A 115343-nucleotide genomic window follows, 5' to 3' on the forward strand; every position below is an offset into this window, starting at 1 on the left:
CCAACCTAAACAAAAGGGTTCCCCAGATAACAAGGCCCCCACCAAGCACAAAACCCTGCAGGAGCCCCGTTTTCCCAACTCCCTACTCCGCTGTTTTAGACCATCGCAGCAGCGCTGCACCGCCGCGGTATATGCCGTAGCCCACCCCAACAGAAACGGCCACCACGCCTGCGGCCACGGCGACGGCGACAACCCTTGCCGGCGGTCCTGTTGCATGGACCAGTACACTTCTCCCAGCCTCCACAACCACATCAACAATTTCGGCATCATGGTATGGCCATCTCAAGATGGGAGAACCCGTGATATCGGCTGCATCTGATCACGGGCCTTATTCCCTCGCTGGCAAGCTATGCACCATGCCGACTGTGAAGGACGAGATCACTCCTTTTTTTCTATGAAATCGGTCTTTTTATAAATGGTTTAACGACACGAACTTTTTTTGCTTTATTTTTTGCGGCTATTTTCTCGGAGGGGCTGCCCTGAAGCACATAGACAGGCTCCTTGCGCTCCTTCAGGGGTTTGAATATATCGTCCATGTAAAGCTTGCGGCTGCGTAGAAATTGGTCCGACACATCGCTGCCCGCAGGGCAAACAGCCATGCAGTAACCACATTTCCATTGAATTTTGAACGAAAGCGATTGCCACATGCTTGCCGTTTCGTCCTGCCTGAATCGATTGAGATATTCATCCATGCTGGTGGAGGAAATCATCGCATCGATCCAGTCTTGAAAGCCGATCATATTCTCTCTGTAGCAGTGCGTCATACAAGCCATTGGATCAAAAGGTTTATCAATGCTTATGGCACCGGTCGGACAAATTGCAGCGCAGAGTTTGCACTCGATGCAAGGGCCTTTTTCAAGCGGGTGGTCATAATCATCCACTTCGGCGTCGATCAGCAGCGAATTGAGCGAAATGCAAGATCCGTATTCAGGATGAAGAACCAAACGGTTCAAACCCATGTGCCCCAAACCCGCTTCAACTGCAATTGTCTTATGGCTGACATCCCACAGTTTGCCCGGCCATCGGTTCATATCCATGGGCCAGGATTCGTTGACATATGCGCCGCGGACGCCTGATCGATTCAATTGCCGAATGACACACCGCGAAATCTGCGTGACCTCATCGCCGGTGCGGTGAAGCTCGTCATTGGCCACGTACCGCGCCTCGCTTATAACGTTTTCCCGATTGGCAGCGCGCATAAAAGCAATGATACTTTTGGTCTTCGGGTACACGCGCTCAATGCCGGCCCGCTCCGTGGCGATTCCTTTGCGCTCGATATCAATTATACCGACGGCATCCGCACCGGCTTCAAGGCACATGTTCTTTACTTCAATGCTTGAGATGACCTTGTGACTCATTCGGGTCTCCTTTGATAAAAGATGTTTTTTATCGGCCGCCTATGAACGAGGTTTTCCCCAAGCCCCGAACAATACCGACAGGGCGGTAACAGAGCCGAACACGACCATTCCTGCGGCCGTGAGAAACAAAAGGGTCTTCAATCCCATGCCCAACACCAGCACCGCGACAAGTGCGCCGCCCACGGCGACAATTACTCGCAGGACCCCGGCAGCAACCGGCCAGAACACTGTGCCTGCGCCTTGGGATGCAAAATACAGGGAAAGGCCGACACCCTGGAACACATATACGCAACCGACGATCCTAAGATACAGTGAGCCGGATGCGAGCACCGCCGGATCTTCGGTATACAACCCCACCCACCATTCAGGCCGGACTGCCAGTACCAGACCGATGGTGCCTGCCAGCAGACCGGCAGCAGCCGCACCTGTCCAGCCGATGCGCAGTGCACGGTCCAGTTTTCCGGCGCCCATATTGACGCCGACCATGGCGGTCAGAGCAGCCCCGATTCCAAAAATGAGCGGAATCAATAAGAATTCCAAACGTGCGCCGATTCCGTAGCCGGCCAGGGCAGCCGGACCAAAACGGCCGACAAGGCCTGTTATGGCAACAATGGTCAGTACCGAAAGTACAGGGGAAACCGATGCCGGGAGACCGACCCGCAGGATATCCCTGAACAGATCCTTTTGCAGTCGAAGTGCTGAGATGTGTAGTTTAACAACTATATCCCTGAAAATTAGCGGCCAAAGCAGAAGAGCCGTCATGATTGCCGCAGAAGATACGGCCGATACCGCCGCGCCGGGAACCCCCAGGCGGGGAAAGGGACCCCACCCAAGGATCAGCGTACCGGACAGGGGAATCTGAATAAAGACGCCTAGTACCAGAACCATCGAGGGCAATTTCATGTCGCCGATGCCGCGGTAGATGCTGGCAAGGATGTTGGTGGTCCAAATCAGGACACAGCCTGAAAACAGCACGACGGCATAGGCTTGGGCTTCGGCCAGGATCTGTCCACGGCCTCCCAGCAGCTTCAATAGAGCATGCCCGCCCCAAAAATAGAGGGCACTGCAAATACCAGCCCCCGCCAAGGCGAGCACCAGGGCATGCCATACAAGAGCTTGACCCCGGTCAGTGCGTCCTGCGCCGATGGATCGCGCAACCGAGGATGCCACTGCTCCACCCAGCGCGCCACCGGATAACATCTGCATCAGCATCAACAACGGATACACAAGCGCCAAACCCGCCAGAGACAGGGTGCCCAGTTGCCCGACGTACCAGACTTCAGCAATACTGACCATTGACTGGATGAAAAAAGCCAGAACATTTGGGCTTGCCAGGCGGATCAACAAGGGTAGGATCGGCCCTTCCAGAAGATCGTCCGTCAAGTTTCTCTTTGGCCGAACTCGGATGGGAACCGGATCGATAGGCAACTTTGTTTCTACCGCGGATACATTTTCCCCCATCATCTCCCCCTTCTGGGTTAACCAATCAGGTTGGTGCTATCTTGAAAGTTCTTCAGCGCACCCGTATTTGCGTGTATATGCACACATATCAAGAAAATTTTTTACCCGACGACCTTGGCCGCGGCCTTCAAATCCACCAGCAACGATTTGATTCGATCTTTGCCCAGTTTGCCTGCCATCTCGTTCTGTGCCTTGTCCCACAAAGGAAGTGCTTGCTGGTATATCTGCTTGCCCTCAAGGGTCATCTCAACGATGCGGGTGCGCTGATCATCACCCGCAGAGATATCAACCAGACCCTGCTTTTGGAGGGGCCCCAGGTTGCGGGTAAGCGTGGTTCTATCCATCGCAAGCACCTCGGCCAGCTTCGAAATGGCCACAGGACCCATAATGATGATGGCCGTCATCAGATTGAACTGGGTTCCCCGCAACCCCGAAGGTTTCAAAGCTACGTCATAAACTTTGGCAACCGCCCGTGATACTCTGCGCAGGTTGCCCGCAACACATGTGCCAGCGACTTCCCAGCATTTCCGTTTAAGTTCCTTGTCCTTGTCTTTGAGTTCCATAAAAGGTGAATATACACGTATTAGGGGCCATGTCAACACATCGATCATTCGCCATGATAGATCGAAATGACAGGCGCCGGAAGCCGATTGTCTGCTGTTTGACACCACCAATTACTACACCTTCATGGCCAGTCATACCAACTCGGAGCTTGCCCGTCGGGGCAAGAACAAGGAAGGGCGCCATCACCTGCGCCAAATCGGTCTCGGGTTGTTGGTCGCGCGCAACTCGCGCCTGCCCTTGTACTATTGTGCCTACCCGGGCAACCTGCATGACAGCCGTCAGTTCGAGGCGGTCATGGACCGCATGTTCGCCGTGGCCTGCGGGCTGAACCGGACCAAAGAGCGTCTCACGGTGGTCATCGACAAGGGCATGAACTCGGAAGGCAACTTTGCGTGGATTGATGAGCATGCACGCATTCACTTTGTCACCAGCTATTCCACATACTTTGCCCAAGAGCTGGCCGCAATCGGCCTGGATCAGTTCGAGGTGGCCGAAACGGCCAAGAATCAAAAACTGGTGCAACAGGACAAGGCCCATGATCGCATTCTGGTGCATCGCACCAAGGGTGAGTACTGGGGCAAGCAGCGGGCGGTGGTGATCACCTACAACCCGGCCACGGCCCGCAAGCAAACCTACACCCTTGAATGCAAACTTGACACGATTCGCGAGCAGCTGCTTTCCATGCGGGCCAAGGTACGTGAAAACAAGCCCCACTGGCGAAATCCCGACGCCATAAAGGAATGCTACATCCGGTTGTGCGAACAACTGCACCTGCCGACCGATTTATACCATTTGCAGTTTTCGACCTCCGCCGATGGACTGTCCATGAGCTTTCGAAAGGATGCCGTGCGCGTGGAGCGCAAGATGGCTCTTTTTGGCAAGAACATCATCATCACCGACAACACGGACTGGACCACGGCCCAGATCGTGGAAGCCAGCCTGGATCGCTGGCAGGTCGAAGACCGTTTTCGTCTGAGCAAGGACAACGACCTTGTGGCCATGCAACCGATCCGGCACTGGACCGACAGCAAGATACGCTGCCACCTGTTTACCTGTATCGTGGCCATGACCTATCTGCGGATGATCGAACTCAAGCTGAACGCTGCCGGCATCAACCGGTCGGCGGAAGATGTGATGGATGATATGCGCCACCTGTATTCGGTGTTGCTGCTGCGTGCCGGTGCGAGAAATCCTGAGCGCCGAATGGAGATCCCGACGAAGACCCAAGCCGAAGCCCTATCGGCCTTCGGGCACTACGTGGATACCAGTGGGGCCTTACAGTCCCTGGCGACATAACTGCCTGTGATGATATCGGATATCGTCCAATGTGTTGGTTTAACCCCTAAACTCCTGGTGTAGGATTACCATCCTGGCAGATCAATCATGTCACAAATTCAAATCGGGTGCCTTTACTGTATAGACCCCCCCAATAACTGAATATTATCCTTGAGCTTTTCGAGGCGCGATTTTTCTTCATCCAACTTGATTTGAAGCGAGTTGACAACTCCTTGAATCACCGCTCCGACCTTCTCCGAGTCGGCACTTAGCTTATCTTTCAGTAGTCCAACCACACGTGGAATGACGGTGTTGTTGACATATTCTTCCCAATTGGCAATGTTGTCATTATATTTTTCGCAAGCGGCAATGATCACCATAAATTGACTTTCCAGCAGCCATTTGGCCTCACTAATCAAGTCCTTGTCCCTTGGATCTTCGCAGAAACCTGCCATTTCGTAGAGTGAATTCATCTTGCCTCTGTCTGTCTTTAACATGGAAGCATCGGACATAACCACCTCCCGATAAAGAATTGAATGATTTAGCGAATGATATTCAATTCCTTCGCCAAATAGCAACCCGCAAATGCGTTTGGCCCGGGTTATGTGGGGACGGCAATGCATACGATGGAATCCGCATCCCCGGAGACAAGGGGGGCCACCACCTTTACAAAGAATCAGATCGCCCGGAGGCAAGAATCTGTTTGGCCCGCTCGAAAACCGGCTTGTCGATGAACTTGCCGTCCATCTGAATCACACCGACGCCATTTTTGTGTGCTTCTTCGAACACCTCAACGATCTTCCGAGCCAGTTGAACCTCGGCAGCACTCGGGCTGAAAATGCGGTTGACGATCTCGATCTGGTTGGGATGAAGGCACAGTTTTCCGCCCAAGCCCAGCTGTTTGGCCCGCAAGGCGTCTTTTTCCAGCGCCTGCATATCTTTGAGGTTCTCCATGTAAGGGGTGTCCAGCGGCGCGGGCAATTCGGCAGCCCGGCTGGCGACCACAAGGCGAGACCGGGGATAGATCAGCTCCCGGCCATCTTCGCTGATGGATATCCCAAGATCATAGGTGTAGTCGGCCGCGCCGAAGGCAAACGAGAGTAGTCGCGCAGGGCTTGGACGAAAACAGGCTATCCGATGAATATTGACCACGGCCTTGGCCGATTCAACCATGATGATGACGGGTGTGGTTGGCATCGACCGTTGCAGTTCGATGGCACACATCTGTTCGTGCAGACGGGATATGGACGCTTCGTCATCCACCTTGGGAATAATCAACCCTTTGATGCCGGGCACCAGCACCGCCTCAAGATCGTCCTTGAAAAAGGGAGTGCCTATGCCATTGGTTCGAACAATCACCTTGTGAGCGCTGATGGATCCCGGCTTTTCGGCCACAATCTTTCGGGCCGCAGCTTTTTCCGATACCGGAACAGCATCTTCCAAGTCGATGATCACGACATCGGCTTTGGTTTTGATGGCCTTATCGATTCTGTCCGGGCGGTTGCCGGGAACGAACAGTGCCGATCGAATCCATCCGAGTGATGGCATGCAGAGGCTCCTTTTGCGGTTAATTGTGCGAACGGTTTGTTTGCCGGCACACGGTCGCAGGCGCAGGGGGCCGACGAGAACCTGTTTTCTATGTTCGCATGGTCAGGCAAGAGGCTGATTTTTAGCAATCTTAATAGGGGTGCTGCTCCTGACGCCGGCATTTCCGTTGGCAGGGGGCGCACACCTTGAAAAACGCGGAAAGTCGGCAAGCCAAACGGCGTGTTATTCCTTTCCGGTAAGAATCCGGCCGAAGCGCTTGAACAGTTCCATCTTGGCCCCATAAGCATCGACCGGCGGGGGGTCTGAGAGATCCATACGGTTGATGCCTATGAAGACAGTGACGTCGAGCCCTGGCACATAAGCCAGGATGGTTGTCGTCCCCGCCCCATCTCCGCCATGCCAGAAGATCGGCCCGCCGTAATCTTCAAGCATGGGATTGATGAACATGCCATAGCCGTACCATTGTGCCGCGACCGCATGCGCATGCTTGACAGTCATCAAATCCAGGATCCGGGGCGAGACAATTTCACCAACGAATAGTGCTCGTCCGAATTCCACCATATCCCTGGCGGAAGATACGCCTGACCCCGCGCACCAATCCCACGACCGATTCCACCCGGCGGCATCCTCGATCGTCGCTTGCTCAGGGTTGTAGTAATAGGCGCGCACATATGGCTCCTCCAAAGCACCGGATCTTTCCAGACGTGATCGCTGCAACCACAGCGGCTCCGCGATATATTCGTAAAAGAGCTCGTCAACGCTACGGCCTGTAGCGCGCTCAAGAATTGGGCCCAAGACATAATAATTGGAGTTGCTGTAGTGCCATTGTTCGCCCGGTTCCCGCGGTTCACCGCTGCGAATCCACTGATATATTTGGCTCTCACTCATCTCCTGCTGAAGGTCGGCGGACATGGCCTGAGCGAAGGCCTCGCTTTCATTGCAAAAGTCATAGAGACCGGCGGTATGCACGAGCAACATGTGCAGCGTGATGTCAGCGGCATGGGGAATACCGCTGTCTGGCAGAAGCGCTTGCAGCGTCTGGTCCAAACCGAGCGTTCCCAACTCAACCTGCTTCATCACCAATGTCGCTGCCCAAGTCTTGGTGATGCTTGCAATAAGCATCTGGTCGTCCGGCAGCAGCTCCCTTGCGGCGTCCACATCAGCGTACCCACTTGCGCCGAGCCAGACTTCGTCGCCAAAGTCTACGGCGGCGGTTACCCCGGGAATGCCGGTTGTGGCGACGCATTGGTCCAGTGCCTGCTGCAGTTTCTTGCTTTGGTGATCATCCGAAGCGCCGCCGCTGCCGCCGCAACCGAAAACCATTAGCAGCAACAGGGTGATGATCGATCGGTGCCGGCGGCTCATCATATTAATGAATCCCCTTCGCGCATGTGTGAAAGAAGTGCGTCTCGGAATATTTCGGAGGCAAGGTACGGTAAGGGCCGCTGTATTGTCAATCCCAATTACGGAAACGGTTCTAAAGCCGCGCGCCACAAGCACAAGTGTTATGCGTCATTACGCCTTCCCCTTGTCCATGAATGGAGAATGTGTATCAAAACGTGCCATCTCAACCTGGTCGTTTGATCAAAGGTAGCGGGCAGGGGTGACATTTGCGGCATGTTCGGGGCTGGGACCAAAGCCGGGTGTATATTGCATTTCAGATACAGGGCGCCAATTGAATCATACCAACGGGCTATCTCCCCTTAATCTGTTTCGTTGAAAATTCGACGATGGTTTCCAATCGGACCAATCTCCGATCGTGGTCCCGCAATTCCGCGACAAGCTCGGATAGGGTAGCGCCTGTTTGATCGACTTTTTCCGCCAGCACCAGTGCCGCTTTGACGGCCGACATCGCGTCCTTAAACATTCCCATCAGTCGACCTCCTTTTTCGCAGCTCTTCGAGAAACTCCGCGGCGTCCTTCAATCCTTTGTTCAGGGAGGCTTCGGCTTTGGTCACCGCGTTCTGTAGCTCTTTGACCATATCCGCCAGCACCTCTGCCTCCTCCCGGCCTTCCGCGGATTTACCCTCGCAGCGCTGCCGAACCAACTCGGACACACTGATGCCTTCCTTTTTCGCCTCCTGGAACAGGTACGCTTTGAAGTCCGAAGTCCCTAGAATGGTTATTCGCTCTGATTTCAAGGCAGCAGGCATGTTGGCCTCCGTTGGTTGATGGTTATTCATTACCATGATAATGAACATGGTAATGCCTGTCAACCTTAGGTTGAGGGCTTAGGGAGATCGGGTCGAGGTCCGTGGGATGTGCTCGTGAAATTTCAAGGCAACATGGTCGACTCGCAGAATCATGGAAACACTCCTCGATCCTTAATTAATTGCTGCCGGTCAACCCGCCGACGACTGCGTTCAAACGGGCGATGCTTTTCACCAGCATGAAGGTATATTTACGCGCCGACGACCGGAAGGCAAGCCCTACGTGGGGAAACCGTCGGAAAAGATTGATTTGGAAGCTGAGGCTCGGAATGACATCACCAATTCGACAAATGCGCCGGCGCATGCATCAAGTCGGCGAGGGGCATTATGGAACCCTGTATTCGAAGTCATGGCACAACAGGCAGAAGTTTTCCGACCATGTGTGCTGATGATGGCACAAGTCGCAAGCCAGGTAGGTTTTACCGTGGGGAGAACCGTGGGGATTGTGGGGTCGCGTGGTCGCCGTTCGGGCGATCACTTCTTCCAAACTGCCATGGCATGCCAGGCACTGCTCCGTGGTCAGCGGTCCCGCAAGCGTGCCTTGCGGATGACACTGGTTGCAAGTAATGCCGTGGAGTTGATGCAGGTGGCCCAGGGGTATTTTGGCGACCAAAGTCAACGGCGAACCCTTTGCGTGGCACGCGCGGCAATCCGCGGCATCCATCGATGCCGTGGGCACATGATTCTTGGGCAGTACATCGGCCCGGCCGTGACAAGCAACGCAATCCCCGGGCCGGGCTTGTTCGTCCCGGGATTGGGAATCAGCGACCATCGCACAGACCAGCAGAACGACCAGAAACAGAGTCAATGCCATAGTCCGCCTGCGCAATGCGTCAAACTTGCGCCGGCGGACCAATGAACACAGTTGCGGCATGCCTTGCTCTCCCATGCAGCGGATTAATACAGGGGTCGGGGAGCGGCCCTTCAGCGAACACCCCTCCCAGACCTTCCGATCGTTAACCCCAAGGCTTTTCGGCGGCGGCTTGGCGCCCGGCGATGCGGCCGAAGGTGAGGCAGTCCACAACCGCGCAGCTGCCGAGGCGCACCGCCCCGTGGACAGCGCCCGTCACCTCACCCGCGCAATAGAGCCCGGGGATGGGGGCATCGGTTTCGACATCCAGGGCCTGGGCATCGGTGTTGATGCGCACCCCGCCCATAGTGTGATGCACCTTGGGCATGAGCCGCGAAGCATAGTAGGGGGCGGTTTCCAGGGGAAATTGATCTTTCTGAAGATAGCGGCCCCACTCCTCGTCCTTGCCTGCGGCGACCGATGTATTAAAGCGTTGAATGGTTTCCTGCAGCGGAGCGAGCGGCATGTCGTAGGCCGCGGCCATCGCCTCCAGGGATTCATGGCGCTTGACCACCCCTCTGTCGATCAACCGGTTCATGATTTCCCCCAGGGCCTTTTGCCCGAGGGCGTAACCCTTGGCGTCCGTGAAGGCGATGCATTTGTTGCCGGCACGAATAATGGCATCCGCGCGAATCTTCCGGTCCGCCAGCTCATTGACGAAGCGCTTGCCGGTCAAGGTGTCGACCCAGAGACCATACATGGCGCAGCACAACTGGGCGAAAAAGGGGTTCAGGCCCATGCCCCGTTCGTCCGGACTGCCCCAGGGCCCCAACTGGATCCAGGAAAGCTGGACGGGCGTGCACCCGATCCGGAAAGCCTCGCGCAACGCCTCGGCCGTCGCGCCGGGTTGATTGGTGCTCTCGAGCTCCTGGGTCAGCCGGGGATCCTGCACGGAACGAAATGCCACATCGTTGCCGAAGCCGCCCGTGGCCAGCACCACGGCCTTGCGGGCCTTGATGAATTGCTGCCGGCCGCTTCCCTCTTTTGGAAAAAGGTACCCTTCGCGCACTTCGACCCCTTTGATGCGGCCGTCGTTGTCCCGCAGTATGCGTTTGAGCAATATCCCGGTCCGGGGCACGACCCCCAAGGCCGCCAGCTTCTCCAGCTGCTGCTCCACAATGGCCGAGCCGCTCTGGTTGTATGTGCTGTACATGCGCGGTACGGCGTGGCCGCCCTCCTGGGTCACCCCGTCCTTGTACTTGACCCCCAGCTCGTTGATGGTCCACTGCACCATGTTGTTGGATTCCTGGGCCACAATCCGGGCCAATGGCAAGTGATTGAGATGGAGACCGGCCGCCAGCATGTCCTGCAACAGGATCTCCGGCGAATCCTGGATGCCCGCTTTTGCCTGCAACGGCGAACCCGCCGCGGCCACCACCCCGCCGTTGATGATGGAGTTGCCGCCGGGGGTCCGCATCTTTTCCAGCACAACCACCGAGGCACCCGCCTTTTTCGCTTCATAGGCGGCGGCCAGCCCCGCGAAACCACTGCCGACGACGATCACATCGAAGGTCTCGTCCCACTTTTCCGGCATTTCGGCCGCAAACGCCTTTTTGCTGCCCAGGAGCAAACCGCCGCCGGCCATGCCGGCCGCGGCGGCCATCCCGCCCGTGGCCTTCATGAAATCGCGCCGACTGACTCCTTTGTTCTTTTGCTTTTGACTGCCCATTGCGTCCTCCTTCAACCCAGCGGTGTCCATCCGTAAGTGGCATTTTTTTGCCGGCCAATTGTCTTCGCCGATCAACCATCGGCAATAGAAGCATGAGATGTGCCACTGGAGGTCGATGAACGCCAACCCTTTCTTTTTACAGTCAAAACGGGAGTCGGAGAACCGGACGGACAAAAGGCGGAAAAAAGCTTCGGGCTTGGCCTCAGACAAGGTGGGGAAGAATGAAAACGGTTTGTTTACAACAAGTTGGATCAGGGCAGCAGGTCCATTGAGGACATTGGGGATCGGCAGGCGGCTGGGAGCCTGGATGTCAAGCGTCGTTTACAACTTGTAAAGCAACGGCCTCGGAACAGCGGCGCTTGGTTGCGTCCTTGCAGTCGATTCAGGATCGTTGGCCGCCATCGCTAATGATCGCACGCTGACATCGCCAATCCTCGTTCGGCTGCTGCATCCGGCTGAACCTGTTGTCATACAAAGGAAAAACTACCGTACACACACGATGTTGTTGGCGCCGCCAAAGCAATTGGCGCAGGACCGTTCGTTGAGCGGATCATTGCACCATTGGCCGTCCACCCAGATTTTGTACTCATAATCACCCGGTACCAGAACCAGGGATTTTTTCCAGACACCTCCCGGACTCCGCTTCATCGGATGTTTGCTCAGGGACCAATCGTTGAAGCTGCCCGCCAGGAATACCGACACGGCATCCGGAGCCTCAAATTCGAAGTCGATCCGTTTGCGCTTTGCTTTCCCTCTCGGTTTGATATCCATTGGGTACAATCCTTTTCCTGAACAGTCTATGCCAAAAACATGGCAACACGATGGCGATGGGCACCGCCTGTGTCGCCTGGTTCGATGCTTCTGTGTTCGGCACTTTGAATAGCAATATCGGTGCCACCGTTGAAAGGGGCTCCACAAAGCGTTAGCATAGGGTAAAAACGGTTGATCCGGACATACCGAAACAGCGATGCGGTCATGGGGGTGTCCAATGATTTTACACCCTGGCAACCCGATGATTGTATACGATGACGATCAGTAGTGAGGGCCGCGCCTGCAAGTCTGCGAAGGCGGCGCCTTTGAAGGGGCGCTCTTCATATTGGTAATTCACGTTCATTTCAGTCTTTCGTTCTTCTTATTCATGTTCCGCCCCGATTGGCCGCTTGAGCATTTTGCGATTGTGGAAGAAAAAAGAAGCGTCGTCCATCAATCGGTAGAACAACGGTACGAACAGCAAGGCCAGAGTGCTGGCCAGGACCATACCGCCCGCCCACCACGACGGTGCCGATGACCTGACGGCTGGCCGCACCCGCGCCGGAGGCAAAGACCAGGGGCAGGGGCAGGGTCCAGCGTTCGTATTGGGCCGCCAGGATCAGCAGCACCATCACCAGCCCCATGCCGAAGGCCAGGCCGCCGGCACCCGCGGCGGCATCCAGCTGGAAGGCTTCGCCGATCCAGCCGATGGCGCTGTCGCCGTCGGTGAGCACCCGTTCCGCCACCGCTTCCATGGCCGCTTTGGCCTGGCCTGTGGTGTAGCCCGGAGCGGGGTCCGCCAGGAAGCGGGCGGCGCTGTTGACGTTGTAGCGGTTGAGAATATCCGGGCCGGCCGTCCGCTCCAAGGTCACCAGGGTACTCAGGGGCAGCATATGACCCCCGGTCGAGCGCACGAACACCTTGTCCAGGTCTTCCGGTTTGCTCCGGAACGCCGCTTCCGATTGCAGGGTCACCTGCCAATTGCGCCCGAGCAGGGTGAAGTCGTTCACATAGAGGGAGCCGAAGGTGCTCTGCATGGTCTCGAACACCTGGTTCACGGGCACGCCCATGTCTCTGGCCTTTTCGCGGTCCAACACGGCCCGGTAACGGGGAATGCCGGTGTCCAGGGTGCTGCGGGCGTTGACCAGCTCCGGGCGCTGATTGGCCGCCGCCATCAGCTTGCCGGCGAGCGCCTCAATCTGCTCGGGGCCGGCGCTGCCCCGCATCTCCAGGTAGCCTTCCACGCCGCCGGTCAGGGAGAGGCCCTGGATCGGCGGCGGGGAGAAGGCGAACACATTGGCCTCGGGAATGCCGAGGCCCAACCCCATGATTTGGCCGGCCACGGAAAGAGCATCCTGACCGGGCCCGCCGCGTTGGCGCCAGTCGCTCAGGTCCAGAAATCCGATGCCGGCATTGGTGCGCATGGAACCGGCGAAAATGTCAAACCCGGCGATGGCGGTGAAGTTCTCGGTGGTCGGCAACCCCATCAACCCTTCACTCAGGGTGTCGCGCACCGCTTCCGTACGGGGCAGGGCGGCGGCCGGCGGCAATTGGTACACCACCATGGCCACCCCCTGGTCCTCCTGGGGCACCAACCCCGCAGGCAAGCGGGTCACCAGCCATCCCGTGCCGCCCACCAGCAGGGCAAACAGCAGCACGCCGATGACCGCGTGGCGCAGCAGTCGGTTCGCGCCCCAGGCCAAGGCGTCGGTCAATTTGTCGAAGGTGGCGTTGAACAAGGCGAAGGGTTTGCGCACCTTCCGGGGCTGCTGGTCCAGGAGCAGGGCGCACATGGCCGGGGTCAAAGTGAGGGCCACCACCCCTGAGACCACCACCGAGACCGCGATGGGCACGGCGAACTGGCGGTACAACTCTCCGGTCATGCCCCCCAAAAAGGCCACCGGGGCGAACACCGCCACCAGCACCAGGGTTAAAGAGACCACCGTGCCGGCCACCTGCTTCATTGTCTCGATGGCCGCGTGCCGGGCCTTCATGTTCTGCTCGCGTATGAGCCGGTCGACATTCTCCATGACGATGATGGCGTTGTCCACCACGATGCCGATGGCCAGGACCAAGCCGAACAGGATCAGCAGGTTGACGGAGAAGCCAAGAGCCAGCATGCCGGCGAAGGTGCCGATGAGGGACACGGGAATGGCCGCCACCGGAATCAGGGTGGCCCGGAACCGCTACAGGAAAAGATAGGTCACAAGGATCACCAGTCCCACGGCCACGATCAGGGTGATGAACACCTCCCGGACCGAAATTTCCACAAACTCGGTGGTGTCATAGGCGATGGTGTGGGCCACCCCTTCGGGAAATCCGGCCGCCAAACGGTCCAGTGCCTCATAAACCGATCGGGCCGTATTCAGCGCATTGGCGCCCGGTTGCAGATAGACGCCCAGGGGCACCGCCGGGCGGCCGTTGAAGGTGGCCGAAAAGGAGTAGCTTTGGGCGCCCAGCTCCGCCCGGGCCACATCCCCCAGCCGCAGGCTGCTGCCGTCCGCTGAACAAAGGATCCCTGCTGTTGTCCGGCGAATACAACACCGGCAGCATCAAGATATTGGTGGAACGGGACTCCACGCGCACGCACAGGTCGCGCACCGTTCGGGGTAAACGGGAGAGTCCGGCCTGTACCCGGTTGTTCACGTTGATGGTCGCCTGGTCCGGGTCGGTGCCGAAAGCAAAGGTGATCACGATCTGCAGATAGCCGTCGTCCATGGCCGTGGACTCCACATAGAGCATGTCGTCCACGCCGTTGATCTCCTGCTCCAGCGGCGCGGCCACCGCTTCGGCCATCACTTGTGCATTGGCCCCGGGATACACGGCGCTGACCACGACCTGGGGCGGTACCAGGTCGGGATACTGTTCAATGGGCAGGACACTCAGGGCCATCCCGCCGGCCAGGATGATCACGATGGAGATCACCGAGGCAAAAATGGGACTGTCAATGAAGAACCGGAACATTATTGCGCCTCCCCGGTTTGCTGCACATTGGTGACGGCCACGGGCATGCCGTCGCGCAGGGCCACGTGACCGACCGTCACCACCCGGTCACCAGGCACCAGACCTTCCAGGATCACCTGCCGGCCATCCACCACGGGTCCCGGTTGAACCGTGTGGCTGGCGGCCTTGTCGTCCGGCCCCACCACGAAGACCCGTGGGCCGTCCGGCCCTTGGCCGACAGCCGGCTCAGGGATCTGAATGACGTCCGTCAACCGCCGCAGGTGAACCCGGATGCGCACGAATTGGCCCGGCACCAGTTCATGATCGGGGTTGGCAAAGACGGCCCGCGCGCTGACGGTGCCGGTTCGCGGATCAATGGTGCTGGAGATGAAGTCGAGCACCCCCGGCTGGACGTAGGCAGCGCCATCGGCCGCCTGGAGGGTGGTCCGGTTGTCCGCGACGGTACCGTCCGCTTTCTCTATGAAATCGGCGAACTGCCCCTGCCGGCCCAGGTGCGGTTGCTCCGGGTCCTTCAGCACCACGAGGTCGAACGGGTGGGCGGCACTGAGCCGGTACCGGTGGATGTGCGGCTCATCAGCGCCACACATCGCAATCTGGAGGAGTTGGTTCGGGTCGGCAGCTTCCGAAAGGATCTATGGTTTCGCATCAACCTGTTTCCCATCCAGATTCCGCCGCTGCGTCAACGCACCGAAGACATCCCGGCGCTGGTGGCCCATTTTCTGGAGCGCAAGGGGAAAAAACTGATGATTCGCACCCCCCCCCGGCCCCGGGGGCTTTGGAACAGCTCCAGGCATACCACTGGCCGGGCAATGTGCGGGAGTTGGAAAACCTGGTGGAAAGGGCGCTGATCCTGAGCCTGTCGGGGGATAACGACGGCCTGCTGCGCTTCGACCACCTGCTGACCGACGCGACCACCCTCGGCCGCCACCGAGGCGGCTACGACCGTCGCACCGCTGGACCGGATGATCGCGGCCCACTTCCGCCTGGCCCTGGACCGGGCCGGAGGGCGGGTGGAAGGCGAGGGGGGCGCGACCCGGCTGCTGGGCATTCATCCAAGCACCCTGCGTGCGCGGATGCGCAAATTGGGCATTCCCTTCGGGCGCAAGAGACGGTAACTCGGTCGGCATGGCATGGCTTGCGGCGCACCGACGATGAAGGCCACATCCTCACCCCAAAATTTCTGCCGGCCGGCGGCAATCACAACAAACGCCACCATGGGGCGGTTCGGCTGCGATTATGCGCGCGGCGGCCGGCGTTTAATTCCCGTAGATCAAGGTGGGGATCCAAAGGGCGATTTGGGGGAAAAGCGACACCAGGATCAGCCCCACGATTTGCAGTAACACGAAGGGCACGATGGCCAGGTAGATGTCCTTGATGCCGATCCCCGCTGGCGCAATGCTTTTCAAGTAGAACAGGTTGTAGCCGAAGGGCGGCGATATGTAGGCCGCCTGCATGTTCATGATGAAAATGACGCCGAACCAGACCGGGTCATAGCCCATGGTGTCCACAACCGGCATGATGATCGGCGCCGTGATCATAACGATGGCCCCTGGATCCAGCACCATGCCCAGGCCGAAGAACATGATTTGGATGAGGATGAAAACCCCCCAGTAGCCAAAGGGCATGGCCTGCACCAGATCTCGGATGAAACCAGCAGCCCCCAGCGCCACGTAAATGGTGGCGAAACAGTAGGCGCCGATGATGATCCACATCACCATGCCCGTCAACTTGAGCGTCCCGATGGAAACGGCCTTGAACGATGCCCAGTTCAGGGTGCGGCTTTTGATCATCAGCACGAGACTGCCGGCGGCCCCCAGTGCCGAGCCTTCCGTCGCCGTGCAGATGCCGCTGAAGATGGAGCCCAGCACCATCAGGATCAACAGCAGTGGGCCGATCACCGTCCGGGTGGCCAGAAGTTTCTCTTTGAGGGTGGTGGTGTCGTCGGCGCCCACCCCCGGACCGTATTCCGGGCGGACCTTGCACAGCACAAGGATGTAGAGGACATACAGCAGGGCCAGCAGGACGCCCGGGCCGATGCCGGCGGCAAACAGCCGGCCCACCGACACCTGGCAGATCATCCCGTAAATGATCATGACGATGCTGGGCGGGATTAGAATGCCCAGGGCGCCGCCCGCCCCGATGCATCCCAGGGCCATGCGCTTGTTGTATCCCTTGGCGATCATCGCCGGCAGGGCGATGAGTCCCATGGTGATTGTGCCGGCGCCGCCGATACCGGTCATGGCGGCAAACAGGGTGCAGACGACGACGGCCGCCACGGCCAGGCCGCCGCCGATGCGGCCGCCCCATATATGGAAGGCGGAAAAGAGCTTGTCCGCCATGCCCGAATGTTGCAACACCGCGCCCATGAGAATGAACAGGGGAATGGCCAGCAATCCGAAGGACATCATCGCCTTACCGAAAATCAGGTTGGGGATGATCCCCATGGCGTGGGGTCCCCACAGAAAGAAGGTGAACACCACGCCGATGGCGCCCAATACAAATGAAATCGGAAGGCCCGACAGCAGGCCCAACACCATGCCGAGAAACAGCAACAGGGTGATGATGCTGATATCCATTATTCGGTCACCTCCCGCCCTGTGACGAGCTTGATGAGATCGGCCAAAAAGTTGGCGATCCCTTGCAACAGCAGCAAGATCGCCCCGAGGGGGATGGTGAGTTTGATCGGCCAGATGGGCGGTGCCCAGTCGCTCTGGGATATTTCGCCCATTTGAACGGAGCGCCAGGCAAACTCCCAGCCCAACCAGAGGATCACGCCGCAGAAGACCAAGAAGAAGGGAAATGTCAGCACATCCAACAATGCGCGTTTGCGGATGGACAGTTGCATGTACAAAAGGTCCATGTTGACGTGCGAGCGCGTGCGCAAAGTGTAGGCGCCGCTGAGGATGGTCAGGGCGGCAAACACCATGATGCTCAATTCATGGGCCCAGACGGTGGGATGGTTGAAAAGACTTCGAGCGATCACTTCCCAAACGATGATCACCATCAAAAACCAGGGTAACCACATGAGCAGAAATCCGGTGGCATCACTGATTTTCGAGATGATGCGAATAAGCATGCGCATGGTATATCCCCCGCATGAAAGAAGCCGTGAAGGTACCGTCTTGATGTGCGCCAAAGGCTTGCACACGAAGGGTGTCCATCACCTGTGCAAGCCACGCGGGGCGGCTGTCGAAGGGGCTTTGCGCCGATGCGGCAAGACGGACCGCAACGTCAGCGTCCTCCCTCCTGGAGAGGGGTTCATCCAACACCCCTCCCCGCCGATGTCGGGCTGCTATTCCATATATCCCATGGTGCGCATGTAGTCTTTCATCATGCCCACCAGTTCGGCTGCTTCGGGACTCTTTTGCGCCTCTTCCTCCCACAGGCCATAAGCCACTTCTTCGGCCTTTTTAAGATCCTCGCCGGTCAGGTGGTTAATGGTGACACCGGCTTTGGCCATCTGGCGCAAACCCCACTGCTCGCCGCTCCAGTTTTGGTGGGCCGTTATGTCCATACCGGCCCGCACCACCGCTTGCTCGAGGGCCACCTGCAGATCTTCGGGCAAAGCGTCCCAGGCCTTCTGGTTGACCAGGACAGTCAGGTGGTTGATGGGCATCAGGGAAGGGTAGAGATAATATTTGGCCACTTCATGGAACTTCATGCTGTGCATCCCCATGGCACCGCCCCAGGTGATGCCGTCGATGGCGCCGGTTTGCAAAGCGGAATAGGCCTCTTCGCCCGGAATGAACACCCCCTGGCCGCCCAAACGCTCGATCCAGGAAATCATCAGCCCGGAAGCACGCACCTTCTTGCCCTTGATGTCGCCGATGGAGTTGATGGGGCTTCGAAACATGAAGGCGGCCGGCCAGCAATCCACACCGCCGGCCAGATAGTGGACACCGTGCTTTGCATAAATCTTGCGGTAGACATCAATGGCACGCCAGCCGCCGAACATGTTGGGCATGTCCTTGCCATACATGAAGTTGTACATTTCATAGGGCGTGCGAATGCCGAACGGCAGACCGTATTCGATGCTGGCCTCCGGAATGACCCCTTTGAAGTAAATCGAAGGCATTCCGATCATTTCAACAATGCCGCTTTGCACGGCATCCAAGGCATCGGTGCTTTTGACCAGATCGCCGCCCCAGAACATCTGCACCTTGAGGCGCCCGTTGGTCATGGCGGGAAGGGTTTTCTCAAACATTTCTTTGTAATAGGCCATGCCCGGCTCGGCGGCGATCCGCATTTGCTGATATTTCCAGCGGAACACCTTTTCGGCGGCATGGGCGGGAGGGAAAACGAAAGCAAACACGACCAGGGTGATTACCGTCGCAGCAAGAATCCGCTTACACATAGGGGCCTCCTTCTCTTGATTAAAGACGGCACAACACCACGTTATGCCGGGGGTCTGCAGGTATTGCGACGCACTGCCGAAAATTTGCTAACAACCAAAATGCCAAATTGCAAAACAGCCTGTGAATGAAAAGCGGGACGCCTGATACTCGAAACACGCCGCCGCTGTGGTGTCATGACGCTGTGAACGGACAAAACGTGAACTACGGCAATGAGGCCGTTTAAGCTTGTGCAGGAGCTGCGTTCACATTAGGAAGGGGCTGATTTGTTTGTCAAGAAAAAAACGTATTCGGCATGATCGAACAAGCTGTGCTTCCTCGAAGAGGCACCTACAAGGTCCCTTTTCATTATTTCGATGGGTTGTCGGAGATGGCGGAAAGGGGGTTGCGACACATTGCCCATGCTGTCGCCTTGCTTCGACAATAGGGATATACGGTACGCGTGTCTTTCGGCATTGAAAAATCAACGCATCCCATTGATAATGGATGTGTTGCACCATTGTCGTCCACCACAACCCCGAACCCCATTCAAGCCAATGAAAGGGAGATGTCCATGGAAAAAAAGGAACACGCCCCTCAAGGTTTCAGCCGACGTGATTTCATGAAAACCGCCGCGGGCATGGTGGCGGCCGGCTTGGTGCTGCGCGCCAAGCCGGCAACGGCCAACAAGTCGGCGGTGCGCATCGTGGCCCCGGACAGCGCCGCCGCCGGCGAGGAGATCGTCATCGAGCTGCACGTGACCCACAGCGGTAACAGTTTCTTTCACTACACCAATTGGGTGGCCCTCGAAATCAATGGGGAGGAAGCGCAGCGCTGGGAATACAGCGGCCGCAACCGGCCTGAGGACGAAAATTTCACCGTCACCCTGCGCCACACCATGCGCGAAACCATCCATGTCAAGGCCGAGGCCAATTGCAATCTGCACGGCAGCGAAGGGCCCGCGGAGGCGACCGTGACGCTGTCCTAAAAAGCTTGACGTCATCTCCTTTTCTCAATAGACTGCGCTGATTTATGCGCCTTTTGGTTGGCGATGGACCCTCTATTGAAGGCACAGGAGAATAAAATCATGGCGGACTATCAAATCAATGTTTTTTTGGATGACGAAAAGCGGAAAGCGATCGAAGCGGCCGGCCTGGCCGACCGGATTGCCACTGTGGACGGCAAACCGGCGGTTCAGGTGCCCATGAGCGGCAAAGAGCAAAAAAAACTGGTCAAAGGGTTTCCCGATCTGGCTTTCGACGGCGACAACGGCTGCGTTTTGCCCGAGGAGGCGGAGGCCAAGCTGCTGGCCATCATCGGTGAGATGAAGACCCTGGATGTGATGAAATTCGCTATCATGAAGTTGTACAACCCGCTGGCCGGCAAGGCACCCCGGGCAGCCATGCGTTAAAACCGACGACGGTGTTCATCGGCGTTGCGGATGGTCACCATCCGGCGCTGTCACCGCCATCAACAACGGCGCACATGCACAGGGGCGTCCCCAACGGGGCGCCCCTTTCGCGTTTCCGCCGCGGCGGGCCCCCTATTGCGCTGCTACCGTATCACTGGAAGCGGCATCCAAAACTTCACGCACCAGTCGGGCCAGGGTCTCCATGTTCAGGGGTTTGAGGGTGAAGGCACGAATCCCCATGGCCGCTGTTTGTTCGGCGGAAATGTTCTCACCGAAACCGGTACACAGGATGATCGGCAGATCGGTACGCCGGTCCAACATGCGCCGGGCCATGGCATCGCCGCGCAGCTCGGGCATCATCAGATCCGTGATCACCAGATCGAAAGCGCCGGGGTCTTTATTGAAAAGGGCCAGGGCATCCTTGCCGCTGTTGCAAGCGGTCACCTTGTACCCCAGCAGACCCAGCATATGTTTGAGCATATCGGTCTGGAACGGTTCGTCATCCACCAGCAGAATGCGCTCGTTGCCCGCCGGCAAGGCACCGGCGGCCTGTTTCATGGGAACGGGGGCATGGGGCAGAACGGGCACGTGGATGTCGAACCGGGCCCCCTTGCCGGGCGTACTATCCACAGTGACCGTGCCCCCCAAGCGGGTAACGATGCCGTGCACCACCGACAAGCCCATGCCGGTGCCTTCTCCCTTGGGTTTGGTGGTGAAAAAGGGCTCGAAAATACGGCCCATATGTTCGGGGGAGATGCCGTGGCCCGTGTCGGCCACCGACAGTCGCACATGGGGTCCCGGCTTGATGATATCGGCATGGCGGCGGGCGAAGGCGGCATCCAGCACCACATCCTCCAGGGTCACGGTCAAGGTACCGCCGCTGTCGCGCATGGCATGGCCGGCATTGGCGCACAGGTTCATCATCACCTGGTGGATCTGCACCGGGTCGGCCATTACGGTAGCATCGCTGTGGATCCGCTTGTCCAAGGCAATGGTGGCCGGCAGGGTGGCCCGCACCAGTTGCAGCACCTCCTTGATGATGGGCCCCACTTGAACAGGCTGCGGTTCCGTGTCGCCTTTGCGGCTGAAGGTCAGGATCTGTTTGACCAGCACCACGGCCCGCTCGCCGGCCTCCAGCACCCGTTTCAGGTAGGGTTGGACCGGGGCCTCGGCGGGCAGGTCGGTCCGGGCGATCTGGGTGTAGCCGATCACCGATGCGAGGATGTTGTTGAAGTCGTGGGCAATGCCGCCGGCCAAGGTGCCCAGGGCCTCCATCTTTTGCGCTTGCTGCAACTGCCGCTCCAGTTGCCGCTGCCGCTGTTCCGTTTCCGTGTGTTCGGTGATATCGATGGCCACCGCGCCTAATGCGGTCAACGCCGATTCCTGAAAAATGGGAAAGCGGGTCACCAGCAGATGGCGCGGTTGACGGCCGGGAGGGGTGACCGTTTCCACGCCATTGACCGCTTGACGGCTTTGTCGCACCGCTTGGTCGCCGGCGCGCAATTGAGACGCGGTGGCGGCACCCCACACTTGCCCGTCGTCCATGCCGACGGCCGCGCCGTTGGCCATGCCGACGAATCGGGAAAAGGCATGGTTGACGAAAACATAGCGACCCTCCAGGTCTTTGATGACAGCCAGGCCCGGCAGATGGTGCATGAAGGCGTCGAAAAGCGCCTTGCTCTCCTCCAGGGCCTGTTCCATTTTCTTGCGCTCGGTGATGTCCAGCATCACCCCCACCAGCCCGGCCACCTTGCCGGCTTCCTCGCGGAAGGTGGCCTTGAACAGCATGTAATCCCGCAATTGCCCGTCGGCGCAGATCAGTTGCTCTTCATGCACTTGAATGCCCGGCGTCCGGATCAGCGCCAGGTCCTGGCGGTGGTAGTGTTCGGCCATGTCGCTGAAAGTGATGCCGGGCAGATCCACCAGGCGCCGGCCCATGATCTGCTCTTTGGACAGCCCCACGGTGTGGCAGTAGGCCGCATTGCACCCCATGAAGATCCCCTGGTCATCCTTGTAGAAAACCGGGTTGGGAATGGTTTCGAGCAGTTGTCGAAAAAGCGCCTCGCTGTCGCGCAAGGCCGCTTCCACAGCCCGGTGTTGACCGATCTCCAACTCCAAGGCCTCATTGGCCAAGCGCAGATCCCGGGTGCGCATGGCCACCCGTTGCTCCAGATCATCGTGGGCGCGTTGCAGGGCGAGATCCACCTCCTGGTGGGCCAAAATGGCCCGGCCGGCCCGGTAGAGGGCCGCCGCGACCACGCCCATCAGTGTCAGCGCCGCCAGCAACAACAGGGCATTGCCCAGGTGGTGGGCCGGCGCCAGGTAGGTCCAACTGAACAGCGGCAGAAAAATCGCCAGCAGGCCACAGGCGATCAATATGCGGCGCAAAAAGGAAACTTGCAGCACACAACGGGCGACGGTCGCCATGGAGGGGACCGGTGCGGCCGATTTGCCGGGACTTTGGGGTGAAGTTGCCATGAAACGACTCCCGCTTGTTGAAGGTGTCCACTGTGGCAAGTATTCACCATGGCGGCCGCAAATTCAAGGGCAGGGGCTTTGGGGCACTGGCCGGTCGCATGTAGAAATCAACCGGATTGTTTGTGTATCTGGAGTGAACGCTGTCCGCTTTGCCGGAAAAGAAGGGAGGGTGCTCAAGCCGGGGGCTGACGATCAAGCAGGTTGCGCACGCTGCGGGTGATCTGCTCGGCGGAAGCCGGTTTGGGCAGGTAGTCGTCGGCATCGGTATGGACGCGCTGGTGGTGGGAAAAGCGGGTGGCCAGCTGCGGTGCCGGCTCGGCCGTCAAGATGATGATGGGAATGTGGCCGAAGCGCTGGTCGGCCTTGAGGGTTTTGCACACCGTATAGCCGTCGGTTTCCGGCATAATCACATCGAGCAAGATGGCGTCTGGGGGTTGATCGCACACCTTTTGCAAGCATTCGCGACCGTCATAGGCCACATCCACCTCATACCCGGCCTTTTCCAGAATCCGGCGCACCAGGGCGCAATGATCCGGCTCGTCGTCCACCACCAAGATGCGTTTTTTGGGGCTCATGGGCACTTGTTCCCGCCGGGTGAAAAGGGTGTTCGACTCCGGCCGCGCCGCGCAGGGCGCGGCCGGATCGGCAATGATGCCTGTCGCTTCAGGTCGGCAGCAAAGGGTTACGCGGGGTCCATCACCGGCCGCGGCAACACACCGGCCCGCTCGGCGATTTCGGGCACTTTGTGCTCCCACTCGATGGCCATCAGATGGACGCCGGCCACGCCCGCCATCTGTTTGAACTCTTCGATCTGTTCAATGGCGAACTTGATGCCCTCTTCGGCCATCTTGCCTTTGCCGGCGCCTTCCAACCGCTTGATCAGCTCTGCGGGCACATCCATGCCGGGCACGAATTTGGCCATGTACTTGGCCATACCCGCGCTTTTCATGGGGGTGACGCCGGCAAGGATGTAGGCCCGCTCGGTCAGGCCCATGTCCACGGCGCGTTTCATGAACTCACGGAAGCGGGGCATGTTGTAGATGCACTGGGTCTGGATGAAATCGGCCCCGGCATCGATCTTGTTGGCCAGACGGTAGACGCGAAACTCGGTGGGGTCGGCGAAGGGGTTGGCCGCGGCGCCGATAAAGAGTTTCGGCGGCCCGTCGATCTCCTCGTCGTTGAGAAACTTGCCTTCATCCCGCATCTTCTTGGCCAGGGCGATCAATTGCATGCTGTCCAGGTCGTAGACGTTCTTGGCTTCCGGATGGTTGCCGAACTTCTGGTGGTCGCCGGACAGGCAGAGCATATTACGGATGCCCAGGGCGTGAATGCCCAGGATGTCGCTCTGCATGGCGATGCGGTTGCGGTCGCGGCACACCATCTGAAAATTGGGTTCCAGGCCGGCCTGCACCATCAAGGCACTGGCGGCTTTGCTGGACATGCGCACCACGGCGGTCTGGTTGTCGGTCACGTTAATGGCGTCCACCACGCCTTTCAGGGGCGCCATCTTCTCGTTGAGATGCTCTACGTTGGCCCCCTTGGGCGGTCCGCACTCACCGGTGAAGGCGAAATGACCCGCTTTGAGGACCCGTTCCAGGTTGCTTCCGGATTTGTAACCGTTGTCGCTCATTGCACCAGCTCCTCCCTTATACTCTTACGGGGTCCGCCGTCCCGGGCCGTGCGCCAATCCTTGGCGGCCCAATAGCGGCGCAGGTCCTCCAGCCGTCCCTGTTCCGTTTTCTTGCGCACGATCAGATCCCAGACACAGACCACGTCCTTGGCGATTTCGCACTTTCCCGCGGCGCTTCCGCCGCAGGGTCCGTGCTGCAGGCTTTTGGAACAGCGGGAGATGGGGCACATGCCGTCGAAGAAGTGGATAATGCAGGTGCCGCAACCGGCGCAGCGCTCTTCCCAGACGCCATGGCGCACGGCGCCGCCCATGAAGGTGGTGTTGACGGTGGGAAAAAAGCGCTGTTCGGGATAGGCCTCGGAGAGAAACTGGGGCCCGACGCCGCAGGCCATGGAGAGAACGGCGTCATACTGGTCATACACGTCGCGCAGTTGCTCTATATACTCCGGGTCGCACTGCCGCTCCAGCATCCGCTCTTCGATTTTGATGGGGCGACCCTCTTTTTTGCGGGCGATGCGCAAGGTGGAGGCCAGAATCTGCACCTCCTTGAGGCCGCCGACGTTGCAGACGGTCACACACCCCTTACAGCCGACCAACATAATGTTGTCGTACGGCTTTATCATCTCCTGGATCTCTTCCAGGGGTTTTCGGTCAGCAATAATCATGATTCACCTCGTTGCATGGTGTGCCGGCAGCAGTGCCGGACACACGGAAATGGGGTCCCAAGGGGCGCGCATCTTCAAGCCGGCGTCTCCTCGGTCGCTGTTACGCAGGGATTGAGCGGGCTGGGGCCCAGTTCCTTGGCCCGTTCGGTCATTTCGGTGGCGATCTCCGCGAACCGCGGTCCCTGGGCCGAAGACAGATTGTACATTTCCACCCGTTCACTCTTCATACCGATGGCTTTCAGGGTGCGCTTCACATATTCGACTTTGCGGCGGGTTTTGATATTTCCTTCCAGGAAATGGCATTCACCCTCCAGTCACCCGGCCACATAGACGGCGTCGGCACCGTCTTCTATGGCCCGCAACAGGTGCAGTATGTCCACGCGACCGGTGCAGGGCACCTGGATCACCTTGACGTTGGGCGGATAGTTCAGCCGCATGGAACCGGCCAGATCGCCCGCCGCGTATGCGCAGTACTTGCAGCAAAAGGCGACGATTTGGGGTTCGTAGGTTGCTGTCATGGCCTCTTCCTTTCTTGGATGGTGAAGTGTTTTTTGCTTTGGATAATTGTTTCGATCCCCCGCCCCGCGGTTGTCTTCTTCGGCAGGCGCAGGGGATCGTTCTGGCGCTTATTGGGTCAAGCACTCGGCGAACAAGGCATCGGTCTTGGCGATGAGCTGTTGATCGGTGAAGTGTTTCAGGGTGATGGCCTTGCCCGGGCATTCGGAGACGCAGCAGCCGCAGCCCTGGCACCCGGCCGGATCGATGACCGCGTAGCCCTCCGAACCGATATAGGGCACATGATAGGGGCAGGTGCGCACGCAGGTCAAGCAGACCGCGCACTTGTCCGGATCCACGATGGCCGTCACACCGCCCACCCAGATGGTCTCCTTGCTCAGAATGGTCGAAGCGCGGGAGACCGCCGCCTGGGCCTGGGCGATGGTTTCGTCGATGGACTTGGGATAATGGGCCAGGCCGGCCATGAAGATCCCCTCGGAGGAGAAATCCACCGGGCGCAGCTTGGCGTGGGCCTCGACCAGAAAGCCCTCGGCGTTGATGGGCACCTTGAACAGCTCGAACAGATCCTTGTTCTCGTTGGGCAGCACCGCTGTCGCCAGCACCAGCAGGTCGGGGTTGAGTTCGATGGGCCGTCCCAGGATGTGATCCTTGACCGTGACGCTGAGTTGATCGCCATCGGCAGCCACGTTGGGGGCCGAGGCCAGGTCGAAACGGATGAAGATCACACCCAGCTCCCGGGCCTTGCGGTAGAGGTCTTCCCGGAAACCGTAGGTGCGGATGTCGCGGTAAAGGATAAAGACGCTCATCTCCGGCTTGCGCTCCTTGAGTGCGATGGCCGACTTGACGCTGTGAGTGCAGCAGATGCGGCTGCACGAGGGGCGCTCCTCGGTGCGCGAGCCCACACACTGGATGAAAACGGCCGTGTCGGCCGCGGCGATGCGTTCGTCTTCGGCGGTCATGGCCTCGTCCATCTGCTGGTGGGTCAGAATGGCGGGGTGCTGACCGTACTGGTATTCGGTGGGCTGGTACTCCTTGCCGCCGGTGGCCAACACCGTTACGCCGTGCTCGATGGCGGTGGTCGTCATGGTGGTGCCGCCGGTGGCCACCGTGCTGGTGAAGTGGCCCAGAATGCCCGCGGTTTCAACCACCTCGCTGTTGAGATGCAGACGGATTTTAGGGTGGTTGCTCACCCGCTCGATGAGCTTTTCCACGTAGGGCCGCACTTTTTCTCCCTGCCAGGTGGCGCGCAGCCACAGGGCGTTGCCGCCCAGATGATCTTCCCGTTCCACCAGATCGGTTTGAAACCCCTGATCGGCCAGTCCTAAAGCAGCCTCCATGCCGGCCACGCCGCCGCCCACCACCAGGGCCGTCTGTTTGACCTCCAGGCTCACCTGGTGCAACGGCTCCACATAGGCCGCCTTGGCCACGGCCATGCGCACCAGGTCCTTGGCCTTTTCGGTGGCCTTGGCCGGATTGTTCATGTGCACCCAGGTGTTCTGATCGCGAATGTTGGCCATTTCGAAAAGATATTTGTTCAGGCCGGCCTCGCGGATGGTTTCCTGGAACAGGGGCTCGTGGGTGCGCGGCGAACAGGAGGCCACCACCACCCGGTTGATGCCCATTTCCTTGATCACCTCTTTCATCTTGTCCTGGGTGTCCTGGGAGCAGGTGAACAAGTTGTCTTCCACGTGCACCACGTGGGGCAGGTTCCTGGCATACTCACGCACCGCCGGCACATCGGCCACGCCGCCGATGTTGATGCCGCAGTTGCAGACAAAAACGCCCACCCGCGGCGCCTGGTCGGCCACATCCAGCTCGGGCGGCAACTGCTTGGCCCGGATCAGCGTACCCCGGGCGGCCGTCAGGTTCTTGGCCGAAGCGGCCGCGGCGGCGGACGCCTCCATCACCGATTGCGGAATGTCCTTGGGTCCCTGGAACACGCCGCAAACGTATATCCCTTCTTTGTTGGTGGCTACCGGCGCCAGATCGCTGGTCTGGGCGAACTGGTGGCCATTGAGATCGATGCCCACGGTATGGGCCAGTTTGATCGCCGCTTCGTTGGGCGCCAGCCCCACGGAGAGGACCACCATGTCGAAGAGCTCTTCGATCAGCTCGCCCTCTTCATTCACATAACGCAGTCGTAGATTGTCACCTTCCACCGGGTCGATGGTGTGTACCCGCGAACGGACGAAGCGCACCCCTTTTTCGTTCTCGCAGCGCATGTAGTAGCGTTCGAAATCCTTGCCGTAGGTGCGCATGTCCATGAAGAAGACGGCGGTGTCCAGATCTTTACTGCTATGCTCCTTGGCGATCACCGTCTGCTTGGCGGCGTACATGCAGCACACCGCCGAACAGTAGCTGTGGTCGCACTTATTGATATCCCGCGAGCCGATGCACTGCAGCCAGGCGATCTTCTCCGGCTCCTTGTGGTCCGAAGGCCGGATCAAGTGCCCCTGATATGGGCCGGACGCGGAAAGAATCCGTTCGAATTCCAGGGCGGTGACCACGTTGGGATGCTTGGCATAGGCGTAGTATTCGTGCTTGCTCGGATCGTAGGGCGAAAAGCCGGGGGCCAGGATCAAGGAGCCCACCTCCACCACCGTGCGCTTGGGCTGCATCTCGTGGTTAACCGCCTTGGCCAGGCACGCCTCCACGCACTGGTAGCATTCCGAGCAGATGCCGCACTTGAGACAGCGGTCGGCCTCCAGTTTGGCCTCTTCTTCGTTGTAACCGAAGGAGACTTCCAAAAAGTTGCACTCCCGCGCCTCGGGATCCAGGCAGCGCACGGTCACGCGCTTTTTCTTCTCTTCATAGGCCGTCTCCGGCTTGACGTATTCCCACTTTTTCTCGCGACCTTCCTTCAGATCCAGGCCGTTGACGAAACGGTGAATGCTTTCGGCGGCCTCCTTGCCGCAGGCCACGGCATCCACCACCGATTTGGGGCCGTAGAAGGCATCGCCACCGGCGAACACCCATTCGATGGGGGTTTGCAGGGTGACCGGATCGGCCTCCAGGCCGCCGGGGCGGGAGATGGCGATCTCCTGCTCCTTGATGCCCTCCAGGTTGGTGCTCTGGCCGATGGCGATAATTACCGTGTCGGCGAAAAAGGGCTGGCAAGCGTTGTCGTCGTACTGCGGACTGAACCGGCCGTCCTCGTCGAAGACCGTCGTGCAGGTCTTGAACTCGAGGCCCGACACCTTCTTGTTCTTGTCGATGAAGAAGGATTTCGGACCGAAACTGTTGACGATTTGGATGTCGCCCTCCAGGGCCTCTTCGATCTCGTGCTCCCAGGCCGGCATCTCTTCGCGCTTCTCCAGGCAGATCAGGGTGACATTCTTGGCCCCCTTGCGCTTGGCGGTCAAGGCTACGTCGATGGCCACATTGCCGCCGCCCACCACCAACACATCCTCGCCGATGACCACCTCCTTGCCCATGGCCGCGTCGCGCAGGAATTCGACCCCTTGCAGCACTCCTTCGGCATCCTCGTTTTCCACGCCCAGTCGCCGGCCGCCGTGCAAGCCGATGGCCAGGAAACAGGCCTTGTACCCCTCTTTTTGCAAGCTCTCCAGGGTGACCTCCTTGCCGAAGGTGACACCACAGCGGATCTCCACCCCCATCTGCCGGATCACATCGATCTCCTCGGCCAGAATGTCGCGCGGCAAGCGGTATTCGGGAATCCCTACGCGCATCATGCCGCCGGGTTCGGGCAGCTTTTCGAAGATGGTCACCCCGTACCCTTTGAGGGTCAGGTAGTAGGCCGCCGTCAGGCCGGCGGGGCCCGCGCCGATCACGGCGATCTTCTCATCCCGCTTATCCGCCTCAACGGCGGGAATGTAGGTGTCACCGCTCTGGCGCTCGTAGTCGGCCAAAAAGCGGTGCAGTTCGCGGATGGCCAGGGGCTGGTCCACCTCGTTGCGGGTACACTCCCCTTCACAAGGGTGGTGGCACACACGGCCGCACACGGCCGGGAAGGGATGGTCCTGCTTGAACAGCTTGAGGGCTTCCTTGTAACGGCCGTCGTTGATCAGGGCGATGTAGCCCTGAATGCTTACATGGGCCGGGCAAGTGGCCTTGCAGGGCGCCGTGCCGCGCTTTTCGATAGCGTAGGCACTGGGCATGCCCTGGGGATAGAGCTTGAAGGCCGCCTTGCGTTCGCGCAATCCCTCGTCGAAAGTGTTGGGCATCTCGATGGGACACACCTTGCTGCATTCGCCGCAGGCCGTGCACTTGTCCAGGTCCACATACCGGGGCCGTTCCAGCAGGGTGACCTTGAAGTTGCCGGCCTCGCCCTCCACCTTTTCCACCTCGGTCATGGTGTACAGATCGATGTTCAGGTGGCGCCCCGCCTCCACCAGTTTGGGGGAGATGACGCACATGGAACAGTCGTTGGTGGGAAAAGTCTTGTCCAGCTGGGCCATGACACCGCCGATGGCCGATTTTTCCTCCACCATTTTGACCAGGTATCCCGAATCGGCCAAATCCAGGGAGGCTTGAATGCCGGCGATGCCGCCGCCCACCACCATTACGGAACCGACCACGCTTTTTTTAGAATCCGAACTGTTTTCAGGTTGCATTGACTGTCCTCTGCTTCAATTTTGGGTCTGCCAGGATGGGCCGCGCCCATCGACCATCACCGTTGACGCGCCAGGGGTATCCCCTTGTCCAGCGACGCGATTGTATTTGGTTTTCGACACCGGGTACAAATTAGCAACAGCCGTGCCACTCTATCGGCACCGGCACAACACATTGAAATATTTCGGTATATTATTATGGCAAGGTTGAAAAGGCCTTATACGGCCACCTGAAATATACCGAAATGGTATGCCAGAATGGCCCATCAATATATAATACTTGTATGTTTTCAGATGGTTGTTTATATCTATGCCAAAATGGCGCGCATCCAATTTCGTGCCAAAATGGAACGATGGCAGTGGAAGGGAGTACAATTCATGAGCAGCCGCATCATACTTGTCGACGATGATCACGACTACTTGGAGTTGCTGGCCGGCAAGCTCCGGTCCCTCGGTTACACGCGGTTACGCTTGGAGGACAGCCCCTTGGCCGCGGCCGCGGCCTTTGATGCCGGCGAGAGCTTCGATGTGGCCCTGATCGACATGACCATGCCTGAAATGGACGGCATGGCCTTGCTGGAACGCATCAAGAACACCAGTCCCGGAACCGAATGCATCATGGTCACAGCCATCAACGAAGCCCGCACCGCGGTGGATTGCCTGCGCAAGGGCGCCTACGACTACCTAGTCAAGCCGGTGGCCAAGGATGTGCTGGCGCTGACCTTGCCGCGGGCCTTGGAGCGCAAGCGGCTGTTGGATATCCTGGATATCGAAAAACGGCAGGCCCACCCCGCGCTGTCCAACCCTGCCCCCTTCGAACCGATTCTGACCCAGAATGCGGCCATGCAACGCATTCTCAAAGAGGCCGAACTGCATGCCTCCAGCAACGTGCCCATTCTGATCACCGGCGAAAGCGGCACCGGCAAGGAGCTGCTGGCCCGCGCCATCCACAATGCCAGCTCCCGGTCGCAACATCCGTTCACGCCGATCAACATGGCCTCCATTTCACCCCAACTGTTCGAGGCCGAGTTCTTCGGTCACACCCGCGGCGCCTTCACCGGGGCCACCGCGCCAAGGGCCGGCTTCCTGGAGCACACTGATCGCGGGACCCTTTTTTTAGACGAAATCGGGGATTTGCCCTTGGAACTGCAGGGTAAGCTGCTGCGGGTGTTGCAGGAGGGGGAGTTTTCGCGAGTTGGCAGCAATGAAAGAATACAGGTGGACTTGCGGTTCATCGCCGCCACCAACGAGGATCTGGACCGCATGATCAGCCGCAAGGCTTTCCGCAAGGACCTGTTTTACCGCATCCGGGGCGGCTGGCTCCACCTGCCGCCGCTGCGGGAGCGGCAGGAAGACATAGAGCTGCTGACCAATGTCTTTTTAAGCAAATACGCAGAATATCCCCGCGGTGCCCAACACATTGCCGAGGCAGCCCGCCGGCGGCTGCTCGCCTACCACTGGCCCGGCAATGTCCGCGAACTCAAATCGGTGATCCAATCGGCCGTCAACCTGGCCGGGGGCGCCACGTTGGATGTCATCCATTTGCCGGAACACATGCGCCATTTGCCCCAACAGTCCCATGCCCCCGCCGTCCAACCCGCACCCGCCGAGATCCGTCCCCTGGCCGAGGTGGAGAAAGCGCACATTCTGGCGGCATACGAGCGGTGCAAGCGCAACAAATCCAAAACGGCCAAAGTGCTGGACATCGGGCTCAACACCCTGCGCCGCAAACTCGCATCCTACGGAGTGGCATAGCGCACTCTATTTTTGACCGATGCGCGCCAGCAGTGCCACCAGGAAACGCCACACCTTTTCCACCGAAGGAATATGCATGCGCTCGGTGGGGGAGTGGGGATTCTCGATGTCCGGGCCGAAGGAGATCATCTGCATTCCGGGACTGCGCTCACCGATGATGGCGCACTCCAATCCGGCATGGATCACCTGCAGCACGGGTTGCGCACCGAACAGCTCGGCATACACCGTACGGGCGGTGTTGAGCAGATCGGCGGCCATATCCGGTTGCCAGGGGGGATACTTGTTGCTGTCGCTGACTGTCGCGCCGGCCAGCGCGGCGATGGCGTGCACCTTGCCCGTCAGCGCGGCCAGGCGGGATGCAACAGCACTGCGCTGACTGATCAGAATGCACAGATTGTCCCCTTCAACAACCACGGTGGCCAGATTGCTGGAGGTTTCCACCAACCCTTCCAGGGTGGTGGACATGGTGGCGACGCCGTCGGGCAGGGCCAACAACAGGTTGATAATGCGCCCGGCAATATCGGCAACCCATACGGTATGCGGCGCCGTGGTCAACGGACGCACCTGGATGGACAACCCTTCATCCACGCCCTGCCATTCGGCACGCATGATCGCTTGTGCCTCGGCCGTGGCGGCCATCAGCGTTTGGACCGCCTCGGCCGGGCAGGCGATAACGGCCGTGGCATCCCGCGGGATGGCGTTGTGCCGGGTGCCGCCGCTCAAAGTTGCAATGGCCGGAGCAATGCGGCTGCCAAGGTGCGCCAAAGTGCGCGCCAGCACCTTGTTGGCGTTGCCCCTTTGTTTGTCGATATCGATTCCGGAATGGCCACCCCGCAAGCCGCCCACCAGCACCTCGTAGGGGACCCAGCCCTCAGGAAACGGCTCGCGCACCAGGGCCATGGTAAGGGTGGTATCCATGCCGCCAGCACACCCGATGGTAAAGACCCCCTCGTCCTCGGAATCGAGGTTGATGAGGATGCGCCCGCTGATCAGTTCGGGGGGCAGCTCCTTAACACCGTTGAGTCCGGTTTCTTCATCCACCGTGAAGAGCAGCTCCAGGGGGGGGTGGTCCACCGCCGGATCCTCGGCCAAGGCCAAGGCGTAAGCCAGAGCGATGCCGTTGTCCGCCCCCAAGGAGGTGCGGTCGGCCGTGAGCCAATCCCCCTCGCGATGGGAGCGAATGGGGTCGCGTGTAAAATCATGCGGGGAATCGGGTGTCTTTTCACACACCATATCCATGTGGCCTTGCAGGATCACCGTGGGTCGTTCCGCCATGCCGGAACTGGCCGGCACGCGCACCACCAGGTTGCCGGCCGCATCTTCATCAATGGCAAACCCCCGTGCTGTCGCCCAGTCGGCCAACCAGCGACCCAGACGGGCTTCGTTTTTCGAGCACCGCGGGATGGCGTTGATCTGCTCGAAATAGTCCAAAATCTTATTTAACGCAGCAGCGTTTTGATCCATCGCACACTCCTTTTGGAAAGCTTCGCCGACGGCCGCCCCACTCAATTGGGGAACAGCCCGAACCCTTGCTATACCTCTTTCAACGACAACAACGCAAGGCGCATCGAAGTATCAAATTCTCCTTGCGGCGACCCCCTCGATGTGGTCTAAAATAAGGCCGTTGCAAGCGGCCCGGTCACACCGCCGCGAATGGTGCCGATGGCAAACGACCAGAGGCCGCGCTTTTGAAACGGCTTACTTCAACACATCAAAGGATGCAATTTATGAAACAATGGAAATGCATGGTTTGCGGCTTTGTACACAAGGGGGAAACGCCCCCGGACAAATGCCCGGTCTGTGGGGCCGACAAAAGCCAATTCATTCTGCTGGACGAAACCGCAGACGATGAGCCGGCACAACCCGCTTCCGCGCAAGGAACAGGCGGTGCTTCGGGCCCGGCACGCAAATGGCGCTGCACCGTTTGCGGCTACATTCATGAAGGCCCCGAACCGCCCGACAAGTGCCCTGTATGCGGCGCCGACAAAAGCATGTTCGAGCCTGTGGAAGACAGTGATGCGAAAGAGGCTGGCGGCGGCGCCAGGACCGCAGCAGGCAGCGGCGCCACCGCCGAAGCGACAGCCGAAGCGGCTCCCGAAGGCCCGGCTTGGGCGCGACGGTTAAAACCGAGCGGCCGCTGGGAAGAGATGAGCCACCACCTCACGCGCCTGCACGGCCATCCCATCGCGGTGCACATCCCCAACGGGCTATTGCCCGTTTCGGTCTTCTTCACCTTGGTGGCCCTGCTGTTTGGCGCCGCCGGCTTTGCCACCGCCGCGAAGTACAACACCATCATCGTAGCGCTTGCCATGCCCTTGGTGGTCGCCACCGGCTGGGTGGATTGGATCAATCGTTTCGCTGGTCGCATGTCCCCCGTCTTTCGCATGAAAATGATTTGCGCCGCCGTGGTGACAGGGCTGTCCATCATTCTCGCCATCTGGTGGCTTGCCAAACCCGACCTCTACCAGGACGGTCTTTTCGGCAACTTCTTTTTTGTGGTGCTCAATCTGGGCAATTTGGCCGCCGCCGGTGTGGCGGGTTGGTACGGCGGCAAACTGGTTTTCACCAAATAGTGCCCAAACGGACATTTGCTCCCCGCAAACCCTTTGTCGACAAGGGTTTGCGGGGGCAAACCAACCAGACCCCCAAAATCGAGCGATCAACAACCCCCCAATACGATCGCATGGATAACCGCCAGCCGTCGAATTTGATCCTCTCAGGCTTTTTCTGTTCGAAACACCCTCTATTTGGCAAAAACCACCGCAAAACCCCCTATGACCCAACCGCCACCACCATGGCGCCCCAATCGAGGTGTTCCAATTGCCGCTCGCAGCCGCATCCGGCAGGCAGTACCGATTGCAAAGCCTCTCCTTCATCCGGTCGGAATCCCGAAAGCACCCAATGGCCTCCGGGTCGCGTAACCGTTTTCAGCGCCGGCATCAGGCAGTGCAGGGTAGGGGGCCGGAGGTTGGCCATCACCAAATCAAAGCAGCGGTTCGGCACGGCCGCCAGGGAACCGGCCGCCACAAGGATGCGGTTCTGCAGATCGTTGCACTTGACATTAATCGCCGCCTCATGACAGGCCAGGGGGTCCAGATCAAGGGCCAGCACCCGCGCCACCCCCAGCAACGCCACGGCCAGGGACAACATCCCGGTGCCCGTGCCGACATCCACCGCGGCCCGGGGAAACACACGACCCGCTCGGCGGATTTCCAGCAAAAGGTCATCCACGGCCGTCAGACAGAGCCGGGTAGTGGGATGATCGCCGCCACCGAAGGCACCGCCGACCTGCATCCGCAGCGGCATGACGGCCGCTGGTGTGTTCACTTGTGCGTTCCCGGTGACCAACGCGAGGCGAGGCGAAATCAGGTGGGAAATTGAATGGTTCCACTCCAAGTGGGAAATGGCGAACGGATGGGTGTAAAGCAGCTCACCGGCATCGACCATTTGCTGAATCAAGCGACGGAAACGCCTGGGCGCCTCCGCAGGAAACCGGCGGTGCAACTCACGGATCAGCTCAGATGGTGTAACGCGCTGACGGCGATGTGAAAAATATTTCCGGAGCCACTCCTTCACGGCATTTTCCACCATGGCGCCTCCAATACCGGGACAGCGGCGATGGCCCCGGGATCCTGTGATCGCCGCAGGAAAACAAAGGTGCCGTCAAGCAGCCTTTCGGCAACCGATCATGGTATTCAGGACCGACCCTTCATCCTTTCCACCTCGGCCCGATGCCACAGCGCAAACTCATACATGCCCACAAAGCGATCATCATTGTTTATGATCCCCAAAGCCATTTCCAGCACCCCGCGGCCATATGCTTTGCTGTAGTCCTCCTGGCCGCACGCCTGCAGGAATTGGCCGACCAATTGCTGCGTGGTGCGGCGGGTGGCATCCCGTCGAATATCGATGGGGTCCTTGGGCTCTTCGAAAGGGTCCCAGTTCTCGAAACCCTTTTTGAGAATCTGCTTCTGCCGGCGGGCTGTCATGTTGTCAAAAATCGCCTGCTTGCGGGCAGCGGCATCATCGTTCTGGTTCGCCATGGCCAATCACTCCTTCTGTGGGTCGGCGGCTGCTTCCGGGTTTTCCTCACCCACACCGAGATACGCTTGTGTATACTCGGTCAGCAAGGCCATGGAAAGGGGCACCAAAAGCTCCGCCAGCTTGGGATAGCGAGAGCGAATGCCGACGGCCAGTTCACTTGAGATGTCGTACAAACGCTGGTACACGGCGTCCAATTTGAGTGTGGGATATGTTTGTCCCGGCGCGAAACCGCTTACGCCGCAAGTGTGGGCCTTGCCACCAATAACGGTGGGAATGCCGTAAATGCGGCAGGTGATAGGGCGCGCGTCGTATATCAAACAACGCTCCTGGTCATCCAGACAGGGGCAGCGCACCCGTTGCAGCGCCATCTCCTCGAGAATCGCTTGCTCGGACCGGCCCCCCTCATGATCCTTGTACGCTTGGCGTTTGAGCCGATGCACCGCGCGGTCGGCCTCATCGGCACGCTCCAGCAATGCCTCCCGGGCCGGACCGCTCATCATCTCATCGAAACGCTGCTTGATATACAGCGCCTCGACCAGGGTCAGGTCGAACAGGGCATGACAACAATCAGAACAGCCCTCCTTGCAAGTCACACATTCGGGATACTCCTGTTTTACCTTTTCAAAAGCGGCATCCACCTGTTGAACCAACTGCATATATTTTTCAAAATAGGGCTTTAAGTCCATCAATCAACTCCTCACTGTTTCACGTGAAACAACCACGGGTTATTTGCCGATACAAAACCGGCTGAAAATCGCATCCAACACCGCCTCGTCAGTCGACTCGCCGGTGATGCCTTGTAGGGCACGAACGGCGGCCTGCAAGTCAAGCGACACCATATCCTCCGAAAACGAATCCTGCAATGCGCTCAAGGCCCGTTGTGTGTGTTCAACCGCTTCTTCCAAACACCGTTTGTGTCGCAGATGACAAAGGGTTGCACCGAAATGCGCCTGACTGCCCAGGTCTTCGGCAATCTCTTGAACCGCCGTTTTCAAGGCCTCCAATCCGAGCCCCGTCCGCGCCGAAAGCTTGATGCTTTTTCCATTTGTCGCATCCACATCAAACGGATCCAAATGTGCCTCGCCGACCAGGTCCCATTTGTTCACCACCACCAAGGTGCGCTTGTCCCGATACTTGTGCAGCAGCTTTCGATCCGCCGCGGTACATCCTTCATCGGCGGCCAACACCAGCAATACCAGATCCGCAGTGTCCGCGCACGCTTGAGCCCTTTCAACACCAATTTGTTCGACAGGATCCTGACTCTCTCGGATACCGGCGCAATCACTGATAATGGTGGCCGCACCGCCGAAAAAACAATCCACCTCAATTACATCCCGCGTTGTCCCGGGTGTATCCGTAACGATCGCCCGCTCCTGTGCCACCAACCGGTTGAGCAAGCTGGACTTGCCCACATTGGGCCTTCCTACAATCGCAATTCGAATGCCATCGCGAACAACCCGACCCTGGGCATAGGTGGCCATCAGGTCATTCATCGGCGCCACAAGCTCCTGGGCGATGCGATGCAATAGCGCTTGGCGCTGGAAGTCGTCCACCATATCGGCGGTATCTTCCGGAAACTCGATAAACGCTTCGATTTGTGCTGTTACGACATTGAGAAGCGCCACCCACTGCCGAATGGTCTGCCCGACAACCCCATCGAGTTGCCGAGCGGCCAACAAGCCGGCGCTTCGGCTGCGGGCTTGAATCATATCTGCGACCGCTTCAGCTTGGCTTAGGTCAATACGACCATTGAGAAAGGCACGCCGGGTAAACTCACCCGGCTCGGCTGGGCGGACGCCGCAACTGAGCACGGCGTCCAAAATGGCGTTGAGCACCGCCGGGCCCCCGTGACATTGGAGCTCCACCACATCTTCGCGAGTGTAGGAATGGGGAGCTGCCATATAGAAGGCCAGCGCCTCATCAATCATGGCGTTGCTGCGCGGATCTATGATTTGTCCGTGATAGACGCGTCGGGGGTTGGGAAAAGCGCTGTCTTTCGAGGGTTTGCAATGCCCCTCGCTGCCTTTGCGGCGGAACAGGCGGCGCAACACGCGGACCGCCTGATCACCAGAGATCCGAACAATGCCGATACCGCCATGTCCTGCACCGGTGGCGATGGCGGCGATGGTGTCGAACGGGTTCAATTCTCGGCCTTGTTGCGCCGTCTCTTCTTGGGGAACACAACCAGTTTTCGATAGTAGCCGTCACCCATGCTCTGGGTGCGTACCCCTTGATTGTCCTTGAGGTGCAGGTGCACAATACGGCGGTCGTAGGCGTTCATTTGACCGATGGTAACCGGTTTGTTCAGTTTCCGGGCCTTGTCGGCCATTTTGCTGGCGATCCGCTTGAGGTTGCTCTTGCGGGTGTTCAAATACCCTTCGACATCCACCAGCACCCTGACCCGACTGTCATTTTGACGGTTGACGATCTTCTCAACCAGGTACTGAATGGCCTCTAAGGTCTGTCCCCGCTTTCCAATCAACAGACCGCTGTTGCCGCCTTCTATATTATAGAGAAGCCGCCCGTTTTTCTGTTCGATTGCGATTTGCGCTTCTTCGCAGATCGCGTCGACCATTTTACGAAGCGCCGTTTCCCCGACCGCGGCGGCTTCGCTCAGATCCTGTGGTTCCGCCGCTGGTTCTTGTTCATCCACCGCCGCGCGCGCCTTGGCCGGTTCTTTATCACCATTGTCTTGATCGTCGAACGTCGCCGCCACCAAATCGCGCGCGGTGTTTTGCACCGTATTGCGCGCATCCAGCGCTTCACCGTTACTTCCGACTTTAACGCGAATTTTCGCCTTGCGCACACCTACAAATCCGAAAATCCCGCTGGAGCCATAGGACACCACATCATATTGCAGTTCGGACACCGGTTTCCCCAACTCTTTGCTGGCGATTTCCAGAGCCTTATCGACATTTTTCCCTTCGTACTCGCTGAAATCGGTCATGCCTAAACCTCCAAGCGCTAGGCCAATTTTTTGAGGGTGTAGTATTGTTGCGCCATCGAAACCAAGTTGCTCACCAACCAATACAATACCAACCCCGATGGAAAATTAATGAAAATAAAGGTGAACACGATCGGCATCAACATCATCATTTTGGCTTGCAGGGGGTCACCGGGAGCGGGCGACATTTTCATTTGAAAAAACATCGAGGCGCCCATAATCAGAGTCAGGACGGGAATCCCGGACGGTTCCTGCATAAAGGGAATGGAAAAGCCGAAGTTGAAAAGCCGATCCGGTGCAGACAGGTCGCTGATCCAGCCGAAGAAGGGCGCATGCCGCAACTCGATGGCCTGGTAGAGCATGCGATAAAGAGCAAAAAAAACAGGTAGCTGGATCACCATGGGCAGGCAGCCGCCCAAAGGATTGATCTTGTAGGTGCGATAGAGCGCCATGGTTTCCTGGTTCATTCTGGCGCGATCATCTTTGTACTTTTCGCGAATCTCCTGCATCAGCGGCTGCAGTTTGCGCATTTCGTTCATGGACTTGTAGCTTTTTTGAGCCAGGGGCCAGAAAAGCAGTCGTGTGATGATGGTCAGAATGATGATGGCGATGCCGTAATTGGGAATGAATTTGTAGATGAAATTCATGAACCAAAGACATGGCTTGGCAATGAAATCCACCCATCCGAAATGAATCACGCGATCAAGGTCGTTGCCCACCGAGCGAAGCACCTTCAGGCTCTTGGGTCCCATGAAAAGACTGGTGCTGAAGCGCTCGCTGGTACCGGGTGCAAAGACCACTGTTGGAAAAACGTAGCTGTTTTCAACGATCTTGTCTCTGTGCTGCACCACCATCCGGGCGTCCACATCGTCCTTTTGAAGCACGCTTTCCATGAAATAGAGGGTTTCGATGGACACCCACCGAATACGGCCTTCCAACGGCGCCTGCTCGTCGATCTTTTTCAGTTTGACTTGTTCGCGTTTGTTGTTGACCAGACCGCTTGGCCCCTGGAAGCCGAATTGGGTTTTCAAGGCATCATCCGGGTGTCGCAATACCAAGGCCACATCCCCGACAAATTGGTGCGGGCTGTTGTTTTGAACCTCGACCGCCATATCCACCAGGTAGCTGTCAGGGTAAAAACGAAAGGTCCTTGCAATGCGCACCCCGTTGCCGGCGTCATGAACCAAACGCACATCCTGCTGGGATCCGGTAAGGACGATTCTGTCCGGGGTTTCGCCGGCATCAAACAGCAGCCCTTCGTCAACAATCGTCGTGGCCCCTTCAATTCGCAGCAGCGCAGTTCCCCCCTGGAGGTTGTCTTCCACCAGCTCCTTGAAATCACCATTGGATTCCATCGATTCCAGGTATTCCTTGAGCACCATGCTGACCACGCTGCCGCCCCTTTCCGATAAGGTCATGCGAAAAAGAGGCGTATCCACAACAATGTTACGCGCCTGCCGTGCAGCGGTTACAGCATCACCGGCCGCCGGCATGACATCGGCACCCACTTGCTCTGGGCCTGAAACGGTTGCTTCGGCCGGCGAAGCAGGAGATCTCGGGCTGCTTGACGTCGGCTGTTCGCTCACGGGCGCGGGAGGCGGCGGTGCAAAAAAAACGCTCCAAAGGAAAAAAACCAAAAAGGAAATGCCGATGGCCATAAGCAGCCGTGTTTGTTCCATGCGTTCAGTCTCCTTGCAATACGACGGGGGCAGTGGTGGTGAAGCACACCTTGAATGGATTGGCGCGGCGGGTCTTGGATCGGGCGGGAGTCATAGGTGGCGGCAAGGCGCGTTTCATGGTGTTGCGATGATTTCCACGCTAGGGAACCGGGTCGTACCCACTGCCGCCCCAGGGGTGGCAACGCAACAGTCGTCGCAAGGCAAGGCCTGACCCTTTAAGAAGTCCGTGGCGCGATAGCGCCTCCAGCGCATATTCGGAACAGGACGGCGCAAAACGACACGCCGGTCCCACCATGGGCGAGATCGCAATTTGGTAAACCCGAATGAAAGCCCGGGCGATGGTCACGCCCGGCCGTTCAATCATTTGAAGCACCCATTTTTCGAAATATTGTTTCAAGAGATGCAAACAGTTCCTGATTGGTACGTTCCGCCGCCCCTTGCTTGGCAATGATATGGATATCCCTTTGTCCGGGGATTCTCCGCCGGTTTTTTCGAAAATATTCCCTGGTGACCCGTTTGATGCGATTTCTGCTGACCGCCTTGCCGACCTTACGACTCACTGTAATGCCGAGCCGGGTTCGATCAGCGGTGCTCTCTTGGTTAACGGCGATGAACGGACCCGTGTGAACCTTCCGCCCTTGTGTTCGCAGCCTTTGGTATTCGCTTCGCTTCAGCAGCCGTTGGGCTTTGACAAATCTTTGGTTCAGATGTCTTTGCAAAACGCTCCCGCTGGTTTGGGTTGCCACCGGTATGCAAAATCGTCCATTCCGGACGGCCCGGCACCAACGAATGCCCGCCTACACCGCCAGGCGTTTCCGCCCCTTGGCGCGACGGCGATTGATCACCATCCGACCGGCCTTGGTGGACATTCGTTTGCGAAACCCGTGGGTACGAACCCTTTTGATCTTGCTTGGCTGATATGTGCGTTTCATTTTCCCGTTCCTTTATTGATGCGGTCCCTGATTGTTATCGGACCCGGTCAGTAAGCCCACTATCCTGTTCATAGGTGTATAACCCGTAAAAATAACCACATGCGGCCTTTCTTGTCAATTACAATTTGGCAACCGAAGGCAAAAGACACACCCTGCATCAAAGATGGGTTTCCAAGACGTCATACTCCTCAAAGTGAAAACGCGGTTCCGGGTAGATGGTGACCTGTCGGCCGAGACTTTTTTCCAGGGAACAGATGATATGGTTTTCCTCCCCGAGCATCTGTTCCGCTATTTGCGGATGGACCTTAAGGATCACCTCACCTTCCGCCATGTCCTGACAGTTGCGCAAAATCTCCCGGTGAATATTGTAACAGATGGTCTGCCCGGACAGCAGATGGCCTTCGCCTTCACAGTAAAAGCAGGGCGAACAAAGCTGACGCATCAACGGTTTGCGGATGCGCTTGCGCGTCATCTGGATCAACCCCATTTCGGACATGGGCAGAATGTGGTTTTTGCTGCGATCCTTGGAAAACCCTTCCGTCAAGGCATTAAACACCTTTTCCTGATTGCTCTTTTTCTCCATGTCGATGAAATCGATGATGATGATGCCACCGATGTCCCGCAGTCGAATTTGATAGGCGATCTCCTTGACCGCCTCCAAGTTGGTTTTCAGGATGGTCTCCTCGAGATTGTGCTTGCCCACATAACGCCCGGTGTTGACGTCGATGGCGGTCAGCGCCTCGGTGTGCTCGATAATGATGTAGCCACCCGACTTGAGCCATATTTTCCGTTTTAACGCCCGGAAAATATCCCCTTCCAGATTGAAATGATCAAAAATCGGTTCGCTGCCCTCGTACAACTCCACGGTCTCTTTCAGATTGGGTATGAAGGTGTCCAGAAAGGCACAGATCTCCTGGCAACCGCGTCGCGAGTCGATGATCAGCTTTTCGGCTTCGTGCACCAATAGATCGCGAACCGCCCGCAAGCTGACATCGAGCTCCTGATGGACCATGCTGGGTGCGGGTGCATCTTCGTATTTACGCTGGATGCCGTCCCATAATTTTTTCAGAAAAGCCATCTCCTGCAGAATCTTGTCGGGTCCGACCCCCTCGGCGGCGGTGCGCACGATATAGCCCAGGGAATCGGTGCGCAGTTCCAACACCATCTCGCGCAAACGGCTCCTTTCGTTTTCGTCCTCGATGCGTCGAGATACCCCGATGTGGTTCGAGGTGGGCATGAGCACCAAAAACCGGCCGGGCAAAGAGATGTAGTTGGTGATGCGCGCCCCTTTTGTACCCATGGGCGATTTGGATACTTGTGCCAGCAGTTCCTGGCCTTCGCTGATCAATTCGGCGATGCGCGGATGGCTTTTCTCCGGTGCCTTGGCAGCCGGCTTGGTTGCCGCCGTTGCGTTGTGATCGTCGGGATATTCGCTTTCACCATTGTCGGCGAAGCGCACCTCCATGGGTTCATGTCCATGGGGCACGATATCGTTCACATACAGGAAGGCGGCCTGGGCAAGGCCGATATCCACGAAGGCCGCTTGCATTCCAGGCAAAACCCTTTGCACCCGTCCTTTATATATATTGCCGGAGCTGTCTGAAGCGCCGCGCCGTTCGATGAACAGTTCCACGATATTGCCCTCTTCCATGAGTGCAACACGGGTTTCATGGGGCATGTCGTTGATGATGATCTTTTTGTTGGCCATATATCTTCGCTTTCCTTCGATAGCGATGGGAATGATTTACAAAGTCAATTACGTGCTTCTGCTGAAGGGCCCATCGACGGTGTTGCGCGCGCAGTCGCCTTGACGGTTCTCAACCGCCCCGCCGCTGCCGCATTCAATTGAAACACGCTCATCAGTACATCGGTGGGACGTATGGTCACCCCTCCGGCCGGTCCGATTTCCATCGTCAAGTGTAAGGGTTCCCTCCAATCCATGGAACGGATGCAAGCCTTCAAATCGACGCGGTGTTCTTTGCCTTTGTGGGTGCGCCGCAGGTAGGGCCATTGCGGGGCCTGGAAAAATTGCTCCAGACGATGCCGCAGTATATCGTTTTGCATCAGTTCCACGGTATATTTTTCAACAACCGGCGCGCTGTCGCGTTTACCGCCGGCGATGATCCGGCCGGCGACGATCCGCATGCCCTCCGGTAACTGGCTGCCCAACCGTTCCAAGATCCGGTTGCTGTCTTGACCCGAACGCACTTTGATCCACATCCGCTCCCCCTCGCTTTCCATTCCCAGGGGCAACGGATCGTCGAAGGAGATGCGCGGCATGGGATGAAATCCGCGCGAGTAGACAAGGTCTGTTCCGGCCCGCCGCAAGGCCCGGGCAAAGATGTGGGCCACCTCCAGATGGCTGAACAGCCTGGCCGGCCCCTTTTTGGTGTAAACCAACGCCAAGGTGATACCGTCATCGGCCGCATCCGGCTTCCCGTCGCTGACGGTCACCGTCGGACATTGGTCAAACAATCGGGGCGCCAGTTCATCGAAATCGCACACCCCGCAACCATGGCAGGTACCTTGGCGGCAATCGTCGATGGTGGTCGCCTGCCGGGCCGCATGCCACTGGTCGCGCAAGAAGGCATCATTCACCCGGCTTTCCATGTGCTCCCACGGTAAAGGCGCATCCAAATGCCTTTCCTTGTGGATGGAGCGGGCAATATCCGGTCCACACGCTTCCAATGCCTCGTACCATAAATCCATATTGAAGGCGTCGCTCCAGCCATCGAACAAGGCCCCTTTTTGCCAGGCCGCTTCGATCACGTCGGCCATGCGGCGATCACCGCGGGCCATCCAGCCTTCCAGCAAACTCATTTCCGGTTGTTGCCACTTGACCTGCACGCCGGGCATGCGGAGCCGATCTTTCAAATAGCCCAAGCGCTCCTTGGCTTGTTGCGCATCCAACTGGGCCGCCCATTGGAACGGTGTGTGGGCTTTGGGAATGAAGGTGGTGAGGCTGACATTGATCCTGCCCTGACGCCGGGCAGGTCCTTTGATCCGTTTCAGGGCCGTCACCAATTCAATGATCCCGTCCAGATCCGCCCGGGTTTCGGTGGGCAGCCCGATCATGAAATAGAGCTTGACCACGGACCACCCCAGGGCGAAAGCCTCCTGAACCGCAGCGACAACGTCCTCTTGTTGAATGTTTTTATTGATCACATTGCGCAGCCGTTGGGTGCCCGCCTCCGGCGCGATGGTGAAACCGGTTTTGCGCACACTGCGAATCTGGGTCATCAAGCCGGGGGTCAATTTGTCCGCCCGCATGGAGGGCAGGGAAACCGCCACCCGTTGTCTTTGACACCGTTGCATCAGGTTTTCCATCAAGGCCGCCAGACAAGTGTAATCCCCCGTGCTCAAGGAGAGCAAGGAAAGATCTTCATACCCGGTGGCGCGCAAAGACGCATCGGTAATGGCCAACAGCCGCTGCGGAGACCGTTCGCGTACCGGGCGATAGATCATGCCGGCTTGACAGAACCGGCAACCGCGACTGCAACCGCGGGATATCTCCAAACGCAATCGGTCGTGGATCGGTCGACCGAAAGGCACGATGGGCTTGTCGGGAAAAGGGGCCTTGTCCAGATCGCACACCACGGCCCGTTTGACCCGCTGATGATCGGAATGGCGGGCCTGCAACCGTTGCAACCCGTCCTCACCATAGCGCGCATCGAAAAAAGAGGGGATGTAGACACCCTCCAGGCGCGCCCATCGATGCAACAGGGTCTGCCGGTCGGCGCCTTCCGCTTGCCACGCCATCCAGACATCAGCCATCTGCGCAAGCACTTCTTCGCCGTCGCCGAAAACCATGGCATCGAAAAAGGGGGCCATGGGCTCCGGGTTGCTCACACAGGGCCCGCCGGCAATCACCAACGGATGCGTTTGGTCCCGCTGGGCGGCGCGCAGCGGGATGCGCGCCAGCGCCAGCATATTGAGTACATTGGTGTAATTGAGTTCGTACAGCAGGCTGAAACCGATGATGTGCAACTTGCCCAGAGGCGTTCGGCTTTCCAGGGTGCACAGCGGCTTGTGCGACTGCCGCAGCTGCTGATCCAGATCCCTGGCAGGCGCGAAAACCCTTTCGACGAAAATATCATTGCGCTGATTGAGCTGGTGATAGAGGATCTGCAGGCCGAAATGGGAAGTGCCGATTTCATATAGATCGGGAAAGGCCAACGCCATGTGCAGCCGCACGCTGCGCGGATCTTTGTAAACCCGATTGATTTCCGTGCCCAGATAACGGCTGGGCTTTTCCACCCGCGCCATGATATCTTGAACAGGCTCGGTTTGCGTGTTAGATTGTTTCGACATGGACCTTTAATCAACTCCAACCATTGGAAAAAATTAATAAAAAAGAACTATGACAGACTTTCCAGGACAAATCAAGGCCAAAACCGTCGCTTGCACGCTGCTGCTGCTCTTTCTGCTCTTTTTGCTGTTGCCGGCGGTTGCCATCGCGAACCGTGAAACCCCGGTGGTGCGTGCCGTGCGCAAAGTCGGACCGGCGGTGGTCAACATCAGTTCACAACAGGAAGCCGCCCGTCCGATGCACCCCTTCGGCGGCAATCCGTTTTTCGACAACTTTTTCCGCGACTTCTTCGAACCCCGCCCCCAACAGCGGGTCAGTCTCGGATCGGGCGTGGTCATCGACGGCCGCCGCGGTTTCATTCTCACCAATGCCCATGTAGTCGAGCGGGCCGCCGACATAAAGGTGGTGTTGCAGGACGAACGGCAGTTCGATGTGACCCTGGTAGGGGTGGATGCCGATTCCGACCTGGCGGTGCTGCGCATTCAATCGGACACCCCCTTGCCGTCGGTGGACCTGGGCAATTCGGACGATATCATGATCGGTGAAACCATCATCGCCATCGGCAACCCTTTCGGCTTCTCCCATACGGTCACCACCGGTGTGGTCAGCGCCGTCAATCGCAGCATCCGCACCGATCAACGGGTTTATCACAATTTCATTCAGACCGATGCCTCCATCAATCCGGGCAACAGCGGCGGGCCCCTGTTGAACATCGAGGGAGAGTTGATCGGCATCAACACCGCCATTTACGCCAAAGCCCAAGGCATCGGTTTCGCCATCCCCATCAACACCGCCCGCCGCATTGTCGCCGATTTGATTGCCCACGGCCACGTGATCCAGGCCTGGATCGGTGTGACGGTGCAGCCGCTGGACAACCGCATGGCCGACTATCTCGACGCCCCCGACCTGCAGGGGGTGGTGGTGGCCCGGGTGGAAGAGGGCAGCCCGGCGGCAGCGGCCGGCTTGGCAGCCGGTGACGTGATCTTGTCCGTCAATCGGCAAAGAACGGCCACCCCCGATGACTACACGGCGGCGGCGCGCGCGCTGCGCGTCGGGCAAACCGCCACGGTGTCCCGTTGGCGCGACGGCCGCACTCAAGAGGTTCGTATGCAAACGGCCGAATATCCCAGGGCCCGCGCGCCCGAACTGATTTGGCGCCGCCTGGGAATTCGGGTGAGCGACATTTCGCCACCACTTCAGCGCCGCTATCACCTGCGTGCCGACAAGGGGGCCGTCATCACCGAAGTGCGCGATGGCGCCTATCTGGCCCGGGTGGGCGCCGCTGCCGGTGACATCATCGTTCGCTTGGAAAACCAAGCAATTGAGACGGTCGAAGATTTCAACACCCTCATGATAAAGAGCCGCCTTAAATCGGCGGTGCTGGTGCAGCTCCTGAAGGACACCCAGATTTACTCCCTCACGGTGCCGCTCAATCCCTGAACAAAGATTTTAAAGGGCCGACCATGAACGATCCGTCCAAGCTTGAACGAAGCCGTATTGTCCACCTGTTGCAGGCCGACCAATCCCCCGGATCGGTGCTGGTCAAGGGATGGGTGCGCACCAAAAGAGATGCCAAAGGCTTCTCATTCATCGAAATCAACGATGGTTCCTGTTTGGCCAACATCCAGGTGGTGGCCGACGAAACCCTGTCCAATTACGCGACCATCCGCAAAATGACCACCGGCTCGGCCCTGAGCCTCAGCGGCCGAATGGTGCCGTCCCGGGGCCAGGGTCAACGCTGGGAAATCAAGGCCGAAAGCGTCACTTTGGTCGGACACGCACCGGAAGCCTACCCGCTGCAAAAGAAACGGCACAGCGATGAATTTTTGCGCACCATCGCCCATCTGCGACCCCGCACCAACAAGTATGGCGCGGCGTTTCGCATCCGTTCCCAACTGGCCTTGGCCATTCACCGTTTTTTCCAGGATCGCGGTTTCCATTACATCCACACCCCCATCCTCACTGCCTCGGACTGCGAAGGGGCCGGCGAAATGTTCCGCGTCACCACCCTGGCTCCCGGAGACGCTGCCGTGGCGAACGATTTTTTCGGGGTCAACGCCTACTTGACGGTTTCCGGTCAACTGGAAGCCGAAATGCTGGCCCTGGCCCTGGGCGATGTTTACACCTTCGGACCCACATTCCGGGCGGAAAACTCCAACACGCGGCGCCATGCCGCCGAATTCTGGATGGTGGAACCGGAAATGGCGTTCTGCGATTTAGCCCAGGACATGGTCCTTGCAGAAGCCCTGCTGCAACACCTGGCCGGCCATGTCATGGATCACTGTGCGGCGGATCTGTCCCTTTTCGCCCGTTTCGTGGACAAGGAATTGATGCACCGCCTCGCCGCTCTGGTGGAAAAACCCTTCTTTCGGGTGCCCTATGCCGATGCCATCGCCATTCTGGAACGCAGCGCCCGGCCCTTCGAGCACCCCGTCGCCCATGGTAATGATTTGCAGGCAGAACACGAACGCTATCTGGTGGAACACCATTTTAAGGGACCGGTCATCGTTTACGACTTTCCCAAGGAAATCAAGCCGTTCTACATGCGGATGAACGACGACGGGTGCACGGTGGCGTCCATGGATGTACTGGTGGCCGGCATCGGTGAGATCATCGGCGGCAGCCAGCGAGAAGAACGCTACGATATGTTACGGCGGCGGATCGAATCCATTCCCCTGGCGCCGGAAAATTACTGGTGGTACATGGAATCGCGGCAATACGGCTCGGTTCCCCACAGTGGTTTCGGCCTGGGGTTTGAACGTTTGGTGATGATGGTCACCGGCATCACCAATATCCGGGACGTTATTCCCTTTCCGCGCACCCCGAAAAACATCGCGTTTTAAACGCCTGGCGGCAAGGGTCGTCCCTGGATGAGCATAAGCTTCCCTTCACCGCCCACCGGATCGGTCAAGAGGCCCTCAGGCAGCGCAGCTTGGCCAAATCTTCGGCGTAACCGTACAGGTGCAGCCCCTTGCTCTCCACGACCATTTCCCCGTCTTTGACGCCGATGGCCTCGGCCATGTACTCTTTCAGGTTCTGAATCCCGGCCAGATTGGCCGGCAATCCGCCCCACAGATCCCAAGAGCGAAAATAGACGAAAAAGTGAAGGGTGTCGTCCTGAATGCGGGTGTCGATGGATCGCAGACAGGGGGGATCCACCAACGTCAGATCGGAAGGATGAGCAACTTGCAGGACCATCTGATTGTTCCGATGGCCGTGTTGCTTGTAGGTGTCGATGATCCATTCGATCTGATTGATGTAAAGTTGCCCCTGCTCTTCAAAGACCACCGTGCCGTCCGGCACACGCAGATCGACGATCTCCGTTTGGCCTTCCTGCCACCAGAGCCGTTTCTGACCATCCAACGGCACGCGGGTCAACCGCTCGCCGTAGGTGTACGATTCGCCCGGTTCCTTCTGCCCGGACATCAAATATTCGATGTAGGAGCGTTGGTAACCCGGTCCGCCGAAAATATAGTCTTCCTCCACCGGATTGGGAATGCCGCAAGCCGGTGGAATGTCAGGCAGCAAGGGGCGGGTGCCGGGAAAGCGCACATGGCCGATGAAATAGTCGTACTCCAGGCGTGTCTGCCCGGCATAAGAACCGCGGTCGATGGTGAATCGACGTCCTTTGTCCAAAATATCGTGAACGGCCTGAAACCAAAGATCAGGCAGATCACGAGCGACTACAGTATGAGGCTGCATGGTCAACGAACCTTATCCGTATCTGTTTGACAATGACAAACCAAATCGGCGACTTTTTCCTATTCCCCGGTTGACATTGAACAGCGTTCATGTCAAAAAAGCGGTGCGCTTGGCCTGTGTGTTCCTGCTGTGCTCCCGTTGCTCTCTTCATTCTGATCGGCGCGCCTTTTGAAGCGGTTTTTCCAAATGTGACCCAAAGCGCACTTTTTTCAAGACCCCCCGGTACATGGCCGCAGGTACCGGGGGGTTTCTTTTTTTCGATCACAACCCCTTTAATCCACCGGGCAGGGGGCCCTATATATCCAAACTGCTCACTTCCAGGGCGTTGTTCTGAATGAACTCCCGCCGCGGCTCCACCTGGTCGCCCATCAGTACTGTGAAAATCTCGTCCGACTCCACGGCATCATCCACCGTGACCTGCAGCAGAACCCGCTTTTCCGGGTGCATGGTGGTTTCCCACAACTGCTCGGGGTTCATCTCACCCAAACCTTTGTAGCGCTGCATGCTGATGCCTTTTTTACCTTCGTCCAGCAGATACCTGAGCAAGCTGCGCAGGTCCTGAATGTTGGCGCGGCTGTTTTCGTCCTCCAGGCCGAGCACGGTGAAGGGCGGATGGTTCATGGCCAAGATTTGACGGCCGGCGTTGAGGCACTTTTGAAAATCGACGGAGTAGATCAGTCCCCGTCCGACTTTGAATTGATGCTCCTTCATGCCGTCACTGGTCGCCTGCACGGACACTTCGAACACATCCCGCTCTTCGTTATAGTACGGACCATCGATGATATAGCCTTTTTCCTGCAACACACGACATAGGTTTTCCATTTGCCCGCGATCTTGCAAAAATTTCTTGTCTTCAACCCCTTGCTCGATCAAAGTTTCGATCAAGGGGAAAGGAATGCCTTGATTTTCCAAGCGATCGGCGGATTCGAAAAATTCATACAAATTGCAGGTGAACAGGTAAAGGTTGTGATCGGCCAACTCGCTGTTGTTTCCTTCACTGCGAATTTTGATCTTTTCACAGATCTTTTTGAGCAGAAAATCGTTGAAGGCCGATTCGTCCTTCAAATATTGTTCGTTTTTGCCCTTGCCAATGCGAAACAGGGGTGGTTGCGCGATGTAGAGATACCCTTTTTCAATTATTTCAGGCATCTGACGGTAGAAAAAGGTCAACAACAAGGTGCGGATGTGGGAGCCGTCCACGTCGGCGTCGGTCATGATGACCACCTTCTTGTACCGTATCTTTTCGACGTCATACTCTTCTTCACCGACGCCGGTGCCCAGGGCAGTGATGATGTTTTTGATCTCTTCGCTGCGCAGAATCTTATCGAAGCGCGCCTTTTCGACATTCAGGATCTTGCCCCGCAACGGCAGAATGGCTTGAAATTTGCGATCACGGGCTTGCTTGGCCGAACCGCCGGCCGAGTCCCCCTCCACGATGAAAATTTCTCTCAAGGCTGGATCCGAACTCTGACACTCAGCCAGTTTGCCCGGCAATGTGGCATCGATGAACGATCCTTTGTTGCGCGCCAAATCACGGGCCCGTTTGGCGGCATCCCGGGCGCGGGCGGCATCCACCGCCTTGGCGACGATCTTTTTGGCCACGCCGGGATTCTCTTCCAGGAAACTGCTCAGTTGCTCGTTGACCAAGGACTCCACCAGGCCTTTGATTTCGCTGTTGCCCAGCTTGGTCTTGGTCTGACCTTCGAATTGGGGCGATTTGAGCCGCACACTGATGATGGCGGTCAGTCCCTCGCGCACATCGTCACCGCTGATCTTGGCCATCATGTTTTTGGGCAGGTTGCCGTTGGTGCAATAGTGATTGAGGGTACGGGTCAGGGCCGCCTTGAAACCGATCAGGTGGAATCCGCCCTCCGCCGTGTTGATGTTGTTGGCAAAGGAGAACATGTTCTCCTTGAAGGTGTCGTTGTATTGAATGGCCACTTCGATCTGGGTGTCGTTGCGCTCCCCTTCGATGAAAATCGGTTCGTGCACCGTGGTGTGACGCCGGTTCAGGTATTCCACGAAGGAGACAATACCGCCTTCGTAGAAGAATTCCTCTTTTTTGTCCGCTCTTTCATCTTCCAAAGTGATGCGGATGCCTTTGTTCAGGAAAGCCAACTCCCGCAATCGCCGCGAAAGAATGTCATAGGTGAATTCGATGGTGTTGAAAATGGTGCGGTCCGGCAAGAAGTCGATTCGGGTGCCCCTTTTCTCAGTCTCACCGACCACCGTCAACTCAGTGATTTTGCGTCCCTGTTCGAAACGCTGTCGGTGGATTTTGCCGCCGGTGAAAATTTGCGCTTCCAGATAGGTGGAAAGGGCATTGACCACCGAAACCCCGACACCATGCAATCCGCCGGAGACTTTGTAATTGTCGTTATTGAATTTTCCGCCCGCGTGCAGCTTGGTCAAAACCACTTCAACGGCCGGCACATTCTCGGTCTTGTGAATCCCAACCGGAATGCCGCGGCCGTCGTCTTCCACGCTGACGCTGTTGTCGCCGTGCACCACCACATGAATATTGCGGCAATAGCCGGCCATGGCTTCGTCAATACTGTTGTCCACCACCTCGTACACCAAGTGGTGCAGTCCGGCCACATCCACATTGCCGATATACATCGAGGGCCGTAAGCGAACGGGCGCCAAACCCTCCAACACATCTATACTACTGGCATCATATATTTTTTCCATGGGTTATACTCTCATCGGCATGATTACGCCTAAATAGGATTTGTCCGTGACGCCTTCCAGCAGGCACGGCTTTTCGTCGTTGAGTATGTTGACGATCAATTTTTCGTCTTCCACACAGTTGAGCGCTTCGATGAAAAAACGGGGATTGAAGCCGGCCTCCATCTTGGGGCCGGTGTAGGCGATGGGCATATCTTCCTTGGATTCGCCGATGTCCGGATTGGTGGCGTTGATCACCAATTGATCGGCGTCGAAGGTGAAAAAGGCGGCCCGGTAACTGTCTGTGCACAAGATGGACATGCGCTTGAGCATGTTATGGAACTTATCTTTGTCCATTTCGATGGCATAGCCCTCCGAACGGAAAATGATGTCGCCGTATTTCGGAAACTGACCCTCGAGCAAACGAATGGCCAATGTTTCCGCCGGTGCCTTGACGATGAAATAGCTGCCCTCGATGGCGACCTGCACATTGCCGCCGGCGCCCAAAAATTTACTCACTTCATGCAGGCCTTTTTTGGGTACGATGACCGCCTCACCGGCCGGCAGCGCTTGATCATCGGCGAAGCGATAGTCGTATTTGGACAGACGACTGCCATCGGTGGAAACCATTCGAAGGCGCTTGGGCGTTTCTTCGGTCAACCTCTCAAACAAGACACCGTTGATGTGGGCCTTTTTGTCTTCCCCGATGCCGCTGATGACGATGGATTTTTCGATCATTTTTTTCAAATCAGCGGAAGGAATGTCGAACATCTCCCCGGCTTCGAAAAAGGGGGTGTTGGGAAAATCGTCCGGGTTCATGCCCATCAAATGGTAGTGCACCTTCTTGTCGCCGATATTGATCCATCGATTTTCGGCTTCCTGGATCATGATGTCGGCGGCGGGAAATTCCCTGACGATCTCGTAAAATTTGCGCGCAGCGATGGCGATGGTGCCGGAGTTTTCCACTTGAGCGGGAAAAGTGCCTTCATAACAGGTTTCCAGATCGGTGGCGGTAATCTGAACCCGATCCTCCGATCCCTGAATGCGAACGCACTCCGTGATGGCCAAGCTGCTGCGTCGTCCGGTTAACCCCTGGACCTTGCCCATCACATCCACAATATCTCTTTTGTTGATTGTAAACTTCATTGCTTCATCCCCAATTATTTATTTTTTAAAACTGTTGTTGTTATTAGGGGGTGTCCATATGTTGAAAAGAGACTGACCGAATTGAAATCGTTTGATAAAATGGTGGTCCTGGTTGTTGATAAGCGTGTCGACAACCGTTTGATAACCACCTGCTTTTCAACGTTTCCGGAAAACCTGTTCATAAAGTCGCTGGTTTTGAACAAGTTACCGACCGCTCGTCGGCTCGATTTCGTGGCGTTCCCGTTCCTCATTCAGCCACCTTTTCATGGCCGGTTGGGTCTGGTTCAACCAGGTGTCGGAAAGGCGCTGCCTGAGGAAAAAGGCGTAGACTTGATCAATGAGCTGAATCGGCTTTTCGTAAAGGTAAATCTTTTCCAGCACAGCTCCTTCCATATCGCTGTCCGCGGTGACCGGGGCGGTCTCGGGCAGCTTGATACCCAAAAACCCCAGGCTTTCCCCTTTGAGAACAAACACCCACTGAAGAGTGCCGCTTTTGTATATCAGCTGCATTTCGGTGATCAAAGCACCCTTGGTCAATGCCAGTACCGCCTCTTCCAGGCCGGCGGCATCCCCTTTGATGGTCAAGGTCTCCTTGCCGTTGCCCGAGCGGTTTTCCAAAACCATGCGATTGCCCACATTCAATTCGATCAATTCCGGATCGCATTTTCGCAGGGCCTCCGGATCGGTCTCCATGGCGAACCATAGCCAGGTCATAAATTCGTTACCTAAGAAACGGTAGCGATTGTACGCAACGGCGATATCCAGCATGGGATCCTTGACTTTCTTATGCCTGGTTTTCGTGGTAGGCCAATTTTTCCAAGATGTCGCGCTGGGCGTGGGACAAGGTGTCTCCCGCCATGGCCAGGGTGTAAGGCATCTGTCGTATCAGGTGCAAACCAAAGGATTTGAAAAAAAGGGTTTCCAACTGTTCGTTGGCCGATTTGAGGCTGGAAAAGAACCACAAATCGCCCGCTTCGTATTGCCACACCACATCATACACATTGGGGGTGGCCGGTATTTTGCGGGTGAGCCGTTGGAGCACCTGATCTTTAATGGCCTTTTTTTCCTCGTTGGACAGAAAATCCCTTTTCAATTCGAGCAACCGTTTGGCCGATTCGGCGGCGACATGTTTTTGCAGCATCTTGGTTGAAACCGTTTTTTTATCGATGCGCAGTCCGAACACCAGGTGAACGCCAAGTACGAAGCGTGCCCCCTCGAAATCGGGATTGAAAGGATTATCGAAAGAGGTCCATCCCACGGTTTGTTCAGATGGTTCGTCGTCGATTTCGGTGATGGCGAACCGTTTGAGTGCGGTGGTGACCGTTTCGATGACCGGCGGTTCCAGTTGACCGTTGACACGGTAACGGGCAAGGGATGTGGTGGCGGAAAGCAGGCCCATGGGTTTTTAAACTACTCCATCGTGTATAACATTAATTATCGAACACCCAAATATAGCGTTTTTTTTAAAAAAAAACAAGCTGTTTATAAGCATTCCCCGCTTGACAGCCAAGCGACTCTTTTATAATTTTATGCTTTGCCATTCCTCAAACAAACGGGTTTCTTATGACATCCCAACAAAACAGGCGTCGCTTGACCTCTATATTGTCTATTGCGCCGCACTTATTGGAAATATTCAAATCTCAAATCGATATTGAAGAAAAACGCACTCAAATTCGCAACTGGCTATACCACCAACTGGCGGACAGTTACGAGCCCAATCAGGACAGTCCCCCATTGGAATATATCCTGCGCCGGGATGCCATCGATGTTTTGCGCAAGATTTTGTCATTCCGAAACGAGCAATTGGCCGGTTACAGCATGCTGGCGTACATGGACGATCTCATCAACGACCAGACGGGCAAACAGACAGCCAAACCCTCAGCGGCCTTTTTTGCCGAACTGGAACATCTGCTCAAGGGAATCGTGGGTAAAAGCGGCGTTTACGACGATAAAACGCCGGCCTACACCAAATACGAGGGCGTAAGAGCCGCACGTCTGCGCTCCGTGGAGCTTTCCCGCATGGCGCGGGCGGCCGCCACCCATATGGAAAAATACACCTGCGGCCTCGACCCGGAGACCATTCGGCGCCGCAGCCGCAACAAATTAAGGATCTTGAAATATTTCAACGCTACGGAGTTGGAGTGGGACCAGTGGCAATGGCATCTGCGCCAAGCCGTCCAGAAAGCCGACACCCTGCGCTCCCTGGTCAAGCTCAGCGACCAAGAGTATGAAGCGCTGCAGCTGGCCAATCGCGAGCACATTCCAGTGGGCATCACGCCCTATTACCTCTCGTTGTTCGATCACGAAGTGGGTGGTTTGCGGGACCGTGCCGTGCGGGCCCAGGTGTTGCCCAGCCTACATTATGTGCGGCGCATGGCCGAGATGAAAGCCCGCGACAGCCAATCCATGGATTTCATGCTGGAAAGGGACACTTCCCCCATCGAGGGGATCACGCGCCGCTACCCCAATGTGGTGATTCTCAAACCGGTGCTCACCTGCCCCCAGATTTGTGTTTATTGCCAACGCAACTGGCAGATCGAGGAGGTCCACTCGCAACAGGCCGCCCTGGCCAAGGACAAATTGGACAAGGCCATTGCATGGATCGCCGACACCCCCGAGATCAACGAAGTGTTGATCACCGGCGGCGACCCGCTACTGCTATCCAACAGTCGCATCGAGTCCATCCTGTCCCGTCTGGCCGCCAATTCCCGGATCATCCGCATCCGTATCGGCACCCGCACGCCGGTGACGCTGCCCCAGCGGATCTCCGAAGCCTTCGTGCGCGGCGTGGCGCGCTACCACGTGCCGGGCAAACGGGAGATCATAGTGGTCACCCATTTCGAACACGTGTATGAGATCACCCCCCAAGCCATGGAAGCGGTGCAGAAATTCCGCCGTTACGGCATGGAGGTGTACAACCAACTGGTGTACACCTACTACAATTCGCGTCGTTTCGAGGCCGCCCTGCTGCGCCAGCAATTGCGCCTGATCGGCGTCACCCCCTACTACACCTTCAACACCAAGGGCAAAGAGGAGACCAAAGATTTTCGGGTGCCCATCACCCGGCTGTTGCAGGAGCAGAAGGAGGAAGCACGCCTGATGCCTGGAACGGTGCGCACCGATGAAATCGTTTTCAATGTACCCGGATTGGGAAAGAACTATTTGCGGGCTTCCCAGCACCGGGACATCATCTCCATCCTGCCCGACGGACGGCGGGTGTACGAATTCCATCCCTGGGAGAAAAAACTGGCCCTGGCCGGCACCTATGTCTATCAGGACGTGCCCATTTACGACTACCTGAAGCGGCTCAAGGCCGACGGCGAAGATCCGGCCGACTACCGCACCATCTGGTACTATTGAAGCAGGCGGTGTGGGTACCATGGACCTCATCGCCGACTTGCATGTGCACTCCAAGTATTCCCGTGCCACGGCCCGCAATCTCGACTTGGAAAACATCCACATCGCCGCCCAGATAAAAGGGATCGATGTGGTGGCCACGGGGGATTTCACCCATCCGGCCTGGTGGGCCGAAATCAACCAGAAACTGGTGCCGGCCGAGGAGGGACTTTTTGCCTTGGCGCCGGCGATCGCCCGCGCCTGCGAAGAGCGGGTACCGCCCGCCTGCCGACGCCCGGTGCGTTTCATGCTGGTGACCGAGATCAGCAATATCTACAAAAAAGCCGATCGCACCCACAAGAACCACAACCTGGTGTTCATGCCCGATCGACAATCGGCCGAACGGCTCAACCGACGCCTGGACGCCGTGGGCAACATCAGCGCCGACGGGCGCCCCATTCTGGGCCTGGATGCACGCCATCTGCTTGAAATGGTACTGGAAACCGATCAGCGGGGGTTCCTTGTGCCGGCCCACATCTGGACCCCCTGGTTCTCCTTGCTGGGCTCCAAATCGGGATTCGACGCCGTCGCCGACTGCTTCGCGGATTTGACACCCCACATCTTCGCCCTGGAGACCGGCCTCTCCTCCGACCCGCCCATGAACCGACGGGTTTCCAACCTGGATCGGTTCACGCTGATTTCCAACTCCGATGCCCACTCGCCGGCCAAATTGGGCCGCGAGGCCAATCGCTTCGCAACGGACCTGAGTTTCGGCGGCCTGCGCGCCGCCATGGATAAAACAGATCCCGCAGGGTTCAAAGGCACCATTGAGTTTTATCCCCAGGAAGGCAAATATCACGCCGATGGTCATCGCAACTGCCGCTTCCGCTGTCTGCCCGCCGAAACCCGTGCCTTGAACAACACCTGCCCGGTGTGCGGCGGCCCATTGGTCGTGGGGGTGCTCAACCGGATCGAACAATTGGCCGATCGTCCCGAAGGCGCCGCAACGGCAGCGGACCAATCCTTTCGCAGCTTGATACCGCTGCAGGAGGTGTTGGCCGAGGTGTTGCGTTGCGGGCCCGGCACCAAAACCGTCGGCAACGCCTATTGGAAGTTGATCGGGCGATACGGTGCCGAATTGGCGATTCTCGAAACCATCGACATGGCGCGGTTGGCAAGCAGCGGCGTGCCCCTGTTGGCCGAAGCCATCGAACGCATGCGCTCGGGGCGGGTCCATTTCGATCCCGGTTTCGACGGGGCCTACGGCGCGGTTCGGATATTTGAAGCCGCCGAATGGAAAGCCCTTTCGGGACAGCAATCCCTGTTTGCCTGCGGCGCCGACCTGCCGCCGGCTGTTGAAATACCGCCGTCGGCGAAAACCCAAACCGCGCCGACCGCGACGGCGAATCCCGTCGCGACGGCAAATTGCCGAACGGCGGCTTCGCAGCGACCGGTGCGATTGAATCGACAGCAACAAACGGCGGTGGACCATCCCCGCGGCCCGCTGTTGATCGTGGCCGGTCCGGGCACCGGCAAGACCCGCACCATAACCTGTCGTATGGCGGCCCTGTCCGTTAACGGCGGCCTGTCGGCCGATCAGATCCTGGCGGTCACCTTCACCCAAAAGGCGGCCCGCGAAATGGCGTCCCGCCTTGCGGCCATGCTGTCGGCGGATAAACCCCAGCCCACCGTGGGTACCTTTCACGCCCTTTGCCGGCAATGGCTTCAACAGCGGTCGCCGGCAAAACCGGTGGCCATCGTCGACGATGCCGGCCGCCAAGAAGTGATGGCGGATGCACGCCGTCTGGCAGCGGCCGAAGGCCCCCCGGTGACCCTTTCGCTGCAACGCTCCTTGGCGCTGGCGGCCCGCGCGAAACAAAAACTGCTCGGCCCGGAAGATGATCTGCACGTTCTGGTGGCCGCCGATGACAAGTGTGCCGAATTCAGGCGGATCTACCGTTATTACGAGCGTCTGCTCAAAGATCAGCAGCGGATCGATTTCGAGGGCCTTGTTCAACGCACCGTGGCGGCCCTGCGCCGGGATCCGGAGTGGTGCACGGCGCTGCAACGGCGCTTCACCCATATTTTCGTGGATGAGTTCCAGGATCTCAACGAAGGCCAATATGCCCTGATACGGCTTTTGGCCCCCGACCAGGGGGATGTTTGCGTCATCGGTGATCCGGACCAGGCCATCTATGGCTTTCGCGGTGCCGACGCGGGCTTGTTCGATCGATTCATGGCGGATTATCCAACGGCCCGTCGCATCGACCTGGCCTGGAACTACCGCTGTCCACAATCGATCTTGGATGCGGCGCAGCAGGTGATCGCGGCCCGGTCCCAAGAAGGGTCGGCTCGCCGTCGGCCGCCGATGAAGGCGGCAGTCGACGGCGGGCCGGTCATTGATTTTTTGGAGGCCGCCTCGCCGCGGGGCGAGGCGGTGGCCGTCGGCCGAGCCATCGAGCTGATGGTGGGGGGCACCGGGTTTCAGGCCATCGATTTCGGCGCCGTCAGTGGCTTTGACGGCAACGGCCACCATCGGAGCTTTGCCGACATCGCCGTTCTGATGCGCACCGCGCAACAGGTGCGTCTGATGACCGAGGTGTTGACCGCTGCCGGGATACCGTGCCAGACGGTCAACAAGGAAAACCTGTTGCAGCGGCCGGCGGTGGTCGAAATGATGGCATTGTTGCGGTTGATGGCCGATCAAGGCACCTATGGTGATTTGGACCATCTGACCGACCTGGTGGCGCCGGCTGTCGGCGTCAAAACCCTGGCCGCTTTCAAAGTGTGGGCCCAAGGGCACCGCATGGCGCTTGCCCAAGCGCTGCAAGCCGCCACCCGTTTACCGATTCCGACACTGAGCCGGGCGCGTCAACACCGCCTCGTGGCCCTGGTGCGTTTTATCAAAGCCCTGGCCGATGTCGTGCAAGGGCGGTCGGTGGCCGCGGCGATCCGTCATGTGGTGGCGCACACCCACTTGGTGCATCGCATCGACCCGGCGGATCTGCAAACCGTGCTGGCCCTGGTGGCGGATGCCGGACCGGACCTGCAGGGGCTTTGCTCCGCCCTGACGACTTGGAGCGATACCGATCTTTACCACCCCGAGGCCGAGAAGGTGGCCGTCATGACCCTGCATGCCGCCAAGGGCCTCGAATTTCCCGTCGTGTTCATCGCCGGTTGCGAGGAGGGGCTCTTGCCCTATCGCCATCCCCATGGCCAGTTCCAGCCGGTCGATGGGGCGGAGGAGCGGCGCCTGTTTTATGTGGCCATGACCCGGGCCCAAGAACGGCTCTGCTTGAGCCGGGCGTTGCACCGCAACCGCGGTGGCCGCAACCGCGCCACCCGACCAACCCCTTTCCTGGAGGATATTCCGTCCCGATTGCTGCACGGCTGCCGGGTGCCGGTCAAGCGGCCGCCTCAGCGTCAATTGACGCTGTTCTGAGGCGTGCAAATGTGGTATGCTGATTTGTTGATAATCGGAATAGCGGAATTGATTAACCGGATCCATTCCCGCAAAGAGGAGGCCGGGGTGCCATGACCAAAGTGAAGCTTGTGATCGCGCTGGTGGTTGTTGTTTTGATGACCATTGTGATTTATCAGAATCTGGAGCCCATGGAGGCCCGGTTGCTCTTCACCACCATTGCCATGCCCCGTGCCGCTTTGTTGGGTATCACCTTGCTGATCGGCATTGCCGCAGGGGTGGCGCTGACGCTGGTCATCTCTGCGCGACGGCGGCGCAGCGAACCCACCGAACCCACCGAACCGGAAGAAACCACCCAATCATGAGTGACCGCGTCATCGCCCTGGATGTCAAAGCGCGCGGCGTGGCCGCGGCGCGGCGCTATCTCATTGACATGGAACGCTTGTTGCGCGACGGCGAACGGGCCATCGAACGGCTGACCCAGGCCCTCGATGCCGCTGACGAAGAGCTGAAGTTGCGGATTGTGTTGATGCTGGGGGCCACCGCCGATCCGCAGGCCATTGCGCCGCTGTATGCCTTGATGCACGACGACGGTCAGAGCGATTCGCTGCGCCACGCCGCCGCGGTACAGTTGAGTCTGTTGGGCGAACAATGCCGCGGCGAGAAAAACTGGGTCGCACGGTTGTTGGCGGATCTTGCGCATGAGGATCCTTTTATGCGGGCCACGGCGGCTTTCGCTTTGGGGTGGGAAGGCAACCGACAGGCGGTGGCGCCTCTGGTGTCGCTGCTCGCGGATCCGGACATGGAGGTGCAACAAGCCGCCGTCAGTGCGCTGACCAACATTCGCAACGATGACTTGTTCGATGTGTTGATCGAACGGTTGATCAGCGGGTCCAAAGAGCAGCAGCGCTGCATCCTCTATCATTTGAGCTGCTTCGCCGCCCGCCGGGAGGAGGTGGTGGCCATTTGCGCCCGTTATCTGGATCATCCCGATGCCGATTTGCGCTATGACGCCCTTGTGGTGCTGGATGCCGTCAACCCCACCGATAAACCCCTGGCGTTGTACCTGCAATCGCTCACCGATCCCGATCCCCGCATTCGCGAAGTGGCTCTCGTTTACCTGGCCGGCGAGGAGAAGGGGCGGCTTGCGCGTTTGACGATAGAAGTGCGCGGCTTGATGGCGGATCCGGTGCCATCCATCCGGCAAGCCGCCACCCGTTTGCTGCACCACATTCAGAACGGTCCGGTGCTGATGACGCCTTAGTCGTTCGTAAACACGAATAGAGACGCCCCGCAAAAGCCTTCTTTTTCCGTCTTCGGCCGTCTGCGCCGGGGGAGGCAAGCATGCTCAAACCGGATTTGCCGCTGATAATGGATGCGGAGGGCGACGGTCCGCCGGCCGGCCTTCCCCCTGTGGTGGACGCCCATGTGCACATCTTTCCGCGCACCCTGTTTGCCGCCATCCACCAATGGTTCGATGCCCACGCCTGGCCCATTCGCTATCGCATGAACACCGATGCTGTGCTGGACTTCCTTTTTGACCGGGGCGTGGCCCACCTTGTGGCCCTGCAATATGCGCACAAACCCGGTATCGCCGTTTCGCTCAACCAGTACATGGCCGCCAAGTGCGCCCGCTTTGGCAAGCGCGTCATCGGCATGGCCACCATTTATCCGGGTGAGCGGAACGCACGGGCCATTCTGGAGGCGGCTTTCGATGCTGGATTGGCAGGGGTCAAACTGCATGCCCATGTGCAATGTTTCGATATGAACGATGCGCAGATGGCGCCTGTTTATGAAGTGTGCGCCGAGCGCGCCAAACCGATCATCATGCACGTGGGGCGTGAACCCAACAGCCCGCAGTATGCTTGTGATCCCCACCTGATCTGTCGGGCGGACAAACTGGAACGGGTCGTTCGCGAGCATCCCCGGTTGCGGGTTTGCGTTCCGCACTTGGGGATGGACGAGTTGACGGCCTACCGGCACTTGATCGAAAAGTACGACAACCTTTGGCTGGACACCACCATGGCGTTGTCCGAATACCTACCTTTGCAGGAGGGCATCGATTTGGCATCCTATCGTTGGCAACGGGTGATGTACGGTTCCGATTTTCCCAACATTCCTTATGCCTGGGACCGCGAACTCAAACATCTGGCCCGCATGAACCTTTCCGCCCAAGCGCTGGAATGGGTCCTCCATAGAAGCGCCGCTGATTTTTTCCAAACGGCTTTTCAGCCCAACTTGCCCAGTTCGTAGGCGGTGCGATAGGCCACATAGTAGATATAGACGTTGCTCACATATTGCACCGTCTCGCTGCCGATGCTTTGGCGCGCCACATGTTCCACGTTCAGAAACCAGCGGTTGGGGTCCAGGCCCTGTTCCGCCGCGCGCCGGCGCAGCCGGTTGATGCGCGCCGGCCCGGCGTTGTAGGCAGCGATGGCAAAGTCGGTGCGATGTTCGAGGGCGAGGTCGGGATCGTCGAAATAGGTGTCCCGCAGGTAGGCCAGATATTTTACGCCGGCATGGATGTTGTTTTCCAGGTCATGGATATCGGGAATGTCGATGGCCGGTCCGGCCGCCGTGCGCGGCAACACCTGCATGATGCCCACCGCACCGCGATGGCTCCGTGCATTGGGGTCCAAACCCGACTCCTGATAGGCCAGGGCGGCGATCTTCAGCCAGTCGAAATCATATTGATCGGCATATTGCCGGAACAGTCGCATGAGTTGCGCAAATCGCTGCCGCGATGGTTCGGAAAGCGGATTGCGGATCCAGTGGGTGTTCTCGTAGTAACGCGCCACCAAGAGATTGAAAGCCAGGGAGCCCTGGCGGTGGGTGGCCAGAAAGGCGTTCAAGTCGGCCAGCAGTTCCGGGTTGTCGGGGCGCACGGCCCAGGCGATTTCCCCGCCCTGGTGGATGGCGATATCCCCCCACACCCGGATGTCGGGCAACACCTCGGACCAGATCCGGGCAATGTGGTCGTCGGCCACCGTCATCTCGAAGATGCCGGCATTGACCATTTGTAAAATATCCTCTTCTTCCAGGCGTGGGTCCACCGGCACGATGTGGATGGTGGGTCGCAGCCGCCGCTTGCCCGACTGGTTGAGTAGCTGTAGGTGCGGGATGTAACTGCTGCCGTCCAGTACATGGAGGGTGCGGCCGTAGAGATCTTCCAACGATTCGATGGCGGGCAAGGCGTCATGGGTCACAAGCACTTCGCTGATCTCGGTGAAGTAGGGTCGGGTGAAGGCGACCTGTTTGCGCCGTTCATCGGTGACGGTCAGTCCGGCGGCGGCGATATCGCCCCGACCCTCCCGCAGGGCCGGCAACAGCTCTGCAAAGGGCAATACCGTGAAGACCACCTTGATTTTCAGACCATCGGCAGAAGGATGCCGACGGTTGAGAAACGCTTCGTAGGCTTTGAGCAGCTCGTATTCGATGCCGCGGGGCGTGCCCCGGTCGATGAAGAAATTGGTTTGGTTGTAGCTGACCAGCGCGCGGATGAAGCGCCGCTTTTCGATGGTTTCAACCAAGTCGCCGGTCCAGCGGGCCGCGATCCGGTCCATGGCGCTGGACGTCGCCGGAGCCGGGGGATGGGTGGGGAATTGGCGCTGGCTGAGCCACAGCAGGAGCAACAAAAAGAGGATTGCGCCGCAGGCCCACAAGCCGCCCTTTTTGATGCGGCGACTAACGGGCATCGGCGCTGGCCACTCGGTTGTGACCCCCTTGTTTGGCTTCCAGCAACGCATGTTCCGCGGCCGTAACCATCAGATCGGGCGTTTCCCGGGGTGTAGGGATCCATCCGGCCACTCCCAGGCTCACGCTCAACGGAATGCGCCTGCCGCGGTGAATGAAGTTGATCTGTTCCACGGCGTTGCGCGCCCGATCCGCTACCACCAGGGCATTTTGGGGCGCGGTGGCGGGCAGCAGAATGCCGAAGGCTTCGCCACTGTAACGGGCGATCAGGTCACTGGAGCGGCCCAACTGGCGGCTCAAGGTTTTGGCCACCATCCGCAGGCATTCATCCCCGATCAGATGGCCGTGTTGATCATTGACCTGTTTGAAACTATCGATGTCGGCCAATATGATCGACAAAGGGTGTTGGGTGCGGGAGGCCCTTTGAATCTCGCTGGCCAGGATCTGGTCGAAATAGCGACGGTTGAACAGCTTGGTCATCGGGTCGGCGAAGCTCATGCGGGACAGCTCTTTGTTGGCCGCCTCCAGATTGGTCAGCGCCCGCTCCAGCTCGTTGGTGCGATCCAGCACCCGCACCTCCAGGGCCTCGTTGGCTTGACGTTGCACCTCGAGCAGCTGCTCCTGAATCATCAGTTTCTCTTCCCGCGCCTTGCTGATATTTTCCGTTAATTGCAGCACCTCGTCCTGCGCCATGCGTTGCTGCTTGCGGGTCCGGTTGATGCGCTCGGCCAGCGCCACGGAGAGCAGCACCACCTCCATCACCATGCCGACCATTTGAATGTATTGGGTGAACGGGGTGCGCGGAATGGTGCGATTGAGCATCAGCACATGCAGCAGAGTGCCCACATTGAGAAAAGTCCAGGCGATGATGAAATATTTGGCGGAGGTGTTGCCCCTGGCCCACAGATAAATACCGGTGGCCATGGCCACCAGGCTGCCGACGGCGGCCATGGGCAAGACGGATTTAATCAGCAGGTAGTGGGGAAAAAACAGAAAGGCGAGGGTGGCATAGCCCCAGTACGCCACGAAAAAGGTGTTGAAATGGTAGACCCATCCCCCCTCGCTTTTGAGAGCAAGAAATACGCGGATGAAGAGGGCGGCCGCCAAGAAACTGGCGCTAGCGAACAGCGGATAGGCAATCCCCTTTAGCCAATCGACCTGGTGCCAAAGATACTGGTTGCCCAGGCCGGTTTCCGCCAGGGCGAAAAGGATGATGAAAAAGACATAAAAAACGTAAAACAGGTAGCTGCGGTCGCGGGTGAAAAAATAGAGGGACCAATTGTAAAGGAACATGACCGCCAAGGCGCCGAAGAACAGGCCCAGCAGCAGAATCTGGAATTGCTCGTTGAGCAGAAAGGCGTTTTGCTGCCAAAGGTCCATGTAGACCATGAGTTCGCCGTTGGTTGCCACCCGCACATAGACCGTGCTCTCCTCTCCGGGGGCCAGGCTGAGGGGTTGGATGAAGTGGCGGTGCTGCACCGCCCGGGTCTCCAGTGGCAGCAATTGTCCCGTTGGGGGGTTGAAGTGCCAGGCGCCGCGGTCGTGGCGATATACGTTCACGGAAACGTAATCCAGGGTGGGCGAGCCGATCTCCAGCCACCAACTCCGCTCCCAATCGGTTTGATTGATCAGGCCGAAACGGAGCCAGACCGGGGGGTGCAGGTTGCCGAAACTGAGTCCCTTGGCACTGCTTTCCACCCATTGGTCGGCGAAGGCCGGTCCCGCCGCTTGGATGGCGCTCAGGGGCCGGGGTTCGATCAGATACTCCAGCCGACCGTCGATGGCCACATGTTGGGTGTGGGCAAACAATGGGATGGAAGGGGTTGCGGGCAGGGTCGGGTCGGCGCCCCCCGCGGCTAAGCCGTTGCCGACCATCAGCCACAAGAAGAACAAGCCAAGGGTGGTGCGATAAAGCAGACGCATGGGACCAAGCTTTCCGGCAGAACCGCGTTCTTGCCTGACGGCCGGGGCGCTTGGCGCAATGCACCTCCCTGGCCGGCATTTAAGGGCTTGTGCAAAACGGTAATACGAAGCGCTATCCCTGTCAAATCAAAAGTTTTGGAAATCAGAGGGTTGAATGCCGGTCGGGTGGCGCCGGCGACGGCCCCGGGTTGGATGCGGCGGCCTCGATGGACGCCACCGGACAGGTGTGCAAAAATGGGTACCCAACGCCGCCGGCATGCAATAAAAGCGTATCCGCAGAAGGGTTCCCGGCGGCTGCCGTAGGTGGCAACCTTTGCCTTTCGTCCTTGCGGCCGCCACATCCATCGGTGTGTGCCCAGGCGGGCGCCTTTGAGGCATCTATCTTGCATTATTTCAAAAGCTTTGGTTTAATGACCAGTAGCACCTTCGCTGGACGCGATTTCGCCCACATCTTCGCAATAAAATCGGACTGTCACGATGATCGCCGTTGACGGGTATCAGATTATTGAGCAACTCGCTCCCGATTCGCATTGCGCGCTATACGCCGCGACCGATTTGGAGCGGGATCGCCCCACCATGATATTCTGCCGTCCCGCCGATGGTTTGACCGTTTCAGATTTGGCCGTCCTTCGGGAAGGGTACGCGCGCATCAAGGCCATCCACTCCGAAAACCTGTTGCACATTTACGATTTTCGGATCGTCGCCAACGAGCAAAGGGATGATTTCGTTGTTTTCATTTGCGAAAACCAGAACCTGCAGCCCCTGACGGCGGCCCATCCCACCCCTTGGACCGACTTGGATCACTTTTTCGCCGTGGCCATCGGCTTGGCCAAGGGAACCAACCTGTTGCATCAAAACGGTATTCTGCTCAAGGAGATCAACCCCTCCACCCTGATGTTCAGGACCGACTCCCACCAGCTGGTGATCAACGTACCGCTGGTTCTCTTGTCGCGCAGCAATCCCATTGCACAACGCGATGTGCGCGGACTTTACGACAAGCAATTTCTGGAACAGGTGTTGCCCTACATATCCCCGGAGCAAACCGGTCGCGTGAGCCGGCCGGTGGATCACCGATCCGACTTTTACGCCTTCGGGGTCCTGTTCTATGAGTGGCTTACCGGTCGCACCCCTTTTGCTTCCAGCGATCCGCTGGAGTTGATCCATGCCCATCTGGCCCGGCCGCCCCTTACGCCCACCAAGATTCGCACCGACATTCCTGAGATGTTGGCCCGATTAACCCTCAAGTTGCTGGCCAAAATGCCGGAGGAGCGTTATCAAAGCGCTTTCGGGTTGTTGTCGGACCTCGAGCGATGCCGGGATCAATCTGTCGCCATGGGCACCATTTCCTCTTTTGCTTTGGGCAATCGGGATGCACCGGAAAAATTGAATTTATCCACGCGGCTTTTCGGCCGCGAGGCACCCCTGGCCAAACTGCTGACCATCTACGAGAAGGTTAAGGGCGGCGCTTTCGAAATTTTGGATGTTGTCGGGGCCGCCGGCATCGGCAAAACGCGATTGGTGGAGGAGTTGCGTTATCCGGTCAATGCCGATGGCGGGTTGTTCGGCGCCGGCAAATACACGCCGTTTCATCAGAATATCCCTTACAGCGGCATCATTAACGCCTTTCGGGAAATTCTGCAAAAAATTCTGCAGAGCAGCGACGAGGCCATCGCCGCATGGCGCAAGGATATCCGCGCCGCCCTCGGACCCCATGCGGCCTTGATCACCGGCTTTTTGCCGGAGTTGGACCATATTATAGGCCCCACGACCGCCGTCGACCCGATGCAACCCGACGTCAAGGAAAGGTTGTTTGCGCGCATCTGTGTCGCCTTCCTGCGGGTGTTCGCCAACAAAGACCATCCGCTGGTGATCTTTCTGGACGATTTGCAGTGGATCGATTCGGCCAGCCTGGCATTGATCCAACAGGTGCTTTCCGGGCCGCCCATTCCCTATTGCCTGGTCATCGGCGCCTACCGGGACGGGGACTTAACCCCAGACCACCCATTGTACCAAAGCGATCAATTGATGCGATCCAAGGGCATTCCCATGGGAATGATGAGCCTTGGACCCATCGGCCAGGACAATGTGCGCCAGATGATTCTGGACACCCTCTCCAAGAACGTGGCCGACATCGAGGCGTTGACCCGCTTGGTGCATGCCAAAACCCACGGCAATCCTTTTTTTGTGGGCCAGTTCATCCAATCGCTCCACTTGCGCGACCTGCTGTTCTTCGATTACCAGACCGGGGTTTGGCGCTGGCACGAAAGCGGTATCAAATCCCAAGCCTATACGGACAACGTTATCGAGCTGATGAGCAGCGAGATACGCAAGCTGACCTCGGAGGCCAGGGAGGTGCTGAAAATGGCCGCCTGTGTGGGCAACCGCTTCGATTTTCCAATCCTGGCCGCTGTGTCGCGGGTACCTGCGCAGCGCATCGCCCAAGGATTGTTGCAAGCGGTGGAGGCCGGCTTCGTGATTCCCAAGGCGGATGGCCTTGCGTTGCTCAATGACGTGGCAACGGGCAAACAGCCGGCGGCCAACGGCGTCCCGGTCGGTCAAGACGCGTTGCTGCAAGACGGTGCTTTTGCCTTTATGCATGATCGGGTGCATCAGGCGGTTTACGATTTGGTGCCCGAGCACAACCGCAAAACCCTGCATTATAAAATCGGCCGGCTATTGCTTCAGCGGGTGGATCAGAAGGGGTTGTGGGAGAACATCTTCACCATCGTCAATCACCTGAGCCACGGGGTGACCTTTCTGGCCATGGCAGAGGAACGTTCCGGCCACGCCCACCTTTACCTGTGGGCCGGATGCAAGGCCAAGGAGGGCACCGCTTATCAATTGGCCGTTAAATATTTCAACATCGGGATTGCCCTGCTTGCCAATGATTGTTGGGACGATCACTACGATCTGGCCTTTGCACTTTATCGCGAAAAGATGGAGTGCGCCTTTCTCAATCGCGATCACGACGCAGCCGAGCATCTTTTCCAGTTCATCTTTTCCCGCGCCCGTTCGGAGATGGACAAGGCCACCCTGCTCTATTTTAAAATGGTGATGCATGCCGGGTTGGGGCAACACGAAGATGCGGTGCGTATCGGTATGGATGGTTTGGCCATCCTTGGCTTGCACCTTCGCCAGGGCCGCAAAAAATACAACGAACTGTTGGAACTGATTCGTTTGCGACTCAAGCACGCCAAGGTGCGCGCGGCCATTCTGGCCCGACGACCGCCGGTCGAGGATGCGCGCCAGCAACTGATTCTGAAAATGCTCTTGGATCTGGCCTTTTCCGTGTACATGTGCAACCCCCACCGGATGCTGGCCATCGCCGCCAAGATCGTGGAGTTGACATTTCGTCATGGTCCTTCGCCGGCGGCGGGCGTTGGTTTCATCATTGTCAGCGCGGCCCTTTGCGCCGGTTTGGGCGACTATCGCCGGGGGGTCGCACTGGGCACCCTGGCCCTGGAGCACAGTGATCGGAACGGCAAGGGCCCCGCCACCAAAATGCTGTTTTATTATGCCGTGGCGGTGAGTCACTGGCAACGCCATCTGCAGGTGGGCATCGACTTGTGCCGGCAGGGACTGCACGAAGCCATCGAAAACGGCGACCTCAATTTCGCCGGGTATCACATCCAGTGCATCCTGATCTTTTTGTTCGCCAGCGGCGCGCCCCTGGACAAGGTGGAGGCCGAGTGCGCCAAACACGCCGATTTCATTGTTAGTTCCAAGGATGGCAGTGCGTACAACTATGTTTGTTCGCTGCGACAAACCATCAAGTGCCTGCAGGGGCAGACCTCCGGTCCGAACAGTCTGGATGATCGCGATTTTCGTGAAGCCGTTCATATTCAGCGCATGATCAACCAGAACGTGCAAAGCGTTTTGTTGCGCCACTATCTGTTGAAGATGCAACTACTCTATATGATGGGGGATATTCGGGGGGCAGCGGAAGTGGCCCACTTTTGTGCCCGCCGCATCGATTACCACATCGGCACCATCATCGTTCCCGAGTTCTATTTTTACCAGGCCATGACGCTGCTGGCCGGCCTGCCGCAGCAGCCGCCCGGTCGACGGGTGGGGATCAAGAACCGACTGCGACTGAGCCTGCTCGGCTTCCACCGAATGGCCCGTCACTGTCCGGAGAACTTCGAGCACAAGCTGCTTTTGATCAAAGGCGAACTGGCGCGGGTGCAGGGCCGGTTCGAAAAGGCGTTGACCCGATTCCAGAATGCCATCACTTCGGCGCGCAAGCACGGTTTCCTGCACATGGAAGCCCTGGCAGCCGAATTGGCGGCCCGCATGGCATTTCAGCGGGGACTCTTCACCGTGGCACGTGCCTACATGCAGGAAGCCCACACCGGTTACCGGAAGTTCGGCGCCACGGCCAAGTGCGATATGCTGCGGCGCACCTATCCGCAGCTTTTGGCCCGAACCCTGTCCATGAACGATCCGTCGCCGGTGTTGCCCATCGATTATGCCACAGTGGCCAATGCCTTGCAGACAGTATCCACCGAAATCGTTCTGGATCGGCTGCTGGAAAAACTGATGAAAATCGTCATCGAAAACGCGGGCGCCCAGCGGGTACTGTTCGTACTGCCCAAGGAGGAGGGGTTTGAGATCAAAGCCCGCAGCAGCATCGGCGGCACTATCCGGATCACCAGCCAATCGCCGGTGGCCGTCGTCCTGGAGGATGAGCTGTTGCTGCCGGCGGTTCGTTTTGTACAACACACCCATGAACCGTTGGTGGTGGAGGATCTTCAGCTGAATCCGGAATTTCGCACCGATTCCTATGTGATCCGCAATAAGCCCAAGTCCCTGCTTTGTCTGCCGGTACTGCGGCAGTCCGATCTGGTGGCGATTTTATACATGGAAAACAACATCACCTCAGCTGCCTTCACCCCTGATCGGGTGGAAACCGTGCAGTTGATCGCCTCACAGGCGGCCATCTCCATTGAAAATGCCCGGCTTTACGAAGAGGTCAGCATGAAGGAGCGGGACCTCAAAGCATTGTCCGAAAACCTGCGCTCCCTCTCTTCCGAGTTGTTGTTGACCGAGGAGCGCGAACGCCGGCGCATCGCCGTGGAGTTGCATGATCGCATCGGCCACGCCTTGGCCAATGTTAAAATGCAGATCAGTATTCTGCAGGAAACCGACGCGGCCGAGGAGCGGGCCCAAATGCTCACCAATGTGGGAGAACTGATCGACCAGTCCATTCAAGACACCCAGTCCTTGACTTTCGAGTTGAGTCCGCCGGTGTTGTATGATCTGGGCTTGGAAGCCGCCATCGAGTGGTTGGTGGAACAGATGCAGGAGCAGTATCGGCTGCCGGTGACCCTGTTGGACGATCAAAAATCCAAACCCTTGGATGAAAGCATTCGGGTGTTGGCCTTTCAGGCCACCCGTGAACTGCTGTTCAATGTGGTCAAGCACGCGCACGCCCACCAGGCCTGGATTCGTTTGCAGCGCGAAGAACGCAACCTGCGGATCGAGATCGCCGACGACGGCATCGGCATCCAGCGATCCACGCAGGACAAACAGGACGTGCAAAAGGGGGGCTTCGGCCTGTTCTCCATTCGGGAGCGGCTCAAGCATTTCGGGGGTCGATTGGAAATGGACGCGTCGGCGGGCAAAGGAACGCGCATCGCCTTGATCGTGCCGATGCGTCCCATCGAGGAGGAGGAGATCTGATGTGTATTCGTATTTTGTTGGTGGATGATCACAGCATCATCCGTCAGGGGCTTCGGGTATTGCTGGAGAAAAAACCCAAATTCGAAGTGGTCGGCGAAGCGGAAAACGGGCGGGTGGCCTTGTCCATGGCACGCAAGTTGGAGCCCGATGTGATCGTCATGGACATCAACATGCCCGATCTCAACGGGGTGGATGCCGCTCGCCAGATTTTGGCCGAGCGTCCGGAATCGAGAATCATCGCCCTGTCCATGTATTCCGACCGCAGCTATGTCAAAGGCATGCTCAAGGCGGGTGTTGCCGGCTATTTGTTGAAGAATTGCGCTTTCGATGAGCTGACCAAAGCCATTCTGGCCGTGGCGGGGAACCAGACCTATTTGAGCCCCAAGGTGTCCGACATTGTGCGCAAGGAGTTTGTCAAGTTGATGGATGCCGGCGAACTGGGCGTTGCCGAGGCGCTCACGGATAAGGAACGCGAGGTGCTCCAAATGATCGCCGAAGGCAAAAAGACCAAGGATATTGCCGAACGGCTGCACATCAGCGTCAAAACCGTGGAAGCCCGTCGCGGCAAGATCATGGAGAAATTGCGAATCAACAGCGTGGCCGGCCTGACCAAGTTCGCCATCCGCGAAGGGCTTACTTCTGTGGAAATATGATTATAAAAGGGCGTTGATGAAACATCCGCCGCCTCCCCCGCCGCCGGAGGCGCCGCTGCCGTCAACGCGGCGATCACCGTCATCGACCCAATCCGCGGCGGGTAGGAACACCTCGTTGGAGTTGCCGCTCTCATTGCCTTTCTGGTCCACGGCACGGACGACGAAGAAATAGGACTCGTATCGATCCAGGCCCGCAATGGTGCACTGGGTGTCCGTGCCTTCCCACTCCCTATACACATAATCGGGTTCGCCGGACTCCCGCGCATAGAGGCGGTAGCCGGCCAGATTGGGCTCGGTGTTGGGATCCCAGGCCAAGGTGACGCTCATGGTGGCCATGACGGCTGCGGGAAAAAGGATTGTGAGTAGGGCAAGAAGGATGATCGGGGTCTGTTTTACAATTTTTATTAAATGCATAAGTTTCGTTCGGCGATTTACGGCTGTGTCCGCGTCAATGGACGTCCGGATGGACGTTGAGCCATCTGTGAAATACAAATATTTTTGCAAAAACCATGCCGACCGTGGGGGTTTGGGGCCGGCGTTTTTTGTGGAAAATCAACCAGTAGATATTACACTGTTTTGTTTTGCGGTTCATGTTGTGAGGTGATATGCGGTCTGTTTTGCGTACCAGCGGGGACCCGGTCGTTCTTGCCGATGTGGGTGCAATTATTGTCATCGATGACGATTTTTGCGTCTTATGAATCCGCAACCCAGGAAGCAGGCGTGCCATGTCGAACCAATACGGTGTCATCACTCTGATGGGCTCGGGAGAATTGACCGCGACCATGGTCGAGGTGCACAAAACATTGCTCGATCGTCAGGGCGCGGCCGTGCGGCCGGTTTTCATCGACACGCCGGCGGGATTTCAGTTGAATGTGGACCATCTGTCCCGGCGGGCCCTGGACTATTTTCAAAACCGCGTCGGACACACCTTGGCCATCGCCTCTTTGAAGTCGGCGGACACCGGAGATGGGGCGCAAAGAGAGGCCGCCTACCGGTTGCTGCACCAAGCGAACTACATCCTCATCGGTCCCGGAAGTCCCACCTACGCCCTGCGTCAGTGGCGCCAAATGCCGGTTGCATCGCTGATCGCAGGGCGCATTCGGCAGGGCGCTTGCCTGGTGGCGGCCAGTGCCGCAGCGTTGACCGTCGGGCGTTTCACCTTGCCGGTCTACGAAATTTACAAGGTGGGACAGGCCCCTTATTGGGAAGAGGGCTTGAATCTGCTGGGCCTTTTCGGATTGGATTGCGTCGTCCTGCCCCACTGGAACAATGCCGAGGGCGGCAATCACGATACGCGTTTCTGCTTCATGGGCGCGCCGCGGCTTGCGGTGCTGGAAGCGCTGCTGCCCCCATCGACCACCTTGCTGGGGCTGGACGAGCACACCGCCCTGGTGATCGACCTGGCCGGGTCCCGTGCCGCCATCCGGGGTATCGGGCAGGTGACCGTACGCCGTGACGGGGTGGAGCGGGTGTTCCGCAAGGGGGATGCCTTGCCCTTGGCGTTGTTGCGTGGCGCGCCTTTGTCCACCGAGGCCGGGCAGCGGTCAACTCCGGCTGTGGCGGACGGACCGGCACCGCCGTTGTCGGCGGATGACGTATGGGATCCATTGAACGCCTTGGCAGAAAAAATTCAGTCGCAACTGGAGCGGAACCAGGTCGAGACCGCCACCAAGGCCCTTTTGACCCTGGAGCGGCACATTTGGGAGCAGCAGGCAATTTTACAGGAACGCAGTGCCATGGGCGCCGCCCGGGAGGTGCTGCGCGACATGCTGGCTCTTATGGGCGCCCACCTCGGCGCACGGCAACCCGCGGATCGCCGCGCATTCCTGGCGCCGCTGGTCGAGCCGCTGCTCGAATGGCGCGCCGCGTTGCGGGCGCAACACCAATGGGAAACGGCCGACGCCTTGCGGGAGTGTCTGCAGCAAGGCGGTGTGACGGTGGTCGATACCCCCGACGGGGTTGCGTGGGAGGTAGTGGGTGGGTAATCGGTGCGAAAACGGATGCCTTGGGCGGCTCACCCGTTCCCGACGGGATAGAATTTGACGCCGGCTTTGGAGTGGTCTACTATCGGCCGCCGGCGAAAAGCAATGCGGTAAGGAGATGACAACGGCGTGGATGCGGAACAACTGGCCGTCAGGGAAATATCGTTCGACACATTTGCCGACCTTCGGCAGCGGACAGAGGGCATCTGGTCATGGGGGTGCCCTTTCGTGCTACCGTTCTGGTTGGAAACGGTGCAGCGCCACTTGGGATCACCGGGCCGGCCCTGTATTCTGGCCGTCCATGACCAACAGGAACCCGTGGGAATCCTGCCCCTGGCCCTCGACGGCGACACCGCCCGGTTCTTGGGGGATCCGGATGTTTGCGACTACCAGGACTTGATCGCCGCGCCGGGCGCGGAAGCGCCCGTATTGGCGGCCATTCTGGCCCATTTGGCGCATCGGGGCGTAGGGCGTATCGACTGGTGCACTCTGCGTCCGGATGCAGCGGTGGTGGCGGCCTTGCGCCAGGTCGGACCCGACATGCTGAAGGACATGGCCTTTGAAACGGTTGACGTCACCTACGAAATCGAGCTGCCCGCGAGCTGGGACGACTACTTGCAGCAGCTCAACGGCAAACAGCGTCACGAAGTGCGGCGCAAAATTCGCCGCTTGGAGAACGAGGCCCGTTTTGCCTATCACCGGGTGCCGGCCGAAGATGACCTGGAAAGCGCCGTCGCCACCTTCATTGACCTTTTCCGCCGCAACCGGACGGACAAGGCTGCCTTTATGACCGGTAGCATGCCCGATTTCTTCAAGGCTTTGATGCAACGGCTGGATCAAGAGGGGATGCTGCGCCTGCAAATGCTCGATGTGAACGACCACCCCGTGGCCGCGGTCCTCTGTTTCGATTATCAAGGGGTGCGCTACCTTTACAACAGCGGTTACGATGCTGAACATGACCACTTGAGCGTGGGCATCCTGAGCAAAGTGTTCGGTATCCGCAGTGCCATCGCCCTGGGGTGCCGGCGCTTCGATTTTTTACGGGGTGCTGAAATTTACAAGAAACGGACCGGCGGCAAGGAAATCGGCCTTCATCGTTGCCGGGGACAACTGTGAACCGTCAGGGGCGCACGGCCGGCCGCCGACGCCCGTGCCTAGACCCGAAGACCATCGATCGACATGACAACGGTGCTCCACACAGGTAATTCTTCGCCGCTGCGGATTGCCATGCTCAGCGTCCACTCCAGCCCCCAGGGTCCATTGGGTACCCGGGACACGGGCGGGATGAGCGTCTATATTCGTGAATTGAGTCGATGGTTGGGAGCCCTCGGGCATGTCGTGGACATCTTTACCTGCGCGGGCACTCCCCGGCCGGAGAGTCCCTTGGCCACCAACGTGCGTTTGATCCATTTACCGGTCGATCTGCAGGCCGGCAAGGCAAAGGGGGGGGCGGCAGCGGTGGTGCCCGATGTGTTCGCCGCCCTGGAGCGTTACCGGCAGCGCTACCAGCGGACGTATGATCTGATCCACAGCCACTACTGGCTTTCCGGAATGGTGGGCGCCATGGCCCAAACCCGCTGGCATCGTCCCCACATCACCATGTTCCATACGCTGGGTGCCGTTAAGAACCGCAGTTGCGGTGCGGAAAACGAACCCGCCCGGCGCATCGCCCACGAGCGGTGGATCGCCGCCACGGCCGATCACATCGTGGTGCCCGCCCGGCGCGAAATGGAAAATTTGCTCGCCGATTACCATGCCCGGCGGGAGACCATCAGCATCGTGCCCTGCGGGGTCGATCCGGATCTTTTTCGTCCCATGGACCGGGATCGGGCGCATCGCGAACTGGCCGTACCGGCCGATGCCGAGTTGGTTCTGTACGTGGGCCGCTTCGCCCCGTTGAAGGGGTTGGCGCGCTTGCTGGCGGCGGTTGCGTTGCTACGACAGCAACATCCGAGACTGCAACTGATGCTGGTGGGTGGCGACGGTCCGCAATCCGCCGGCCATCAGGCCCTGACCACCGAGGTCGACCGTTTGGGTTTACAGAAAACCGTGCGCTTCATGGGGCGGGTAACGCAACAGGCGCTGCCGTTGTTTTACAACGCGGCCGACTTGCTGGCCCTGCCCTCCTTTTACGAGAGTTTCGGGTTGGTTGTGCTGGAGGCCTTGGCTTGCGGCACCCCGGTGGTGGCCTCCCCCGTTGGCGCGGCCGAAACGCTGGTCAAGCCGGGGGTCAACGGTGCCCTTGTGCGCGGCGATCAGGCGGCCGATTTGGCCAGTGCCCTGGACGCTGTGCTGGCAGAGTCCCGGCGCACAAAAGGGACGGCCGACCGCATCCGGACCACGGTGGCGGGTTACCAATGGTCCCGGATCGCCGACGATATGGCAGCCCTTTACACCACCGTGGCGGCGCACCACGCAGCCGGCCGCCGCACCAAGGCGTTGCTTGCGCCCTGTGGTGCGATTTCCCATTGATCCAATCAAACCGTGGAGATGTTCAACATGCCTGAACCCACTGATGTACTGGTGATCACCGCCCATCCCGACGATGCCGAGTTCGGCGCTTCGGGCACGGTCGCCCGCTGGACGGCCGAGGGTCGCACGGTGGTGTATGTGCTGTGCACCAGCGGCGAAAAGGGAACGACGGATCGCCGCATGGATCCGGCAACCCTCGGCCGTATCCGCGAGGACGAACAGCGTGCGGCGGCCGCCGTATTGGGGGTGCGGGAAGTGGTCTTTCTGCGCCATGCGGATCAGAGTCTGGAAGACACGCCCGCCTTTCGCAAACAGATCGTGGAGATGATCCGCACCTACCGGCCCCACACGGTGGTCACCACCGATCCCTACCGGCGCTATGTGTGGCACCGCGATCACCGCATCATGGGCCAGGTGGTGCTGGATGCCGTTTTCCCCTTTGCCCGGGACCACATGGCGTATCCCGACCTGCTGGATCGGGGTCTGGAACCCCACAAGGTAAGCGAAGTGCTCTTCTTCGGCGCCGAAGATGTCAACCACTACAGCGACATCAGCGCCACCTTCGACAAGAAGGTGGCGGCGCTTCGATGCCACGACAGTCAGATTCGGGAGATGGGTGTAACCGATCTCGAGGGCTGGCTGCGCAAGCGTTACCGTCAATTGGCGGCCAAAAGCGAATACGAAGTGGCGGAGGCCTTTCACCGGATCAAGCTGCCGGATTAGAATCCGGGCGGCTTTACGGAAACCGCTCTTTTTGCTATGCAAGGAACATTGTCGGCGGACTTACAGCCCGGCGCGCATCTGATCGCGCGCCGGTCGCCCATGATGCATCCGACGCACAGGGCAAAGATCGGATCCATTTCCCATGCACGTCATCAAGCAGTGGCTCGAACGGCATTTCGGCAACCCGCAGGTGGTCATTCTGACCCTGATTCTGCTGGTGGGCTTCGGGGTGGTCTATTTTTTAGGCCGCATGTTGGTGCCCCTGTTCGCCAGCCTGGTCATCGCCTACCTGCTCGACGGACTGGTCAAACCCTTGGAGCGGCGGCATGTGCCCCGCATCGTGGCCGTGGTGGTGGTTTTTCTCTTGTTCATGCTGCTGCTGCTTTTCACCATCTTCTGGCTGGTCCCCCTGCTCATCCGCCAGGTGACCCAACTGGTCCAGCAGCTGCCCACCATGATCGGCACCGCCCAACAGTTGTTGCTGCAGCTTCCCGAAAACTATCCACGCTTCATTTCCGAAGAACAGGTCTATGAAGTGATCGCCGCCATCCGGCGCGAGGTGACCGGCATGGCCCAGCAACTGCTCTCCTACTCGGTGGCCTCGGTGATGGGCTTGATCACCCTGCTGGTTTACCTGTTCATCGTGCCCTTGCTGGTCTTTTTCTTTCTGAAGGACAAGCAGTCGTTGCTGATGTGGTTCGCTGCCTATCTGCCCAGAGATCGCTGGTTGGCGGTGAAGGTTTGGGAGGATGTCAATTCCCAGATTGCAAACTACATCCGGGGCAAGACCTGGGAGATCATCATTGTGTGGGCCGGCACCGCCCTGGTGTTCACCTTTCTGCAACTGCAGTACGCGGTATTGTTGGGATTCATGGTGGGCCTGTCGGTGCTGATTCCCTACATCGGCGCCGCGGTGGCAACCATTCCCATCGCCCTGGTGGCCTATTTCCAGTGGGGGTTCGCATCGGAGTTCGTCTGGGTGCTGGTGACCTACGCCATCGTCCAGACCATCGACGGCAACATTCTGGCGCCCCTGCTGCTGTCGGAGGTGGTCAACATCCACCCCGTGGGTGTCATTGCCGCCATTCTGGTGTTCGGCGGGTTGTGGGGCTTCTGGGGCATCTTTTTCGCCATCCCCCTGGCGACCTTGGTGCAGGCCATCCTGCGGGCCTGGCCCACCGTGCAGGAGGAACGGCTGGATAGCGCAGCCAGCTGAGATACGGCCGCAAAACCGTTATTCCCGAATGAAAAAAGTGTTTCCGCGGTGGGGACGGAAAAGGTGGAACGCCCTAAGCATAGCCCAGGGCGTCCAGTTCGGCGTCGGAAAGGCCGAGGGCGTGGGCCAGCTCGTGCACCAGCGTGATTTCGATCTCTTCGATCAACATCTCGCGGTCGGCGCACATCTGTTCCAGGGGTTCCTGGAACAGATAGATGGTGTCGGGATACAAGGGCGGGTCGATGATGCTACGCTCGGTCATGGGGACCCCCCAATAGAGCCCGAACAGGGTTTCATCGGGCCCCAATCCGACTTCCGCCAGCATCTCGGCGGTGGGCCGTCGTTGCACCGTTATCAGCATGTTGTTCAGGTGTTGTCGGATCTCCACAGGAATGCGATCCATCGCCTGCTGTACTATGGCATCGAATTCCCGGTCGCTGAGCTTGGGTCGGGAGGCGGCCATTGGGTCGGGCTCCATGGGTGAGGGTCAACGGCATCCGGTCGGCTGAAGCCCATTTTACCCCCTGTCGACAGCGAATTGCAACCCGCCCTTGACGGTGCAGTCTGTTCCATCAAAACGGTCTTTTTCGTACACCCAAAGGGGATGATCTCCTTCAACATAAGGTTGCACCGAGTTCCGTTTAAATTGTTGCAACGGGAACGGCGGACCGGCAGGCCGATAACCCGATCCGCCGCCGCTTCGCGCGCCTGTCAGGTGGCGGCGCGGGTCCCCACGCTGACGGGCACCCCCTCGTAGGGGGTCCATTTGGTGCTCTTGATGGTTTTTGGGTCCCGCATCTCCTTGAGCACTTCAATGCTGTGCTTGTAACCCCTGAGCAGCCGGCACATATCGATTGACATTCCCGCGATCTGGGCCAGGGCCTGCAGCAGGTTCAAATCGTTCAAGGTGAATTCCCAGTGATCGGCGGTGTAAACCCGGAGCGTGCCGGTCATTCGGCCCTGCACCACGATGGGCACTGCCAGGATCGAAACGATCCCTTCCTTGCGGGCCGCTTCCGGATACTGGATCCGTGGATCGTCGCTCACATCGTACACGGCCACAGGGCCGTCTTCCGGCGCCTGGGAAATGGAGCGCAAGGCGCTGATCGGCCCCTTTTCAAGGTAGGCCTTGCTCAGGCCATAGGCCGCCGCGATTTCGAATTCGTTGGTTTTGTCGTTGAGCAAGAACAGGACGCACCCCTTGACCCCCAGGGCCGATGTGATGCCCTCCACGGTCATCAGGGCCACCTCCTCCGGATCTTTGCTCATGGAGATGGCGCGAAACAGGCGTTGCAGGGTTTCGTAATTCATCGTGTAGTGACTCATGGCGGACTCCTTTCTGCGCTCATGCGACGCGCACGCTGCGTTTTCCATCCGGATCGCCGCCACCCGGCATTCGGAACACCCGAACGGGATGCTGCGACCCACCTCCCCCTGATGAAGATCTCTGGACGAAAGGACCGGCCGTTCATAAAACAAATGTGCTGTTCCGGGGCGGCTGTTGTTGCTGCACCGGGGGCGGAAAGCCGTTTTCTTGCTCAAGCGCTGGAACGGCGCGCCCTGACAGATGAATCGGTGTATCGACTGGAACGGGGCAACAGGTCGAGAAGTCGCCTCAGCATGAGATGCGCAGTGTCGAAAGAGAGGCCCGGAAATGGAGAACCGAATTTGTCTTCAGCATAACCGCACAAGCGGTTGGATGTCAAAACAAAGTTCGTATGGTGCTGCGGAGCTCAACCGCGATCTTCCCGGGCCGCCTCTTCCGGGTGGATGCGCCAGGTGACCAGCGGCGAAAAGAGGTAGAGCACCATGAAAGCCAAACAGATGGGGCCCAACAGGGGCGTGAAGGCCACGGCGGTCAGGAGGATCACCGTCAGCCGCCCTATCCAGGGGTTGCGGCTCATGGCCCGGCCCATGTGAATGTAGCGGAGGGGATAGGCGTTCATCACAACGGCGCTCAGCAGCATGGTGCCGGTGATGAAAAAGACCCAGAACCCGACCCACCCGGACCCGGTTGGCAGCAGTTGGTCGAGAATCACCATAGGGGGCAGCACCAGCAGCGCTGCCGCCGGCGTGGGCAATCCCTTGAAAAATCCGGGAATGGGGGTTTTGTCCAGGGTGAAATAGATTAGGCGCGCGATGCCCGTTGCGGCATAGATCAGGGCAATCCAACCGACGGGCAGGCTGCCGGCAAGCTCCGGCGCCAGGCGGTTGAAGGTGATGTAGTAGATCCAGGCCGGTGCGATACAGAAGCTGATGGCGTCGGCAAAGTCATCCATCAGGTTGCCCAGGTTGACGGTGCGCCGGTCCTCTTCTTCAGGCAACGGTTCGGTCAATCCCAGGCGCCGGGCCAGGGCACCGTCCAGTTTGTCGAAGGTGGCGGCCCCCACCATCATCAGATAGGCCTCCCGCAGCCGCCCCTGGTAGGCGAAAAAGACGGCCATCAATCCCATCATGGCGTTCATGACCGTCAGGGCGTTGGGCAGCACCGCCAGGATCCGGCGTCGCAGCAGCTGATCGCCGAAACACAGCTCGTCTAGACAGGCGCTGCCGTATTTGCGACAGTAAGCGGCGATGGAGCCGAAGTTGATGATCAGGAAAAGGATCTCCACCATGAACAGGCTGCGCAAGGGCAACAACCCGATCCATGAGATGGTGAAATAGAGCCACGAGGAGGGCCCTTCCGGCACATAAAAGGCGTGGGCGTAGAGCAGGGCGCTGACCGGGGCCGCCACCACCGTGCGCAGGCGGTTGTATTCCACCGATTCGGGCTCCACGCCCTGCCGGATGGCGAAACCCCGCATGAAGGCCGCGAAGTTGTCCCGGATGAGGACGGTGACGCACAACAGCAGCACGAAGATGGCGTGCAGGAGCTGGGCGCGGGTGGGGTCCGGCGCGCCGACCAGGCGCCACATGGTACCCACGGCGACAACGGGGAAAATGATGGAGTAGACCAGCTTGTCCATCAGCCGGTCGGCCAGGGGCGCCAAGGTGGCCTCGGGCCGAAAGCGGGCGGCGAACCAGCCGTCGATCAGATCGAAGGTCATGGCGACCAGCAGCAGCGAGACCCCGAGGGTGTAAATGGCCGGGTCGCGGTGCCACATCACCACAATGGCGCAAACCATGCCGCCGAAGACCAGCAACGGTCGGCTGTAGACCAATACGGCGGCCAGTTTAGCGGGGAATCGGGTTGGAGCGGCCATGTGGGGCTTTCCCTTGGCGGATCACCACCAGCGCTCGGCGATGATGCCGGGTTTGACCCGTCCGCGCCGGACGGTTGTCTTGACGATTAAAGGTTCAACTCCACCATCGCGCGCACCGCCTGCAGGGCCGGCAAACGGATCGCCTCGGGCACCCGCACCTCACCCGTCATGGTTTCCAGGCAGCGGCGCACATCTTCCAGTTGGATTTTCTTCATGTTGGCGCAGATCATCTTGTCGGCGGCCGGGTAGAACCTTTTGTCCGGATTGGCCTTTTGCATGGGATGAAGCAATCCCTTTTCGGTGCCCACGATAAAGGCCGTTTCTTTGGCGGCCGTTACGTGGCGCAGCATGCCGGAGGTGCTGGCGATCACATCGGCCAGGGCCAGGACCTCCGGGCGGCATTCCGGATGGGCCAGGAAAACGGCGTCGGGATGGGCCGCGCGCGCCTGGTGCACATCGTCCGCCGTCAACCACTCATGGGTCGGGCAATAACCTTCCCAGATGTGGATTTTTTTGCCGGTGCGCGAGGCCGCGTACATGGCCAGGTTGCGATCCGGGGTCATCAGCAGCTCGTCGGCCGCCAGGCTGTTGACCACCTCAACAGCGTTGGCTGATGTGCAGCAGATGGTCGACAGGGCCTTCACATCGGCGGTGGAGTTGACGTAGGTGACCACCGGCATGGGCGGCAAATTGTCGATCCTTGCCTGCAATGCCTCGGCGGTGATCATGTCGGCCATCAGGCAACCGGCGTCGTCTCGCGGCAGCAGGACGGTCTTTTCAGGGCACAGGATGGAGGCGGTTTCCGCCATGAAATGGACGCCGCAAAAAACGATGATATCGGCGTCGGTTTGGGCCGCTTTGCGGCTCAGTTCCAGCGAGTCGCCGCACAGATCGGCCAAATCCTGAATGGCCGGCGGCTGGTAGTTATGGGCCAGGATCAGCGCGTTGCGCTTGCGGGCCAGGGCTTTGATTTCCGTTTGCAGGGTTGTGGTGGATTCGGCAGCCATGATGTCCTTGCTTTGCGGTGTGTCTTGGAAAGATGTTTAAAACTGATCCATCTGAATCACATCGGCATTTTCGGGAATGGCGAACTGGAAGAGGTTCTCTTCCGGCTCGATGTTGAACCGGTAGTCGCGCAGCACGATGCGGGTTTCGTCGCCGGCCGTATTATAGGTGACCACTTGGTCGATCTGAAATTGTTGTATGTCCACCGACAGGATGATCTCGGCCAGCTCGTCGGAGGGTTCATGGGGCACCAGGCGCAGGCGGTGGTGGTTGTCGCTTTCCGCCGGTTGCAGCGTAACGGTGAAGCTGTTGCGGATCTGACGGATGTCGGAAAGAAAACCCGCGCCTTTGCCTTCTCCGAAATAGGCGGGTGCCTTGCCCACCATCACCTGGTTGTCCAAGGGCCGGTGAATCCACATGGTGCGCCCGTCGGTGATGATGGTCTGGGGATCGGGGATGGTGTACTCCCAGCGCATTTTGCCCGGTCGCATGACTGTCAAGTGTCCTTCGGCCGTGTCGGTGATGCGCATGGCCTTCAGGATGGATTCCTGGAAAAAGGCGGCCGCGAACCCCTTGCCGGCATACCGTTGCTCGAGGCCCTGCAAGATGGTGTCGAGTTGAGCCCCGTCATTGCCACGGCATTCAGGCGCCGGCCAACCGACGCCCAGTCCGATGACCAACAGCCAAAGGCCGATGGTGGCGCTCCATTTGCTCATGGTGTATCGCTCCCCGATTGCGCGGTGAACCGCTTCGGTCGCCGCAGCCTGAGTGAAAGGTGCAAAATCATGTTGTAGGTTCACTTTTATTGAAATTCGAGCGGTTTGTAAATAGTGTCCTCCGGAAAGGGGTGCCGACCGTGCGGTTCGAACCCCTCCGACCCAAATCAGGGCGCCTAAAATGCGAGTTTATTTTTTCGCGAGCCCTAAGATTGGAAGCGGGCTGAACCAGCCTCGGGATCGAAATCGATTCGGTTCAATTTTGCACGCGCCCTAGCCCTGCGAAATAGCCTCGGTGTGGCCGAACAGGGCAATGGCGAGGCGGTCGATGCGTGCCATGCACCGGCGCCAGTGATCTACGGAACCATAAGAGGCCCGTGCGCCCTGCAGCATCAGGATTTCCATGTTGCCGGCGCTGTGCCGACGCTCGAAAGCCGCGGCTTTGCCCAGACACTGGAAATAGAACCGCTTTTGCGCCATCAAAAAGACGAAGGGATCCTCGTCCGGCGCCAATTGCGAGAGCAGGGACAGCAAGAAGGTGAAAAGGGTCTCGAAATCCTTCTCCGCGGGGTCGACGCCGGTCAACAGGCGGTCGAGCAGATTCACCTGCTTGGCATGCCATTGCAGGCGGGCGTGCCGGAGCCCTGCCCGGGTGGGCAGATGGGCCGGATCCCGTTTCAAGCGTTGCAGGACGTGCGCCAGGGCCACCGGCGGTTGCCAGTCGATGCGCAGGCGGCGCACGAACCCCTCCAGGGCATCGTGGGGCACTGTCAATCGCAGGGGGACCGCCCTGGTGTCGACCGCCACGACAGCCTCGATGGGCGTTTGTGTCAGCGCCGCGATTAACCCGTCCACCGTAGCCGGGGCGAACCGCTGGTCGCCCCATCGGTCTTCATAAGCGGTTTGGGTGCGCATGTCGGGGGAAAACAACAGGCAGAGGAAAGCAGCCGTTTCGCTGTCGTCCGCAGCGGCCTGGAGTTGTTGCACGTCACTGGTGCCGAAGGTGGTTTCCATCTGGGCCACCAGGGGGGCATCCAAACGTATGTGGTACTGCAACTGCCGGCGCAGCCAGCCCAGCAGCGATCGGCTTATGGAGGGGGCGGTGGTCAAACTAGGAATGGGGTAGCAGGGTTGCAAAAAGTCGCTTCAGGTCTTCGAAGACCCGCTGCGCGGCTGCGAACTGATCTTTGTCGGCATGCTGCTCGATGACATGGGACAAGGCGCTGATATCGGTCAAACCGAGGTTGCCCGATGCCCCCTTGAGGGTGTGGGCGCGGCGCATCACCTCTTGCGCGTCGCCGTCGGCCAGTGCGGCCTGCAAGCGATCCATGTCCGCTTGCCCGGTTTCGTTGAAGAGGGCCAAAAGTTCCAGAAACTCATCTTCCTCCAACCCCAGGCCGTCGGCCAACGCCTTGATGTTCATTGCCTGCTCCTGTCCATTACATATTTGGTGATCATCTCGAACACCCGCTCCCGCTTGATCGGTTTGGTGATATAATCGTTCATGCCGGCCGCCAGGCACGCCTCTTTGTCACCGCGCATGGCATGGGCCGTCATGGCCACGATGGGTACCTGCGAGAAGCCGCGCGCGCGCAATACACGGGCCGCCTCCATGCCATCCATCTCCGGCATTTGCACATCCATGAAAATCAAATCGTATTGATTCGGTGCCTTGCTGAAACGGTCAACGGCCGATTTGCCGTCGTCGGCGACATCCACTTGGTATCCCGCCTTGCCGAGCATCATGACCGCCAGTTTTTGATTCACCGGGTTGTCCTCGGCCAACAAAATGCGCACCGACTGCTTCATCGCCTCGCGCACTGAATATTGCGTGTGCATTCTGGTCCGGGTCGTGGCGCCAGGGTCGTTCACGGGTGCTTGGCCCAGCAAATGACCGACCATTTGCAGCAGCTTTTCGCGGCGTACCGGCTTGGCCTGGAACCCCTGAAATCCGGCGGCGGCGCACTTGTTGGCGTCCCGCTCCAAGGCCGACGAGAGGGCGATCAGGCACGGTGTTGTGGGCAGTGCGGCACGGATCTGTTCGGCCACCCGGTAGCCATCCATATCCGGCATTTGCAGGTCGATCAAGCAAAGATCCACCGGTCTGCCATCCGCCGCAGCCTTTCGCAAAAGCGCCGCCACATCGCGACCGCCGTCCTGCTCCTCGACGCGCATCCCGGCGCCGACCAGCATTTGATGCAGCGCCTGGCGCGTGCCGGCATGATCATCCACCACCAGGGCGCGCTTGCCGGCGACACTGGCCGGTAGAACACGGGCTTCCGGCGTGGGAGCGCTTTTTTGCATCCAGGCTTCGAAATGGAAGGTGCTGCCCTTGCCCGGTTCGCTCTCGACCCAGGTGCGGCCGTCCATCAAAGTGGCGATCTGTTTGCAGATGGACAAGCCCAATCCCGTGCCGCCGTATTTGCGCGAGGTGGAACCGTCCGCCTGTTGGAACGGCTCGAAGATGGCCTCCAGCTTGTCGGCCGGAATGCCGATGCCCGTATCCCGGATGGTGGTGTGCAGTTTGATCCGGTCGGCGCTCTCTTCCGCCACGTTCAGGGAGATGGCGATCTCTCCTTCGCGGGTGAACTTGGGGGCGTTGCCCAACAGATTGGTGATCACTTGGCGGAACCGCAGCGGATCGCCCTTGACCCGGGCCGGCACATTGTCGGCGATGTGGCATACCAGTTCAACGGGTCGATCACCGATTTTTGGGCGCACCAGTTCACAAACGTCATAGACCAGCAGCTCGGGATCGAAGTCAATGGCCTCCATCTCCAATTCGCCGGCCTCAATTTTGGAAAAGTCGAGGATGTCGTTGATCAACGACAACAGGGCCTCGCTGCTGCGCTTGATGGTCTGGGTGTAATCGGCTTGGACCGGATCCTGCGCGGTTTCCAGCAGCAGTTCGGTAAAGCCGATGATGCCGTTCATGGGGGTACGGATTTCATGGCTGATGTTGGCCAGGAATTGGCTTTTGGCCAGACTGGCCCGTTCCGCCGTCTCCTTGGCCAGCTGCAGCTCTTGTTCGGCCTGTTTGCGCTCGGTGATGTCCTCCACGGTGCCGGTGTAGCGGGCGCCTTTGTCTGAAAATACCGGCGATGCATGCACATGCACCCAGCGCGGACGCTGGTCGCCGGCGATGATGCGGCAATCGGCGGAAAAGGTTTTGAGCTGTTGAAAGGTGTTGCGCCACTGGGCGAGAATGGCGGCCTTGTCCGCGGGCACCACATGGTCATACCAGTGGGTGGTCAGGCTTTGCACCAGACTGAGGCCGAAAATTTGTTGATAGCGGGTATTGGTATAGGCGCAACTGCCTTGACCATCCAGGTCGAAGACCCCGAAGTGGATCGTTTCGGAGATCAGGCGAAACCGCTCTTCGCTTTCGCGAAGGGCTTTCTGGGTGCTGCGCGTCTTGGCCTGCTCGCTTTCCAGGGCCTGCACACGCTTGACCAGTTCGATGATGGTGGCTTTCTGCGACATTGGGCTCCGCTCGGGTGTTGCCGATTCAACTGTTTATCGGTTGATTGCGCGCCTCACTTTAGCCCAGGACGCGGCCGACAGGGGGCACGCGCAGCGACCGGCAACGCGGCTGCCATCAGGACGGGTCGCCATAGGTGTGGGGCGCCAGTTTCAGCAGCAGCTCATGTTTGGGAACGGCGCCGGGCAAATGGGCTTTGAGTTGTCCCGCGTCGAAGATCAAAAAGGCCGGCACGCTCAAGATATGGAACTTGTCCGCCAATGCCTGGTTGGCGTCGATGTTGATTTTACCGATCCGCACCTTGCCCTTGGTTTCCATGGCCAGTTGATCCACCATGGGGCCCGTGCCGCCGCACACACTGCACCAGGGAGCCCAGGCATACAGCAAAACCGGTAGGGGGGATCGGTGCACGGTCTGTTCGAAGTTGGCACCGGTGACCAACACAGGCCGGCCGTGAAACAGGTCGGTGTGGCGGATCGGGGCGCTGCAGCGGCCGCACTTGGCGCCGCCGGCGATCTTGTCCACCGGCAGGCGGTTTTTGGTATGGCATTTCCCGCATCGCAAGGTGATTTTTTGCGGCTGCTGCGCCGAGTCCTGAAGGGGGGCATGGCAGCGCCCGCACTTGGCGTTCGCAAGGGGTTTTTCAATGGGAATGCGGTTTTGGGCACCGCACTGTCGGCAGACAATCCTCTTTTCGGACATAGACGCCATCCCGTTGCTGTTAAGCGTTCCGCCTCATCTGACGACGGCACGATAATCCTTATATCGTTATTGTAAACACTTTGTTATACAAAACAAAACACCTGTGCCGATCCGGCATCGGGGTCGGCGGTATCAATATCGATTGCTTGCGGCCCGTCAAGGGAGATTTTGCCATGGTTGCCGATTTAGCGGCCCGCGCCTACTTTTTCGACCAGGGGCTTCGTTTTGCATGCCGGCGCTGCGGGGCCTGCTGCACCGGCGCGCCGGGCACCATCTATGTGGCGCCGGCGGAGCTTGCACCCATTGCGACCTGTCTGGGGGTCACGGTGCCAGACCTGATTCATACCTATTTGTATTCTTTCCAGGACAGCTACAGCATCCGCGAAGACAAACGCGGCCGCTGCCTCTTCTTCGAGGCCGGGTGCACCATCTATGAGGCGCGGCCACTACAGTGCCGGGCCTTTCCCTTCTGGTTCCGCAACCTGCGTTCCGAAGCCCGCTGGCGCGAAGTGCAACGCGAATGCCCCGGCATCGGCCAAGGACCCCGCCACTCCCGTGAAGCCATTCTGGCACTGGCCGGGGCCACCATGACGATTTAGGGCTCGCGACCCGAGGTGACCCTGATCCGGGCACCGGATGGCGCTGCCGGGATGAGCGCCGGCGCCTTTCGTTCGCCGGTCTGCAGAAAATCCTAAAGAATTTCGCGAAAAGGCCGTTAAACAGTATGGGTCACGGGGGTTGCCGCTTGGCCCCGCGGTGCATGACCACTCCCGGTCCGGCTCGTACTTGGCGCTTGAAGCGATTGAACCATTGCAGGAGGAACGGTATGGCCTACAAGATTTTGACAGTGGACGACAGCAAAACGATTCGCATGATCGTTAAAAAGGCGTTTTCGCCTTATAATTGTGAGCTTTTCGAAGGAGAAAACGGCGTTGAGGGGCTGGCCATCGCCAACAAGGAAAAACCGGATCTCATCATCCTGGACATCACCATGCCGGTGATGACCGGCATCGAGATGCTGTCCAAACTCAAGGCCGAGAAAGATCTCAAAGATATCCCGGTGATCATGCTGACCGCCGAATCGGGCAAAGAGAATGTCATGAAGATCGTCAAAATGGGCGTGCGCGACTATGTGGTCAAGCCGTTCAAAGGGGACCAGCTGCTCGACCGGGCCAAGGCCATCCTCAAGTTGAAACCCAAAGATTAAGCCGGCGCAGCCCGGTCGCCGCTTTCAGGATGACGGCTCCCGGTCGCCGATGGGTCCCTCCAGCAGCAGGGGCACCGGCGAGGGAGCCGTTGCTGCGTTCGCCTCCCCGTCCAGGGAGAGCAGCCCCTTGAACCCCAGGGGCCGGGCTTGATACAGGGCCACCGTCGGCAAAAGGCCCAAGCGCGCCACCACCCGAATGCCCTCCTGTAGGTAGCGGTATTGGGCATGCGCCGAGCGGTTTGCAAGGGACCGGGCCAATTCCCCATCCAGGGGCCTGGCCAGCAAGCGCTCGAAGATTTCAGGCATTAAACGGGCCACCAGCCCTCCCACCACGGCCTCTTCCACCGCCATCCATTCGTCCACCACCTGCTGCAGATCGTCCAGGGATTGGGGCGGTTGCAACGCCAGCCGTGTATCGATGGCTTGGGCGGTGGCCGGCCGCAACAAGATGTGCAACGTCTCTTCCACCGGCGCGACCAGCACATTGAGCGGGTCTTGGGCGTTGTTTTGCCATAGGGTGTAGGGCTCGTGCAGCCATTGGTAACGGCCGTCCTCGCCCAGGATGACGCGGGAGGTGTAAGAGCCGATTTTTCCGGAAAAGACCTGCCTGCGCAGGGTTATTTTGAGCGCGTCCCCGTCGATCTCCGGATTGAAAAAGTGAAACTCTTCCGAATACTCGTCGGCCAGTTTGTGCACCAGGTAGGCGGCAACACCGCCGGACGCGACGTTCTCCGACGCCAAGGCCACCGGCTGGTCCAGGGTGGTGATGGCGCGATAGGGATCGGGCAGCCGGGTGCGGGCCAAGGTGTGGTCCACGGCTTGGCGGCAATAGCGTTCGAACAATGCCGCCAAGGAAGGCCGTTGCTCGGGTACGGCCAGCAGGCGGCGGGAAGCGCCGGCCAATTTCCAGTGCAGATTGTCGCCCGGCAAACGGTCGCGAATCTGTTGCAGCAACGCCTGATTCTGGTTGAGGTGGCCGACGTTTTCCTGGTGTTGCCGGGGATCGAAGGCATCGGCCTGGTCGGCCAGCAGCAGCAGCGGCGCCTCCAAGCGCCGGCTGTCCAAATGTACCAACAGGTCGGCATAGGTTTCCGTATCGGCGGGTTGGTTGAGTGAAGCGCCCGCGGGTAGGACGTAACACCAACCGAGCATCAAGGCCCCAACGGCGCCTCGGGTAAACCGTGGAAACATGCGTTGCACCTCCTGGAAACGGCGATGTGGGCAGCCCTTACCAAACGGCGGCAACCCTACAGGTGCAACAGCAAGTTTTGCGCCATTTTGGCTTTGGGCCTGTGTGGGTTCATCATGAACGCTCGTCAAAGGCTTCGCCGGGTCCTGTGGGCGGGCGCGTCGTCAGCTGGAGGATGTCTTTGGGCGCATCGGTCCGTCGGCTTTTTGACACCGGTGGCCGCGATGATCGATTAATAGGCCGGGGAATAGGCCGGGGAATGGGGCAAGGCGGCGTGTTTGTTTTCGATCCCGGTCCCGATTTCGATTTGGATCCGGAGCGTACTGAATCATTAGTTGCGCGCCGGCAAACAAAGGGTTTACAACCCTGTTTTTAAAGGATAAGGTAACTGCTTTTTACCTTGAACCCCTTCTATCGGTTTGCATGGAAAGGCTCCCATGACCGAACCTTTTATCGATGCCAAACACCGTGTGTTGCGCCGCTCCGTGCGCGCTTTTTGTGAACAGGAGTTGCGGCCCATCGCCGCCGAGATCGATCAGGAGGCCCGCTTTCCCTGGGAGGTGGCCGAGCAGATGGGCCGGTTGGGCTATTTCGGCATTCAGGCGCCCCCGGAACTGGGGGGCGCCGGGCTGGACACCCTCAGCTACGCCATCATCATCGAGGAGGTGTCGCGGGTCAGTGCCGCCATCGGCCTCTGTTTGAGCGTGCACAACAGCGTGGCCCTCTTTCCCATCCTGGCCTTCGGTTCGGCCGAGCAGCACCGGCGCTGGGCGCCGCTTTTGGCGCGGGGCGAACGGATCGGCGCCTTTTGCCTCACCGAACCCAACGCCGGCTCGGACGCCGCCGGCATCACGGCCACCGCCTTGCCCGACGGGGATCACTGGGTGGTCAATGCCAACAAGGTGTTCGTGACCAACGGCGGCATCGCCGACATCTGCCTGATCTTCGCGCGTACCGATCCGGCCGCCGGTCGCAAGGGGATCAGCGTGATCGTGGCCGAGCGCGGCACCCCCGGATTCGTGGTGGGCGATCTGGAAGATCTGTGCGGCATGCGGGCCAACCCGGTCTCTTCCATCCGGCTTTATGACAGCCGCGTGCCCCGGGACCACCTGTTGGGCAAGGCCGGGCAGGGGTTGGCCATCGGTTTGGCGGCCTTGGACACCGGCCGCATCGGCATCGCCGCCCAGGCCCTGGGGATTGCCCAGGCCGCGCTGGAGGAAGGGGTGCTCTATGCCCGGCAGCGCCAACAGTTCGGCGTGCCCCTGGCACGCCACCAGGCCATCCAGATGATGATTGCCGACATGGCCACCCAGGTGGATGCCGCCCGCATGATGGTGTATCGCGCCGCCTGGACCAAGGACCAGGGCGCACCGGTCAGCCGGGCCGCGGCCCAGGCCAAGCTGTTCGCCGCCGAGGCCGCCGGCACGGTCACCGACCTGGCGGTGCAGATCCACGGCGGATACGGCTATTCCAAGGCGTACGCGGTGGAACGCTTTTATCGGGATGCCCGTGTGACGCGCATTTACGAAGGCACCTCGGAGGTCCATCGCACCGTGATCGCCCGGGAGGTGTTGGGTTGACAACGATTGAGACAGCAGGGATTGCCCATGTCCATTCATAGCATTGTGTGCATCAAATCGGTGGTGCGGGCCGCTGCCGACGGCGTCGGGCGCCGGACCCCGGACAACAGCGAGCTGAACCCTTTCGATCGCCCGGCCCTGGAGGCCGCCTTGCAGCTCAAGGCCGACCAGGGCGGCACCGTCACCGTGCTCACCATGGGACCGCCGGTGGGCGCCGAAGCCTTGGCCGAAGCCCTGGCCATGGGGGCCGATCGGGCGGTACTGATCAGCGACACGGCCTTGGCCGGATCCGACACCCTGGTCACCGCCCGGGTACTGGCGACAGCCATCGATGCCATCGGTCCCTGGGACCTGCTCTTTTTCGGCACCCGCAGTTCGGACAGCGACACGGGCCAGGTGGGACCCCAGACCGCCGCCGTTTTGCAACGTCCCTTTGTGGGTGGGGTGAACCGCATCGCGCGTGGGGAGCAGGGTTGGGAATTGCAGCGGCTGATGGACGATTGGGAAGAGGTCTGGCAGGCGCCTGCGCCGGTGGTGGTGACCATTCATCCCATGGCGTTCAAACCCCGCGCCATTTCCCTGCCGGGCATTGCCGAGGCCTATGCTTGCCCGGCCGTGGAACACTGGGGGCTGGACCGGCTGGCACTGACGGCGGACCAGGTGGGGTTGAACGGTTCGCCCACCCGGGTGGCACGCCTGCAGAAGGTGGTGCGCGACCGCACCTGCCGCATGCTGGAAGGCGAACCGCCGCAGCAGGTGGCGGCCTTGGTCGACCATCTGGAGCGCATGGGGGTGATGGGATCATGACAACGGGTGAGATCTGGGTTTACGGTGATCTGCGCACCGCGCGCCGTTGGGAGGACAGCCGCAAGGTGATGGGCAAGGCCCTGGCCTTGGCCCGGGAAGCCGATGCCGCGGTGGCCATGGTGCTGATCGGCGCCGGGGACGATCCGCCGGCCGCCGATGACCCTGCCATGGATCTGTCGGCTTGCGTGTCCGTTGCGGAAGCCGCCCGCCAGGCTGTCGCCGCCGGCGCGCGCACCGTTTACTGTTTGTCGGCGGGTGAGCTGGCGGTCCCCCGCAGCGATCTGTATGCCGAAGTGTTGGCCCGATGGGTCGCCGACCGCCGACCGTGGCTCATCTTGCTGCCCTTGAACGATTTCGGGCGCGAGTTGGCCGCCATCGGTGCCCAGCAGTGTCGTGCGGGCATGATCGCCGACTGCGCCGAACTGACCGTCCAAAACGAGGGGTTCGTGGGGCGTTGCCCGGCCTGGGGCGGACAAGTCGTGGCCGATATCGCCCTGGCCGAAGGATGGTCCACCGCTTTTGTCACCGTCCAGCCCCATGGCGCGGCGGCGCCGGCCGAACAAGCGGACCACCCGGGACATATCGAAACCATCGCCGTGCAACCGGTGACGGATGCCAGGGGATTGCGCCTGGTTCGCCGGGTCCTGGAGCCGGCGGCGGCACGCCGCCTGGAAGATGCCCACACCGTCGTGGTGGGGGGCGCCGGCCTGGGGGACATGCAAGGGTTCGGCCTGGTGCGCGAGCTGGCCGCGGCCCTGGGCGGCGAAGTGGGTGCCACGCGCCCGCCGGTACTCTACCATTGGGTGGCAGAGGAGCGGCTGATCGGCCAGACCGGCAAAAGCGTGCGGCCCAAATTGCTCATCTCCGCCGGGACCTCCGGCGCCATTCAGTACACCGCCGGCATCATGGCCGCCGAAACCATCGTGGCCATCAATCGGGATCCGTCCGCACCCATCTTTCAGGTGGCCGACATCGGTATCGTGGCCGATGCCAAGACCTTGCTGCCCCTGCTCAACCAGCGTGCCAAGCAGTCAACCATGCGCCGACTGGCGGACGCCGCCTGCGCCATCGAGGATGCAACCGGCGCGCAGGAACCGCCCGGCGGCTTCGGTGCCCTGGTGCGGCAACTGCGCGAGGCCCGCCAGTGGCCGGTGGAAGAGCTGGCCCGGTCCACGGCACAGACCCCGGAATTCATTCACAAGGTGGAAAACGACCAGCTCGCGCCGCCGGTGAGCTTCATCCTCGGCATGGCCCAGGCCATGGGCGTGGATCCGGGCACCTTTTTACGCAAGGAGACCCGCGCCGCCATCCGTGACCGCCGCGCCCAGGCCTACCATCAACGCACCCAGGCCTACAGCTACACCACGCTTACACCCGAGGCGGCCAGCAGCCACTTGCGCGCCTTCATGATCACCATCGAGGCGCAGCACGATCACAAACCGGTGGCCTATAAGCACGAGGGCGAAGAGTTCATCTTCGTGATGGAGGGGGATCTGCAGTTGACGTTGGGATCCAAGAGCCATAAACTCAAACCCGGTGAGTCGATCCATTTCAATTCCGACGTGCCCCACAAACTCAAAAGTCTTTCCAACGAACCGACCCGCTGTCTGGTGGTGCTCTATACGGTTTGACGCGCCGGCGGAAACCCTTCGGACGCTCGGCAAGGCGGCAAGCGATCGCTCATCGCCGCCGCAATCGCCTCAAGCGCCCATGCGTCAAAGCATCAAATTCAGGTTGGGCCTTTGCAACAGTTGCGGGGGTTCCTGAAAAAAAGCGGTCAAGACCCCATCGATCGCCTGCAGGTCCGGCGCATTGCGAATCCGGTTGTAAAGGGTATTGCCATAGGCGAAGTTGGCGGCCAGATAGGCGCTGTAGCGTTTGAAACGGCGCATGGCCGTGACCGGGTCGAAATAGTGGAAGCACAGGTCGAGCAGGCGTCGGGCGCAGTCCAGGTGAATCGTCGGCACCGGCGCCGGTCCGCCGCCCCAATGAGCGAACACCCACGGCCGGGCGATGGCGATGCGGCCCAGGGCAACGCCGTCGCAGTCGGTGGTGCGCAGCATGCGCAGGCAATCCGCAGCGTCGAACACATCCCCGTTGCCGAACACCGGAATGGCCACCGCCGCCTTGACACGGGCGATGTGCTCCCAGCGGGCCGGCCGGGTGCGCACATCGGGCGCCACCCGTGGATGAAAGGTGAGGGCGTCGGCACCGGCGTCTTCCAGGCGGCGGGCCAGATCCACGGGCACACGGGGATCGTCCGACCAGCCGGTGCGGAACTTGACCGTCAGCGGACAATCGACCGCCCGGCGCACCCGGGCCACCAGATCGGTGGCGGCCGCGGGATTGCGCAGCAGGGCCGCGCCCTGGTTGTATTTGCAAACGGCCTTGACGGCGCAGCCCAGGTTGATGTCCACGCCGAAGAGCCCCTCGGCGGCGATGCGGCGGGCGGCGGCCGCCATTTTGAGCGGGTCGCCGCCCAACAGTTGGATGCTTAAGCGGTCGGTTTCCGCATCCCGCCAGCGGAAGCAGGCAGATATGTGACGGTTCTCATGGGGCACCCTCGCCGCGCCGCACATCTCCGAAAACATCAGGCCGCAGCCCCCCAGTTCGTCGAGCAAGTGGCGAAAGGCGACATGGCCCAGCAAGGTCATGGGCGCCAGCACCAACCGGCCGGGGATGGTCCGGCGGCCGATGGCCAGGGGGCGATGGATCAATTGGGCGAGGGTCGGTTCCATTGCGGCGGCATCCGTGCTGCGGCGAACAGCCGGGAATCAATCCGCAAACCGCTCGGGATGGCAGTAAAAAAGCATCCCCTCGGGCTTGGCGGGACCGGCCAGGGTGATGTTCAAGCGGGCGGCCAGCTCCACCGCCAGCCGGGTCGGGCGGGAGAGGGCCAACACGATGGGGATGCGGGCGCGGGCCGATTTTTGCACCAACTCGTAGCTGATCCGCGAAGAGAGCACCACCACCTTGGCCTGGTCCAGCCGACCGTCCAGAAAGAGCCGACCCACCACCTTGTCCAGGGCGTTGTGCCGGCCCACGTCTTCGGCCACCGCCAGCGGTCGCAAGTCCGCGTCCAGCAGGGCGGCGGCGTGGGCGGCGCGGCTGGCGCGGCGCAAGGGCTGCAACTGGTCCAGGTGGTCCAGGTGCCAGCGGGCGTCGGCCGGCCGGATGGCAATGGGATCGTCCAGCGGCGTCAAGGCCTGGAACAGTTCGTCGATCAGGGTTTTGCCGCAAAGTCCGCAGCCGGTCTGGCTGATGTAGCCGCGCCGGTCCAGATGCGCGGCCACGCACCGTTGCCGCTCGGGCGTCAAGGTCACCGTCACCACATTGGTGTCCGGGCCGTCGCAGGCGGCCAGTTGGACGATGTCGCCGGGCTGGTCGACCAGCCCCTCGGCGAGGCAGAAGCCGGCGGTATGGGCCAGGTCGTCGCCCGGTGTGCGCAGGACCACGGCATAGGGTTTGCCTTGGATGCGGATCGACAAGGGCTCTTCGTTGATCAGGTCCAGGGTGGCGTCGCTGCGGTGGTGCGCTTTCCACCGGGTGATGGTATAAGACGTGGTGCTCATGCGGTTCGTCCGATGTGGGTCTATGTGCCGGCCGACGCCGCAGCGTCGGTACCGATGCAAGTGCCTGCTTATAGATCATAACCATAAAGTTTGTCCACATCGGACTTTTTTTGGCTTGACAAAATAAGGTAAAAAGTTAATAGTCTGCGATTTTCAAGGCAGGTCATTGATTTTCAGGGAGGTTGACAATGTACGCTGTGGTTGCGACAGGGGGCAAACAATATAGAGTGGAGGCGGGAGAGATCCTGCGGGTGGAGAAACTGGCCGGTGATGTCGGCGCCGAAGTAGCCTTCGACCAAGTGTTGATGCTGGGCGACGGCGATAATGTGCGCGTCGGCCAACCGCTGGTGGAAGGCGCCTCCGTCAAGGGCCGGATTGTCGAACAAGGCAAAGGCAAAAAGATCATCGTGTTCAAGTTCAAGCGCCGCAAGCGCTATCGCCGCAAGCAGGGTCATCGTCAACTGTTCACGGCGGTCCGGATCGACACCATCGAAGCATAGCCCGACGGGGCGTGAAGAATATAAGGAGAAGGTACCATGGCACACAAAAAAGCGGGCGGAAGCTCGAAAAACGGTCGCGACAGCCAGGGCCAGCGCCGGGGCACCAAGCGCTACGGCGGGGAAGCGGTCCGGGCCGGCAACATCATTGTCCGCCAATTGGGCACCCGGATCCATCCCGGCAACAACGTGGGCATGGGCAAGGATTACACCCTTTTTGCCAAGATCGACGGCGTGGTCACCTTTGAGCGCAAGGGCCGAACCGGCAAAAAGGTGAGTGTTTATGCCGCGTGAAATTCATTGATGAAGCCACCATCGTCGTGCAGTCCGGCGACGGCGGGCCGGGTTGCGTCAGCTTTCGCCGGGAGCGCTTCGTTCCCAAGGGCGGCCCGGATGGCGGCAGTGGCGGCAAGGGCGGCAGCGTTATTCTGAGGGCCGCCCCCAACAAGCGAACCCTGTACCACCTCCACTTTAAAAAAGAGTACAAAGCCGCCAACGGCGTACCGGGCCAAGGCCGCCAGAAGAGTGGCCGGGCCGGTGCCGATCTGGTGCTCGACCTTCCGGTGGGCACCATGGTGCGCGACGCCGAAACCGGCGAATTGCTGCACGATCTGGTGACAGCCGAACAGACGTCGGTGGTGGCGGCCGGCGGCCGCGGCGGGCAAGGCAACACCCACTTCAAATCATCCACCCACCGCACTCCCCGCTTCGCGCAACCGGGCGAGCCGGGACAGCGGCTCACCCTGCGTCTGGAACTCAAACTGATTGCCGACGTGGGCCTCATCGGGCTGCCCAACGCCGGCAAATCCACTTTGATCAGCGCCATCTCCTCGGCGCGCCCCAAAATCGCAGACTACCCTTTCACCACGTTGACGCCCAATTTGGGCGTGGTGGCCCTGGCCGGCGCAGAGCCCTATGTGGTGGCCGATATTCCCGGCCTCATCGAGGGCGCTCACACCGGTGCCGGTTTGGGCACCCGGTTCTTGCGCCACGTGGAACGCACCCGCTTTCTAGTGCACCTGATCGATGCCGGCGCCCTGGATGCCGGCAATCCCTTGCAGGCCTACACCACCGTCAACCGGGAGTTGGCCGGCTACAGTGCCGCTCTTGCGGCCAAACCCCAGTTGGTGGTATTGAACAAGCTCGATATCACCGAAGCCGAGGCGTCGGCCGATGCCTTTTGCAGAGCCTTGTCGGGGGTGGAAGTGGTGCGCATCAGTGCCGCCACCGGGCAGGGGGTGCAGCGGTTGACCCACCTATTGCGGCAGCGATTGGACCTGTTAGACGAAGCGGATGACCAACCTTGATCAAAGCCGCCGTGTGGGCCTTTTCGGCGGCACCTTCAACCCCATCCACCGGGGCCACTTGCAAGCGGCCGGGGATGTGTTGCGGCGTGCCGATCTGGAACGCATCTATTTCGTGCCCAGCGCGCAACCGCCCCATAAAAGCAACGGCAAGCTGGCACCGGCCGACGACCGGCTGGCCATGGTGCGTATGGCCCTCGCGGATCATCCACGGATGCGGGTGTGCGAGGCGGAGCTCAGGCGCACCGGCCCCTCCTACAGCATCGACACCATCCGGGCTTTCAAGGCAGCCCTGCCCGAAGGCGGACGGCTTTATTTTGTCGTCGGCATAGATGCCTTTCTGGAGATCGACACCTGGAAGGCGTGCGATCACCTGTTTGAGGAGACCGCATTCATCGTCATGTCCCGGCCGGGCACCGGCGACTGGACGCCGGCCTTGTGTCGGCAGATCGAAGGCTATGTCCAATCCCATATCGCAACGGACTACGCCCTCGCCGACGATGGGAAGCGGTTGGTGCACCCGGCCAAGCAATCGATCACCCTGGTGTCGGTGACGCCCGTGGATATCTCCTCGAGCCGCATCCGGACCATGATCCGGCAGGGCAAGGCCATCGACCAGTGGGTTCCGCCGGCGGTGGCCGACCATATTCAAACGCGAGGTTTATACCGATGAACTCAGATCCGGACAGCGTTCTGGACATCTACGTGCAGGCCGTAACGGCCCGCAAGGCGGAGGCTGTGGTGGCCCTTGATGTACGCGGCTTGACCAGCATCGCCGACGCCTTCATCATTTGCAGCGCGCGCTCCAATCGCCAGGTGAGCGCCATTGCCGAACATGTGCAGCGTTTTTTGCGCGATCATGCCATCAAGCCGCTGAGCGTGGAGGGGCAACGGGAAGGCCATTGGGTGTTGATGGACTACGGCAGCGTGATCATCCACGTGTTTTATGAGTCCACACGCCGTTTTTACGACCTGGAAGGGTTGTGGGCCGATGCCCGGCGCATTTATACCCCGAGCATGCAGCAGCAGGACAACGCCGGCGACAGTTCTTTTGACGGAGACGAAATTATCGTCGAATAGCACCAATCCCACCGATGGAGCGAAGGATGCAAACGCCCAAACCGGTCATGTTGATGATTCTGGACGGCTGGGGCATCGCCCCGCCAAGTGCCGGCAATGCCGTCCACTTGGCCCGCACCCCCCACCTGGATCGCCTGATGGCGGACTGTCCCCACAGCCGATTGCAGACCTGCGGCCCGGCGGTGGGATTGCCCGAAGGGGTGATGGGTAACTCCGAGGTGGGCCACCTGAACCTGGGGGCCGGACGCATCGTATTCCAGGATTTGTTGCGCATCGACAACGCCATCGCCGACGGCCGGTTTTTCGAGAATCCGGTGCTGCAGAAGGCCATGCAGCGCGCCGCGGCGGGGAACGGCGCCGTGCATCTGATCGGCCTGTTGTCCGACGGCGGTGTGCACAGTCAACTCACCCATCTGCAGGCCCTGCTGGAGATGGGCAAACGGCAGGGGTGCGACCGGCTGCTGGTGCACGCCGTTCTCGATGGCCGGGATACCGCCCCCGATGCCGGCATCGATCATGTGGTGCAGATCCGCAATTACATGCAGCGCATCGGCACGGGGGCCATTGCCACCGTCTGTGGTCGTTTTTACGCCATGGACCGCGACACCCGCTGGGAGCGAACCCAGCGGGCCTATCGCATGTTGACCGAGGGACAAGGATTGGCCGCCGACGATCCTGCGGCGGCGGTGCGGGAGGCCTATGCCCGGGGAGAGACCGACGAGTTCGTGGCGCCCGTGGTGCTCACCGGCGACGATGGCGGCCCCCGTGGCCTGATCCGGGACGGCGACGCCGTTATTTTCTTCAACTTTCGAGCCGACCGTGCCCGCCAACTCACCCGTGCGCTGACCGATCCGCTGTTCGATGCGTTTCCCCGCACAGTTCGGCCCAAGCTGGCCGATTACGTCTGCATGACCTTGTACGACGAGGCCTTCGATCTGCCCACCGCATTTGCGCCCGAACACTTGGAGCAGATCCTGGGCCAGGTGGTCAGCGCTCAGGGCCTGCATCAGCTGCGCATCGCCGAGACCGAGAAATATGCCCATGTGACCTATTTTTTCAACGGCGGCGAGGAGGCCCCCTTCGACAATGAGGATCGCTGCCTGATTCCCTCACCGCGTGAGGTGCGCACCTACGATCTCAAGCCCGAAATGAGTGCCGCGGCCGTGGCCGAGGAGGTGCGGGCCCGCATCGACACGGACCGCTACGACCTGATTGTGCTCAACTTCGCCAATATGGACATGGTGGGCCACACCGGCAGTATCGAAGCCGCGGTGCGGGCTTGCGAAACGGTGGACCGGTGTGTGGGCGCCGTGGTGGCAGCGGTGCGGGCCAAGGGCGGCGCCCTGTTGATCACCGCCGATCACGGCAACGCCGAAACCATGCGCAGCACGACGGGCAAACCCCATACGGCCCACACCACCAACCCCGTGCCCCTGATTCTGGTGGACGACCGACAGCCCAAGGCCCGCTTGCGGCAAGGGATTCTGGCTGATGTGGCGCCCACCTTGCTGGCGTTGATGGGTGTCGATCCGCCGGCCGCCATGACCGGCCGCTGCTTGATCGCAGATGACAACGCGAAGGATGGCACATGAACGGACCGAACGCGGCAGATCCGGAAACCATCGTGGATTATATTACCGGCAATGCGGTACCGAATATCGGCGCCGAAGCCAACCGCCAGGCGGTGGAGCGGCTGCTGGTGGAAACCAAGGGCTATGCCCGGCAAGAGATCGTGGTGGATGCCCCCATTGAATTGCAGATGGCCGACGGCCCGTACCGCTCCCGCCTGGACCTGGTGGTCCGCCTGCAAGGATATGGGTACATGGTGATCAAGTGCGCACCCGGCTCACTGGCCTCCAGGGAACGGGAAGTGATTGCGGCCGCCCGGTTGCTGGCGCCCTATCAGTTGCCCCTGGCCGTGGCTTCCGACGGAGCGACCGCCATCGTTTGGGACGCGGTAAGCGGCAAACGGCTCGGGCAGGGGTTGGCGGCCGTGCCCACGCGGCAGCAAGCCCTGGCTGCCTTTGATCCGTTGCGCTTGATGCCCCTGGCGGAATCGCGCCGATCACGTCAGCAATTGATCTTTCGCTCCTACGACAGCATGAACGTCCATCGGTCGGGGGACCCGGACGATGGCAGCAATTCGGATCAACGGTAGGACGGAAATGGGCGCCGGGTGCCGGCCGCTGCGTTGCTTTGAGGAGCAAGCACCCGGTGCGGTTGGGGGGAACGCAGTAGGGCGTTTTACTCTCCGGCCACTTCCTTGCCGCAGTTTTTGCAGATCTTGGCCCGCCTTTTAATGATTTCAGCGCAGAAGGGACACTCGCGGGTGAAGTGGCGTTCGTGGATCTGGTCCACGGCATGGTCGATGGCCTCCTGCAGCTTCTGGTTGGCCGCCTTCATGCAGCGCAGCGGTTCGATGGCCTCCACCTCGGCGATGTCGCCTAGCATCTCGGCCGCCTTGATCCGCACCCGCATCGGTTCGCAGGCATCGCTCAACAGGCTCATGGCGGTCACGCCGTCCTTGGTGGTGTAACATTCGGCCAGGATGGAGAACCCCTTTTTGGTCTGCTCCTTGAGCATCTCCTCCTGGGCCAGCACCTCGTTGTCGATGATCTGGCCCTTTGCCCCCATGGGACTGAAAACCGGCATGCATTCATACTGTTCGGTGCCCGGGTAGTTGAAGCAGCGCATGGATGCGCGATGGGCATAGTTCTCCTCTATCTCCTCCCAGCCCTGGGTGTAGAGGGGGCATTCGTCGTTAAAGCAGAGAAACAGATAGGGCGAACCCCAGCCCAGGCCGTCCGAAAAGGAAATGGGCGGGGATTCCCACAGCTGCATCTCCTGGTTGCAATGAGGGCACTTGGGCTTTTCCATGGCCAGCACGCGCTCCAAGTACTCTTGTTTGGTCTCTATCGCCATGCTTATACTCCTTTATAAGGTTTTTGAATTGCGAACCGATGCGCAACCGCTCTGTTTAACCCTTCACAGGTCCGGCTGTGCAAGTGCTAACTTAAGGGCTTCCCCGGCCGCTGTCAATTGGTGTAACTTGGGCGACAAGGATGGCTCATTAGGCCCATATACTTGCAACACCACTTGAATGAACCATGACCAAAGAGGCAGGTGAATCATGACTATTGATCGCATCGTAATGGCTTTTGCAGGTGCCATGGTGTTCATCACCGTGTTGTTGTCCTTGTTTCACAGCACGTATTGGCTGATCCTGACCGGATTTGTAGGCGCCAATCTTTTACAGGCGGCCTTCACCGGGTTTTGTCCCTTGGCTTGGATGCTCAAAAAGCTCGGCATCCGGCCCGGCGTGGCTTTTCCCTGAAGCGATGGGAGACCATTCCGCACCGTCGGTGGTGACGGCTTGCCGCAACACTGCCTTGCGTTTGCTCGGCCGCAGGGAACACAGCGTTGCGGAGCTGCGACGTAAATTGCAAGAGCGGGGTTTCGACACCGATACCATCGCTGACGTGCTGGCAGACTGCCGACGCCTGGGTTATTTGGACGATGACCGTTTCGCTCATCTGTACAGCGAACAGTTGCGCCGCAGGGGATACGGCCGGCTGCGCATCGAACAGATGCTCAAAAGCAAAGGCTTGTCAGCGGCATGCGTGGCGGTCTGTGTGACGGCCTGTTGCGCCGAGGCCGGCCAAATCGAAGATTGCCGCCGGGTGCTGCGGAAAAAGCTTCAAACCGTGTCCGGGGAAGCGACGGCGCCCCGCACGGCGGAGCGGTTGTACCGGTTTCTGATGCAACGCGGTTTTGCTGCTGCGTTAATTCGGCAGGTGTTGGACGAGTTGCGGTGGCCCACCGGCGGCCATTGACACGCCGCCCGGGCCGTCTAATGGTATGGTGCGTTGACCGTTTTGGTTAACTGAAAGGAGTCGCATCATGACCGAGGACCGACAAAAATTCATCATTGACCTGGAACGCCTCAACGCCCTGAATGCCGAAGGTTGTGCGGCCTGCGGCCGCAAGTTCGCACTGGGTGAACCGGTGGTGGTGGCCTGCGGCGCCTGGGAAGGCGGCACCAAGGTGGTCCATGAAAACGAGGCGGTGTTTGATCGCAACACCCAAAGCTACGTGGAAAGAAGATGTTACGCGGCCCGCAGTGCTTCCGCGGCCAGGGGATAGGCAGGGGTGTAAATAAGGCGGCTTCACACCGGGTGAAGCCGCCTTATCAATGACTGTGCGACAAAAAGGCTTAGATGGCGTCTTTGAGTTTTTTACCGGGCTTGAACTTGACGACGTTGGAGGCTTTGATCTTGATTACTTCGCCCGTCTGCGGATTTCTGCCCTTGCGTGCCTTGCGGCGTGCCTTCTGGAACGTTCCGAAACCTACCAGGGTGACCTTTCCGTCCTTTTTCTTCAGCGCTTTGGTGACGCCGTCGATGAACGATTCCAGGGCCGTTTGGGCCGCGGATTTGGTGATTCCGGCCTCGTTGGCCATTTTCTCTACGATTTCCGCTTTAGTCATCTGCAATCCTCCTTGTTAGAATAGGAAACCTTCAAGACCGCCTTTTGACCGGATTAACAGCCTTGAGCGGCCATTGTCAACACCAAAGTCGCCACTGCGCCCATGTATCTACCCATCCGATGCGGATTTCCGCCGAGCGGTCACGGTAAAGCGCGGTCGGTCAAAGGTTCTGGGCGGGAGATGGTTCAAACATTGGTGGCATTGCGGTCCAGGTTTCGATATTGGATTGCTTCTGCCATATGGCTTGCGCCGATGTCCGCAGCACCGGCCAGATCGGCAATGGTGCGGGCGAGTTTCAGCATCCGGTTCAGCCCCCGCGCCGAGAGTCCCAGTCTTTCCATTCCCAGATCCAGCATCTCGCGCGCCTCGGCGCCGAGGTGGCAATAGCGCCGAATGTGGCGCGTGCCCATTTGGGCATTGCAGTAAATCTTTGCGCGCCCGAACCGCTGTGCCTGGATCTGCCTGGCGGCCACCACGCGGCCGCGGATCTGCGCCGAGCCCTCGGCGGTGCTGTCCCCCAGCAGCTCTTTATAAGGCACGGCCGGCACTTCGATGTGCAAATCGATGCGATCCATCAGCGGTCCCGAAATCCGCGCGCGGTAATGATGGATCTGTCGGGGAGTGCAGGCACAACTGTGGCCAGGGTCGCCGTGGTAACCGCAAGGGCAGGGGTTCATGGCGGCCACAAGCATCAGGCGGGCGGGAAAGGTGAGGTTGGCATTGGCCCGCGAGATGGTGACCCGTCCATCTTCCAAGGGTTGGCGCAGTACTTCCAGCACCTGCTTCTTGTATTCGGGCAGTTCGTCCAGGAAGAGAACACCGTTGTGCGCCAGGCTCACCTCGCCCGGTCGCGGCACCACACCGCCGCCGATCAGTCCGGCGTCCGAAGTGGTGTGGTGCGGCGCGCGAAAGGTGCGTCGGGCAATCAGCGCTTGGTCGTTGGGCAATAGGCCCATCACGCTGTGAATTTTCGTTGTTTCGATGGCCTCTTCGAAGGTCAGTGGCGGGAGAATGGAGGGCAAGCGTCGCGCCAGCATGGTTTTGCCGGCCCCCGGAGGGCCTACCATCAGGATGTTGTGGCCGCCGGCCGCCGCGATCTCCAAGGCCCGTTTGGCGTGGGCCTGGCCCTTTACATCGGCGAAATCGGCTTCGCCGGCGTCAGTGCCGGATGGGGGTAAGGGCGTGGGGTCATCAGTTTGGGCGTCGATGGGGGTCTCGCCGCAAACAAAGGCCACGGCTCTGGCCAGATGGTCCACCGGGTAGACGGCGACGTCGGATACCACGGCGGCCTCGCGGCGATTGGCATGGGGTACGACGATGGCGGGAAAGCCGGCGGCGCGGGCGGCCAGTGCCATCGGCAGGGAGCCGATCACCCCCTTGACCCGACCGTCCAGGCTCAACTCCCCCAGAAACAGCATCTGTCGCAATCGTTCGGGGGTGATGACGCCCGTTGCCGCCAAAATACCCATGGCAATGGGTAAATCGAAGCCGGTGCCCACCTTCTTGATGTGGGCGGGGGCCAGATTAACGGTGACCCGATCATCCGGAAAGGCGAAGCCCGAATTCTTGATGGCGGAGCGGACCCGTTCCTTGCTTTCCTTGACAGCGGCTTCCGGAAGGCCCACCATTGCAAAGGAGGGCAACCCCCGGACGATATCCACCTCCACCTCCACCACATAGGCATCGACACCGATGACCGCGCTGCTGAGTACTTTGGCCAGCAAAACATCCTCCCTTTGCGATGGTTTCTCCCTGCGTCGTCGATTGACGAGAGGGCCGCGGGCCACCGATGGACCATGGGGCGCGGCTGTCGGCGGTCGACGGCGCCGGTGGGATACCCATAAATTTGTTGTCAAAAGGACGCATCATGGGATAATAAGTGTGTCACTTTTAACACACGTGCGCCACCCGACGGCTCGGCCCGTTGGCCGGGATCGCCCCGAAACGGTCTTATCATCAGGTGGTTTGCACCAAAGTGAGCAGGGCGCACGGCCAGGCATGGCCCTTGCTAAAATTCAGCCGAAGTTGTAGATCGGATCAAAACAGGTGGCGTGCAATGGCAAGCGGGTGCGGGTTTTTCGGCCGGCTGCTGCGACCGTGGGAAACGCGCCATGACCAATATGGCGTCTCTTGCAACGGCCGTTGCAGTGGCGCATTATATAACAACTCAGCCGCATTGCGGCAAGGATATATTTCTTATGACCAAAGAGCTGATGCAAAAAACCATCGGCCGGGAAGTGGCCTGCAGCGGTATCGGGGTCCACTCCGGCCGCCCGGTCCGTCTGTGCGTTAAACCGGCGCCGGAGAACCACGGCATCAAATTCGCCCGCACCGATTTGCCCGGTCAGCCGCCCATCCCCGCCCGTTTCAACCGCGTGGTGGACACCTCGCTGGCAACGGTGATCGGATCCGACGGCTTCATCGTTTCCACCATCGAGCATCTGATGGCGGCCCTTTCCGGTCTGGGGATCGACAACGCTTTGGTGGAAGTGGATGCCCATGAGTTGCCCATCATGGACGGCAGCGCCGGCCCCTTTGTGGCGTTGCTCCAGTCCGCCGGCGTGGTGGACCAGGACGCCCCGCGCTTCTACCTGATCATCGAACACCCCTTGGAACTGGAAGAGGAGAACAAATTTGTGGGGATCTATCCGGCGTCCCACTACCGGATCACTTGCACCATCGAATATGCCCACCCGCTGATCGGCAACCAAACCAAGGATGTGGTCATCACACCGGGACATTTCGCCAAACAGATCGCCGGTGCCCGCACCTTCGGGTTTTTACATGAGGTCGAATATATGCAAAAATACGGGTTGGCCCAGGGCGGCTCCCTGGACAACGCCGTGGTGATCGATGGGGATCGGGTGCTCAATGAAGGCGGCTTGCGCTATGCCGACGAATTTGTGCGCCACAAACTGCTGGATTGTGTCGGCGATTTTTCCTTGTTGGGATTGCCTCTGATCGGCCATGTGGTGACCAAGCGCTCCGGCCACGCCTTCAACCATTCTTTGCTGGAGAAAATATTCCTGGAAAAGGGTGCCTGGCGGACCAGCACCCTGGAGCAGTCCCCATCCCGGTCCGCGCCCTTGAAACAACTTGCCAACTGACCGCGCTTCCACTAAAAGATGTCGCCAAATGTCACCTTTTGCCAATAACGCCCTAAGAGAAGCCGGAAAACGTTGCCTGGCATGGATGATCGGCGGCCTGTTGCTGGTGATGCCGGTGGTGGTCCACGCCCAGGACGCCAAGTTGACCAACATCATCGTGACCAACACCCGTGACGATCTGCTGCTCTACCTCTCGGTAAAGGGGGCTTTTCCGCCGAAAATCGCAAAGACCATCGAGAGCGGCGTGCCTGCCACATTCTCGTTCTATATCAACCTCTATCGCAAACGGACCTTGTGGCCGGATGCCAAGATTGCCGAAACCACCCTCACCCACACGATCAAATATGACAATTTGCGGCAGGAGCATCAGGTGACCCGGTCCTGGGACCACAACAGCCCGCACACGATCAAGTCCTTCGCCGAGGCCCAAAAGTTGATGTCCGAAATCGACAGCCTGACCATCGCCTCCCTGGATCAACTGGAGAAGGGCGAGCGCTACCAGATTCGGGCCAAGGCCAAATTGGACCGCCTGACCCTGCCTTTCTATTTGCACTATGTGCTGTTCTTTATGTCGCTGTGGGATTTCGAAACCGATTGGTACACCGTCGATTTCATCTATTGATTGATGACCCCACGCAACCCATATCGCCACCCGGTCCGGCCACTGTCATGAAGGGAATACCGCAGACCCTCAAATCGATGCTCCCCAGTGACGAGAAGCGCCGGCGAAAAAGGGAGCTGGTACTGATCGCGGTCATCTTTCCCATCGTGATCCTGCTGGCTTTCGTGTTCAATCGCAGCCTCTCCTTCAGCGGCGACTTTCCGGTCTCCAGCCAGATCGTGATGTTCATTCTGATCAACATCAATCTGCTGTTGATTCTGCTGCTGATCTTTCTGGTGTTCCGCAACCTGGTCAAATTGCTCTACGACCGCAAGCGCAAGGTGATGGGCGCCAGACTGCGCACCCGCTTGGTGGTGGCCTTCGTGATCCTGACCCTGCTGCCGGCGTCGGTGCTTTTTTTCTTCTCCATCAGCTTCATCACCAGCAGCATCGATTTCTGGTTCAATGTGCCCATCGAACAGGCCCTGGAAAATTCGCTGCGGGTCGGCCACAGCCTCTATGACCGGGCGGAACAGGAGAGCCGCTTTTTGATCGAACGGGTGGCCTACCAGATCGAACGCAAAGGCATGTTGGAACAGGGACCCCAGGCGGGTCTGGCCAACTACATGCAGGTCGTGCAGCGGGAGTTCAATCTTGACGGCATCGAGGTGTACGGTGCCAATGCCGATCGTCTCAGCGCTTCCCTGGCACCGGTGTTGGAAGACGGCGCCTTTCCGGAAATCAGCGCCAGCCATTTGATGAAGAAGCCCGTGTCCCGGGGCGTGCACACCATCTCCACGGCCGTCGGCGAAGGGGAGCTGCTGCGCACCATCGGAACGGTACCTTTCGACGCGGCCCCGGAAGCGGCCAAAGGATTTGTGGCCATTACCTCCTACATTTCGCCCGAAGTGGCCGAGAACATGGCCTCCATCGTTCGCGGCTACGAGGAGTATCAGCAGGTCATTCTCCTCAAACGGCCCATTCAGACCTTCTATTTCGCCACCTTGTCGGTGGTGGCCCTGCTGGTGGTCTTCTGCGCGGTATGGCTCGGATTTTACGTGGCCAAGACCATCACCATCCCCATCTTGCGGCTGGCCGACGGCACGCGCCGGGTGGCCGAAGGGGATCTGAGCTTTGCCCTGGATGTTCAGGCCGACGACGAGATCGATTACCTGGTGTCGGCTTTCAACAAGATGACCCGGGACCTGCGCATCGGCCGGGAGCAGCTTGAGCTGTCGGCCCAGATGTTGCGTGAGCAGAACATCGAAATCGAATCCCGGCGGCGTTACATGGAGATTGTGCTCAAGAACGTTTCCGCCGGGGTCATCACCCTGGATGCCGAGGGCAACATCACCACCTTCAACACATCGGCCGAGCGCATGCTCAACCTGCGGGCCGGCGACATCTTGAAGAAAAACATCAAGACCCTGTTGACCGGTGACCGGCTGCAGTTGGCCGAAGAGATCATGGGCAAACTGACCAGCGGCCGGCAGGAGGCGCTGGAGGTGCCCCTGCGCCTGACCATCGACGGCCGCCCCCGCAGCTTTTTGGCTTATATCAACGTGCTCAAAGATGAGATGGGTCAACAGGTGGGGGTGGTGATGGTGATCGACGACCTGACCGAGTTGGAGAAAGCCCAGCGCATGGCCGCCTGGCGGGAAGTGGCCCGGCGCATCGCCCATGAGGTGAAAAATCCGCTGACCCCCATCAGCTTGTCGGCCCAGCGGCTGCAGCGAAAATTCGCCCAGCAGGTGGATGATCCCGTTTTCGAAGAGTGTACCCGGATGATCACCACCCAGGTGGAGTTGATCCGCAACCTGGTCAACGAGTTTTCCGCCTTTGCCCGCTTTCCCGCCGCCGAACCCAAACCGTGCGCCATGGGTCCGATTATCGCGGAGATCGTCGGGCTCTACAAGGAGGGCTACCCCGGCCTGGAATTCCAGGTGCAGATTCAGGATGCCCTGCCGCCCATGAGCCTGGACCGGCAGCAGATCAAGCAGGCCATGCTGAACCTGGTGGACAACGCCATCGCCGCTGTTCGCATGCGCGGCACCATCCGAATCCTTGTTTCTCATGATGCCATATTGAAGCGTGTGCGCATCGAGGTGGCCGATGACGGTGTCGGCATCTCCGACGAAGACAAGATCCGACTGTTCGAGCCCAACTTCTCGACCAAAAAAAGCGGCATGGGGTTGGGTCTGACCATCGTGCACAGCATCATCAGCGACCACGGGGGCACCATCAGCGTGCAAGACAACCATCCGCAAGGCGCCAAATTTGTCGTCGAGTTGCCGACATAGTCGCAAACCGAAAGGACCACTGAAATGTTTCCAACCATCATGATCGTGGATGATGAACCTTCCATCGTGCAATCCTTGAAAGGCTTGTTGACCGACGAAGGGTTTGAGGTATTGACCGCCGCCAACGGCTACGAAGCGCTGCAACTGTTGGAGACCGAAGCGCCCGACATGGTGTTGCTGGACATCTGGATGCCCGGCATCGACGGCATCGAAACCCTCAAGGAGATCAAAAAGGGCAGTCCTCACACCCAGGTGGTGATGATCACCGGCCACGGCACCATTGAAACCGCCGTGCAGGCCACAAAATTGGGCGCTTTCGATTTCATCGAAAAGCCATTGTCCATCGACAAGGTGATCGTGGCCATCAACAACGCCCTCAATTTTCGCCGTTTGGAAGAAGAAAACCAATATTTGCGCCGAAAGACCATCGCCAAGCACGCCATTACGGGCAACAGCGGGCCGGTGCAGCAGCTGCGGGAAGCCATCCTGCGCGTGGCCCCCACCGAAAGCTGGGTGTTGATCAAGGGCGAAAACGGGACCGGTAAGGAGCTCGTGGCGCGGAACATCCACCACATGAGCCGGCGCGCCGGCCGCCCCTTTATCGACGTCAACTGTGCCGCCATTCCCGAAGAGCTGATCGAAAGCGAGCTGTTCGGGCATGAAAAAGGAGCCTTCACCGGCGCCTCCGGCAAGAAGGTGGGCAAGTTCCAGATGGCGGACAAGGGCTCGCTCTTTCTGGACGAAATCGGCGACATGAGCCTGAAAACCCAAGCCAAAATTTTGCGCGTGCTGCAAGAGAAACAGTTTCAGCGCGTGGGTGGCGGCCGCACCTTGTATGTGGATGTGCGGGTCATCGCCGCCACCAATAAAAACCTGGAAGAAGAGATCGAAAAGGGTACCTTTCGCGAAGATCTCTACTACCGCCTCAATGTGGTGCCCATCGAAGTACCCTCTTTGCGGAACCGGGCCGAAGACCTTGCCATGTTGGTGGATGTGTTTTTCGAGGAAGCGGCCCAGAAAAACCGCGCTCCCCAAAAAAGCATGGCACCCGATGCCGTGGCGCTGCTGCTAAATTACGGCTGGCCCGGCAATGTGCGGGAGCTCAAGAACCTGATCGAGCGGCTGGCGATCATGGTGAGCGATACGGTGATCACCGCCGACCATCTGCCCAAACCGTACAACCCCAAAACGGCCGTTGCCGGCACCCAGGCCGTGGACACTTTTTTCAATCATCAAGAGCTCAAAGCGGCCAAGGAACATTTCGAACACCACTTCATTCAACGCAAATTGATGGAAAACGACTACAATATCACCCACACCGCCAAGGCCATCGGCGTGGAACGCAGTTATCTGCACCGGCGCATCAAAAAACTGGCCAAAAACAAATAACAAGGGCGGCGCGGTGCGTATCATCGGCGGCACACTCAGGGGTCGCAAACTGGCGACGGTGCGCGGTTCGGCCATCCGGCCCACCGCCGACCGGGTGCGCGAAGCGCTCTTCAACATTCTCGGCGTGCGCGCCGTGACGGCGAGCCATGTGCTGGATCTGTTCGCCGGCACCGGCGCCATGGGAATGGAAGCCCTCAGCCGCGGCGCCCGGCAAGCTGTTTTCGTTGATCGGTCAGCCGCGGCCATCGCCCTGCTGCGGCGCAACCTGGCCATTTGCCGGCTGGAAGCCTGCAGCCGCGTGATCCAATGGAACATCGCCCAAAACCTCAATCCGCTGCGGGCGTACCCCCGGACCTTCGATCTGGTGTTCATGGACCCCCCCTATGGGCAGGGCCTGATCGCCCCCTGCCTGGAGCGCCTGGCCGCCTGCGGCGCGTTGGCGACGGGCGCCGTGATCGTGGTCGAACACTCGCCGGACGAGGCCCTCGGCGCACCGCCGCCGGGGTTGACCCGCATTGATTTTCGCCGCTACGGCCGGACGGCCGTCACCCTGTTTTTAGTGCATGAGCCCTGACAGGCCGGTTTCAAATTTTGGGTGGTAAGTTTTAAGTTGAAGGAATTCTATCGATTAGAGATGGTTGGGGGTGCGGTTGTTTCGTGGGCGGCACCGGCAATTGGTTGCCATTGGCCGAAGGCCAAGCGGTTATTCACATAGGCGGCGCCAACGGTGGGCCGGTGTGGTGATGCCATTGCAAGCAGCGGATCTATATGCTAGATACACTGCGCCGAGACGCTGAACCCCAGTGGATCCCCATCGATCATCTTCAAAGCGAAACGGAAGGCGCCCATGGAAAGAATTGCGGTATATCCCGGCTCGTTCGATCCCGTGACCAACGGCCATGTGGACATCGTGCAACGGGCAAGGAAGCTGTTCGATCGAATTATCGTGGCCATCTTGCACAACCCCGCCAAGAAGACCTTGTTCACCATTGAGGAGCGGTTGGACATGCTGCGCGAAAGCATGCACCATATTCCAGGGCTTTCCTTTGATGTGTTCAACGGCCTGCTGGTGGAATATGTTCAGAACCAGGGTGCCCACGCGATTCTGCGGGGCATGCGGGCCGTTTCCGACTTCGAGTACGAGTTTCAGTTGGCGTTGATGAACCGCAAGCTCAACCGCGATATCGAGACCGTCTTTCTGATGACCGGCATGCGTTGGTTTTTCACCAGCTCTTCGATTATCAAGGAGGCAGCCTTGTTCGGCGGCGATATCGCCGACATGGTGCCGCCTTTGGTCTATGAGCGCCTGGCGAACAAGTTCGAGGCCTTGGGCCAGGCCAGGGGCATGACGGAGCAGACTTAGGGGTTGATAGGTTCTTTGCCGTAATCTTGGCGGGCCGGATGCGTTTGCACAAGGAGCCGGAAGGCTTATAATGGATTTGTGGCAATTGAAGATCTTCTGCAAAGTGGTGGAGCTGCAAAGCTTTTCCAAAGCCGGTGAGGCGGTTCACCTTTCCCAGCCCACCATCAGCAGCCACATCAAGGATCTGGAAGTCCACTTCGGCACCCGGTTGATCGATCGTTTGGCCCGGCAGGCCCAGCCCACCAAAGCCGGTGAACTGCTTTACGCCCATGCCTGCCGTTTGATGGCCCTGCGGGACGAAACCGAGTCGGCCATGGCGCAGTTTGTGGGCAAGGTCAGGGGCCGTTTGACCGTCGGCGGCAGCACCATTCCCGGAGCCTATGTGTTGCCACGGGTGATCGGGGATTTTGCGCGTTCCTATCCCGGGGTGCGGGTGGCGTTGCGGGTCGGCGACACGGCCGATGTGCTCGCAGGAATCGGTGACGGCCACATCGAACTGGGCATTGTGGGCGCGCACGCCGAAGAGAAACGATTCCAACAGGTGCCCATACTGGAAGACGAAATGTGCCTGGTGGTGCCGCCCCGGCATCGATGGACCGCGCATGATGCCGTCGCCATGCAAGCGTTGTCGGCCGAGCCGTTCATTCTCCGCGAAAGCGGATCGGGCACCCTGAAAGCGTTGGCCCGCATGCTGGAAGGCGAGGGGTATCGCCTGGCGGATTTGAATGTGGTGGCCGAGATGGGCAGCACGGAAGCGGTGCGCCAGGCCATTAAGAGCGGCGTCGGCGTATCGGTGTTGTCGGCCATGGCCGTGGCCGAAGATCTCGAAGCCGGTACGTTGAAACGGCTGACCGTCGGCAGCAAACCCTTCAAGCGCAACTTCTACCTGACCCGGCACCGGCAACGCACCATGTCCCCGCTTTGCAAGGCATTTGCCGTGTTTGTGGGGGATCGCTGGAAGGTGGCGGCCGTCAAGAATTGGGTGTAAGGGCCCTGGCGCCGCATCGGGAACATTGCCGGTGCGCGGGTTGGCGCTTTTCCGAAGGATGGAGCCATCTTTATCAAATAAAAGGAGACCGCATATGAGCAAGGAACGCTATTTCTTCACCTCGGAATCGGTGACCGAAGGCCATCCCGACAAGGTGGCGGACGCCATTTCCGATGCCGTTTTGGACGCCATCATGGCCCGGGACAAGCAGTGCCGGGTGGCATGCGAAACCTTGGTCACCACCGGGCTGGCTTTCATCGCCGGCGAGATCACCACTTCCTGTTACGTGGATATGCCGGAGATCGTGCGCAACACCATTCGCGAAATCGGCTACAGCTCTTCCCAAATGGGCTTCGACTGGCAAACCTGCTCGGTGATCACCAGTATCGGGCATCAGTCCCCCGACATCGCCCAAGGGGTCAATACGGGCGACGGGCTATACAAGGAACAGGGCGCCGGGGACCAGGGATTGATGTTCGGTTATGCCACGGACGAAACGCCGGAATTGATGCCCATGCCCATCATGTACGCCCACAAACTGACCCGGCGCCTGGCCCAAGTGCGCAAAAACGGCGCCCTCGATTTTCTGCGCCCCGATGGCAAGTCCCAGGTGACCATCGAATATGAGAACGGTACCCCCCTGCGGGTCGACACGGTGGTGATCTCTTCCCAGCACAAACCGGATGTCACCTATGACGACCTGCGGGAGGCGATCATCGAGGAGGTGATCAAAAAGGTGATCCCACGGGAGATGATCGATGGGGACACCCGCTATTTCATCAACCCTACCGGTCGCTTCGTCGTGGGCGGCCCCATGGGTGATTGCGGCCTGACCGGCCGTAAAATCATCGTCGACACCTACGGCGGGCAGGGCAGCCACGGCGGCGGCTGTTTTTCCGGCAAGGACCCCTCCAAGGTGGACCGCAGCGCCAGTTACATGGGACGCTATGTCGCCAAGAATCTGGTGGCCGCGGGGTTGGCCAAGAAATGCGAAGTGCAGGTGGCCTACGCCATCGGCGTTGCCGAACCGGTTTCGGTGATGGTCGATTTCTTCGGCACGGGCAACATCCGGGAAAGTGAGGCCCGCCGTATCCTTCTGGAAACCTTCGACCTTCGGCCGGCGGCCATCATCGAACAGCTGGACCTGCTGCGCCCCATTTATCGCAAAACCGCCGCCTACGGCCATTTCGGCCGCAACGAGCCGGAATTTTCATGGGAGCGGACCGATATGGCGGAAACCATCCGCGGCAAGGCCGGCTTGTAACACCGCCGTTGTGCAAGGACGGCCTTCAAGGGAGCTGTCCGTGACAAGGGCACCAAGATGCATTATTTTTCTCAGTAAAGCTATTTCAACAAAGGAGGACAGCATTCCATGCCGGTTGCAACAATCAAGAAACCGTCCCAATACCTCGAGGTCGATCCGGCCTTGCCCTACAAAGTCGCCGATATAGCGCTGGCGCCCCTGGGACACCAGGAGATGGCCCTTGCGGAAAACGAGATGCCCGGTTTGATGGCGGTGCGGGCCAAATACGGTCCCCAAAAGCCCCTCAAGGGGTTGAAAGTGATGGGCAGTTTGCACATGACCATCCAGACCGCCATGCTCATCGATACCTTGAAGCTGCTGGGTGCGGACATCCGCTGGGCGTCGTGCAACATCTTCAGCACCCAGGACCATGCGGCGGCCGCCATCGCCGAAAAGGGTTCGGCGGCGGTGTTCGCCTGGAAAGGGGAAACCCTGGCCGAATACTGGTGGTGCACCGAACAGGCCCTGATCTGGCCCGACGGCAGCGGCCCCGATCTGATCGTGGATGACGGCGGCGACGCCACCATGTACATCCACCAGGGCGTGGCGGTGGAAAAGGACCCCACCTTGTTCGATCAGACCTACGACAGCGAGGACATGCGACTGCTCATGGCGCGCCTCAAGGTGAGCTACGACCGCGATCCCGGATTCTGGACCCGCCTGGCTGCCAAGGTGCGCGGCGTGTCCGAAGAGACCACCACGGGGGTACACCGGCTTTACCAACTGCAAAAAAGCAACGAGCTGCTGTTTCCGGCCTTCAATGTCAACGATTCGGTCACCAAGTCCAAGTTCGACAATCTTTACGGCTGTCGGGAATCCCTGGCCGACGGGATCAAGCGGGCCACGGATGTCATGATGGCCGGTAAGGTGGTGGTGATCTGCGGTTACGGCGATGTCGGCAAAGGGTGCGCCCAATCCATGCGCGGTTACGGG

101 protein-coding genes and 3 pseudogenes (1 of these 104 running past the window's edge) are annotated in these 115343 nt (G+C 59.4%); 46 read left to right on the forward strand and 58 right to left on the reverse strand.

Annotated features, from left to right (window positions below):
• Positions 1-392: 392 nt before the first annotated feature.
• From MRX98_RS09735 to MRX98_RS09745, 3 genes are all read right to left on the reverse strand, one after another.
• Positions 393-1358, reverse strand: coding sequence for a hypothetical protein (locus MRX98_RS09735; RefSeq protein ID WP_246906491.1), 966 nt, complete (start codon positions 1356-1358; stop codon positions 393-395).
• A gap of 39 nt (positions 1359-1397) precedes the next feature.
• A complete protein-coding gene (locus MRX98_RS09740) occupies positions 1398-2741 on the reverse strand; it encodes an MATE family efflux transporter (RefSeq protein ID WP_246906493.1) in 1344 nt (447 codons plus the stop codon).
• A 179-nt stretch (positions 2742-2920) separates the two neighbouring features.
• Positions 2921-3382 (reverse strand): MarR family winged helix-turn-helix transcriptional regulator, encoded by a 462-nt coding sequence (locus MRX98_RS09745; protein WP_246906495.1) that lies wholly within the window; start codon positions 3380-3382, stop codon positions 2921-2923.
• Positions 3383-3476: 94 nt separating this feature from the next.
• Between MRX98_RS09745 and MRX98_RS09750 the strand changes: the two genes are divergently transcribed.
• Entirely contained in the window at positions 3477-4679 is a 1203-nt protein-coding gene (locus tag MRX98_RS09750) for an IS1634 family transposase (protein WP_281432299.1), read from the forward strand.
• A 113-nt stretch (positions 4680-4792) separates the two neighbouring features.
• Here MRX98_RS09750 and MRX98_RS09755 read toward each other — a convergent pair whose 3' ends face one another.
• From MRX98_RS09755 to MRX98_RS09805, 11 genes and pseudogenes are all read right to left on the reverse strand, one after another.
• On the reverse strand, positions 4793-5170 hold the full coding sequence (locus MRX98_RS09755) for a hypothetical protein (protein WP_246906499.1): 378 nt from the start codon (positions 5168-5170) through the stop codon (positions 4793-4795).
• A gap of 154 nt (positions 5171-5324) precedes the next feature.
• On the reverse strand, positions 5325-6206 hold the full coding sequence (locus MRX98_RS09760; RefSeq protein WP_246906500.1) for an HpcH/HpaI aldolase/citrate lyase family protein: 882 nt from the start codon (positions 6204-6206) through the stop codon (positions 5325-5327).
• 222 nt (positions 6207-6428) lie between these two features.
• Positions 6429-7574, reverse strand: coding sequence for a serine hydrolase domain-containing protein (locus MRX98_RS09765; RefSeq protein ID WP_246906502.1), 1146 nt, complete (start codon positions 7572-7574; stop codon positions 6429-6431).
• A gap of 325 nt (positions 7575-7899) precedes the next feature.
• A complete protein-coding gene (locus tag MRX98_RS09770; RefSeq protein WP_246906511.1) occupies positions 7900-8079 on the reverse strand; it encodes a hypothetical protein in 180 nt (59 codons plus the stop codon).
• Positions 8066-8407, reverse strand: coding sequence for a plasmid mobilization protein (locus MRX98_RS09775; protein ID WP_246906513.1), 342 nt, complete (start codon positions 8405-8407; stop codon positions 8066-8068). The genes MRX98_RS09770 and MRX98_RS09775 overlap by 14 nt, the downstream gene beginning before the upstream one ends.
• A 334-nt stretch (positions 8408-8741) precedes the next feature.
• Positions 8742-9230 carry a cytochrome c3 family protein gene (locus tag MRX98_RS09780; RefSeq protein ID WP_246906515.1) on the reverse strand — a complete coding sequence of 163 codons (489 nt, stop codon included), beginning with the start codon at positions 9228-9230 and terminating at the stop codon, positions 8742-8744.
• Between the two features lie 142 nt (positions 9231-9372).
• The gene (locus tag MRX98_RS09785; protein ID WP_246906528.1) at positions 9373-10935 is read right to left on the reverse strand and encodes a flavocytochrome c; all 1563 of its coding nucleotides are present in this window, start codon (positions 10933-10935) and stop codon (positions 9373-9375) included.
• 483 nt (positions 10936-11418) lie between these two features.
• Positions 11419-11706 (reverse strand): glycogen-binding domain-containing protein, encoded by a 288-nt coding sequence (locus MRX98_RS09790; RefSeq protein WP_246906530.1) that lies wholly within the window; start codon positions 11704-11706, stop codon positions 11419-11421.
• 365 nt (positions 11707-12071) lie between these two features.
• Positions 12072-14144 (reverse strand): annotated as a pseudogene (locus MRX98_RS09795) (efflux RND transporter permease subunit).
• Positions 14029-14649: an efflux RND transporter permease subunit gene (locus MRX98_RS09800; protein WP_246906533.1), complete on the reverse strand. Its 621-nt coding sequence runs from the start codon at positions 14647-14649 to the stop codon at positions 14029-14031. Before MRX98_RS09800 ends, MRX98_RS09795 begins: the two are co-directional and overlap by 116 nt.
• Positions 14649-15170 (reverse strand): efflux RND transporter periplasmic adaptor subunit, encoded by a 522-nt coding sequence (locus MRX98_RS09805; protein ID WP_246906536.1) that lies wholly within the window; start codon positions 15168-15170, stop codon positions 14649-14651. Before MRX98_RS09805 ends, MRX98_RS09800 begins: the two co-directional genes overlap by 1 nt.
• Here MRX98_RS09805 and MRX98_RS22340 point away from each other — a divergent pair.
• The 3 genes and pseudogenes from MRX98_RS22340 to MRX98_RS09815 form a co-directional block, all read left to right on the forward strand.
• Positions 15141-15254, forward strand: a pseudogene (locus MRX98_RS22340) (sigma 54-interacting transcriptional regulator); the annotation flags it as partial. The gene MRX98_RS09805 and the pseudogene MRX98_RS22340 overlap by 30 nt on opposite strands.
• 29 nt (positions 15255-15283) lie before the next feature.
• A pseudogene (locus MRX98_RS22345) lies at positions 15284-15487 on the forward strand (AAA-type ATPase lid domain-containing protein); the annotation flags it as partial.
• A gap of 124 nt (positions 15488-15611) precedes the next feature.
• Positions 15612-15764 carry a helix-turn-helix domain-containing protein gene (locus MRX98_RS09815; RefSeq protein ID WP_246906544.1) on the forward strand — a complete coding sequence of 51 codons (153 nt, stop codon included), beginning with the start codon at positions 15612-15614 and terminating at the stop codon, positions 15762-15764.
• 141 nt (positions 15765-15905) lie between these two features.
• Here MRX98_RS09815 and MRX98_RS09820 read toward each other — a convergent pair whose 3' ends face one another.
• From MRX98_RS09820 to dctP, 3 genes are all read right to left on the reverse strand, one after another.
• On the reverse strand, positions 15906-17225 hold the full coding sequence (locus MRX98_RS09820; RefSeq protein ID WP_246906547.1) for a TRAP transporter large permease: 1320 nt from the start codon (positions 17223-17225) through the stop codon (positions 15906-15908).
• Positions 17225-17731 carry a TRAP transporter small permease subunit gene (locus MRX98_RS09825; RefSeq protein ID WP_246906550.1) on the reverse strand — a complete coding sequence of 169 codons (507 nt, stop codon included), beginning with the start codon at positions 17729-17731 and terminating at the stop codon, positions 17225-17227. The genes MRX98_RS09820 and MRX98_RS09825 overlap by 1 nt, the downstream gene beginning before the upstream one ends.
• Positions 17732-17941: 210 nt before the next feature.
• Complete coding sequence (gene dctP / locus MRX98_RS09830) at positions 17942-19003, reverse strand: TRAP transporter substrate-binding protein DctP (RefSeq protein ID WP_246906553.1); 1062 nt, start codon at positions 19001-19003, stop codon at positions 17942-17944.
• A gap of 551 nt (positions 19004-19554) precedes the next feature.
• Here dctP and MRX98_RS09835 point away from each other — a divergent pair.
• Together MRX98_RS09835 and MRX98_RS09840 are read left to right on the forward strand one after the other, a co-directional pair.
• Positions 19555-19968 carry a desulfoferrodoxin family protein gene (locus MRX98_RS09835; protein ID WP_246906556.1) on the forward strand — a complete coding sequence of 138 codons (414 nt, stop codon included), beginning with the start codon at positions 19555-19557 and terminating at the stop codon, positions 19966-19968.
• A 99-nt stretch (positions 19969-20067) separates the two neighbouring features.
• On the forward strand, positions 20068-20391 hold the full coding sequence (locus MRX98_RS09840) for a DUF6955 family protein (RefSeq protein WP_246906559.1): 324 nt from the start codon (positions 20068-20070) through the stop codon (positions 20389-20391).
• Positions 20392-20523: 132 nt separating this feature from the next.
• Here the strand turns inward: MRX98_RS09840 and MRX98_RS09845 are convergent, their stop codons facing one another.
• From MRX98_RS09845 to MRX98_RS09870, 6 genes are all read right to left on the reverse strand, one after another.
• Positions 20524-22869: a PAS domain-containing hybrid sensor histidine kinase/response regulator gene (locus tag MRX98_RS09845; RefSeq protein ID WP_246906562.1), complete on the reverse strand. Its 2346-nt coding sequence runs from the start codon at positions 22867-22869 to the stop codon at positions 20524-20526.
• Between the two features lie 173 nt (positions 22870-23042).
• The gene (locus tag MRX98_RS09850; RefSeq protein WP_246906565.1) at positions 23043-23444 is read right to left on the reverse strand and encodes a response regulator transcription factor; all 402 of its coding nucleotides are present in this window, start codon (positions 23442-23444) and stop codon (positions 23043-23045) included.
• 107 nt (positions 23445-23551) lie between these two features.
• Positions 23552-24499 carry a methylenetetrahydrofolate reductase gene (locus MRX98_RS09855; protein ID WP_246906568.1) on the reverse strand — a complete coding sequence of 316 codons (948 nt, stop codon included), beginning with the start codon at positions 24497-24499 and terminating at the stop codon, positions 23552-23554.
• Entirely contained in the window at positions 24496-25164 is a 669-nt protein-coding gene (locus MRX98_RS09860; RefSeq protein ID WP_246906571.1) for a methylenetetrahydrofolate reductase C-terminal domain-containing protein, read from the reverse strand. Before MRX98_RS09860 ends, MRX98_RS09855 begins: the two co-directional genes overlap by 4 nt.
• Positions 25165-25238: 74 nt before the next feature.
• Positions 25239-25682, reverse strand: coding sequence for a hydrogenase iron-sulfur subunit (locus MRX98_RS09865; RefSeq protein ID WP_246906574.1), 444 nt, complete (start codon positions 25680-25682; stop codon positions 25239-25241).
• A gap of 108 nt (positions 25683-25790) precedes the next feature.
• Positions 25791-30254, reverse strand: a complete 4464-nt coding sequence (locus tag MRX98_RS09870; RefSeq protein WP_246906577.1) for an FAD-dependent oxidoreductase — start codon at positions 30252-30254, stop codon at positions 25791-25793.
• A gap of 375 nt (positions 30255-30629) precedes the next feature.
• Here MRX98_RS09870 and MRX98_RS09875 point away from each other — a divergent pair, with 375 nt between their 5' ends.
• Positions 30630-32006, forward strand: a complete 1377-nt coding sequence (locus MRX98_RS09875; RefSeq protein WP_246906590.1) for a sigma-54-dependent transcriptional regulator — start codon at positions 30630-30632, stop codon at positions 32004-32006.
• A 6-nt stretch (positions 32007-32012) separates the two neighbouring features.
• Here MRX98_RS09875 and MRX98_RS09880 read toward each other — a convergent pair whose 3' ends face one another.
• On the reverse strand, positions 32013-33470 hold the full coding sequence (locus tag MRX98_RS09880; RefSeq protein ID WP_246906593.1) for an aminoacyl-histidine dipeptidase: 1458 nt from the start codon (positions 33468-33470) through the stop codon (positions 32013-32015).
• 263 nt (positions 33471-33733) lie between these two features.
• Here MRX98_RS09880 and MRX98_RS09885 point away from each other — a divergent pair, with 263 nt between their 5' ends.
• A complete protein-coding gene (locus MRX98_RS09885) occupies positions 33734-34579 on the forward strand; it encodes a rubredoxin-like domain-containing protein (protein WP_246906596.1) in 846 nt (281 codons plus the stop codon).
• A gap of 199 nt (positions 34580-34778) precedes the next feature.
• On the opposite strand, the gene MRX98_RS09890 is transcribed toward MRX98_RS09885, so the two are convergent.
• The 11 genes from MRX98_RS09890 to MRX98_RS09940 form a co-directional block, all read right to left on the reverse strand.
• Positions 34779-35597, reverse strand: a complete 819-nt coding sequence (locus MRX98_RS09890; RefSeq protein WP_246906598.1) for a 50S ribosomal protein L11 methyltransferase — start codon at positions 35595-35597, stop codon at positions 34779-34781.
• A gap of 104 nt (positions 35598-35701) precedes the next feature.
• Positions 35702-36049 carry a hypothetical protein gene (locus MRX98_RS09895; protein WP_246906600.1) on the reverse strand — a complete coding sequence of 116 codons (348 nt, stop codon included), beginning with the start codon at positions 36047-36049 and terminating at the stop codon, positions 35702-35704.
• 6 nt (positions 36050-36055) lie between these two features.
• Complete coding sequence (locus MRX98_RS09900) at positions 36056-36736, reverse strand: YkgJ family cysteine cluster protein (RefSeq protein WP_246906602.1); 681 nt, start codon at positions 36734-36736, stop codon at positions 36056-36058.
• A 39-nt stretch (positions 36737-36775) separates the two neighbouring features.
• A complete protein-coding gene (gene mnmE / locus MRX98_RS09905) occupies positions 36776-38194 on the reverse strand; it encodes a tRNA uridine-5-carboxymethylaminomethyl(34) synthesis GTPase MnmE (RefSeq protein WP_246906605.1) in 1419 nt (472 codons plus the stop codon).
• The gene (gene jag, locus MRX98_RS09910; protein ID WP_246906608.1) at positions 38191-38997 is read right to left on the reverse strand and encodes an RNA-binding cell elongation regulator Jag/EloR; all 807 of its coding nucleotides are present in this window, start codon (positions 38995-38997) and stop codon (positions 38191-38193) included. The genes mnmE and jag overlap by 4 nt, the downstream gene beginning before the upstream one ends.
• A 17-nt stretch (positions 38998-39014) precedes the next feature.
• The gene (gene yidC, locus MRX98_RS09915) at positions 39015-40673 is read right to left on the reverse strand and encodes a membrane protein insertase YidC (protein ID WP_281432296.1); all 1659 of its coding nucleotides are present in this window, start codon (positions 40671-40673) and stop codon (positions 39015-39017) included.
• A gap of 139 nt (positions 40674-40812) precedes the next feature.
• Positions 40813-41037: a membrane protein insertion efficiency factor YidD gene (gene yidD, locus MRX98_RS09920; protein WP_246906611.1), complete on the reverse strand. Its 225-nt coding sequence runs from the start codon at positions 41035-41037 to the stop codon at positions 40813-40815.
• Positions 41030-41392, reverse strand: a complete 363-nt coding sequence (gene rnpA, locus MRX98_RS09925) for a ribonuclease P protein component (protein WP_246906614.1) — start codon at positions 41390-41392, stop codon at positions 41030-41032. Before rnpA ends, yidD begins: the two co-directional genes overlap by 8 nt.
• A gap of 78 nt (positions 41393-41470) precedes the next feature.
• A complete protein-coding gene (gene rpmH / locus MRX98_RS09930; RefSeq protein ID WP_246906630.1) occupies positions 41471-41605 on the reverse strand; it encodes a 50S ribosomal protein L34 in 135 nt (44 codons plus the stop codon).
• 157 nt (positions 41606-41762) lie between these two features.
• On the reverse strand, positions 41763-43313 hold the full coding sequence (locus MRX98_RS09935) for an Rne/Rng family ribonuclease (protein ID WP_246906633.1): 1551 nt from the start codon (positions 43311-43313) through the stop codon (positions 41763-41765).
• A 44-nt stretch (positions 43314-43357) separates the two neighbouring features.
• Entirely contained in the window at positions 43358-45916 is a 2559-nt protein-coding gene (locus tag MRX98_RS09940) for a TIGR03960 family B12-binding radical SAM protein (protein ID WP_246906636.1), read from the reverse strand.
• A gap of 49 nt (positions 45917-45965) precedes the next feature.
• On the opposite strand from MRX98_RS09940, the gene MRX98_RS09945 reads away from it, so the two are divergent.
• Complete coding sequence (locus MRX98_RS09945; RefSeq protein ID WP_246906651.1) at positions 45966-47354, forward strand: Do family serine endopeptidase; 1389 nt, start codon at positions 45966-45968, stop codon at positions 47352-47354.
• 23 nt (positions 47355-47377) lie between these two features.
• Positions 47378-48757 carry an asparagine--tRNA ligase gene (gene asnS / locus MRX98_RS09950; protein ID WP_246906653.1) on the forward strand — a complete coding sequence of 460 codons (1380 nt, stop codon included), beginning with the start codon at positions 47378-47380 and terminating at the stop codon, positions 48755-48757.
• 64 nt (positions 48758-48821) lie between these two features.
• Here the strand turns inward: asnS and MRX98_RS09955 are convergent, their stop codons facing one another.
• The 5 genes from MRX98_RS09955 to MRX98_RS09975 all read right to left on the reverse strand — a co-directional run bounded on the left by MRX98_RS09955 (position 48822) and on the right by MRX98_RS09975 (position 54828).
• On the reverse strand, positions 48822-49616 hold the full coding sequence (locus tag MRX98_RS09955) for a thymidylate synthase (protein ID WP_246906655.1): 795 nt from the start codon (positions 49614-49616) through the stop codon (positions 48822-48824).
• Positions 49617-49910: 294 nt separating this feature from the next.
• Positions 49911-52307, reverse strand: coding sequence for a DNA topoisomerase (ATP-hydrolyzing) subunit B (gyrB, locus tag MRX98_RS09960; protein ID WP_246906657.1), 2397 nt, complete (start codon positions 52305-52307; stop codon positions 49911-49913).
• A gap of 3 nt (positions 52308-52310) precedes the next feature.
• The gene (dnaN, locus tag MRX98_RS09965; protein ID WP_246906659.1) at positions 52311-53429 is read right to left on the reverse strand and encodes a DNA polymerase III subunit beta; all 1119 of its coding nucleotides are present in this window, start codon (positions 53427-53429) and stop codon (positions 52311-52313) included.
• Positions 53430-53633: 204 nt separating this feature from the next.
• Positions 53634-54197, reverse strand: a complete 564-nt coding sequence (locus MRX98_RS09970; RefSeq protein WP_246906661.1) for a hypothetical protein — start codon at positions 54195-54197, stop codon at positions 53634-53636.
• Positions 54198-54213: 16 nt separating this feature from the next.
• Positions 54214-54828, reverse strand: coding sequence for a recombination-associated protein RdgC (locus MRX98_RS09975; protein ID WP_246906663.1), 615 nt, complete (start codon positions 54826-54828; stop codon positions 54214-54216).
• A gap of 335 nt (positions 54829-55163) precedes the next feature.
• Between MRX98_RS09975 and MRX98_RS09980 the strand changes: the two genes are divergently transcribed.
• The 5 genes from MRX98_RS09980 (at position 55164) to MRX98_RS10000 (ending at position 62439) form a co-directional block, all read left to right on the forward strand.
• On the forward strand, positions 55164-56789 hold the full coding sequence (locus MRX98_RS09980) for a KamA family radical SAM protein (protein ID WP_246906667.1): 1626 nt from the start codon (positions 55164-55166) through the stop codon (positions 56787-56789).
• A 19-nt stretch (positions 56790-56808) separates the two neighbouring features.
• Complete coding sequence (locus MRX98_RS09985; protein WP_246906999.1) at positions 56809-60207, forward strand: UvrD-helicase domain-containing protein; 3399 nt, start codon at positions 56809-56811, stop codon at positions 60205-60207.
• A 92-nt stretch (positions 60208-60299) separates the two neighbouring features.
• Entirely contained in the window at positions 60300-60551 is a 252-nt protein-coding gene (locus MRX98_RS09990) for a LapA family protein (protein WP_246906668.1), read from the forward strand.
• A complete protein-coding gene (locus tag MRX98_RS09995) occupies positions 60548-61450 on the forward strand; it encodes a HEAT repeat domain-containing protein (protein WP_246906670.1) in 903 nt (300 codons plus the stop codon). Before MRX98_RS09990 ends, MRX98_RS09995 begins: the two co-directional genes overlap by 4 nt.
• 80 nt (positions 61451-61530) lie before the next feature.
• Positions 61531-62439 carry an amidohydrolase family protein gene (locus MRX98_RS10000; RefSeq protein WP_246906678.1) on the forward strand — a complete coding sequence of 303 codons (909 nt, stop codon included), beginning with the start codon at positions 61531-61533 and terminating at the stop codon, positions 62437-62439.
• Here the strand turns inward: MRX98_RS10000 and MRX98_RS10005 are convergent.
• Positions 62415-63881: an MltF family protein gene (locus MRX98_RS10005; protein ID WP_246906680.1), complete on the reverse strand. Its 1467-nt coding sequence runs from the start codon at positions 63879-63881 to the stop codon at positions 62415-62417. The two genes, MRX98_RS10000 and MRX98_RS10005, sit on opposite strands and share 25 nt — an antisense overlap.
• Positions 63871-65802 carry a sensor domain-containing diguanylate cyclase gene (locus MRX98_RS10010; protein ID WP_246906689.1) on the reverse strand — a complete coding sequence of 644 codons (1932 nt, stop codon included), beginning with the start codon at positions 65800-65802 and terminating at the stop codon, positions 63871-63873. The genes MRX98_RS10005 and MRX98_RS10010 overlap by 11 nt, the downstream gene beginning before the upstream one ends.
• A 576-nt stretch (positions 65803-66378) precedes the next feature.
• Between MRX98_RS10010 and MRX98_RS10015 the strand changes: the two genes are divergently transcribed.
• Both MRX98_RS10015 and MRX98_RS10020 read left to right on the forward strand, forming a co-directional pair.
• Positions 66379-71484, forward strand: coding sequence for an AAA family ATPase (locus MRX98_RS10015; protein ID WP_246906691.1), 5106 nt, complete (start codon positions 66379-66381; stop codon positions 71482-71484).
• A complete protein-coding gene (locus MRX98_RS10020; protein WP_246906693.1) occupies positions 71484-72137 on the forward strand; it encodes a response regulator in 654 nt (217 codons plus the stop codon). The genes MRX98_RS10015 and MRX98_RS10020 overlap by 1 nt, the downstream gene beginning before the upstream one ends.
• Here MRX98_RS10020 and MRX98_RS10025 read toward each other — a convergent pair whose 3' ends face one another.
• Positions 72138-72473, reverse strand: a complete 336-nt coding sequence (locus MRX98_RS10025) for a fibronectin type III domain-containing protein (protein WP_246906695.1) — start codon at positions 72471-72473, stop codon at positions 72138-72140.
• A 389-nt stretch (positions 72474-72862) separates the two neighbouring features.
• Between MRX98_RS10025 and MRX98_RS10030 the strand changes: the two genes are divergently transcribed.
• From MRX98_RS10030 to MRX98_RS10050, 5 genes are all read left to right on the forward strand, one after another.
• Entirely contained in the window at positions 72863-74122 is a 1260-nt protein-coding gene (locus MRX98_RS10030; RefSeq protein ID WP_246906697.1) for a hypothetical protein, read from the forward strand.
• Between the two features lie 126 nt (positions 74123-74248).
• A complete protein-coding gene (locus MRX98_RS22165) occupies positions 74249-75235 on the forward strand; it encodes a GNAT family N-acetyltransferase (protein WP_246906699.1) in 987 nt (328 codons plus the stop codon).
• Between the two features lie 168 nt (positions 75236-75403).
• Positions 75404-76591 carry a glycosyltransferase gene (locus MRX98_RS10040; protein WP_246906701.1) on the forward strand — a complete coding sequence of 396 codons (1188 nt, stop codon included), beginning with the start codon at positions 75404-75406 and terminating at the stop codon, positions 76589-76591.
• A gap of 27 nt (positions 76592-76618) precedes the next feature.
• On the forward strand, positions 76619-77314 hold the full coding sequence (locus MRX98_RS10045; protein ID WP_246906703.1) for a PIG-L deacetylase family protein: 696 nt from the start codon (positions 76619-76621) through the stop codon (positions 77312-77314).
• 142 nt (positions 77315-77456) lie between these two features.
• Positions 77457-78530, forward strand: a complete 1074-nt coding sequence (locus tag MRX98_RS10050; RefSeq protein WP_246906705.1) for an AI-2E family transporter — start codon at positions 77457-77459, stop codon at positions 78528-78530.
• Between the two features lie 73 nt (positions 78531-78603).
• Here the strand turns inward: MRX98_RS10050 and MRX98_RS10055 are convergent, their stop codons facing one another.
• The 9 genes from MRX98_RS10055 to MRX98_RS10095 form a co-directional block, all read right to left on the reverse strand.
• Complete coding sequence (locus tag MRX98_RS10055; RefSeq protein ID WP_246906707.1) at positions 78604-78993, reverse strand: metallopeptidase family protein; 390 nt, start codon at positions 78991-78993, stop codon at positions 78604-78606.
• A 248-nt stretch (positions 78994-79241) separates the two neighbouring features.
• Positions 79242-79856, reverse strand: coding sequence for a GAF domain-containing protein (locus tag MRX98_RS10060; protein WP_246906709.1), 615 nt, complete (start codon positions 79854-79856; stop codon positions 79242-79244).
• Between the two features lie 407 nt (positions 79857-80263).
• Entirely contained in the window at positions 80264-81733 is a 1470-nt protein-coding gene (locus MRX98_RS10065) for a CDP-alcohol phosphatidyltransferase family protein (RefSeq protein ID WP_246906711.1), read from the reverse strand.
• Positions 81734-81819: 86 nt separating this feature from the next.
• A complete protein-coding gene (gene nadA / locus MRX98_RS10070; RefSeq protein ID WP_246906713.1) occupies positions 81820-82740 on the reverse strand; it encodes a quinolinate synthase NadA in 921 nt (306 codons plus the stop codon).
• Positions 82741-82776: 36 nt separating this feature from the next.
• Positions 82777-83454: an outer membrane lipoprotein periplasmic chaperone LolA gene (lolA, locus tag MRX98_RS10075; protein ID WP_246906716.1), complete on the reverse strand. Its 678-nt coding sequence runs from the start codon at positions 83452-83454 to the stop codon at positions 82777-82779.
• A gap of 273 nt (positions 83455-83727) precedes the next feature.
• Complete coding sequence (locus tag MRX98_RS10080) at positions 83728-84591, reverse strand: hypothetical protein (protein ID WP_246906718.1); 864 nt, start codon at positions 84589-84591, stop codon at positions 83728-83730.
• Entirely contained in the window at positions 84566-84877 is a 312-nt protein-coding gene (locus MRX98_RS10085) for an Hpt domain-containing protein (RefSeq protein ID WP_246906720.1), read from the reverse strand. Before MRX98_RS10085 ends, MRX98_RS10080 begins: the two co-directional genes overlap by 26 nt.
• Positions 84874-86937 carry a PAS domain-containing hybrid sensor histidine kinase/response regulator gene (locus tag MRX98_RS10090; RefSeq protein WP_246906729.1) on the reverse strand — a complete coding sequence of 688 codons (2064 nt, stop codon included), beginning with the start codon at positions 86935-86937 and terminating at the stop codon, positions 84874-84876. The genes MRX98_RS10085 and MRX98_RS10090 overlap by 4 nt, the downstream gene beginning before the upstream one ends.
• 115 nt (positions 86938-87052) lie before the next feature.
• On the reverse strand, positions 87053-87637 hold the full coding sequence (locus tag MRX98_RS10095; protein WP_246906738.1) for a thioredoxin domain-containing protein: 585 nt from the start codon (positions 87635-87637) through the stop codon (positions 87053-87055).
• A 173-nt stretch (positions 87638-87810) separates the two neighbouring features.
• Here MRX98_RS10095 and MRX98_RS10100 point away from each other — a divergent pair, with 173 nt between their 5' ends.
• Together MRX98_RS10100 and MRX98_RS10105 are read left to right on the forward strand one after the other, a co-directional pair.
• The gene (locus tag MRX98_RS10100; RefSeq protein ID WP_246906740.1) at positions 87811-88236 is read left to right on the forward strand and encodes a YkgJ family cysteine cluster protein; all 426 of its coding nucleotides are present in this window, start codon (positions 87811-87813) and stop codon (positions 88234-88236) included.
• A 227-nt stretch (positions 88237-88463) separates the two neighbouring features.
• Positions 88464-88844, forward strand: a complete 381-nt coding sequence (locus MRX98_RS10105; protein ID WP_246906742.1) for a response regulator — start codon at positions 88464-88466, stop codon at positions 88842-88844.
• 24 nt (positions 88845-88868) lie between these two features.
• On the opposite strand, the gene MRX98_RS10110 is transcribed toward MRX98_RS10105, so the two are convergent.
• Positions 88869-90035, reverse strand: a complete 1167-nt coding sequence (locus MRX98_RS10110) for a hypothetical protein (protein ID WP_246906750.1) — start codon at positions 90033-90035, stop codon at positions 88869-88871.
• Between the two features lie 435 nt (positions 90036-90470).
• On the opposite strand from MRX98_RS10110, the gene MRX98_RS10115 reads away from it, so the two are divergent.
• From MRX98_RS10115 to MRX98_RS10125, 3 genes are read left to right on the forward strand one after another with little or no spacing between them, the layout of a single operon-like run.
• A complete protein-coding gene (locus MRX98_RS10115) occupies positions 90471-91613 on the forward strand; it encodes an acyl-CoA dehydrogenase family protein (RefSeq protein ID WP_246906759.1) in 1143 nt (380 codons plus the stop codon).
• Between the two features lie 27 nt (positions 91614-91640).
• Positions 91641-92420, forward strand: coding sequence for an electron transfer flavoprotein subunit beta/FixA family protein (locus MRX98_RS10120; protein WP_246906761.1), 780 nt, complete (start codon positions 91641-91643; stop codon positions 92418-92420).
• Complete coding sequence (locus MRX98_RS10125; protein ID WP_246906763.1) at positions 92417-94051, forward strand: FAD-binding protein; 1635 nt, start codon at positions 92417-92419, stop codon at positions 94049-94051. Before MRX98_RS10120 ends, MRX98_RS10125 begins: the two co-directional genes overlap by 4 nt.
• 84 nt (positions 94052-94135) lie before the next feature.
• On the opposite strand, the gene MRX98_RS10130 is transcribed toward MRX98_RS10125, so the two are convergent.
• Entirely contained in the window at positions 94136-95158 is a 1023-nt protein-coding gene (locus MRX98_RS10130; RefSeq protein WP_246906765.1) for a tRNA dihydrouridine synthase, read from the reverse strand.
• Between the two features lie 36 nt (positions 95159-95194).
• Positions 95195-95992 carry a formate dehydrogenase accessory sulfurtransferase FdhD gene (gene fdhD, locus MRX98_RS10135; protein WP_246906767.1) on the reverse strand — a complete coding sequence of 266 codons (798 nt, stop codon included), beginning with the start codon at positions 95990-95992 and terminating at the stop codon, positions 95195-95197.
• A 188-nt stretch (positions 95993-96180) separates the two neighbouring features.
• Between fdhD and rplU the strand changes: the two genes are divergently transcribed.
• The 7 genes from rplU to MRX98_RS10170 are packed head-to-tail and all read left to right on the forward strand — an operon-like array spanning position 96181 to position 101031.
• Complete coding sequence (gene rplU / locus MRX98_RS10140; RefSeq protein ID WP_246906770.1) at positions 96181-96492, forward strand: 50S ribosomal protein L21; 312 nt, start codon at positions 96181-96183, stop codon at positions 96490-96492.
• A gap of 36 nt (positions 96493-96528) precedes the next feature.
• Positions 96529-96783, forward strand: a complete 255-nt coding sequence (gene rpmA / locus MRX98_RS10145) for a 50S ribosomal protein L27 (protein ID WP_246906778.1) — start codon at positions 96529-96531, stop codon at positions 96781-96783.
• A complete protein-coding gene (gene obgE, locus MRX98_RS10150; RefSeq protein ID WP_246906780.1) occupies positions 96780-97796 on the forward strand; it encodes a GTPase ObgE in 1017 nt (338 codons plus the stop codon). Before rpmA ends, obgE begins: the two co-directional genes overlap by 4 nt.
• Positions 97783-98466, forward strand: a complete 684-nt coding sequence (nadD, locus tag MRX98_RS10155; RefSeq protein WP_246906782.1) for a nicotinate-nucleotide adenylyltransferase — start codon at positions 97783-97785, stop codon at positions 98464-98466. Before obgE ends, nadD begins: the two co-directional genes overlap by 14 nt.
• On the forward strand, positions 98463-98873 hold the full coding sequence (rsfS, locus tag MRX98_RS10160) for a ribosome silencing factor (protein ID WP_246906788.1): 411 nt from the start codon (positions 98463-98465) through the stop codon (positions 98871-98873). The genes nadD and rsfS overlap by 4 nt, the downstream gene beginning before the upstream one ends.
• A gap of 26 nt (positions 98874-98899) precedes the next feature.
• The gene (gene gpmI, locus MRX98_RS10165) at positions 98900-100465 is read left to right on the forward strand and encodes a 2,3-bisphosphoglycerate-independent phosphoglycerate mutase (RefSeq protein ID WP_246906802.1); all 1566 of its coding nucleotides are present in this window, start codon (positions 98900-98902) and stop codon (positions 100463-100465) included.
• The gene (locus MRX98_RS10170; RefSeq protein ID WP_246906804.1) at positions 100462-101031 is read left to right on the forward strand and encodes a type I restriction enzyme HsdR N-terminal domain-containing protein; all 570 of its coding nucleotides are present in this window, start codon (positions 100462-100464) and stop codon (positions 101029-101031) included. Before gpmI ends, MRX98_RS10170 begins: the two co-directional genes overlap by 4 nt.
• Before the next feature lie 86 nt (positions 101032-101117).
• Here the strand turns inward: MRX98_RS10170 and MRX98_RS10175 are convergent, their stop codons facing one another.
• The gene (locus MRX98_RS10175; protein ID WP_246906806.1) at positions 101118-101795 is read right to left on the reverse strand and encodes an eL43 family ribosomal protein; all 678 of its coding nucleotides are present in this window, start codon (positions 101793-101795) and stop codon (positions 101118-101120) included.
• A 208-nt stretch (positions 101796-102003) separates the two neighbouring features.
• On the opposite strand from MRX98_RS10175, the gene MRX98_RS10180 reads away from it, so the two are divergent.
• The 3 genes from MRX98_RS10180 (at position 102004) to MRX98_RS10190 (ending at position 103016) form a co-directional block, all read left to right on the forward strand.
• Positions 102004-102207, forward strand: coding sequence for a YgaP family membrane protein (locus tag MRX98_RS10180; RefSeq protein WP_246906815.1), 204 nt, complete (start codon positions 102004-102006; stop codon positions 102205-102207).
• A 4-nt stretch (positions 102208-102211) separates the two neighbouring features.
• Complete coding sequence (locus MRX98_RS10185) at positions 102212-102706, forward strand: regulatory protein RecX (protein WP_246906817.1); 495 nt, start codon at positions 102212-102214, stop codon at positions 102704-102706.
• Between the two features lie 67 nt (positions 102707-102773).
• Positions 102774-103016 carry a hypothetical protein gene (locus tag MRX98_RS10190; RefSeq protein WP_246906819.1) on the forward strand — a complete coding sequence of 81 codons (243 nt, stop codon included), beginning with the start codon at positions 102774-102776 and terminating at the stop codon, positions 103014-103016.
• A 70-nt stretch (positions 103017-103086) separates the two neighbouring features.
• Here the strand turns inward: MRX98_RS10190 and MRX98_RS10195 are convergent, their stop codons facing one another.
• Both MRX98_RS10195 and MRX98_RS10200 read right to left on the reverse strand, forming a co-directional pair.
• A complete protein-coding gene (locus tag MRX98_RS10195) occupies positions 103087-103359 on the reverse strand; it encodes an HU family DNA-binding protein (protein WP_246906827.1) in 273 nt (90 codons plus the stop codon).
• Between the two features lie 185 nt (positions 103360-103544).
• A complete protein-coding gene (locus tag MRX98_RS10200) occupies positions 103545-105083 on the reverse strand; it encodes a YifB family Mg chelatase-like AAA ATPase (RefSeq protein ID WP_246906829.1) in 1539 nt (512 codons plus the stop codon).
• Positions 105084-105557: 474 nt separating this feature from the next.
• On the opposite strand from MRX98_RS10200, the gene lpxC reads away from it, so the two are divergent.
• The 9 genes from lpxC to ahcY form a co-directional block, all read left to right on the forward strand.
• A complete protein-coding gene (gene lpxC / locus MRX98_RS10205; RefSeq protein WP_246906831.1) occupies positions 105558-106466 on the forward strand; it encodes a UDP-3-O-acyl-N-acetylglucosamine deacetylase in 909 nt (302 codons plus the stop codon).
• 28 nt (positions 106467-106494) lie between these two features.
• Positions 106495-107088, forward strand: coding sequence for a DUF4390 domain-containing protein (locus tag MRX98_RS10210; RefSeq protein WP_246906833.1), 594 nt, complete (start codon positions 106495-106497; stop codon positions 107086-107088).
• Between the two features lie 47 nt (positions 107089-107135).
• Complete coding sequence (locus tag MRX98_RS10215) at positions 107136-109367, forward strand: sensor histidine kinase (protein WP_246906835.1); 2232 nt, start codon at positions 107136-107138, stop codon at positions 109365-109367.
• A 24-nt stretch (positions 109368-109391) separates the two neighbouring features.
• Entirely contained in the window at positions 109392-110756 is a 1365-nt protein-coding gene (locus tag MRX98_RS10220; RefSeq protein ID WP_246906837.1) for a sigma-54-dependent transcriptional regulator, read from the forward strand.
• Positions 110757-110769: 13 nt separating this feature from the next.
• Positions 110770-111330, forward strand: a complete 561-nt coding sequence (gene rsmD, locus MRX98_RS10225) for a 16S rRNA (guanine(966)-N(2))-methyltransferase RsmD (protein WP_246906847.1) — start codon at positions 110770-110772, stop codon at positions 111328-111330.
• Positions 111331-111603: 273 nt separating this feature from the next.
• Positions 111604-112119, forward strand: a complete 516-nt coding sequence (coaD, locus tag MRX98_RS10230; protein ID WP_246906849.1) for a pantetheine-phosphate adenylyltransferase — start codon at positions 111604-111606, stop codon at positions 112117-112119.
• A gap of 70 nt (positions 112120-112189) precedes the next feature.
• Complete coding sequence (locus tag MRX98_RS10235; RefSeq protein ID WP_246906855.1) at positions 112190-113107, forward strand: selenium metabolism-associated LysR family transcriptional regulator; 918 nt, start codon at positions 112190-112192, stop codon at positions 113105-113107.
• A 94-nt stretch (positions 113108-113201) separates the two neighbouring features.
• Positions 113202-114371, forward strand: coding sequence for a methionine adenosyltransferase (gene metK, locus MRX98_RS10240; RefSeq protein ID WP_246906857.1), 1170 nt, complete (start codon positions 113202-113204; stop codon positions 114369-114371).
• Between the two features lie 108 nt (positions 114372-114479).
• Positions 114480-115343: the 5' portion of an adenosylhomocysteinase gene (ahcY, locus tag MRX98_RS10245; protein ID WP_246906859.1), read on the forward strand. 588 nt of this gene lie beyond the right edge of the window; 864 of the gene's 1452 nt are visible here — the first part of the coding sequence; the start codon lies at positions 114480-114482; its stop codon lies off the right edge, out of view.

The sequence above is a fragment of the Desulfatitalea alkaliphila genome (genome assembly GCF_022968795.1).
Classification (GTDB): Bacteria; Desulfobacterota; Desulfobacteria; order Desulfobacterales; family Desulfosarcinaceae; genus Desulfatitalea; species Desulfatitalea alkaliphila.

Excerpts from the sequence above, each read along its gene's own strand:
- MRX98_RS09735 (WP_246906491.1), bottom strand. The coding sequence starts at position 1,358 with ATGAGTCACAAGGTCATCTCAAGCATTGAAGTAAAGAACATGTGCCTT.
- MRX98_RS09745 (WP_246906495.1), bottom strand. The coding sequence starts at position 3,382 with ATGGAACTCAAAGACAAGGACAAGGAACTTAAACGGAAATGCTGGGAA.
- MRX98_RS09755 (WP_246906499.1), bottom strand. The coding sequence starts at position 5,170 with ATGTCCGATGCTTCCATGTTAAAGACAGACAGAGGCAAGATGAATTCA.
- MRX98_RS09760 (WP_246906500.1), bottom strand. The coding sequence starts at position 6,206 with ATGCCATCACTCGGATGGATTCGATCGGCACTGTTCGTTCCCGGCAAC.
- MRX98_RS09765 (WP_246906502.1), bottom strand. The coding sequence starts at position 7,574 with ATGATGAGCCGCCGGCACCGATCGATCATCACCCTGTTGCTGCTAATG.
- MRX98_RS09770 (WP_246906511.1), bottom strand. The coding sequence starts at position 8,079 with ATGGGAATGTTTAAGGACGCGATGTCGGCCGTCAAAGCGGCACTGGTG.
- MRX98_RS09775 (WP_246906513.1), bottom strand. The coding sequence starts at position 8,407 with ATGTTCATTATCATGGTAATGAATAACCATCAACCAACGGAGGCCAAC.
- MRX98_RS09780 (WP_246906515.1), bottom strand. The coding sequence starts at position 9,230 with ATGGCATTGACTCTGTTTCTGGTCGTTCTGCTGGTCTGTGCGATGGTC.
- MRX98_RS09785 (WP_246906528.1), bottom strand. The coding sequence starts at position 10,935 with ATGGGCAGTCAAAAGCAAAAGAACAAAGGAGTCAGTCGGCGCGATTTC.
- MRX98_RS09790 (WP_246906530.1), bottom strand. The coding sequence starts at position 11,706 with ATGGATATCAAACCGAGAGGGAAAGCAAAGCGCAAACGGATCGACTTC.
- MRX98_RS09800 (WP_246906533.1), bottom strand. The coding sequence starts at position 14,649 with ATGTTCCGGTTCTTCATTGACAGTCCCATTTTTGCCTCGGTGATCTCC.
- MRX98_RS09815 (WP_246906544.1), top strand. The coding sequence starts at position 15,612 with ATGATCGCGGCCCACTTCCGCCTGGCCCTGGACCGGGCCGGAGGGCGG.
- MRX98_RS09820 (WP_246906547.1), bottom strand. The coding sequence starts at position 17,225 with ATGGATATCAGCATCATCACCCTGTTGCTGTTTCTCGGCATGGTGTTG.
- MRX98_RS09825 (WP_246906550.1), bottom strand. The coding sequence starts at position 17,731 with ATGCGCATGCTTATTCGCATCATCTCGAAAATCAGTGATGCCACCGGA.
- dctP (WP_246906553.1), bottom strand. The coding sequence starts at position 19,003 with ATGTGTAAGCGGATTCTTGCTGCGACGGTAATCACCCTGGTCGTGTTT.
- MRX98_RS09835 (WP_246906556.1), top strand. The coding sequence starts at position 19,555 with ATGGAAAAAAAGGAACACGCCCCTCAAGGTTTCAGCCGACGTGATTTC.
- MRX98_RS09840 (WP_246906559.1), top strand. The coding sequence starts at position 20,068 with ATGGCGGACTATCAAATCAATGTTTTTTTGGATGACGAAAAGCGGAAA.
- MRX98_RS09845 (WP_246906562.1), bottom strand. The coding sequence starts at position 22,869 with ATGGCAACTTCACCCCAAAGTCCCGGCAAATCGGCCGCACCGGTCCCC.
- MRX98_RS09850 (WP_246906565.1), bottom strand. The coding sequence starts at position 23,444 with ATGAGCCCCAAAAAACGCATCTTGGTGGTGGACGACGAGCCGGATCAT.
- MRX98_RS09855 (WP_246906568.1), bottom strand. The coding sequence starts at position 24,499 with ATGAGCGACAACGGTTACAAATCCGGAAGCAACCTGGAACGGGTCCTC.
- MRX98_RS09860 (WP_246906571.1), bottom strand. The coding sequence starts at position 25,164 with ATGATTATTGCTGACCGAAAACCCCTGGAAGAGATCCAGGAGATGATA.
- MRX98_RS09870 (WP_246906577.1), bottom strand. The coding sequence starts at position 30,254 with ATGCAACCTGAAAACAGTTCGGATTCTAAAAAAAGCGTGGTCGGTTCC.
- MRX98_RS09875 (WP_246906590.1), top strand. The coding sequence starts at position 30,630 with ATGAGCAGCCGCATCATACTTGTCGACGATGATCACGACTACTTGGAG.
- MRX98_RS09880 (WP_246906593.1), bottom strand. The coding sequence starts at position 33,470 with ATGGATCAAAACGCTGCTGCGTTAAATAAGATTTTGGACTATTTCGAG.
- MRX98_RS09885 (WP_246906596.1), top strand. The coding sequence starts at position 33,734 with ATGAAACAATGGAAATGCATGGTTTGCGGCTTTGTACACAAGGGGGAA.
- MRX98_RS09890 (WP_246906598.1), bottom strand. The coding sequence starts at position 35,597 with ATGGTGGAAAATGCCGTGAAGGAGTGGCTCCGGAAATATTTTTCACAT.
- MRX98_RS09895 (WP_246906600.1), bottom strand. The coding sequence starts at position 36,049 with ATGGCGAACCAGAACGATGATGCCGCTGCCCGCAAGCAGGCGATTTTT.
- MRX98_RS09900 (WP_246906602.1), bottom strand. The coding sequence starts at position 36,736 with ATGGACTTAAAGCCCTATTTTGAAAAATATATGCAGTTGGTTCAACAG.
- jag (WP_246906608.1), bottom strand. The coding sequence starts at position 38,997 with ATGACCGATTTCAGCGAGTACGAAGGGAAAAATGTCGATAAGGCTCTG.
- yidC (WP_281432296.1), bottom strand. The coding sequence starts at position 40,673 with ATGGAACAAACACGGCTGCTTATGGCCATCGGCATTTCCTTTTTGGTT.
- yidD (WP_246906611.1), bottom strand. The coding sequence starts at position 41,037 with ATGATTGAACGGCCGGGCGTGACCATCGCCCGGGCTTTCATTCGGGTT.
- rpmH (WP_246906630.1), bottom strand. The coding sequence starts at position 41,605 with ATGAAACGCACATATCAGCCAAGCAAGATCAAAAGGGTTCGTACCCAC.
- MRX98_RS09935 (WP_246906633.1), bottom strand. The coding sequence starts at position 43,313 with ATGGCCAACAAAAAGATCATCATCAACGACATGCCCCATGAAACCCGT.
- MRX98_RS09940 (WP_246906636.1), bottom strand. The coding sequence starts at position 45,916 with ATGTCGAAACAATCTAACACGCAAACCGAGCCTGTTCAAGATATCATG.
- MRX98_RS09945 (WP_246906651.1), top strand. The coding sequence starts at position 45,966 with ATGACAGACTTTCCAGGACAAATCAAGGCCAAAACCGTCGCTTGCACG.
- asnS (WP_246906653.1), top strand. The coding sequence starts at position 47,378 with ATGAACGATCCGTCCAAGCTTGAACGAAGCCGTATTGTCCACCTGTTG.
- MRX98_RS09955 (WP_246906655.1), bottom strand. The coding sequence starts at position 49,616 with ATGCAGCCTCATACTGTAGTCGCTCGTGATCTGCCTGATCTTTGGTTT.
- gyrB (WP_246906657.1), bottom strand. The coding sequence starts at position 52,307 with ATGGAAAAAATATATGATGCCAGTAGTATAGATGTGTTGGAGGGTTTG.
- dnaN (WP_246906659.1), bottom strand. The coding sequence starts at position 53,429 with ATGAAGTTTACAATCAACAAAAGAGATATTGTGGATGTGATGGGCAAG.
- MRX98_RS09970 (WP_246906661.1), bottom strand. The coding sequence starts at position 54,197 with ATGCTGGATATCGCCGTTGCGTACAATCGCTACCGTTTCTTAGGTAAC.
- MRX98_RS09975 (WP_246906663.1), bottom strand. The coding sequence starts at position 54,828 with ATGGGCCTGCTTTCCGCCACCACATCCCTTGCCCGTTACCGTGTCAAC.
- MRX98_RS09985 (WP_246906999.1), top strand. The coding sequence starts at position 56,809 with ATGGACCTCATCGCCGACTTGCATGTGCACTCCAAGTATTCCCGTGCC.
- MRX98_RS09990 (WP_246906668.1), top strand. The coding sequence starts at position 60,300 with ATGACCAAAGTGAAGCTTGTGATCGCGCTGGTGGTTGTTGTTTTGATG.
- MRX98_RS09995 (WP_246906670.1), top strand. The coding sequence starts at position 60,548 with ATGAGTGACCGCGTCATCGCCCTGGATGTCAAAGCGCGCGGCGTGGCC.
- MRX98_RS10000 (WP_246906678.1), top strand. The coding sequence starts at position 61,531 with ATGCTCAAACCGGATTTGCCGCTGATAATGGATGCGGAGGGCGACGGT.
- MRX98_RS10005 (WP_246906680.1), bottom strand. The coding sequence starts at position 63,881 with ATGCCCGTTAGTCGCCGCATCAAAAAGGGCGGCTTGTGGGCCTGCGGC.
- MRX98_RS10010 (WP_246906689.1), bottom strand. The coding sequence starts at position 65,802 with ATGCGTCTGCTTTATCGCACCACCCTTGGCTTGTTCTTCTTGTGGCTG.
- MRX98_RS10015 (WP_246906691.1), top strand. The coding sequence starts at position 66,379 with ATGATATTCTGCCGTCCCGCCGATGGTTTGACCGTTTCAGATTTGGCC.
- MRX98_RS10020 (WP_246906693.1), top strand. The coding sequence starts at position 71,484 with ATGTGTATTCGTATTTTGTTGGTGGATGATCACAGCATCATCCGTCAG.
- MRX98_RS10025 (WP_246906695.1), bottom strand. The coding sequence starts at position 72,473 with ATGGCCACCATGAGCGTCACCTTGGCCTGGGATCCCAACACCGAGCCC.
- MRX98_RS10030 (WP_246906697.1), top strand. The coding sequence starts at position 72,863 with ATGTCGAACCAATACGGTGTCATCACTCTGATGGGCTCGGGAGAATTG.
- MRX98_RS10040 (WP_246906701.1), top strand. The coding sequence starts at position 75,404 with ATGAGCGTCTATATTCGTGAATTGAGTCGATGGTTGGGAGCCCTCGGG.
- MRX98_RS10045 (WP_246906703.1), top strand. The coding sequence starts at position 76,619 with ATGCCTGAACCCACTGATGTACTGGTGATCACCGCCCATCCCGACGAT.
- MRX98_RS10050 (WP_246906705.1), top strand. The coding sequence starts at position 77,457 with ATGCACGTCATCAAGCAGTGGCTCGAACGGCATTTCGGCAACCCGCAG.
- MRX98_RS10055 (WP_246906707.1), bottom strand. The coding sequence starts at position 78,993 with ATGGCCGCCTCCCGACCCAAGCTCAGCGACCGGGAATTCGATGCCATA.
- MRX98_RS10060 (WP_246906709.1), bottom strand. The coding sequence starts at position 79,856 with ATGAGTCACTACACGATGAATTACGAAACCCTGCAACGCCTGTTTCGC.
- MRX98_RS10065 (WP_246906711.1), bottom strand. The coding sequence starts at position 81,733 with ATGGCCGCTCCAACCCGATTCCCCGCTAAACTGGCCGCCGTATTGGTC.
- nadA (WP_246906713.1), bottom strand. The coding sequence starts at position 82,740 with ATGGCTGCCGAATCCACCACAACCCTGCAAACGGAAATCAAAGCCCTG.
- lolA (WP_246906716.1), bottom strand. The coding sequence starts at position 83,454 with ATGAGCAAATGGAGCGCCACCATCGGCCTTTGGCTGTTGGTCATCGGA.
- MRX98_RS10085 (WP_246906720.1), bottom strand. The coding sequence starts at position 84,877 with ATGAACATCAAGGCGTTGGCCGACGGCCTGGGGTTGGAGGAAGATGAG.
- MRX98_RS10090 (WP_246906729.1), bottom strand. The coding sequence starts at position 86,937 with ATGTCGCAGAAAGCCACCATCATCGAACTGGTCAAGCGTGTGCAGGCC.
- MRX98_RS10095 (WP_246906738.1), bottom strand. The coding sequence starts at position 87,637 with ATGTCCGAAAAGAGGATTGTCTGCCGACAGTGCGGTGCCCAAAACCGC.
- MRX98_RS10100 (WP_246906740.1), top strand. The coding sequence starts at position 87,811 with ATGGTTGCCGATTTAGCGGCCCGCGCCTACTTTTTCGACCAGGGGCTT.
- MRX98_RS10105 (WP_246906742.1), top strand. The coding sequence starts at position 88,464 with ATGGCCTACAAGATTTTGACAGTGGACGACAGCAAAACGATTCGCATG.
- MRX98_RS10110 (WP_246906750.1), bottom strand. The coding sequence starts at position 90,035 with ATGTTTCCACGGTTTACCCGAGGCGCCGTTGGGGCCTTGATGCTCGGT.
- MRX98_RS10115 (WP_246906759.1), top strand. The coding sequence starts at position 90,471 with ATGACCGAACCTTTTATCGATGCCAAACACCGTGTGTTGCGCCGCTCC.
- MRX98_RS10120 (WP_246906761.1), top strand. The coding sequence starts at position 91,641 with ATGTCCATTCATAGCATTGTGTGCATCAAATCGGTGGTGCGGGCCGCT.
- MRX98_RS10125 (WP_246906763.1), top strand. The coding sequence starts at position 92,417 with ATGACAACGGGTGAGATCTGGGTTTACGGTGATCTGCGCACCGCGCGC.
- MRX98_RS10130 (WP_246906765.1), bottom strand. The coding sequence starts at position 95,158 with ATGGAACCGACCCTCGCCCAATTGATCCATCGCCCCCTGGCCATCGGC.
- fdhD (WP_246906767.1), bottom strand. The coding sequence starts at position 95,992 with ATGAGCACCACGTCTTATACCATCACCCGGTGGAAAGCGCACCACCGC.
- rplU (WP_246906770.1), top strand. The coding sequence starts at position 96,181 with ATGTACGCTGTGGTTGCGACAGGGGGCAAACAATATAGAGTGGAGGCG.
- rpmA (WP_246906778.1), top strand. The coding sequence starts at position 96,529 with ATGGCACACAAAAAAGCGGGCGGAAGCTCGAAAAACGGTCGCGACAGC.
- nadD (WP_246906782.1), top strand. The coding sequence starts at position 97,783 with ATGACCAACCTTGATCAAAGCCGCCGTGTGGGCCTTTTCGGCGGCACC.
- rsfS (WP_246906788.1), top strand. The coding sequence starts at position 98,463 with ATGAACTCAGATCCGGACAGCGTTCTGGACATCTACGTGCAGGCCGTA.
- gpmI (WP_246906802.1), top strand. The coding sequence starts at position 98,900 with ATGCAAACGCCCAAACCGGTCATGTTGATGATTCTGGACGGCTGGGGC.
- MRX98_RS10170 (WP_246906804.1), top strand. The coding sequence starts at position 100,462 with ATGAACGGACCGAACGCGGCAGATCCGGAAACCATCGTGGATTATATT.
- MRX98_RS10175 (WP_246906806.1), bottom strand. The coding sequence starts at position 101,795 with ATGGCGATAGAGACCAAACAAGAGTACTTGGAGCGCGTGCTGGCCATG.
- MRX98_RS10180 (WP_246906815.1), top strand. The coding sequence starts at position 102,004 with ATGACTATTGATCGCATCGTAATGGCTTTTGCAGGTGCCATGGTGTTC.
- MRX98_RS10185 (WP_246906817.1), top strand. The coding sequence starts at position 102,212 with ATGGGAGACCATTCCGCACCGTCGGTGGTGACGGCTTGCCGCAACACT.
- MRX98_RS10190 (WP_246906819.1), top strand. The coding sequence starts at position 102,774 with ATGACCGAGGACCGACAAAAATTCATCATTGACCTGGAACGCCTCAAC.
- MRX98_RS10195 (WP_246906827.1), bottom strand. The coding sequence starts at position 103,359 with ATGACTAAAGCGGAAATCGTAGAGAAAATGGCCAACGAGGCCGGAATC.
- lpxC (WP_246906831.1), top strand. The coding sequence starts at position 105,558 with ATGACCAAAGAGCTGATGCAAAAAACCATCGGCCGGGAAGTGGCCTGC.
- MRX98_RS10210 (WP_246906833.1), top strand. The coding sequence starts at position 106,495 with ATGTCACCTTTTGCCAATAACGCCCTAAGAGAAGCCGGAAAACGTTGC.
- MRX98_RS10215 (WP_246906835.1), top strand. The coding sequence starts at position 107,136 with ATGAAGGGAATACCGCAGACCCTCAAATCGATGCTCCCCAGTGACGAG.
- MRX98_RS10220 (WP_246906837.1), top strand. The coding sequence starts at position 109,392 with ATGTTTCCAACCATCATGATCGTGGATGATGAACCTTCCATCGTGCAA.
- coaD (WP_246906849.1), top strand. The coding sequence starts at position 111,604 with ATGGAAAGAATTGCGGTATATCCCGGCTCGTTCGATCCCGTGACCAAC.
- MRX98_RS10235 (WP_246906855.1), top strand. The coding sequence starts at position 112,190 with ATGGATTTGTGGCAATTGAAGATCTTCTGCAAAGTGGTGGAGCTGCAA.
- metK (WP_246906857.1), top strand. The coding sequence starts at position 113,202 with ATGAGCAAGGAACGCTATTTCTTCACCTCGGAATCGGTGACCGAAGGC.